We start from the raw sequence: 96448 nt of genomic DNA, 5'->3' as shown, positions 1-96448 counted from the left end.
AATAGCCGAATATCGTCCCAGTCGAACATGAAACCCACTCCCCCAAGCGCGTCTGCATTCCCGCAGGACGGTTCTGCGACGGATGAGCTACTCGAAAACGGTCTGTCGCATGATCCTCGATGGTAGATCCTGGCGCCGCATGACGCGGCGGCAGGCATTACTTTAAGAGGATAACCATGCTTCGCACAACAATCCTGACCGCCCTCGCCATGGCAGCTCTCACCTTTCCGGTCGCGGCCGACTCGATCGAGACTGAAGAGGCGAAGATGATCGAGGCCTTCGCCCAGGCCCTCGGCGGCGAGGACGATGCCCTCGCGCCGCACCTCGCGGACTCCGCAGTCTACATGCCCTCCACCGGCGGCCGTTTCGAGGGCGCCGAGAGCATCGCAAGAAGCTTGTCGGACTTTCCGGATGTCGCGGATTTCACGGCCAAGATCGACGACAGGGTTCCGCTGGGCGAGGGTCACACGCTCTTCATCGGCACCTACAGTGTGACGCTGCCGCCCGAGATGGGTGGGGCCACGCTGCCGGGCGAATACGTGTTGGTCGCCGAGCACACGCCCGATGGAATGAAGCTCCTGCGCCACGTCGCCTTCCCTGCCCGCGGCGTGGAGCGCTGACCGATCTCGCGCGGTGCCGTGCCTGGCCACGGCGACGCGGATGCCAAGAAAGGAAACCATCATGACAACCGCCACACAGCACCGGATGCCAGTCAAGACGCGCGAGATGCACAACCATCATTTCGACAGCACTATCTGGAACGACCTCGTGTTCCGCGACGACGACATCGTCATCTCGACCTATGCCAAGTCCGGCACCACATGGATGCAGCAGATCGTCAGCCAGCTGATTTTCGAGGGTGCGGAGGCGCTGCCGGTGGCCGAGATGTCGCCCTGGCTCGATCTGCGGGTGCCGCCCAAGCAGGCCAAGCTGCCGGAGGTCGAGGCCCAGACGCACCGCCGGTTCCTCAAGACTCACCTGCCGGTCGACGCGCTCCGCATGTCGTCGAAGGCGAAATACATCTACATCGGCCGGGACGGGCGCGACGTGATGTGGTCGATGCACAACCACCATTCGACCGCTAATCAGGCCTGGTATGACGCGCTGAACAAGACCCCCGGCCTGGTCGGCCCCGAGATCGGGCCGCCGCACGAGGACCCCGTCGAGTATTTCCGCCACTGGCTGAAAAATGACGGCGCGCCGTTCTGGCCGTTCTGGGAGAATGTCCGGTCCTGGTGGGAGATCCGCGACCTGCCAAACGTGCTGATGGTGCACTTCGCCGATCTGAAGCGCGACTTCGAGGGCGAGCTGGAGCGCATCGCGGCGTTTCTCGAGATCCCCATCCCGGAAGATGGACGCGCGCGGATCATCGAGCACTGCTCCTTCGACTACATGAAGCGTAACGCGGCAGCCTCGGTCCCGCTCGGCGGTGCGTTCTGGGACGGCGGTGCGCAGAGCTTCATCCACAAGGGCACGAATGGGCGTTGGAAGGACCGGCTGCCGTCCGACCTATCAGACGCGTATGAGCAGCGTGCAGAGGAGGAGCTCGGGAAGGATGCGGCCGCGTGGCTGAAAGTGGGCCGGCAGGTGCGGTAGTGCATAAATCTTGCCATTGCGGTGCAGGCCAATCGGAGCGCCGTGAATGAGGTCAGCACCGCGTGGTATCTCAAGCGTGCTCTCGGTCCGCCTTGGACGACCGGTCGCTTCGCTAACGAGATGTCGCAGATCGGCCAACTCAGTCATTTGCTCATGCCGCAGTGAATGACTGCTTTCCGCCCGCCAAGCGGTGCCCCTCGTAGAGCGGGACGCGGAGAACATGCAGCCCCCTTTAGGGGCTGGTTGCCGTGCTATGGGGCAGTTGTCGGCATAGTGCCGGCGTCGTGGCGGACGGGGCGGATCGGAGGAACTGCCATGTCCACGCAAGATCTTCCCACCATTCGTGCATGTCGTCCGGCTTGGAACAAAGGACGCATCATTGGCCAGAAGCGTCCGCTTCTGCCGAGGCATGTCTGGGCGATCAGGGTTCGGCTTGAGATTGCTGACCAGGTCAGGGATCCCGCGCTCTTCAACACAGCGATCGACAGCAAGTTGCGCGGTTGCGATCTGGTGAAGCTGAAAGTCGCAGACGTCTACGCCGCCAGCCAAGTCAAGGAGCGCGCCTCGATCATCCAGAGCAAAACGCACAAGCCGGTCCGCTTCGAGATCACGGAGGGGACGCGGAAGTCTCTCGCAGCATGGCTCGCCAGTCCGATGATGGTCGGGTCGCAGTATCTGTGGCCGGGCCGCTGCCACGAACGCCTCCACATTTCGACACGCCAGTATGCGCGGCTCGTCCGCGACTGGGTGACCTCAATCGGGCTCGAGCCGAGCGCCTATGGAACCCATTCGATGCGCCGGACCAAGGTTGCGCAAATCTATCGAAAGGCGGGGGAGTCTGCGAGCGGTCCAGCTCTTGCTTGGGCACACCAACATGGACAGCACGGTGCGCTATCTCGGGGTCGATCTTGAAGACGCCCTCGCCATCGCCGAGGCGGTCGAGATCTGAACAGCAGGGCCGCCTATACGAAGGCGGCCCTTAGCAGACCTTTGTTCTGTGGATCCTGCTGCTTAGCTTGTTCGCCGAAGGAGATACTGAACCACTCACGCGGTATCAGTGGTATTGTGACCGGATGCACCGACCGCTCCTGCACAACACCGACGCGCGCCGCCTTTTCCTAGACCTGCACCTCCTGCTGCGCGCCGAACCCGGCCCGGGTCGTGGCAGGGATTTGGACGAAGTGCTGTACAGGCTCGGTTTCGTCCAGATCGACAGCGTCAACACGCTGGCCCGCGCGCATGACCTGATCCTGTGGTCACGGCGTGGGCAATACCGGCCCCGCGCGCTCGAGTCCCTCGTCGCGCGTCGCCGTTCCGCCTTCGAGCACTGGACACATGACGCGGCCGCGATCCCGATGGCGTTCTATCCGATGTGGCAAGCGAAGTTCGCCCGCGACGAGGCGCGCATGCAGGCGCGGTGGCCCGCGGCAGGGCGCCCCCGGTGGACGGACGAGCTCGACCGCGTGCTTCGGCATATCGCCGACAACGGCGCCGCCTGTTCTCTCGATGTCGCCAATGGCGAGGAGCGCAAGTCCACAGGCTGGTGGGACTGGCATCCCTCCAAGACAGCTCTCGAGTTCCTGTGGCGATCGGGCCGGCTCGCGGTTTGCCATCGTAAGGGCTTCCGGAAGTTCTACGACCTGACAGAGCGGGTCATACCCGAAGCGCAGCGCAACCACTGGATCGCCGATGCGGACATTGTCGACTGGGCGATGTCCGCAGCGCTCAACCGCCTCGGCTACGGCACAAGTGGGGAGCTCGCAGCCTTTTTCGAGATCGTGACACGGGACGAGGCGAGGGCCTGGTGCGACGCCGCCCTCGCGAGCGGACGCATCCTCGAGGTCGACATCGAGATGGCAGATGGATCTCGACGCCGCTGTTTCAGCACCGAAGCCCTTTTGGACCACGTGCGCAAGTTGCCCGGTCCGAGCGCGCGCGTCCGCCTCCTGTCGCCATTCGATCCAGTGTTGAGAGACCGCGGGCGTGCCGAGCGCCTGTTCGGCTTCCACTACCGCATCGAGATCTTCGTGCCCGAAGCCAAGCGACGGTATGGGTATTACATCTTCCCTGTGCTGCAGGGTGATCGACTAATCGGTCGGCTGGACGCCAAGCGCTCAGGCACGATGCTTGTGGTTCGCGCGTTCTGGCCCGAGATCGGCGTTCGGATGGGAAATGCGCGAACGACCGGATTGATGTCGGAACTCGAACGGGTCCGGCATTTGGCCGGAGCTGATACAATTGAGTATGCGAAGGACTGGTTGATCGATTCAGCCGATGGCTGAAAGGCGGTTCCGGCCCATAAGCGCCGTTCGGCAGCCTCAGGTGATCGTTCAAAAGGCGCCATTCGTTAAAGGCGCAGCATCGGTGCCAGCTGAGGTCCGCAATGCGGACCTTCCTGCCGTTTGCTGCGAGCGCCCAATTGACGCTGCACCTGAAGGCTGCCCTCAAATGAGGACACAAGTGGTCTTTCGCTTCACAGCGAACCCACGCCGAAGAGCAGGACGATGTCGATTCAGCACACGCATCGTGCAGTCGGCTCTCACAGCTTCGATAGCAGCTTCACGAGCTGCGCCGCGTCCTCGGGCGACAGCTTGTCTTCGATCTTCTCGGACAGCACCCGTGCATAGACAGGCCACATTGCCTGCCTGACGGCTTGCCCCTTATCGGAAATGCAGACGATTTGTCCGCGTCCGTCGTCGTCGCAGTCCCGGCGTTCGATCAGTTCCGCCTTTGCCATCCGGTCCAGCAGACGAGACGTGCCGTATTGTGGCAACAGAAGACGCTCCTTGAGTTCGAAGGGGCGCAGGCCGTCCGGACCGGCCTTCTCGATCTCCAACAGCGCATCATACCATGCCAGCGGTGGCAGCCCGGCATTCTTCAGCGCCGCCTCGACAGCCTCGAGGAGCGTTCGGCTCTTGGAGACGATGGTTACCCAAGCTGCCTGAATGACGGGATCCGGTGTGTTCACATTTGCAGTATGACATGTAGATGCATCTGCATCAAGATTGACATGAAAACTCAGTGAGGGCAATTTAGATGCAGGTGCATCTAAATGAGGACACCGTCATGTCACAGTCATATCTCACCGAACTCGCCGCCTTCGTTCTGCGCGTGGCTCTTGGGACTATGTTCTTGGCCCATAGCCTCATCGTGAAGCTGTTCGTCTTCAAGCTGCCGGGCACCGCCCAGTTCTTTCAGGCGCTCGGGCTGCCAGGCTGGCTTGCCTATGTGGTCTTTGCCATGGAGGTCGTCTCGGGCCTTCTTCTCATTCTCGGCGTCCAGACCAGATGGGTGGCCCTCGCGACCGTGCCGGTTCTTCTCGGCGCGACATGGGCGCATTCCGGCAATGGCTGGATGTTCGCCTACGAGAATGGCGGCTGGGAATATCCTGCCTACTTGGCGCTTCTCGCCGGCGTGCAGGGCTTGCTCGGCGACGGAGCCTTCGCGCTCAGCCGCTCCCTGTCCCCCAGCAAGATCGTCGGATGGAGCAAGAAGGAGGCGATGCAATGAAACATGTGATCTGCAATCTCGCCGAAGTCCCCGCAGAGGGCGAAGCGCGCGTGTTCCCGTTCTTCGGGCGGGAGGTTCAGGTCTGGCGGCGCGGAGATCGCATCCGCGCCGCCGCCAACACCTGCCTCCACCTCGGCGGCCCGCTCGAATGCAAGGACGGGGCGTTCGTCTGCCCCTGGCATGGGGCCCGGTTCGACATGGCCGATGGTCGGCACATGGATGGTCCGGCCCCGGCAAACGCGCGGCTCATGTTCCTACCCACGCGCATCGAAGGGGAGGAGCTTGTCTATGTATGGGAGGAGCCATCATGACCCTTCATCTCATCAGCCACGACCTCTGCCCATACGTGCAGCGGGCCGTGATATCCCTCGCCGAAAAAGGCGTCGACTTCGAGCGCAGCAATATCGACCTTGGCAACAAGCCGGACTGGTTTCGTGCCATCTCGCCCCTCGGAAAGACGCCGGTCCTGCTGGCCGACGGCGTGCCGATCTTCGAATCCGCCGTGATCCTCGAGTATCTTGAAGAGACGCAGCCCCACCCGCTGCATCCGGGCAGCCCGCTCGAGCGCGCGCGGCATCGGGCGTGGATGGAGTTCGGATCGGCCACGCTGAACGACATCGCGGGCTTCTACTCAGCATCGGACGAGCGAACATTCGCTGCCAAGACCGCCGGTCTTCGCCGCAAATTCGAATGGCTCGAAGGCGAACTGGGGACAGGCCCTTACTTCTCCGGGGACCTGTTCAGCCTCGTCGACGTGGTTTTCGGCCCGGTGTTTCGCTACTTCGACACGTTCGACCGGATCGCCGACTTCGGAGTTCTCGCGGAGCTTTCCAAGGTCGGAAGGTGGCGCCGAGCCTTGGCTGACAGGCCATCTGTCGTCCAGGCCGTCTCCAGCGACTATCCGCGCTTGCTAGAGAGGTTCATCGAGCGACGTGGGTCCAGATTGTCATGGATACTCGAAGAGAACACCGTCCAGCTCGGTGCCGGCACTTGGCAGGCCCGATAAGCCATAGGGCAGGATCTCGCAAACTGGTCCTGAGCGGACCCGCGCCGCGCTTGGCAGGAAAATCCGCTTAGGGCTCATCGGGGCAGGGCCCGTCATCAGAGCGTTCAAGAGTGGCGAGGCCGGAGTCCCTGCCTGCTTCAGGCCATCGATCTACTCCGCGACCATCAGGCGCGCACCGACCCACGGTAGAACAACGGTCTCCAGGCGGTCGCCGACTTTCTGGCGGTGATCGCCATCGTAGACGTCCAGAAGATGAGGGATGCGCTCGGCGCCGAGGCGTTGCGAGAGCTCGATCGTCCCGGGCGGGATATGCAGGAACTGATCGCCCAGACCGACATCGAGGCCAAATCCGCGCAGAGCGCGCAAGTCATCGCGCGCCGCGCGCAGCTGACGGGTCGGCAGGGAATCGAGATACCGATCATAGGCCGCATCATCGAGCACCACCTCACCCCGCACGATGTCGAACGGGAAATCTCCATGGACCGGTGGATCGCCAGCTTCTGAGCTGAAGGCCGACAGGATGCCAAGCAAGGCGATGGCGTAGAAATCCTGATCGGCCAGAAGCTTTTCGATATCCTCCGCCGTCTCGACGCGCGCCGCGCGCTTCCACGCGTCATTACCGAAGCCGAAATCATCGGTCGCGGCCAGGCAGCAGGGGCTCATCGACCAGACAACGGAGAAGGTGCCGGGGCGGTTGATCGCCAGATTGATGGCGCCGTAGCCCCCCATCGAATGGCCGACGACCGCGCGGCTGTCCGCGCTGGCCAACGTGCGAAACTCCGCATCGACATGACCAATGAGATCATCGGCAATGTAATCCGCCCAGTTCCCGCTGATCGGTGAATTGCGATAATAACCGCCGCCGTATTTGTTGCCGGCATTGGGCATGACAACCAAGGCCTCCGGCATCGCTTTCGCTGCCATCAGACGGTTCAGCCGCGCCGGCACTTCCTCGATATCAAGCCAGATGCCATAGTCGTCGAAGATGCCGTGCAGCAGGTAGATGACGGGATAGCGGCGGTCGGGATCGCTGTCGTAGCTCGGCGGCAGATAGATTGCGGCATCCTGCATTTCGGAGGTCCCGAGCAGGTTGCCTGCCAGTGCCGGAGCAGGCACCTCGATTTCGACGACCCGGCTGGTCGCGTCGGGTGACAATTGGGCGAGCGACAATCCCGGCACTCCGAAGACAAGCGTAGTTGCCAGAAGAAGAGCGAGATGCAGTTTCGGCACAATCGACGCCTCCGCAGATGCGCCACCCTACCGGAAACCGCTCGAAAGACCAAATTGTCGAGCGGAACGCCTGCATTGATAGCATCGACGTCCCGACATCTCGCTTCCGACAGGTTTTGTGCGCATCCGGCCCATTTGGACGTGGCGCGGCATATGGTTTTGGAGGCTCGAAGCGGACCACCTGCGCAACGGCTGGCGGGAAGGCCGGCCCAAGGTCGGTTGCGAGAGACACACCCATGCTGCGATTGCGATGACCTCTTCTGCCAACGCGGTTAGTTTGGGCTCGAACCAGACCTTCTCTGCGCATTGCATCGGGGTCGGTTGTGCGGACAGAACGGCCATCGGCAACTCTTTCACGAACGACCGCTATTTCGTGCAAGGAAAGGTCTTACTCCTCGCCGCGATCTGGTTCGGTTCGATCCTGATCGTATTTCTTCATGCCGGGAAACGGAGGCAGCCATGATTCCCTGCGGACGACCCAGCTTTCATAGCTGGGCGTCAACTGATCGGGTGCATCGAGGGCCCCGAGATGCACTTCGACTTCATCCCCACTGCGGGCGAAAACCGAAGAGCCGCAGCGAGGACAAAAATGGCGTCCGGCATAGTCTCGGGTCTCGCCCTGAATTTCCACCGCACCCTCTGGGAAAACGGCCGAAGCGTAGAACAGAGCGCCATGGTGCTTTCGACAGTCGAGGCAATGACAGATGCCGACCCTGTATGGACGTCCGAAAGCCGAGATTCGAATGTTGCCGCAGACGCAGCCACCCGTGAAGCGCTTCATGATCGTGCCGCCTTTCGGTCAAGCCGGTCGAATGTAACCGGAGACCTCGTGCCTCGTCCATCCGAGCGTCGGCACACGGAGGTTTGCCGAGAGGAACATTTCCGTCGATTTGGGCTCGATCCAGACCTTCGCAGCGTCGGTCGGAAAGGTCGGCTCAAGGCCGGAAGCGTTCTTAGGATTACTCATAATGGCAACCGAGGATATGTTGCTCGCTTGACCACGCCTTGTGCGCAGGGGCGCGTTCCTCCGCGCCGGTCTTCGGTTTGACCTAATTTCTCCGAGGCTGGACCGACTGTGTATGACGTATCTTCCAGACCAGTCGGAACGCAGGAAGTCGTCATAGTATGACAACTTTTCCAATCAGAAGAAGGGGAGAGCGCCAACAAATACCCCGCCGATGTCGTGAATATTGAAGCGATATCAGGGGGTTTTTGGCGGAGAGACAGGGATTCGAACCCTGGGAACCCTTGCAGGCTCAACGGTTTTCGAGACCGCCCCGTTCGACCACTCCGGCACCTCTCCGCGGTCTGAGGGGCGTTTAGCCAGTGGGGCGGGCAGGTGCAAGGCCCAATCGTCGAGAATGTCGCGAGAAACTGCGCGCCGTCGCGTCAGCGGCGTGGCGGCTGTTGGAAAGGGGAGGCGGAGCGCATATCAACGGTGCATGCATCCGGGAGAGCCAGCCATGCGGAATATCGCCCGCTCCATCGCCATTTTCACTCTTGGGGCATTGCCCGCCTTCGCGCCGCTGCCCGCAATGGCCGTGCCGGGACAGGGGATCGACCGGCTGGTCGATGCGCTTGCCCTCGACGAGATCGTCGCGGTGATGCGTGAGGAGGGGCTGACCTACGGCACCGAGCTAGGACGCGAACTTTTCCCCGATGGCACCGGCGCCTGGGGCCGGGAGGTGGCGCGCATCTACGATGCCGACGCGATGCGCGATGCATTGGCGGAGGGGCTTGAGGCGGGGCTGGTCGGAACGCAGCTGCCCACCGTGCTCGAATTCTTCGAGACCGGACCGGGCGCCCGTTTCGCCCGCCTCGAGGCCTCTGCGCGCCGTGCCATGCTGGCGCCCGATGTCGAGGCGGGGGCCGAGGAGGTCGCCGCGCTAGCGATGCGCGACGAAACCCCGCGCTTCGTCCTGGTCGATGCCTTCGTCGAGGCCAATGACCTGATCGAGGCCAACGTCGCCGGCGCGCTCAATGCCAATCTCGCGTTCTCTCGCGCCCTGCTCGACGGCGGCGCCTTCGGCGGCGCAGTGAGCGAGGCGGAAATTCTCGGCGATGTCTGGGCGCAGGAACCCCAGATCAGGCAAGACACCACCGAGTGGCTCTATGCCTTCCTCATGCTCGCCTACGCCCCCGCCACGGAGACGGAGATGCAGGAGTATGTCGCGTTTTCCAGAAGCCCCGCGGGACGGGACCTGAACCGGGCGCTCTTCGCCGCCTATGACGAGATGCTCACCGAGATTTCGCGCGATCTGGGCGCCAGCGCCGCCCGGCTGATGGCCGGGCAGGAAATCTGATCAGCCGCCCCAGAGCAGCAGCGAGGTGACGAGCGCCCCGGGATTGCTCTCGTAAAGCGCAAGGTCTCCCGAAAGCTGGAGCCGCCGCGCCGGACGGTCGCCGACGGGCACGCCTGCCGCGTCGAAGGCGCGCTCGAGCGACGGGCCGCCACCTGCTTCGATATCCGACAGCAGCGCCGGGAAATCGCCCTTCACCGCGATCTCCACCGCGCCTCGACGGGCGTTGTCCTGCGCCGAAACCGGCATGATCGTGGAACGCAGGCCAGGCAGTGCACCGGGTGCGCAGGCGGGCAGGGCGACGAGCAATATGAGAAAGAGCGGGCGCATGGCGGTCCTTTCGCGGGGGTTGACTTGGGATACCGCCTCGCCGATAAGCCCGCATCCCGGCAAGACCCCTTGTTGCGGGATGCGCGGTCATCCGCAAGGTGGACTGCGAATTTCAACGATCGCCCCGCATGGGGGCGCGCTGTCCGACGGTGGGGCCATGAGCCCTTGAACGCCCCGCATGGGGGACCCAAGTGACGCGGGATATGAAGGAACGACACATGTTTGCGGTTCTCAAGACCGGCGGCAAGCAGTACAAAGTGGCCTCGGGCGATGTGCTCCGGGTCGAAAAGCTGGCCGCTGAGGCGGGTGACACCGTCCAGTTCAACGACATTCTGATGATCGGCGACGCGATCGGCGCGCCCTTCGTCGCGGGTGCCGGCGTGCAGGCCGAGGTGATCGACCAGATCAAGGGCGAGAAGGTCATCCACTTCGTGCGCCGTCGCCGGAAGCACTCCTCCAAGCGCACCAAGGGCCACCGTCAGCAGCTGACGCTGATCCGCGTCACCGACCTGCTGGCCGAAGGCGCCGACAAGTCGGGCGTCAAGGCCGCGATCGGTGCCGGTTCGGCGCCGCGTTCGGCCGAGGCCGCCCCTGCCGCGAAGGCCCCGAAGGCCGCCGCGTCTGGCGACGACCTCAAGAAGCTGTCGGGTGTCGGCCCGGCGCTCGAGAAGAAGCTGAATGCCGCCGGCATCACCAGCTTCGCCCAAATCGCTGGCTGGTCGGAGGCGGACATCGCCCGCTACGACGAAGAGCTGGGCCTGAAGGGCAAGATCGAGAAAGAGGGCTGGGTCGCCCAGTCCCAGGACCTCAAGGCCTAAGGAGAGAGACACATGGCACACAAAAAAGCAGGCGGCTCCTCCCGCAACGGGCGCGACAGCGCCGGACGCCGCCTCGGCGTCAAGAAGTTCGGCGGCGAGACCGTGATCCCGGGCAACATCATCATGCGCCAGCGTGGCACGAAGATGTGGCCGGGTGCTGGCGTCGGCATGGGTCGCGACCACACCATCTTCGCGACCGAAGAGGGCCGCGTGACCTTCCACAAGGGTCTCAAGGGCCGCACCTTCATCTCGGTGCTCCCGGTTGCAGAGGCCGCGGAGTAACCGCCGGCCCTTCAGCTGAAGACCAAAGCGCGGGGGATCGGTGACAAGCCGATCCCCCGTTCGCATTGTGGACACAAGATTCGTCTATGAGGCGGAAAACGACCCGGCGCAGAACCGGGCGCAGAGCAGCAGGGAAGCGGAGGAGGCGGCCCATGAGAAGCAACGACATCAAGGTGAGCGACGGCCAGCCAGTGATCACGGCGGAGCGCTTCGTGCTACGGCCGCTGCGTCGCTCCGACGAGGGTCTGATCGCGCATTACGCCGCCGATCCCCGTGTTGCGCGTGGCACCCGCCGGATTCCGCACCCGCTGCCGCCGGGCACCGTGACGCAGCTGATCGAGCGGGCGCAGCGCCCCGACCGCACCGAGGATGTCTGGGTCATCGATGGCTCCGAGAACGCCTTGGCCGAGGTGCTGGGCCTCGTGACCCTGACCCGCATGGATCGCGACCAGTCCGAGGTGCATTACTGGGTCGCGCCCGCCTTCTGGAACACCGGCTTCGCCTCCGAGGCGCTGCGTGCGCTGATCGCCGCCAACCCGCATGGCTCGGCGCAGATCTTCGCCGAGGTGTTTCAGGACAACGCCGTCTCGGCGCGGGTCCTGACCAACTGCGGCTTCGAATATCTGGGCGACGCGGAAGCCTATTCCGTGGCCCGCGGCGCGACCGCGCCGACTTGGACCTATGCATTGAAGATCGAGTGATGACCCAAGAAATGAAGACCGAACGCCTCCGGCTCCGGCCGGTGCGCATGGAAGATGTCGAGGCGATCCACGCCACGCTGCAGGATATCGAGATCGCGCGCTGGCTCAGCCGGGTGCCCTATCCCTATGGCCGCGCCGATGCCGAATGGTTCGCGGGCGAGGTCGAGGCCGGTCGCATCCCGGCCTATGCCGTGATCGATGCCGAGGGCTTTGCCGGGGTGATCGCGATCGATCCGACGCTGGGCTACTGGTTCGCGCGCGACCGCTGGGGTCGGGGCTATGCGACCGAGGCCGGGCGCGCGCTGCTGGCGATGCATTTCGCGACCACCTCCGCCGAGGCGGTCGAGGCGGGTTACTACGACGACAACGCGGGGTCCGGCCGGGTGCTGGCCAAGCTGGGATTCGAGCGGGTGGGCCCGCAGATGCTGCCCTCGATGGTGCTCGGCCACGACGTGCCGGGACAGCGGACGCGGCTGACCCGTGCCCGCTGGGAGGCGCTGGCGGCGGCAGAGCGCCGCGCCGCGGCGTGATACAAGCGGGCGGCCACCGAATGGTAGCCGCCTGCACGCGCCCTTGAGAAGGGCGGCTTGATCGGCTACCTCAAGCGCCTATCCGCAAGAGGCGCCGACCCATGAAATTTCTCGATCTCGCAAAGGTCACCATCCGTTCAGGCTCGGGCGGTAATGGCTGTGTCTCGTTTCGCCGCGAGAAATTCATCGAATATGGCGGCCCCAATGGGGGCGATGGCGGCAATGGCGGCGACGTGATCGCCGAAGCGGTCGATGGGCTCAACACGCTGATCGATTTTCGCTACCAGCAGCACTTCTTCGCCCAGAACGGTCGTGCCGGTCAGGGCAGCCAGCGCACCGGCGCCGATGGCGATGACATTGTCCTGCGCGTGCCGGTTGGCACCGAGATCATCGACGAGGACGAGGAGACGGTGATCGCCGACCTCACAGAGGTCGGCCAGCGCGTGGTGCTGGCGCGCGGCGGAAATGGTGGCTGGGGCAACCTGCATTTCAAATCGGCGACGAACCAGAGCCCGCGCCGCGCGAATCCCGGCCAGCCGGGCGTCGAGCGGATGATCTGGCTCCGGCTCAAGCTGATCGCCGATGCCGGTCTTCTCGGCCTGCCCAATGCCGGCAAATCGACCTTCCTTGCCGCCACCTCCAATGCACGTCCCAAGATCGCGGATTACCCCTTCACCACGCTGGCGCCCAATCTCGGCGTCGTGGGGGTCGACAATGTCGAATTCGTCGTGGCCGACATCCCCGGCCTGATCGAGGGCGCCTCCGAAGGGCGGGGCTTGGGTGACATGTTTCTGGGCCATGTCGAGCGTTGCGCGGTGCTTCTTCATCTCGTCGACGGGACCTCCGGCGATCCGATGGTCGATTATCGTACCATCATCGGTGAACTCGAAGCCTATGGTGGGGGTTTGGCTGAAAAGCCGAGGATTACCGTCCTGAACAAGATCGACGCGCTGGATGAAGAAGAGCGGGCCTTTCTGGCCGATGAACTCGCCGCCGAAAGCGGCGGTGACGTGATGCTCATGTCCGGCGCTACCGGCGAAGGCGTGACCGAGGTTCTGCGCGCACTACGTGCTCGCATCGACGCGGACCGCCTGCGCCAAAAGGAAATACCGGAAGAGGAAGACAAGACATGGCAACCCTGACGGACGCCAAGCGGCTGGTCGTGAAGATCGGTTCGGCCTTGCTGGTGGACCGGGAGACCGGACAGCTCAAATCCGACTGGCTGCGCAGTTTGGCCGAAGACGTAGCCATGCTGCGCGACAACGGCACCGAGGTTACGCTGGTGTCGTCGGGCTCGATCGCGCTAGGCCGTCGGGTTCTGCACCTGCCCGAAGGCGAACTGCCGGTCGAGCAAAGCCAAGCCGCCGCCGCTGTCGGTTCGATCCGTCTGGCGCGCGCTTACGAGGACGTCTTTACCCCTCATGGCAAGATCACCGCGCAAGTTCTTGTCACTCTTGACGATTCCACGAACCGCCGGCGCTATCTCAACAGCCGGGCGACGCTGGATACGCTGCTGAGCCTCGGTGCGATCCCGATCGTGAACGAGAACGATACAATCGCCACCGACGAGATCCGCTATGGCGACAACGACCGTCTGGCGGCGCAGGTCGCGGTGACCGTGGGTGCCGACCAGTTGATCCTGCTGTCGGATGTCGACGGCTTCTACAACGGCAATCCCCACGTCGATCCGAACGCGAAACGGTTCGAGGAAGTGGAAGAGATCACCCCCGAGATCCAGGCGATGGCAGGTCTCGGTGTCTCCGGCCTTTCCAAGGGCGGCATGATCACCAAGCTGCTCGCCGCCAAGGTCGCCTCCGAGGCGGGCTGCGACATGGCAATCACTCTAGGTTCGCCTCTCAATCCGTTGAAACAGCTGATGAATGGCTGCAATTCAACTTGGTTCAAGGCGCAGACCGACCCGCATTCGGCGCGCAAGAACTGGATTTCCGCGATGAAACCCAAGGGCGAGATCCGTGTCGACGCCGGTGCCGCCAAGGCGCTGGCCGAAGGCAATTCGCTGTTGCCGGCCGGCGTCACCGGTGTCTCGGGCCGTTTCGGTCGCGGCGATCCGGTCGCGATCACCGGGCCGGACGGCATTCGTGTGGGCTTCGGCCTGACGCGATACACCGCCGAGGAGACACGCAAGCTGCGCGGTCATCAAAGCGACGAGATCGAGAAGGTGCTCGGCTACAAGGGCCGCGCCTCGCTCGTGCATCGCGACGACATGGTCGTCTGAAACCGCTCGCTTCGCCGAAACCGAAATCAGCTTCCGAAAGGAGCCCCGCATGACCGATCACACCGACATTCCCGCCCTGATGAAGGATATCGGCGAGCGTGCCCGCGCCGCTGCCGCCGAGCTGGCCTTCGCCAAGCCCGAGGCCAAGAAGGCCGCGCTCGAGGCCGCCGCCGAGGAAGTGCTGCGCCGTCGCGACGAGATCAAGGCCGCCAATGCCAAGGATCAGGAATTTGCGACCGAGAAGGGCATCAGCCCCGCGATGATGGACCGCCTCAAGCTCGACGACGACCGGATCCAGTCGATCGTCGACGGGCTGCGCGCCATCGCCGCCCAGGATGATCCGGTGGGCGCGGTGCTGACCGAGTGGGACATGCCGTCGGGCCTCAACATCCGCCGCGTGCGCACGCCCCTCGGCGTGGTCGGCGTGATCTATGAAAGCCGTCCCAACGTGACCGCCGATGCTGGTGCGCTCTGCCTGAAATCCGGCAATGCGGTGATCCTGCGCGGTGGCTCCGAAGGGCTCAATTCCTCCTCGATCCTGACGGAATGCCTGAAGACCGGGCTGGAGAAGGCCGGCCTACCGACTGACGCAATCCAGCTGGTGCCAACGCGCGATCGCGCCGCCGTGTCCGAGATGCTCAAGGCCACGGATTACATCGATGTCATCGTGCCGCGCGGCGGCAAGGGACTCGTCGGCCTCGTTCAGCGCGAGGCCCGCGTGCCCGTCTTTGCCCATCTCGAAGGCATCGTGCACATCTATGTCGACAAGGCGGCCGACCCCAAGAAGGCGCTTGAGGTCGTGCTCAACGCCAAGACGCGCCGGACCGGCATCTGCGGTGCGGCCGAATGCCTGCTGGTGCACGAGGATCTGAAGGACGGCCTCGGTCGCGAGATCGTCGCCGCGCTGGTCAAGGCAGGCGTCAACGTCCATGCCGCGCCGGAATTCCAATCGGTCGAAGGCACCACTCCCGCCACCGACGAGGACTGGGGGCGCGAGTATCTAGACATGGATATCGCCGCCAAGACGGTACGCGATGTAGACGGGGCAATCGAGCACATCCGTGCCTACAGCTCGAACCACACCGACGGCATCCTGACCGAAGACAAGGCTGCGGCCGAGCGCTTCTTCGAGCGGGTCGACAGTGCGATCCTCGTACATAACGCTTCGACCCAATTCGCCGATGGTGGCGAGTTCGGCATGGGGGCCGAGATCGGCATCGCTACCGGCAAGATGCATGCGCGCGGTCCCGTCGGGGCCGAGCAGCTGACCAGCTTCAAGTACCTCGTGGTCGGCGACGGCGCGGTCCGGAGCTGATCAGAGCCGGATCTCGATGCCGCGCTCGCCCGTCTCGATCGAGACCGGGCGGGCGCGCTCACGCAGTTCCGCTGCGGCGACGGCGAACTGCGCTTCGGCCGCACGGGCATCCGGGGCGATCATCCCGCGGCGCAAACGGTCCCAGGCTTCGGCTGCAATCTTTAGGCGCGGGCCATGCCCTTGGATGCGCAGCGCCTCCGGCTGCCCCGACACCGTGATCCGGCCGCCCTGCGGCAGCGCCGTCTCGATGCAGGCCGTCAATAGCAGGACCAGCTTCAAGGTGGCGCGCGGGATGTCTTCGACCACGTCCCAGTCATATCGAAGCCGCCCACCGCGCGAGACCGCGTCGAGCATCGACAGGATCTCGAGCCGTCCCACGACATGGGTGGGGGAACTGGCCCCGAAGGCGAGACGGAAGAACCGGATCCGCGCCATCGCGTTCTCCACGCTCTCCGAGATCAATGAAAGCTCCGGCCCGGGCGGCGCGGTCATCGCCAGCAGTTCCACCCCATTGCCGATGGCGCCCAGCGGGCTGATAAGGTCGTGGCAAATGCGCGAGGCGATCAGCGCGCCGAGATCCGGCTCGTCGGTCATGACTTCTCCCCCAGGTAGCAGGAGGCCTCGATGGCCGATTTGAACTCCATCATCACGCCCGGCATGATCGTGCGCCATCCCAACCGCCCGGAATGGGGAGAGGGACAGGTGCAGTCGAACATCGGCGGGCGCATCACCGTGAATTTCCGGGAGGAGGGCAAGGTGGTGCTCGATGGGTCAAAGGTTGCCCTCATACTGGTATCGGCGAGCGACTGAATTCAACCCAGAGTAGTGCATGCTGTGAATTGGTCAACCTAAGGATTCTGAACGATCGTTTTGTTGCCAAGCTCTCCCGTCGCGCCTAGAACCCGCCTGCAACCACCGTCCGGAGACCGACTGCATGGCGACCAAGCCGAGCCCGATCCGACGCCGATGATCGCTTCCTCTCCCATTTTGTCGGTACGGCTCGCCCGCGATGCGGCCGAGCGTGCCGAAGCCGAGCGCCTCCGCTACGAGGTGTTCGTGCGCGAGTTGGGCGGTGACGGTGACATGGTCGATCATGCCGCCGGTCGGGAACGCGACCGTTTCGATGCGGTGGCCGAGCAGCTCCTGCTGATCGATGAGGCCCGTCCCGAAGGCGCCCGCATCGTCGGCCTGTACCGGCTTCTCGACGATGCGGGGGCGGCTCGCATGGGGCAGTTCTACACCGAGGACGAGTTCGATCTCGATCCGCTCAAGGCCTCGGGGCGACGGCTTCTGGAGCTGGGGCGCTCCTGCCTGCATCGCGATTATCGCGGTGGTACGGCGATGTTCCGGCTCTGGCAGGGGCTGGCGGCCCATATCGAGGCCCGCGGCATCGAGATCCTGTTCGGTACGGCCTCGTTTCGCGGCGCGGACCCCATGATGCATGCCGCGCCGCTTTCGCTGCTCGGATGCGACCACCTCGCAGCGCCGGAACTGCGGGTTACGAGCCGTCAGCCGGAGCATGCCGAGATGCCTGCTCTGCCGGAGCTCGACCGGGCTGCCGCGATGCGGGCGATGCCGCCACTGATCAAGGCCTACCTCAGGCTCGGCGGCCGGGTCGGGCAGGGGGTCTATGCCGACCGGGCCTTCAACACGACGGATGTCTGCATGATTCTCGACATGGACACGGCGCATGCCGGTCAGCGGGCGCGCTACGGGGTGCGCGGATGAACGACACGCCTCAGCGGCTGACCTGGCACGGCGCCGAACCGACGCCATGGGACGGACCGGATTTGCGCGGTTGGTTGCGGGTGGCGTGGCGCGGGCCCATGCTGGTCCTGGCCATGCTTGGCGCGCTGATCATCCTGCTGGTGCTGCGCCCGCTCGAGCGACGGATCTGGGGGCTGGAGCGCCCGCTTACCTCGCGCATCACCCGCGCCGCCTGCCGCGCGGGCCTTGCGATCCTTGGGCCGCGCCTCCGTGTCACGGGCGAACCGATGGCCGGGCACGGCGCGATGGTCGCCAATCATTCCTCGTGGCTCGACATCTTCGCGCTGAACGCCCGGGCCTCGGTCTATTTCGTGTCCAAGGCCGAAGTCGCGGACTGGCCCGGTATCGGCTGGCTGGCGCGGGCGACGGGCACGGTGTTCATCCGCCGCGACCGGCGCGAGGCCACGGCGCAGGTGCGGCTGCTGCGCGAACGCCTGGCGCATGGCCATAGGCTGGTGTTCTTCCCGGAGGGTACCTCGACCGATGGGCGAAGGGTGCTGCCGTTCAAGCCGACGCTCTTCGCGGCCTTCCTGTCGCCGGACCAGCCGGATCTGGAGATCCAGCCGGTGAGCCTCGTCTACCGCGCGCCGGAGACGGCGGAATCGCGCTTCTATGGCTGGTGGGGGGACATGGATTTCGGGCCGCACATGTTGCGGATGCTGTCGACGCGGCGGCACGGGGTAATCGAGGTGGTCTACCACCCGGCGCTGCGCGTTGCCGATCACCCGGATCGCAAGGCGCTGGCGCGGACCCTGGAGGCACAGGTGCGCGCCGGGCTCGATGCCGCCGGCGCGCTGGGCCGGTCTCAGCCGGCCATCGCCGAGGCGTAGCGGCGCAGCGCTTCGGCCGCATCCTCCTCGCGCCAGATCTCCTCGCCGATACCGAAGAAATCGGCATGCTGCGCTAGCCGGCGCACCAGTTCGGGGTCGAGCGCCCCTTCGGCCACCACCGGCACTTCGATCATCATCGACCACCATTCGAACAGCTCGGCCTCGGCCTGCGGCGTGGTGCCGAGATCGGTCGCACCGGTCGGGCCGAACGAGACGTAGTCGGCGCCAAGCTCGCCCGCCGTCATGCCGTCATGGCGGGAATTGCCGCAAAAGGCGCCGACGATCGCGTCCTCGCCAAGCTCCTTGCGGGTGGCGCGCACCGAGCGGGCACCGTCGGTCAGGTGCACCCCGTCGAGCCCGAGCCGGGTGACGAGCCGGGCATGGCTGTCGATCACCAGGGCGACGTCGCGGGCGATCGTGACCTCGCGCAGCGCGTCGGCGGCGCGGGATATCCGGTCCTCGTCGCGCGTCGCGAGCCCGAGCCGCACGCAGGCGACGGGCGTCGCGTCGAGGCAGGCGGCGAGCCGGTCGGGAAACTCCGACAGTTCAAATTCGGGCGGGGTGACGAGATAGATCTGCGGCGCGTCGTCTTGGTCGCTCATGAGGGCCTCCTGCACTTCGAGGCCGCCCTATATCCGGCTTCGCGACGCTTGGCTACTTCGCAGGCAGATCCTCGGCATGCGCCAGAGCCAAGGCCAGCAGCGTGCCGCGCGCCTCTTCGTCGGCCATGGTCTCGTCGCTGGCCGAAACCATACCGCCCATGGGTTTGCCGGTGAATTCCATCGGCCCGGTGCCGGGTATTTCCATGGCCTCGGCCTGGCGGTCCTTGCCCACCCGGAACATGGCGCCGTGCGAGGTCACCCCGCACAGCATGTTGCCGAATAGCATGAATGCCAGCCCGCCGAACATCTCCTGTTCTGATATTCCGGGCCGCCCGTCGAGATCGTCGCGCAGCAGTTCCGCCAGTCCTTGGTCATACGCCATGGGTCCACTCCTTGTCTCGGCCGTCCCCCGAGGCTACACCGCGCGGTATCCCTCGCACAGACCGGACCGCCATGACCGAGCATTCGCCGCAACCCGCTTTCGTCCTGATCCGCCCGCAGATGGGCGAGAACATCGGCGCGGCCGCCCGCGCGATGTGGAATTTCGGCCTCGACCGAATGCGCGTCGTGGCGCCGCGCGACGGTTGGCCTCAGGAACGCGCGGTGGCGCTGGCCTCGGGCGCCGGCCGGCTGCTCGACGAGGCGATGCTGGCGGGCGACACGGCCGAGGCGGTGTCCGACTGCACCTTCGTCTATGCCACCACCGCGCGGCCACGCGGCCTCACCAAGGAGGTGATGACGCCGGAGGCCGCGATGCGCGACGCCGCCGAACGGATCGCCCAAGGCCAGAAGGTCGCGGTGATGTTCGGACCCGAGCGGGCAGGCATGGAAAACGACGACATCGCTCGCGCCAATGCCATTGTCTCGGTGCCGGTGAACCCCGAATTCGCTTCGCTCAACCTCGGGCAATGCGTGCTGCTGCTGGCTTATGAGTGGCGCCGCGCCAGCAGCGAGACCGCCGATCGACGGATCGAGATGGCAGGGGCCGAATGGGCGCAGGCGCACGAGGTCGAGAAGCTGGCCGAGCATTACGAGGAGCGCCTCGACGAGGCCGGGTTCTTCTTTCCCGCGCACAAGGCCGCACATATGAAGCAGACCATGCGCAACCTGTGGAGCCGAATGCCGCTGACCCGATCGGACGTGCAGACGCTGCACGGGGTGATGCGACAGATGGTCCGCTGGAAGGAGCGCGGCTGAGGGCGTAGCCCTCCTGCGTTCCAAGCCGTTGACGGGGCGGGTGTTGCCGCCCGAAGGGCGCGCGCCTAGGCTGCGCGCCGATCAGACCGGAGGCATCCACATGGCGAAACAGGCGGACAAACGGCCCCGCTCCATCTTCGAGGAGGTCGGCACGACCCGCAAATCAGTCGCCACCCCCGGCGGCATCGACCGGGGCCGCGCCGATGCGCGCCGTGGGCTGCGGATCTGGCTCGGCCTGCTGTTCGCGCTGGTCGTTTGCATCGTCTTCGTCGGCGGCATGACGCGGCTCACCGACAGCGGGCTGTCGATCACCGAATGGGCCCCGGTCTCCGGCGCGATCCCTCCGCTCTCGGCCGAGGATTGGGAGGTCGAGTTCGCCAATTACCAGGCCAGCCCGCAATACGAGCTGATGAACCAGGGCATGACGCTGGCCGAGTTCAAGCCGATCTTCTGGTGGGAATGGGGGCACAGGCAGCTCGGTCGGACCATCGGCCTCGTCTGGGCGCTGGGCTTCGCCGGTTTCCTTCTGACGCGCCGGGTTCCGGCCGGCTGGTCGAGCCGCTTTCTCGGCCTGGGCGTGCTGATCGGCCTGCAGGGCGCGGTCGGCTGGTGGATGGTCCATAGCGGGCTGCAGGACGGCATGATCAGCGTCGCCTCGTACCGCCTTGCCACCCATCTCGGCCTCGCCTTCGCGATCCTCGGGCTGATCACCTGGTACATGCTCAAGCTCGGGCGTCGCGAAGTCGACCTGCTGCAGGCGCGCCGCTCGGCCGAGCGCAAGGTCTGGGGCGGCATGACCGGGCTGATGCATCTGGGCTTCGTGCAGATCATCCTCGGCGCGCTGGTGGCCGGGATCGACGCCGGACGGGCCTTTCCCACATGGCCGCTGATGGGCGACAGCTTCTTTCCGCCTGATCCGTTCCAGCTCGAGCCGCTATGGCGCAACTTCTTCGAGGATGCGGGTCTGGTGCAGTTCATCCACCGCATGGCGGGCTACCTGCTGCTGATCCTCGGGGTCGTCGTGTGGTTCCGCGGCAGCCGCTCGCCGCACCGCGCGACCCGCTTCGCGGTCAACGCCGTGCTGGCGATGCTGGTGGTGCAGATGGTGCTCGGCATCGTGACCGCGCTCTACAGCGCGCCGCTGCACGCCGCGATCACCCACCAGCTCGGTGCGGTGCTGCTGTGGGTGCTGATCCTGCGCGCCCGTTTCCTTGCTCGCTATCCCCGTGTCCAGTCGCTTAGGAAGATCCGCAAATGACCGCTTACGACGATCTGATGGCGCATGCGCGCGAGACCGAGGCGCTGGCGCAGGTCGCGGGACGACTCGGCTGGGACCAGGAGACGGTGATGCCGCGCGGCGCCGCTGCCCAGCGCGGCGAGGAGAGCGCGGCGATGGAGGGCGTATTGCACGCCCGCCGCACCGATCCGCGCATCGGCGAATGGCTGGAGGCGGCGGAGGCCACCGACAAGGTTGCCGCGGCCAATCTCCGCGAGATCCGCCGCGCCTTTGAGCGTTCCAACAAGGTGCCCGCCAAGCTCGCCGCCGAGATCGCCCGCGTCACCTCCGTCGCGCAGGGCATATGGGCGCAGGCCCGCGCCGACGAGGATGTCGCGGCCTTCCTGCCGACCCTGCAGCGCGTCGTGGCGCTCCGGCAGGAAGAGGGGCAGGCGCTGGCGCAGGGCGGCGACGTCTACGACGCGTTGCTCGATGACTACGAGCCGGGCGCAAAGGCGACCGAGCTCGACGCGATGTTCGGCGCGCTGCGCCCGCGCCTCGTCGCGCTGCGCGCGGCGATCCTCGACCGGCCGCAGCCCGCGCCGTTGTCGGGCAACTTCGACGAGGCGGCGCAGCTCGCCCTGTCGCGCGAGCTGGCCGGGGTCTTCGGCTACGACTTCGCGCGCGGGCGCATCGACAAGGCGGTGCATCCCTTCTGCTCGGGCTCTGGCAACGACGTGCGGGTCACCACTCGCACCGATCCGGCCGATCCGTTCAACTGCCTCTATTCAACGATCCACGAGGTGGGTCACGCCAGCTACGAGCAGAATGTCGAGCCCGACTACCTGTTGACGCCGATCGGACGCGGCGTGTCGATGGGCGTGCATGAGAGCCAGAGCCGGATCTACGAGAACCAGCTGGCCCGTTCGCCGGCCTTCGCGGACTGGCTGCTGGGACGCATGCGCGACAGCTTCGGCGATATCGGCATCGACGACCCGATGGAGTTCGCCCGCGCCCTCAACCGCGTCTCGAACGGCTATATCCGCACCGAGGCGGACGAGGTGCAGTACAATCTGCATGTGCTGATGCGCTTCGATCTCGAGCGGGCGCTGATGTCCGGCGACCTCGCGATGGACGATCTCGAGGCGGCTTGGAACGACCGCTTCGCTGCCGATTTCGGTTTTGCCGTCGACAAGCCCTCCAACGGTTGCCTGCAGGACGTGCATTGGTCGGTGGGGCTGATGGGGTACTTTCCGACCTACAGTCTTGGCAATGTTTATGCGGGCTGCCTGCACGCCGCGCTGCGGGCCGACCGTCCGGAGCTCGACGCGGAGCTGGCGCGCGGCGACCTGTCCGGTGCCACGACATGGCTGCGCGATAAGGTGCAGCGCCACGGGGCGCTGATGTCGCCACGCGAGACGATCCAGGTGGCCTGCGGTGCCGCGCCCTCCGAAGCGCCGCTGCTCGACTATCTCGAAACCAAGTTCGGCGCGCTCTACGATCTCTGATCTGCCAGCCGCCGATGAAAAAGCCCCCGCGACCGGATGGTCGCGGGGGCTTTTTCGTACCTAGGCTCAGTTCCGGCGGCGACCGCGCCGTGCCGCGCGTTCGGGCCCCGCGCCATCGGTGCCGTCAGAGGCCGAGGAGAAGCCGCCCAGCTTTTCGACGATGGTCTCGAGCGTCGGACGCTCGCCCGCGGGTCGCGTCTCCAGCGCCTCGCGCATGGCGCGCAGGTGGTCCGGCATGGTGCCGCAGCAACCGCCGATGATCGTCGCGCCGGCGTCCCGGGCGAGGCAGGCGTAATCGGCCATCAGCTCTGGCGTGCCGTCGTAATGGATATGACCATCCTGATATTTGGGGATGCCCGCATTGCCCTTGGCGATGATCGGCTGCTCGGCACCGGCGGCGGTAAAGCCCAGCACGGTGCGCATCAGGTCCGAGGCGCCGGTGCCGCAATTGGCGCCGAAGGCGACGGGGGTATTGGGGATCTTGCCGACCATCTTGACCATGTCGGCGCTGGTCAGCCCCATCATCGTGCGCCCGGCCGTGTCGAAGCTCATGGTGCCGCACCAAGGCATGTCGGCCTTGGCAAAGGCCTCGGCCGCGGCGCGGAACTCCTCGCCGGCCGAGATCGTCTCTACCCAGAGCACGTCGGCGCCCCCGGCCTTGAGGCCCTCGGCCTGCTCGTGGAACATCTCGACCGCGAGTTCGTGGGTGAGGCTGCCCATCGGTGCCATGATGTCGCCGGTCGGTCCGACCGAGCCCGCGACGATCACTGGGCGGCCCGCCTTGTCGGCGACCTCGCGGCCCAGCTCGGCCGCGGCCTTGTTGAGCTCGAACACACGGTCCTGCGCCTGGTGCAGCTTGAGCCGCGAGGCGTTGCCGCCGAAGCTGTTGGTGAGGAACAGGTCGGAGCCGGCCTCGACCGCCATGGAATAGAGCTTGCGGATCTTCTCGGGCTGATCGGTGTTCCACAGCTCCGGCGCATCGCCCGAGCTCAGCCCCATGTTGAACAGGTTGGTCCCGGTCGCCCCGTCGGCCAGCAGCCAGTCACGGGTTTCGAGAAGTCGTGTAAGCGCGTCGGTCATGAACGGGGCCTGTCTGGTCAGTGAAGCGCGGCGTGGCGCCGCGAAGGACCGGAAGCCGGATCGGCCGCCGGGCGGTGTCCGGGTCCTTCTGCACCGGACGGCCCCCGATTTCAATGTCGGCGATCGGCGGCTCGGCACCAAGCGGAGCGGGATCATGCACGGCGCGGGCGATCTCGATCACCGCCCGCAAGAGCCCCGCGCGGTGCGGCGCGGCGATGTATAGCGGGCGCCACTCGGGGCCGAAGCCACGCTTGAACTGCTCCAGACCGGCGCAGCCGGGCCGCGCCGCGATCCGGGCGCGTGCCCAGCCGGGCAGCCAACCCGGCAGCTCGGGCAGGGCGGCGAGCGAAACTCGCGCCATGCCGGCCGCGCGCGCGGCTTCGATCGCGGTCGAGATCGCCGCCATCATCGTGCCGTCCGGCGCCCCGGCCGATTGACGCATCAGGTCGAGCGTCCATTCCTCGCGGCCGCCATGAAAGCTCGCGAAGCCTAGCAGGCATTCGCCCTGCCAAGCCAGCACCACCATTTGCTGGCCCAGCAACTCCGGGCAGAACCGCCCCATTGAAAAGCCGCGCTCGCCTCCACTGCGCAAGGCCCAGTCGCCATGCACGGCTTCCATGTCCGCGAGCGGCAGCGGCCCGGTGGCCAGTTCGGTTCGAACGCCGGACTTCGCCGCCGATTTGAGCTTGCGACGCAGGTTGCGGCAGGCGGGTCGGTCAGGGCTCCAGCGGGTGAGGTCGATCACCGCCTCGGTGGCGATGCGCTCCACCGCCCAGCCTGCGCGGCGGGCCCGCACGGCAAGCCGGGCGCCACCCTTGTAGAGCGCGACGCCAAGCCCGGCGCGCTGCGCATGGGCGCGCAGTTCGGCCAGGCAGGGTCGGCCGAGCGGTTCGCCTATCGCGGTCAGGGTCCCGCCGGCCCGGCGCACCAGCCAGCCATGCTCGAGGCTGCGCGACAGCAAGATCGCCGCACCTTGATGCGCAAGGCCCCATTCCGCCTGCGGCGCGCGCGCCATGGCCTGATGCCGCGCCGTACCGGTGGCAAGCAGCAACGCCGGACGCTCGACCGGGGCCACCGGCCGCACCAGCAGCGCCAGCGCCACGAGGGCCGGGATCGCGTGATAGATCAGCCGGTAGCCAAGCATCGCCGCGACGAGATCCGTTTCGGCGATCTGCGGCAGCAGCGCCAGCAGGCACAGCTCGAAGGCCCCGACGCCACCGGGGCTCTGGCTTGCCAGACCTGCGCCCAGCGCCGCCAGATAGGCGAAGACCACCGCCGAAATCGGCACGTCCACCCCTTGTGGGAGCAGCAGCCAGATCACCGCGCCGGCGGCACAGGTGTCGATCGCGGTCCAGCCGATCAGCCGGGGCAGGGTGCCCGCGCGCATCTGCGGCAGGCCGGGCAGCCGTGGCAGCCTCGGCGCCAGCACGATCACCGCAAGCGCTAGCACCGTTGCCAGCAGCACACGTCCGTCGAGCAGCAGGAGCGACAGCCCGCCGAGCATCGCAAGCGCGCCCATGAAGGAGACCGAAACCCAGAGCGACAGGCGCGTGACCAGCCACAGGTCGCACTCCGGCAGGCTGCGCCAGCGCACCAAAGCCCCCGTGAGGCTGCCGAAGCCGACAGTCTGCGCGATGGCCATGGCGCGGATGCCCGCGGCGCGGGCGCGGCGAGGCTCCACGCCGGTGCCCATGGCGCGGTGCAGGACCACGTCGTACTGGCCCAGCGCCCAGAGACTCAGACCGGTGCAGAGCAAGGCGCCGATCCATTGCGCTGGCGGCAAGGCGCCAAGCGCCGGCACCACCGCACCCAGATCGACCGTCTCCAGCCGCCGGGCAAGCAGCAGCCCGCCCAAGGCCAAGGCGGCGAGCGGCAGGAGCCGAAGCGCGAGGCGGCCAAGTCGGGAGGCAAGTTGCGGGCCGGGCGAGGCGGTCATGGCGTCTCCTGGGCAATGGCAGGCAGGGATACTGCCGCGGCGCTCCGCGGGACGGTATCGGTCAGGGGTGAAGGGGAATTTAAGCGCGCGCCATCAGGGCGCGCGGCGCCGCTAACAGCGCTTGGTTGAGATGGTTCAGTTTTCCTCGACGAGCTCGGCCTTAGCCTCCGCGTTGAAGGCTGCCATCTTCTCATGAATTTCGGCGTCACTGAGCAGATGACCGATGTCGCGGCGCAGCTTGCGGAACACGTCGTCCTGTCCCGCCTCCTCGAACTCGGCCTTGATGACCTCGCGCGCATAGGCGGCGGCTTCGTCGCCCTCCTTGCCTAGCAGACCGGCGGCCCAGAAGCCGAGCTTGCGGTTGCGCCGCGCCTCCGCGCGGAACTTCATCTCGGCGTCATGGGCGAACTTCGCCTCGAAAGCGTGCTCGCGTTCATCGAAAAGTGTCATGTGACTTGCCTTTCCACGCTTCCGTCCTAGGCCACAAGGATACGTCCCGCGACACCTTGCCCGCAAGGGGGGCTTGCACTATGAGGCGGCCAAGGCCGCGTCACGCAGCAATCCTGTCACGGAAACGTTGCGTCGCCCCGACATCCGGGGCCCTGGCGCGCGAACCCCGTGGAGAGCGCATGGCACGTCGCAAGAAGATTTACGAGGGCAAGGCGAAGATCCTCTACGAAGGCCCCGAGCCGGGAACGCTGGTCCAGTATTTCAAGGACGATGCGACCGCCTTCAACGCCGAGAAGAAGGCGGTGATCGAGGGCAAGGGCGTGCTCAACAACCGCCTGTCCGAGTTCTTCATGACCGGTTTGCAGTCGATCGGCGTGCCGACGCACTTCATCAAGCGGCTGAACATGCGCGAGCAGTTGATTCGTCAGGTGGAAATCATTCCGCTCGAGGTCATCGTGCGTAACTTCGCCGCCGGCTCCATGGCCAAGCGGTTGGGTCTGGAGGAGGGCGCGCCGCTGCCGCGTCCGATCATCGAGTTCTCCTACAAGGACGACAAGCTCGGTGATCCGCTGGTCCCCGAGGAATACATCATCGCCTTCGGCTGGGCCTCCCAGCAGGATCTCGACGACATCGTGGCGCTGGCGCTGCGGGTCAACGACTTCATGTCGGGCGTGATGCACGGCGTCGGCATCAAGCTGGTGGATTTCAAGATCGAGATCGGCCGGATCTGGGACAACGACTTCCAGCGCCTCGTGGTGGCCGACGAGATCTCGCCCGACAGCTGCCGGCTGTGGGACATCGAGACCGGCCAGAAGCTCGACAAGGACGTGTTCCGCAAGGATCTCGGCAGCCTCACTGACGCCTATACCGAGGTGGCGCGGCGGTTGGGCGTGCTGCCCTCCAACGTGACCCATCGCCCCCGTCCGACGCTGATCAACTGACGCCCCGGGCGAGACCAGACCGACAAGCCAGATCGACAAGAAGGAGCGGCGCGCATGAAGGCTCGCGTGCAGGTGATGCTGAAGACCGGAGTTCTCGACCCCCAGGGCGAGGCGATCCGCCACGCGCTGGGCGCGCTGGGCTTCGACGGCGTCGAGGGCGTCCGGCAGGGCAAGGTGATCGAGTTGGACCTCGCAGAGACCGACGCGGCGTCGGCCGAGGCCCAAGTGACCGAGATGTGCGAGAAACTTCTCGCCAACACGGTGATCGAGAGCTACAAGATCGACCTGAGCTGAGGTCGCACGCCGCCTCTCGGGGCGGCGTTCGCGTCTTCGGACCAGGTTTCGCTTTCGGGCACCGCTCGGCTCCTTTGAGGGGCCTGAGCACCGGGAGCGATGCGGCGGTGGTTGCAGGGGAGGGCGCCACCGCCGACCTGACTTCCCGAGCAGGGGCGTCGCCGCCCCTCGCCCCGATTTCCCTTTCGCGGCGCCGCCGCCCCAGATCCCGAAGGATGCCCGCCATGAAGGCTGCCGTCATCGTATTCCCCGGCTCCAACTGCGACCGCGACATGGCCGTCGCCCTGCGCGCCGCCGGCGCCGATGTCGAGATGGTCTGGCACAAGGATGCCGGTCTGCCGCGCGGCATCGATCTGGTCGCCGTGCCGGGTGGCTTTTCCTTCGGCGATTACCTGCGCTGCGGCGCCATCGCCGCGCAGTCTCCGGTCTGCCGCGCCGTGATCGATCACGTCCACAAGGGCGGCTATGCGCTCGGCGTCTGCAACGGCTTTCAGGTGTTGACCGAGACCGGGCTGCTGCCGGGTGCGCTGATGCGCAATGCCGGCATTCGCTTCGTGTGCAAGACCGTGCCGCTCGAAGTGGCGACCACGGAAAGCGACTTCACCCGTAGTTACGCCAAGGGCGCATCGCTGCAGATCCCGGTTGCGCATCACGACGGCAATTACTTCGTCGACCAGCCGACGCTGGAGCGGCTGCGGGTCGAGGATCGGATCGCCTTCACCTATGGCGACAACCCCAACGGCTCGACCGGCGACATCGCCGGCGTCCTTTCCGAGAACCGCCGCGTGCTCGGCATGATGCCGCATCCCGAGCGGGCGGTCGATGCCGGCCATGGCGGCACCGACGGGCGCGGCCTGTTCGACGGCCTCGTGGGCGCGCTGGTCTCGGCCTGACCTCGATGCGCCTCACGCCCGCCCGAAGGTGGCGTGATCGGGCCCCGCTTGCCGCGAGGCGCGGGGCCGCGTAAACCCTTCGGCATGTCGACCCAGATACCCAGACCGCCCAGGCCGAGGCGCAGCTGGGGCCCGCGCATCGCGCTGGCCCTGTTCTGCCTCGCCGCGATGGCGGTGATCTGGATCACCAACGTGCTGCTGACCGAGCGCTTTACCGAGGCCACGCGCAATCGCGCCGAGGTCAGGCTTACCCTCTATGTCGGCAACCTGATTTCCGAGCTGCAACGCAACTCCATCGTGCCACAGCTGCTCGCGCGCGACCCCGAGCTGATCGGCGCGCTGTCCTCGTCGGATTTCTCGCGCTCGACCCAGAGGCTGCTCTCATTCGTCGACGAGATCGGCGCGGCGAGCCTCGTGCTCTACGATCGCGACGGTCGCATCGTAGCGGCGACCGATCGCAACCGGCTTGGCGAGACGCATCGCGCGGCGCCTTATTTCGTCGATGCGATGCGCGCCAATTCCACGGTCTTCACCATCTTCCGGCGCGAAACCGGCGGCTATGCCTTCCTCTATTCGCGCAAGGTCGACAGCAACGGCGCGACGCTCGGCGTGATCTCGGTCGAGGTCGACCTTGCCAAGCTCGAACGCAGCTGGGCCGGCACATCCGACGCGGTTCTGGTCACCGACAGTTCGGGCGAGATCATCCTCTCGACCGAGCCGCGCTGGCGCGGCCTGCCCGAGAGCGAGGCGCTGGAGCGTCAGAGCGCGCCCTCGGCGATCGAGCGCGCCTTCCTCGCCACCGACTGGACCGCCCTGCCGATCGACGCCTATCTGCGCGGCGAGGCGGTGATGCGCCGCGAACTGCGGGTGCCGTTCCAGGGCTGGAAGATGGTCACCTTCACCGCCTATAGCAGCGTCCGCGAGAAGGTGAACGGCGTGCTGGCGCTTGAGATCATGGGCTTCGCGATGCTTTTGGCCTTCGCCTTCTGGCTCAGCTCACGCAAATCGGCCTCGCGGCTCCTGCTGGTGCGCCGGGAAAGCGACCAGCTGCGGCGGCTCAACATGCGGCTGCAGCGCGAGATCGCGCAACGCCAGCAGGTCGAGCGCAACCTCGAGAGCGCCGAGCAGACCATCGCGCAATCCTCGAAGCTCGCGGTGCTGGGCGAGATGTCGGCCAGCGTCAGTCACGAGTTGAACCAGCCGCTGGCGGCGATGAAGACCTATCTTGCCGGGGCGCGGCTGCTGCTGCAGCGCCGCCGCCCGGAGGAGGCGCTTTCCTCGTTCCAGCGCATCGACGATCTGATCGACCGGATGGGCGCGATCACCCGCCAGCTCAAATCCTATGCCCGCAAGGGCAATCAGGCCTTCGAGCCGGTGGATGCCCGAGCTGCGCTGTCCTCGGCGCTCGCCATGATGGAGCCGCAGCTCAAGACCCGGTCGGTCGCGATCAACCGCACGCTGCCCTCGGGGCCGGCGATGATCCTCGGGGATCGGCTGCGCTTCGAACAGGTGATCATCAACCTGCTTCGGAACGCGCTTGACGCGACCAAGGAGGTGCGCGACCCGCGCATCGACATCACGCTCACGGTCGAGGATGCCGTCGTTCTGACCGTGCATGACAACGGCCCGGGCATCGAGAATCTCGATGCGCTGTTCGAGCCGTTCTATACAACCAAGCAGCCCGGCGACGGTGTCGGTCTGGGGCTCGCGATCTCATCGGGGATCGTCAACGATCTCGGCGGACGGCTGACCGCGCGGAATGCATCCGGCGGCGGGGCTGTTTTCGAAGTGCAACTGCCTATCTTGGAAGAAGGTATGGCTGCGGCGGAATAGGGGGCTCGAATGAGCAAGACCATGAAGGTCGCCATCGTCGACGACGAAAAGGACATGCGCCAGTCGATCAGTCAGTGGCTGGCACTGTCGGGGTTTGACACGGAAAGCTTTGCCAGCGCCGAGGAGGCGCTCAAGGGGCTGACTGCCGATTACCCCGGGATCGTGGTGAGCGACATTCGCATGCCCGGCATGGACGGCATGCAATTCCTGCGCAAGCTCAAGAGCGTCGACAGCACGCTGCCGGTGATCATGATCACCGGCCATGGCGACGTGCCAATGGCGGTCGAGGCGATGCGGCTCGGGGCGTTCGATTTTCTCGAGAAGCCGTTCAACCCGGACCGTATGACCGAGCTAGCCAAGAAGGCCAGCAACGCGCGCCGGCTGGTGCTCGACAACCGGGCGCTCCGGCGCGAACTGTCGGACGGCTCGGCGCTGATGAACAAGCTGATTGGCTCCTCGCCGGTGATGGAGCGCCTCAAGGAGGACATCCTCGATCTTGGCCAGGCCGATGGCCACGTGCTGATCGAGGGCGAGACCGGCACCGGCAAGACGCTGGTGGCGCATGCGCTGCACGCGGTGGGTTCCCGGGGTTCGAAGAAATTCGTGCTGATCTCGTGCTCGGCCTATGACGAGGAGCGGCTCGCGGCGCGGCTGTTCGGCCCCGCGGCCGAGGACGAGCCGATCCCGGCGCTCGAAGAGGCGCGTGGCGGTACGCTGGTGCTCGAGGACATCGAGGCGCTGTCGAGCGCGATGCAGGCGCGGCTCCTGACCGCGATCAACGACCAGGGTACTCCCGCCGAGACCCGCATCGTCGCGATCTGCAACCTGCAGGACGAGGGCAAGACCTGCGAGAGCGTGCTGCGTCCGGATCTCTATTACCGGCTCGCGGCGCTCAGGATCGTCGTGCCGCCGCTTCGGCAGCGCGGCGAGGACATCCTGTCGCTCTTCACCCGGCTGTCGGAGCAGTTCGCCGACGAGTATGGCTGCGACGCCCCCGAGGTCAGCGCGCAGGAGGCGGCGCAGCTGCTGCAGGCGCCCTGGCCCGGCAATGTGCGCCAGCTGATCAACGTGGCCGAACGCGCGGTGCTGCAGAACCGCCGCGGCTCCGGCTCGATCGCCTCCTTGCTGATGAGCGATGGCGACGAGCAGAGCGATCAGGCGATGACCACCGAGGGCAAGCCGCTCAAGGAATTCGTCGAGGCCTTCGAGCGGATGCTGATCGACAACACGATGCGGCGCCACAAGGGCTCGATCGTCGCGGTGATGGACGAGCTGTGCCTGCCGCGCCGGACCCTGAACGAGAAGATGGCCAAATACGGGCTTCAGCGCTCCGATTACCTCTGAAAACCAACGGCATCTGCCACGGATAGGGCCGCCCTTCGGGGCGGTCTTTCACATTCGTCATTGTGTCATGTGGACAAGTGCCGCTATGAAGGTCGGAACGGGCGGGCGCTTGGCGCCCCGGCCCGGACGGATTTTCCGCCACCTTTGCGACGGGGTACCCCGGCACCGGCGGCGGACGAGACCGGCCCCGAGAGGGACCGCATACCTGACCCCGGTCGACCCGCCTCCGCGGAGGTGGCCGACGGGCATGAACGGCCCCCGAGGGGGCGAGGAAGAACCGCGATGCAACGCGCGCAGCATGCAGGCGACCCGATGACGGCCCCGAGGGGCCGCGCGGAGGCCGATACGCGCTTGATCGCCACAATCGGACATGAACGCCCGACAGGCCTCCCTCCGGGGGCGCCGCCCGGTGCATCATGCGAATGGATAACATGGCAAAGAAAATGCTCATCGACGCCACGCACGCGGAGGAAACCCGCGTCGTGGTCTGTGACGGAAACAAGGTCGAGGAATTCGACTTCGAAAGCCAGAGCCGCCGTCAGCTCGCCGGAAACATCTACCTCGCCAAGGTCACGCGCGTAGAGCCGTCGCTGCAGGCGGCCTTCGTCGATTACGGCGGAAACCGGCACGGATTTCTCGCATTCTCCGAGATCCACCCCGACTACTACCAGATTCCCGTGGCCGACCGCGAAGCGTTGCTCGCGGAAGAGAAGGCCTATGCCGAGAGCCTGAAGGCCGAGGCTGAGGCCGCGTCCGCGGATGCTGACGTGGACGAGAGCGAGACCGATGGCGAGGAGGGCGACCGCCCGCGCCGCCGCCGCTCGCGCTCGCGCCGCCGCGCGTCCGATGCCAACACCGACGCCGTCGCCAGCCAAGACAGCGACGCCGTCTCCGGCATGGAGACCATCGACCCCGAGGGCGACGACGAGGACGAGACCGACGCCGACACCAAGGACGAGGACATCGAAAGCGTCGCCGACGAGGATGACAGCGAGGATGTGCGCCCGGCGCGCAAGCCGCGGCCCAAGCGCTACAAGATCCAAGAAGTGATCAAGGTCCGGCAGATCATGCTGGTCCAGGTGGTCAAGGAAGAGCGCGGCAACAAGGGCGCGGCGCTGACCACCTACCTGTCTCTCGCCGGTCGCTACTGCGTGTTGATGCCCAATACCGCCCGTGGTGGCGGCATCTCCCGCAAGATCACCAATGCCGCTGATCGCAAGAAACTCAAGGAGATCGCGGCCGAAATGGATGTGCCGGAAGGCGCAGGTCTGATCATCCGTACCGCCGGGTCGCAGCGCACCAAGTCCGAGATCAAGCGCGACTACGAATACCTGCAGCGCTTGTGGGAGCAGATCCGCGAGCTGACGCTCAAGTCGATCGCACCCGCCAAGATCTACGAGGAAGGCGACCTCATCAAGCGGTCGATCCGCGATCTCTACTCCAAGGATATCGACGAGGTGATCGTCGAAGGCGTCGAGGGCTTCCGGATCGCACGCGACTTCATGAAGATGATCATGCCGTCGCATGCGAAAAACGTGAAACCCTATACCGATAGCCTGCCGCTCTTCGCGCGCTATCAAGTCGAGAGCTACCTCGCGGGCATGTTCAACCCGACCGTGCAGCTTCCCTCCGGCGGCTACATCGTAATCGGCGTCACCGAGGCGCTGGTCGCCATCGACGTGAACTCGGGCCGCGCCACCAAGGAAGGCTCGATCGAGCAGACCGCGCTCAAGACCAACCTAGAAGCGGCGGACGAGGTGGCGCGCCAGCTGCGTCTTCGCGATCTCGCTGGTCTGATCGTGATCGATTTCATCGACATGGACGAGCGGCGCAACAACACCGCGGTCGAAAAGCGCTTCAAGGACAAGCTGAAGACCGACCGCGCCCGCATCCAGGTTGGGCGCATCTCGGGCTTCGGCCTGCTGGAGATGAGCCGCCAGCGCCTGCGCCCCGGCATGCTCGAGGCCACCACCCAGCCTTGCCCGCATTGCCACGGCACCGGCCTGCTGCGCTCTGACGAGAACGTCGCCCTGGCGATCCTGCGCCAGCTTGAGGAAGAGGGCGTTCGCGGTCGTACCAAGGAAGTGCTGGTGCGCGTGCCCTACGCCATCATGAACTTCCTGATGAACCACAAGCGCGAGCACGTGGCCGCCATCGAGCAGCGCTACGGCATGGCCGTGCGGGTCGAGGGAGATCCGACGCTGGTGTCGCCCGACTTCGTGGTCGAGAAGTTCAAGACCGCCACCCGGACCGTGCCCGAAGCCGCACCCGTCGTCTCGACCGCCGCCCTGATGGAGGAACTCGACGCCGAGATCGATCTCGATCTCGATATCGATATCGAGGAGGAGGACGAAGAAGACGAGGAGGGCACCGAGGCCGCGACCGAGAGCGCATCTCAGGACGAGCCGCGCGCGGCGACGGATGAGGATGACAAACCGCGTAAGAAGCGTCGTCGTCGTCGTCGTCGTCGTAGCGGCAATGGCGAAGGGGCCGAGACGCAGGGCGAGGAACAGTCCGAGGATCGGAACGTGACCGAGGCCGAAGCCGACGAGGCGCCTGCCGAAGTCCCCGAGGTGGTTGCCGAGCCGACGGCCGCGCCGGTGGCCGAGGTTGAAGCGACAGTGGAACCAGAGACCGCCGAAACCGCGCCTGCGGCAGCGGCAGAAGCGGCACCCGAGCCGGAAGCCAAGCCGAAGCGGACCCGTACCCGGACCCGTAAGAAGGAACCGGCTGAGGACGCTACGCCCGCCGCGCCTAGCGAGGCCGACGCGCCCGTTGCCGAAGAGGCACCGAAGCCCAAGCGGACGCGTCGCAAGAAGGCCGAGCCGACCGAGGCCGAGGCCGTGCCTGCCGGTGAGGCCGAGCCCGCGCCGAAGCCCAAGCGCACGCGTCGCAAGAAGGCCGAGCCGAAGCCCGAAGAGGTCGCCGAGACCGCGCCGGTTCCGGCCGAGGCAGAGCCGGCAGCTGCAGGGGCCGCCGAAACCCACGGCGGCGACAAGCCCGAGCAGGCGCCGGCTTCCAATGCACCCGAGGTGATGCCGGAAGTGGCCGAGCAGGTGGCTGAGACGGTCGCCGAAACTCGCAAGGCGCCCGAGCCTGAGGCCGAGACCCCGCGCGAGACGGTGGATGCCGGGGCCGAGGATGACGGCAAGAAGCCGCGTCGCCGCGGCTGGTGGTCGATCGGTCGCTGAGCCGGGCTGGCTGAGCAGAAACAAGAAGGCCGGGCAGGGAAACCTGCCCGGCCTTTCTTATTCGGGACTACACTTGGATCGCCGCTGCAGCGGAACGAAACAACCGCTTTCGTTCGCTCAGCCGTGGCGGATGCGATGCCGCTGCGCGCCATCTTCTTCGACCAGGCCCAGATGCTCATGCCCCGCCTCGGCGCAGAAATGGGGTAGGTCGATCCGCGCCACGGGATCGTCGCAGATGATTTCGAGGACCTCGCCTTGCGCCATCCCGGCGAGGATCTTTCGCGCCTTGAGCACCGGCAGCGGACAGATGAGCCCGCGGGCATCGTAGTGCCTCGGGTCGGGAGAAAGCGGTGTCACGGTCAAGGGATCGGCCTCGTCTTGGAACTGGTGGCGGCGGGCATCGTTGACCCGCCGAATATGAAAACGCAAGAAGAAGGAAACGTCATGACCCGCATGATGAACACCACCGCTCTCGCTCTCGGACTCACCATGGCTGCCGGCGGCGCTCTTGCCGAAGCCCATACCGAGATGGGCATGGGCTCGGGCCGCCTGACTGCCGACAACCTGTCGAACACGATCCGCGCGGAAAGCCTGATTGGCTCGAACGTCTACACGCTCGAGGCGGAATATGACGAGACGGTCTGGGTCGACACGCCCTATTACGAGGAAGTCGATGCCGAATGGGAAGAGATCGGCGAGGTTGAGGACATCGTGATCTCCGCCGACGGCCAGATGATCGGCCTCGTGATCGAGACCGGCGGTTGGCTCGATATCGGCGACGAGGAGGTCGTTCTGGACTTCAGCGAGGTGCGTCTGGCCGGTGACTATGTCGGCGGTGACTTCTCGCTCGTCACGCGAATGAGCCAGGAGCAGCTCGAAGCGCTGCCGGAGGCCAATGAGGGCTACTACAACTGGTGGAACTGATGGCGCTCGGGGCTTGACGCCCCGGACACGTACAAAGGGCCGCGGCATCTGTCGCGGCCCTTTCATTCTTTACTGGGCGCGAACTCAGCCGCGCAGGATCGAGCGTCCGGCGTAGATCGCGGTTTCGCCCAGCATTTCCTCAATGCGGATCAGCTGGTTGTACTTGGCAAGCCGATCCGAGCGCGCGAGCGAGCCGGTCTTGATCTGGCCGCAGTTCGTGGCGACGGCGAGATCGGCGATGGTCGCGTCCTCGGTTTCGCCCGAGCGATGCGACATCACGCAGGTAAAACGCGCGCGCTGCGCCATTTCCACGGCCTGCATCGTTTCGGTCAGCGTGCCGATCTGGTTGACCTTTACCAGCAGCGAGTTGGCCGAACCCTTCTCGATGCCGTCCTTGAGGCGGGCAGGGTTGGTGACGAAGAGGTCGTCGCCCACCAGCTGCACCTTGTCGCCGATGGCGTCGGTGAGCATCTTCCATCCATCCCAGTCATCCTCGGACATGCCGTCCTCGATCGAGATGATCGGGTAGTCGTTCACCAGCGCCTGCAGGTAGGCGACGTTCTCGGCCGAGCTCAGCGACTTGCCCTCGCCCTTCATCTCGTACTTGCCGCCCTTGTAATACTCGGTCGCGGCGCAATCGAGCGCGAGGTAGATGTCTTCGCCGGGCTTGTAGCCGGCCTTCTCGATCGAGCGCAGGATGAAGTCGAGCGCCTCGCGGGTGCCACCGAGCTCGGGGGCGAAGCCGCCCTCGTCGCCGAGGCCCGTGGACATGCCGGCGGCCGAGAGCTCTTTCTTCAGGGTGTGGAACACCTCCGAGCCCATGCGGACGGCTTCACGGATGCTGGTCGCGGAGACCGGCATGATCATGAATTCCTGGATGTCGATCGGGTTGTCGGCGTGCTCGCCGCCATTGATGATGTTCATCATCGGCACGGGCAGCACGCGGGCCGACATGCCGCCCACGTAGCGGAACAGCGGCTGGGTGGTGAACTCGGCCGCGGCCTTGGCGACCGCCATCGACACGCCGAGGATGGCGTTGGCACCGAGGCGGCCCTTGTTGTCGGTACCGTCGAGTTCGATCATGGTCTGGTCGATCTCGACCTGCTCGGTCGCGTCCATGCCGAGGATCGCCTCGGCGATCTCGCCGTTCACCGCCGCGACCGCCTCGAGCACGCCCTTGCCCATGTAGCGCGACTTGTCGCCGTCGCGCTTCTCGACCGCCTCGTAGGCGCCGGTGGAGGCGCCCGAGGGCACGGCGGCGCGGCCCATCGTGCCGTCTTCGAGGATCACGTCCACCTCGACCGTCGGGTTGCCCCGGCTATCGAGAATTTCGCGGGCGTGAATGTCGATGATCGTGCTCATGGAAGTCTCCTGTGGGAAGGTTCGTGGGCTCTATAACGCGGGCGTGACCCGGCGTGAAGCGCGCCTGAGCCGAGCCTCGCGAAGAAGCGTGTAGATCCCCGAGCCGACGATGATCGCGGCCCCGAGATAGGTGAGCGCGTCGGGCCGTTCCCCGAAGACCGAGACGGCGATCACCAGCGCGAAGATGAGGCGGGTATAGCGGTAGGGCGCGATCACCGAGACCTCGCCCATCCGCGTCGCGGCGGTGAGCATGTAATAGGCCGCCACGCCGATCACGACGCCGCCCGCCAGCATCGCCAGCTGGGTCGGGTTGGGTTGGACCAGCCGCTCTCCGGCGACGAGAACCATCGCGTAGCCCACCGGAACGAGGATCAGGAAGGCATAGACCGACAGCTTGGTCGACGAGATCGCGCGCGGCACCCGGCGCGAGGCGAGGTCGCGGCCTGCCAGTCCGATCGCGCCCAGGAGCGCGAAGAGCGACATCGGGGTGAAGCCGTCGGCGCCGGGGCGGATCACCAGCAGCACGCCGACGAGGCCCGCACATATCGCGCTCCAGCGCCGCCAGCCCACCGGCTCCGAGAAGAACAGCGCCGCGCCCAGCGTCACCAGAAGCGGGATGGACTGCGCGATCGCGGTGGCCGTGGCGAGCGGCGAAAGCGCGACGGCGGTGATGAAGCTTCCCGTTCCGATCACCTCGCCCAGATTGCGCGCCATCACGGCGGGATGCAGGAAATCGGGCGACCACAGCGCCTCGTCCCGCGCACGGGCCATCAGCGCGAAGGCCAGCCCGCCGCCTAGGCCCAGCAGCATCAGGATCTGGCCCACCGGCAGTGCGCCGGCGAGGAGCTTGATGAACATGTCCTCGAGCGCGAAGCCGAGCATCGCCGCGACCATGAGAAGACTGCCGCGCAGGTTCTCCATCTCAGCTCTCTTTCTTGGCGGGTACGCCGTAGAGTTCGAGCCTGTGCCCGATCAGCTTGTAGCCGAGCCGCTCGGCGATGCGCTCCTGCAGCGCCTCGATCTCGTCATCGACGAACTCGATCACCTCGCCCGAATGCATGTCGATCAGGTGGTCGTGATGCTCGCGGTCGGTGGTCTCGTAACGGGCACGCCCGTCGCCGAACTCGTGCTTTTCGAGGATGCCCGCCTCCTCGAACAGCTTCACCGTGCGATAAACCGTGGCCAGCGAGATCCGCGCATCCTCGGCGGCGGCGCGGGCGTGCAGCTCCTCGACATCGGGATGGTCGTCCGCCGCCTCCAGTACCTGCGCGATCACCCGGCGCTGTTCGGTCAGGCGCAGGCCGTTCTGCTCGCAGCGCTTCAGGATGGTCTTGGGCATGGGCGTGGTCCGTGGCATGTCTCGCGGCCCGTCTAGCCGGTTCGTCACGGCGGCGCCACCCTGAGGGTACACGCCGTCTCGCGCGCCGTCACCTTGCGGTGAGGCAGGGTGACGGCGGTGCCAAGCGTCGGGCAGGCTGGGCCCGGGGGAGGACGCGACATGCGCATCTGGACGATTATCGCTGCCATCGCTCTGGCCGGGGCGGCCAGCGCCGAGCCGGCACGCTGGCAAGGCCAATGGCCGGACACCGATTTCACCGAGACCAGCATTTCCGACTGGTCCGAGATCATGTCCGGTGGCCCACCCAAGGATGGCATCCCGGCGATCGACGAGCCGAGGATGATCCCCGCGGACTCGGAGACGCGACTGGGGGCGACCGAGCCGGTCATGGTCTGGCCGGCCCCCGGCGGTCCGGCCCGGGCCTATCCGATCCGCTACCTGCTGTGGCACGAGATCGTCAACGACACGGCCGGCGGGGTGCCGGTAGCCGTCACCTATTGCCCACTGTGTAATTCCGGCATGGTGTTCGACCGCCGGGTCGCGGGGCAGACGCTGTCCTTCGGAGTCTCGGGCATGCTGCGCGCCTCGGACATGGTGATGTATGACCGCCAAACCGAAAGCTGGTGGCAGCAGGCCATCGGCACCGGCATCGTCGGCGAAATGACCGGGGCCGAACTGGAATTGCTGCCCGCCTGGATGGATAGCTGGGAGCGGTTCCGGGTGGCCTATCCGGACGGGCTGGTAATGGACGAGCCGGATTGGAGCCGGGCCTATGGGCGCAACCCTTATGTGAGCTATGACAGCTCCTCGCGACCCTTCCTCTACGGGGGCGAGATGCCGCCGCATGGCATCGCGCCTCTGATGCGGGTGGTGCGCGTCGGTGACCGTGCTTGGCCGTTCTCACGGCTGCGGGAGGCGGGAACCGTGACGGAGGCGGGCGTCACGATCACTTGGGAGGCCGGGCAGGCCAGCGCGCTCGATGCGGCGCAGGTCGCGCAAGGCCGCGACGTGGGCAATGTCCGGGTGCGCGACGCGCAGGGCCGGGACCTTCCCCACGACGTGCTCTTCGCCTTTGCCTTTCACGCCTTTTGGCCAGACGGGGAATGGATGCTCGGCGGTTAGTGCCGGCCCTCGCGGGCATCGAGCCCGCGACGCCAGAACACATATGCCATCACCGCGAGGATGGCGCAGGCGATGAGGCCGAGGATCCGCTCGGCCAGCCCGTCGATCGTCGTGGGCGCCATCAGGAACAGCGGCACGCCGACCGCCCATGCGATCGCGAGACCGATCAGGGCCAGCCGGGCCCAAGGATGGTCGCGTCCGAACCCCGCCGCCATGCTGAGCGGTGCCGCGAGGAACAGCGCGCCGAGCCCGTAGACGAGATATATGTGGATGACGACGCCATCGCTATCCCCATCGCCGTATTCGTTTCGGGCGCCGACCACCACGACCAGCGCCGCGAGAATCGCGAGCGACACGACGCCTGCGGACCAGCCGATGCCGCCCAGATGCGCATGCGACGCCGCCAGCGCCATGGCGAAGAGCCCCGCGGCAAAACCGTAGAGCGCGACATCCATGATGATCTCCCATTCGCCCGCGCCGAGATCGCTGATCGTGTCGGCGATCCAGTCATGTCCCGGCACGACGATCTGCGCGGCGATGGTGCCGCCGACGAGCGAGGCGCAGCCGAAAAAGCCGAGCCCGGCGAGCAGCAGCAGAAGATAGGGCCGCTCCGCATCGATCGGTTGTCCGAGGGCATCCTTCATGAAAACTCTCCCTGATGGCAGGCCAACGGGAGGGGGATGGCATGGTTCCTTGCGGCGGGCCGGGTTGGTCCAAAAGGAAAGGGCGGCTTTCGCCGCCCTCGCCATCACCATGTTGGATCTGTCGTCTTAGCCCAGCCGCACCAGCGCGTGACGCTTCTTGCCCGCAGAGAGCTTGATCGGCGCGGTCAGCGCCGCGCGGTCGATCATCAGACCGGCATCGGTCAGCGGCGCGTCGTCGAGCCTTGCCCCGTTGTCAGAGATCAGCCGCTTGGCTTCCTTGCCCGAGGCGGCAAGCCCGGCGCGCACGATCAGCTGCACCACCGAAATGCCCTCGGCCACCTCGGCCTCGGTCAGGGTAAGCGTCGGCAGGTCGTCACCCACGCCGCCCTTCTCGAACACCTCGCGCGCCGTGGCCTTCGCGGTCTCGGCGGCCTCGCGACCATGCAGCAGCGCCGTGACCTCGTCGGCCAGCACGATCTTGGCCTCGTTGATCTCGGAGCCGGACAACGCGCCAAGGCGCTCGCACTCCGCCACCGGCAGCTCGGTATAGAGCTTGAGGAAGCGACCGACATCGGCATCGGTGGTGTTGCGCCAGAACTGCCAGAACTCGTAAGGGCTCAGCATATCCTCGTTGAGCCAGACCGCGCCACCGGCGCTCTTGCCCATCTTGCGGCCGTCCGAAGTGGTCAGCAGCGGCGAGGTCAGCCCGTAGATCTCGTGGTCGAGCACGCGGCGCGTCAGGTCGATGCCGTTGACGATGTTGCCCCACTGGTCCGAGCCGCCCATCTGCAGCACGCAGCCATAGCGGCGGTTCAGTTCGAGAAAGTCGTAGGCTTGGAGGACCATGTAGTTGAATTCGAGGAAGGACAGCGACTGCTCGCGGTCGATCCTCGACTTCACGCTCTCGAAGCTCAGCATCCGGTTGACCGAGAAATGCCGCCCGATGTCGCGCAGGAACTCTAGGTAGTTGAGGTTGTCGAGCCACTCGGCGTTGTCGAGCATGAGGGCGTCGGTCGGCCCCTCGCCATAGGAGAGGTAGCGCGCGAAGACCTTCTGCATACCGGCGATGTTCGACGCGATCTGGTCCGGGCCCAGCAGCGGCCGTTCGTCCGAGCGGAAGCTCGGATCGCCCACCTTGGTGGTGCCGCCGCCCATCAGGGTGATCGGCTTGTGCCCGGTCTTCTGCAGCCAGCGCAGCATCATCACGTTGAGCAGGTGGCCCACATGCAGCGACGCCGCGGTAGCGTCATAGCCGATATAGGCGGGCACGACCCCCCTCGACAGCGCCTCGTCCAAGCCCTGGTAATCGGTGCAGTCGGCAAGATAGCCGCGCTCGATCATCACGGACATGAAGTCGCTCTTGGGGTGGTAGGTCATGTCTTGTGCCCCTCTCTTGGTCGCGCCACTCTATAGGCATCAAGCGGGGCGAGGGAAAGCGCGATGCGGCGGATCGGAACAGGCGACAGGATCAGGGCCTTGGGCGCGATGTCGGGCACCTCGCTCGACGGGGTCGACGCCGCCATCATCGAAACCGATGGCGAGACCGTCTTCGGCTTTGGCGAGAGCGCCTACAGGCCCTATTCGGAGGCCGAGCGCGAGGTGCTGCGCGCCGCTCTCGGCCTGTGGGAGGGCGAGGCGGTCGAGGCGGCGGCGGAGGTGGTCGAGACCGCCCATGCCGAGATCTTGTCCGGCTTCGATGGCGTCGATCTGATCGGGTTTCATGGCCAGACGCTGGCGCATGATCCCAAGGGACGCGGCACGCATCAGGCCGGTTCCGGCGCAATCCTCGCCGAGGCGCTGGGCGTGCCCGTGGTCTGGGATTTCCGCAGCTCGGATGTGCGCTTCGGCGGCGAAGGCGCGCCGCTGGCGCCGTTCTACCATTTCGCGCTGGCGAAATTCGTGGGCGCCGAGGCGCCGCTGGCATTTCTCAATCTCGGCGGTGTCGGCAATCTGACCTTTGCCGATCCGGGCTTCGCCCGCCCCGAGGCCGAGGGCGCGCTGCTGGCCTTCGACACCGGCCCCGCCAATGCGCCGATCAACGATCTCGTGCGATCGCGGCTGGGCTGGGCGCTGGACGAGGGTGGGGCGCTGGCCGCCAAGGGCGAGGTGAAGGACGCCATCGTGGAGCGCTTCCTGCAGCACCCGCATTTCTTCCGCATGGCGCCGAAATCGCTCGACCGCGATGCCTTTGCCGGGTTGTCGCGCGAGGTGACCAACCTGTCGGATGCGGATGCGGCGGCGACGCTTACCGCCTGCGTTGCCGCAGGCGTGATGCGCGGCATGGAGCATTGCCCGACACCGCCCGACCGGCTGCTGGCGACGGGCGGCGGGCGCCACAACCCGGTGATGATGAAGATGATCGCGGCAGGCTGCGACTGCCCGGTCGCGCCGGTCGAGGCAGTGGGGCTCGACGGCGACATGCTGGAAGCGCAGGCCTTCGCCTATCTCGCCGTGCGCGTGGCGCGCGGGTTGCCGACCTCGGCTCCGGGCACCACCGGCGTGCGCGCGGCGGTGGGCGGCGGCACGCTCAGCCGTCCCGGCGAACTCGCGGTGGCGCTGGGCTAAAACGAAAGACGCCGCCCCGAAGGGGGCGGCGCCTGGTCGTCGGAAGGGGCCGATCTCAGAACGGAATCTCGTCGTCGATATCGCGGCTGCCACCGCCGCTGCCGCCCTGGTTGCTGTCGCCATAGCCGCCGCGGTCGTCATAGCCACCCGAGCCGCCGCCATAGCCGCCCCGGTCATCGCCGCCATAACCGCCGCCCGAACCGCCATCGCCGCGGCCGCCGAGCAGGGTGAGGTTGCCGGTGAAGGGCCGCAGCACCACCTCGGTGGAATAGCGGTCGTTGCCCTGCTGGTCCTGCCACTTGCGGGTTTCCAGCTGGCCCTCGAGATAAACGGTCGAGCCCTTCTTGAGATATTGCTCGGCGATCCGGCCCAGCGGCTCGTTGAAGATCGCGACCGAATGCCATTCGGTGCGCTCGCGACGCTCGCCGGTATTGCGGTCCTTCCATGTCTCGGAGGTGGCGACGCGCAGGTTCACCACCTTGCCGCCATTCTGGAAGGTCCGCACCTCCGGGTCGCGGCCCAGATTGCCGATGAGGATCACCTTGTTCACGGAACCGGCCATAACGCCTCCTGCCTTGTCGAATCTCGTATTTCGTTGCGCCGACAATATGCGCCGCGCGCATCGGATGACAGGGGAAACGCCGGTTCCGGCTTCCCTTTCCGCCACGAACCCGGCTAGCGTGAGCGCAGCGAACGCACCAGCGCCGGAACCAGCCGGTGGAACGGAGGGACGCGATGTACCATTACCTGACGGGCGCCGCGCTGGCGGCGCTGAGCCTTTTTTGCGCAACACCGGCCTCGGCCGACCGGGTCTCGACCAGCTCGGCCCCGGGCCTCTTCGCCTCGCAACTCAACGTGCTCGACGGCCGGGCCGCCTCGCAATATGCGAGCTCTTCTCGGCTGCAGCCGCCTCGTGCCGAAATACCGCAGGAGTTGCAGGTCGTGGCGGCTCCGGCCTTTACCGGCCGCTATGCCGGGCCCTATCTCACGTTGGCCCGCGACGCGGCCCGCAAGCATCGCATCCCCGAAGACCTGTTCTTGCGCCTCGTGCAGCAGGAAAGCGGGTGGAACGCCGGTGCGGTAAGCCGGGTGGGCGCGCTGGGCTTGGCGCAGCTGATGCCCGATACGGCACGGCTTTTGAGTGTCGATCCGACGGACCCGCGCCAGAATCTCGAAGGCGGTGCGCGCTATCTCAGGATGCAGCACGACGCCTTCGGCGATTGGCGCCTCGCGCTCGCGGCCTATAATGCCGGGCCCGGCGCCGTGCAGAAGTATGGCGGCGTCCCGCCCTATGCCGAGACGCAGCATTATGTGAAAGCGATTCTGGGCCGTTAGGAGGCGAGGCGGCGTGCCAGCGTCTCCATGTCGTCAGTCTTCAGCTTCGGCACGATCCGGTAGACGGCGTTGACGAAGCAAAATAGCGAAAAGCCCAGAAGCCCCACCGCGAGAGCGGTCACGAGCACCGTTCCGTAAGGTTTCTCGCGCAGCCAGTCGAAGGCCTCGGCCAGGCCGCCGGCCTCGCTGGGGTTCAGCGTCCATGCCGCATAGGCCAAGAGGAAGCCGACGATGGCGATCACTGCACCATTGGCGACGAGACCGGTGGTCAGCGCCGGTTGCAGCTTCAGCGTCATCGGCTTGGCACGCAGGTTCTCCATGTATTTGTGCGAGACGCCCTTCCAAATGTAATAGATGCCCGCGCCGAGGCCGATCAGCCCGGCAATGCCGACGATCCACTGGCCGAAGGGCATCTGCATGATCTTGGCGGTCCACTTGTCGAGGCTGGAGCCGCCGTTCGAGCCGGAGGAGGACGGCATCAGGATCGCCGCCGCCGTGAAGGCGAGGCCGAGATGGATCAGGCCGGTCACCACCTGGCCGATCCGCGCGATGATGCCCTTGGCCTCGCTGCCATGCGCCTCGAGATCCCAGAAGGCGGCGACGAGGCGCCAGATCCCGTAGGCCGCGAGGCCGATGGCGATCAGCGCCAGCAGCGCGATGCCCCACCAGGCCCGCTCCAGCGACGCCATCGCTTCGCCGGTGCCCTCCGGCGTCGATCCGCGCCAGATCGCCAGAAGCGAGAGCACCGCCACGACAAGGTAAATGAGACCGCGACCGGCATAGCCAGCGCGCATGACGGGCACTGCCCATTGGAGATTCTGCTGTGTCATGCCCGGACAAGCGGATGCGGGGCCCGCTTGTTCCATTGGCATCCGCTAGTTTTCGGCGAGCGTGATCACCGGCTCCATCGAGGCGAATTCTTCTTGGCTCAGGTGGCACTTCACCTTGTGACCCGGCGCGAACTCGACCATCGGCGGCACTTCGCGTTCGCACAGGTCGTCCGGGACCCGGGACTTCCAGCGGCAACGCGTCTGGAACGGGCAACCCGAAGGCGGATTCATCGCCGAGGGCACGTCGCCCTCCAGCACGATGTGCTTCTTCTCGATATGGGTGTCGGCGATCGGCACCGCCGAGAGCAGCGCCTCTGTATAGGGGTGGTAGGGCGGCGCGAAGACCTCCCGCGCCGTGCCGATCTCGACCACATGGCCGAGATACATCACCATCACCCGGTCGGCGAGGTAGCGCACGATCGATAGGTCGTGGCTGATGAAAAGCAGCGTCGTCTTCTGCTCGCGCTGGATCTCCATCAACAGGTCGGTGACGGCGGCCTGGACGGAAACGTCGAGCGCCGAGACCGGCTCGTCGGCCACGACGATCCGGGCGCCGCCGGCAAAGGCGCGCGCGATGCCCACCCGCTGTTTCTGGCCACCGGAGAGCTGGCGCGGCATCCGGGTTGCGAATTCGCGCGGCAGCTTCACGAGATCGAGAAGCTCCAGCATCCGCCGCTTGCGGTCGCGTGGACTGTCGCCGACGCCGAAGATCTCCAGCGCCCGGATGATCTGCCGCCCCACCGTCATCGACGGGTTCAGCGTGTCGAACGGGTTCTGGAACACCATCTGCACATCAGCCACGGTGCGCGTGTCGCGCTTTTCGATCGGCACGTCGCCCACGGCGCGGCCATCGAGCTCGACGCCGCCCGCCGTCGCCGTCTCCAGCCCCATCAGCACCTTGGCCAAGGTGGACTTGCCGCAGCCGGATTCGCCGACGATGGCCAGCGTTTCGCTTTCATGCGCCTCGAAGCTCAGCGTCTCGTTGGCCTTGACCACCTGCGCCTCGCCGCCGCCCAGAAGGCCGGGGCGCGAAACCTGATAATACTTCTGCAGCCCATCGACCTTGAGGACCACCTCGCCGATCTCCGTGCTTTCACGGTGATCGGAAACCTCCGGTGGCGCGTCCCAGTCGATCTCGTTGGTGCGGATGCAGCGGGCTTCGTGACCGTCGCCGGGCACCTCGATCATCGGGATCGGCTGCGCGTCGCAGCGGCCCTGTTGGAAGTAGTCGCAGCGCGGGCCGAAATTGCAGCCCGGCGGGCGCTCGTCGGGCAGGGGGAAGTTGCCGGGAATGGCGATCAGCGGCCGCGTCGCCTTGTCAGCGCCGGGCAGGGGGATCGCCCGGAACAGCGCCTGCGTATAGGGGTGGCGCATCTCGTCGAAGACCTCGCCGATACGGCCGCGCTCGACCGCTTCGCCCGAATACATCACGCAGATCCGGTCGCAGGTCTCCAGCACCAGCCCGAGATTGTGGCTGATGAACAGCATCGAAGTGCCGTATTTCACTCCCAACTCGCGCACCAGATCGATCACCGCCGCCTCGACGGTGACGTCGAGCGCCGTAGTGGGCTCGTCGAGGATCAGCAGCGCGGGCTTCGACATCAGCGCCATGGCGATGACGATGCGCTGCTGCTGGCCGCCCGAGAGCTGGTGCGGGTAGGCGTCGAGGATCCGCTCGGGGTCGGGCAGGCGCACGTCGCGCACCACCTCGAGGGCGCGGGCGCGCGCCTCCTCGGCCGAGATCCCCTCGTGGATCATCGGCACCTCCATGAGCTGCCGGTCGATCTTGAGCGCCGGGTTCAGCGAGGCCATCGGCTCTTGGTAGATCATCGCGATGTCGCGGCCGCGGATCTCGCGCAGGCGTGCGGGCGACATCGTCGTCAGCTCCTCGCCGCGGAACTTGATCGAGCCGCCGGTGATGCGGCCGTTGACGCCGAGATCCTGCATCACGCCCAGTGCCACGGTGGACTTGCCGCAGCCGGATTCCCCGACGAGGCCCAGCGCCTCGCCGGCGCGAACGGTGGCGGAGAAGTCCATCACCGCCGGGATCTCGCGCGTGCGGGTGAAGAAGGAAATGGACAGGTTGCGGATCTCGAGGATCGGCTCGCCGGGAGCGACCTCGAGGGCGGGATCTGTCGCGGTATCGGTCATCTTGCACTCCTGATGCGGCGCGCGGGCGGAAACTGCGGGACCGGGGGTTTCACACCCCCGGACCCCCGTGGCGTATTTCGGGAACAAAGTCGGCCATCAGTCCCTCAGGCTCTCCTCGCGCAAACCGTCCGCCAGAAGGTTCAGGCCGAGGACGAGGCTCAAGAGCGCAAGTGCGGGTACCATCGCGGCATGCGGGTAGATCGACAGCAAGCGGCGACCGAGATTGATGGTCGAGCCCCAGTCGGGGCTGTCCGGCGGCAGGCCGAGACCGAAGAAGCCGAGCGTGCCCAAGAGGATCGTCGTGTAGCCGATGCGTAGGCAGAAATCGACGATCAGCGGACCCCGCGCATTAGGCAGGATCTCCCACAGCATGATGTACCACGGGCTCTCGCCGCGGGTCTGGGCCGCGGCGACGTAGTCGCGGGTCTTGATGTCCATGGTCAGGCCGCGGACGATCCGGAACACCGTGGGCGCATTGACGAAGACGACGCTTACGAAGACCACGAGGATGCCGCCGGGCACGTCGAACAGGTCGAGCGCGTCGGGCCAGAAATCGACCGGTGTGCCGTCCTGGCTCACCATCGAGAGATAGAGCCAGCCGCCGAACAGCAGCAGCGTGGCCAGCACGACGAGGCGCAGCATCGGGCGCGGCGCGAGCCGCGCGTTCAGCAGCACCCCGAAAAAGGCGATGGGGAACAGGAACAGCACCATTGCCATGTAGGCCGGTACGCCCGTTTGCACCATTTCGGGCGTGACCAGCAGGTAGAACAGCAGGATCACCGGAAAGGCGAGGATCAGGTTGGCGAGAAACGACAGTAACGTATCGAGGCGGCCCGCGTAGAAGCCCGCCGGAAGACCGAGCGTGATGCCGACCAAGAAAGCGAAAATCGTCGCCAGCGGCGCGATCTGCACCACGATCCACGAGCCGTGCACCATGCGCGAGAACACGTCACGCGCGAGATTGTCGCCGCCCAGAAGGTAATGCGGATAGACCCCGTCATCGGCCATCGCCAGTGGCGTGCCGGGTACCTTGTTCTTCATCCCCGACAGCGCGGTCAGCGGATCATGGGTAGCAATCATGTCGAACAGCCCCGCGAAGAGCGCGGTGAAGACCCAGAACATCACCAATGCGAAGCCCGCCATGCCGATCGTGCTGTCGAACAGCTTGCCATAAAGGCCGAGGCGCCGTTTGAAAGCGATCGACAGGCCGAAGGTCAGGGCCAGGGCGATCCAGACCGGCAGGAAGCGCTGCGACATCTCGCCGAGAATGCCCAGCGCGCCATAGGGCAGAAGCAGCGGCAACATTAGGTAAAGCGCCAGCACCAGCGCGGTGAGCCACAAGAAGGCGCGGCCGGCGAGATCGGCCAATCCGTGCAGGCCGGCGCGCGCCGCGAGCGTGCCATCGGGCAGGCTCTGGCGCCGCACCGGCGCGCTGACCAGCGAAAGCACGAGCGACAGGAGCGACGCGGCCACGAGGCCCGCGACCGACAGTCCCAGCAGCGGGTTCAACCAAGCGCCCCAAGGGCCGGTCCAGCTCAGCGGTTCCAAGGGCTGACCTCCTTACGAGACGCGGATGCGCGGGTTGAGATAGACATAGCCGATGTCGGAGATGAGCTGCGTCAGCAGCACCACCACCACCGAGACGACCGAGACGCCGAGCAGCAACTCGATGTCGTTGTTGCCGGCCGCCTGCACCAGCGTCCAGCCGAAGCCCTTGTAGTTGAACAGGGTCTCGACGATCACCACGCCGTTCAGCAGCCACGGGAACTGCAGCATGATCACCGTGAACGGGGCGATCAGCGCGTTCCTGAGCGCGTGGCGCAGCACGATCATGGGAAACGAGACGCCCTTGAGCCGGGCGGTGCGGATGTATTGCGCGGTCATCACCTCGGTCATCGAGGCCCGCGTCATCCGGGCGATGTAGCCCATGCCGTATAGCGCGATGGTCAGAACCGGCAGGGTGAAGTTCTCGAAAGTGGCGTCTTCCATCGCGGAAGTGGCCGAGCCGTTGAACCATCGCAGGCCGACCGCCGTGGAGGCGAAGACGGCGATGAACACCACGCCCGAGACGTATTCCGGCGTCGCGGTGGTCAGGATCGACACGGTCGAGAGCGAGCGGTCAAGCTTCGAGCCCTCGCGCATCCCCGCCAGCACGCCGAGGATCAGCGCGCCGGGGACCATCACCATCATTACCCAGAACATCAGCTTGCCGGTCAGCGCGAGGCTGCGGCCGATGATCTCGGCCACGTCGCGGCGAAACACGGTCGACCAGCCCCAATCGCCCTGCATGATGCCGCAGAAAGCCCCGGCCTCGACCGCGCCGGCCGGCGCCTCGCAGCGCCCGGCCACCACCTCGCCATCGACCGTATGGGTCCAGCCCGGTACCACGCCGAGCCATTCGCCATAGCGTACCAGCATCGGCTCGCCATAGCCGTTGCGGTCGAGCCAGCTTTCTACCTCGGCATCGGAGACGCGGGTCCCGATCTCGGATTTCGCGATCTTCTCCAGGCTGGGCTCTAGATTGGTCAGGAAGAAGACGATGAAGGTCAGGGCAAAGGTCGTGACCAGCAACGTCAGAAGACGCGACAGGAGAAATCGGATCATTTGAGCATGGGTCCGGTACGCATGAGGTGGAATGTCGGGAGGCCGCCCCGGCCCAATGCCGGGGCGCACCTGTATCGGGTCACGAAGCGATCGCCCACTTGTAGTGGTGATGCTCGAAGGTCGGATGCATCTCGGCGCCCTGCACCTTGTCGGTGTAATGGCGATAGAGCGAACGCCAGTAGGGCTGGATCAGCACGCCGTCATCCTGCAGAAGCTTCTCCATCTTGGCCATGACCTCGCGCCGAGCCTCGACATCGGCGAGCGACATCGCCTCTGCCAAGAGCGTGTCGAACTCCTCGCTGGAATAGGCGGTCTCGTTCCACGGCACGCCGGACCTGTAGGCGAGCCCGAGGATCTGCACGCCGAGCGGACGCATGTTCCACTCGGTGGCCGAGAAGGGGTATTCGAGCCAGTCGTTCCAGAAGGTCGAGCCGGGCAGCACCTGCCGCTCGACCTGGATGCCCGCGTCGCGCAGCTGGGCCGCAACCGCGTCGCAGCTTGCCGCCTGCCAGGCGTCGTCGATCGAGATCAGCTCGAAGGTCTCGTTGCCGAAGCCGGCCTCGTCGAGCAGCGCCTTCGCGGCGGCGGGATCGTGCACGGGCGGATCGATCTGCGCGTATTCGGGGTGGATCGGGCAGACATGGTGGTTCTCGGCCACCGTGCCACGCCCGTTATAGCCGAGCTCCAGCACGATCGCGTTGTCGACCGCCATTTGCAGTGCGTTGCGCACGTCCTTGTTGTCGTAGGGCGGGCTGTCTTGGTTGAACCGCACCGCCAGCGTCGCCGCGGTCACCACCTCGGACTTTTGCCAGCCGATCGCGTCGAAGATGTCGATGAAATCGCCGGTGGTCTGGTAAGTGATGTCGATCTCGCCCGATTCCGCCGCCGCCAGCTTGGCCGCGGGGTCGGTGCCGTAGTCGATGTATTCGATCCGGTCGAGATAGGGCCCGCCGAACACCTCGGTGCCCCACCACTGGTGATCCGGGTTGCGCACCAGAACCTGGCGCACGCCAACCTCGTTGACCTCGGGCAGGTAGGGGCCGGTGCCGATCGGGTTCTCGGACGGGTCGCCGCTCTCGTAGCTCGAATGCACGATGGCGGCCGGGTAATCAGCCATCGAGACGATCACGGTGATGTCCGGGGCTGCGAGGTTGAGCCGCACGGTCATCTCATCGACCTCTTCGATGGCACCCTCGCGCGCCATGTTGGTCTCGGCATCGACCAACTGGCTCATCCGCCCGGCCATGGAGTTGCCCTCGACGGTGCCGTCGCACCAGCGAGTGATGTTGCGCACCACATCGGCGGCAGTGAAGGGATCGCCGTTGTTCCAGGTGACGCCTTGGCGGACCTTGAGCGTGAACTGTGTGGCGTCCTCGTTGGCATCCCAGCTCTCGAGCAGCATCGGCGTGATCGAACCGTCGGCTTCGTACTGCACGAGATAATCGAGCCAGCCGCGGTAGAAGTTGGAGATCTGGCTCCAATCCGCGAGGCGCGGATCCTTGAGCGCCTTGGTCTCCATCTCCATGCGCAGCGTGCCGCCCATCGGCATGTGGTTTTCGGCGCGGGCGGGGGCAGGCAGGCCGATCAGGCCAAAGGCGGCGGAGGAGCCGACGCCCAGCGCGGTGGCGCGGGTCAGGAACTCGCGGCGCGACAACCGGCCGGCACGGTGCTCGGCGGCATACATCTCCGCGGCGGGGTGAAGTCCGGCCCGGCGGGGGTCGTGGATCGTCATGGTCATCTCCCTGTTGGACGGCGCATCATGGCCGCCTTCACGGGCCTCTTGCGGGCCCGGCCTCGTCATCTGCGCAACGGTGCTTGCATGAGCATCTGTGCGGCGAGGTCGCGGCGTCAACGCGACAATTGCGCAAAACCGCTGTTCCGAGGCCTGAATGCGACATTAGGTGTCGCAAAGGGGCATTGGTGTCAACGCGAGGATTCGAAACGGGGATTCACCGTTGCGTCACATCCGCCGGCCAGAGGTCGATCCCGGTCGGGCGTCATGCATGGCCAAGTCAGTTCGGCGGGCCGTGGGCCGAGGCGGTGTCGCCCCGCCCCGGGCCCAAAGGTCGGGATTAGGCCTTGATCCACCACCTGTAATGGTGGTGCTCGAAGGACGGGTGCATCTCGGCACCCTGCACCTTTTCGGTGTAGTGGCGGAAGATCGAGCGCCAGTAGGGCTGGATCACCACGCCGTCCTCCTGCAGCAGGGTCTCGATCCTGGCCATGACCTCGCGCCGCGCCTCGACATCGGCAAGCGACATCGCCTCGGCCAACAGCGCGTCGAACTCCTCGCTGGAATAGGCGGTTTCGTTCCAAGGCACGCCGGATTTGTAGGCCAGCGCCAGCACCTGCACGCCCAGTGGTCGCATAGCCCAGTCGGTCGCCGAAAAAGGATATTCCAGCCAGCCGTTCCAGAAGGTCGAACCGGGCATCACCCGGCGCTGCACGTCGATGCCGGCATCTCGCAGCTGCGCCGCCACCGCGTCGCATGTCGATGCCTGCCAGGCGTCGTCGAGCGAGATCAGCTCGAACGTCTCGTCGCCAAAGCCGGCCTCGTCCAGCATCGCTTTGGCGACCGCAGGGTCGTATGCCGGGCCGTCGACCTGCGCGTATTCGGGGTGGATCGGGCAGACATGGTGGTTCTCGGCCACCTCGCCGCGGCCGTTGTAGCCAAGCTCCAGCACGATCTCGTTGTCGACCGCCATCTGCAGGGCGCGGCGCACGTCGCGATTGTCGAAGGGCGGGCTGTCCTGGTTGAAGCGCACCACGATCGTCGAGGCCGTCACCACCTCGGATTTCTGCCAGCCGATCGCGTCGAAGATGTCGATGAAATCGCCCGTCGTCTCGTAAGTGATGTCGATCTCGCCCGATTCAGCCGCCGCAACCTTGGCTGCGGGGTCGGTGCCGTAGTCGATGTATTCGATCCGGTCGAGATAGGGGCCGCCGAACACCTTGGTGCCCCACCATGTATGGTCGGGGTTGCGCTCCAGCACCTGCCGCACCCCGACCTCGTTGATCACGGGCAGATAGGCACCGGTGCCGATCGGGTTCGCGGACAGATCGCCGCCGTCGAAGCTCGAATGCACGATGGCGGCCGGGTAATCGGCCATCGAGACGATCACGGTGATGTCGGGCGCTGCAAGGTTGAGCCGGACCGTAAGGTCGTCGACCACCTCGATCGCGCCCTCACGGGCCATGTTGGTCTCGGGGTCTACCAGCTGGACCATGCGGCTGGCCATGGAGTTGCCCTCGACCGTGCCGTCGCACCACAAGGTGATGTTGCGGGCGACGTCCTCGGCCGTGAACGGATCGCCATTGTTCCAGGTCACGCCGGGCCGGACCTTGAGCGTGAACTGCGTGGCGTCGTCATTCGCCTCCCAGCTCTCGAGCAGCATCGGCGTGATCGAGCCATCGGCCTCGTATTGGGCAAGATAGTCGAGCCAGCCGCGGTAGAAATTATGGATTTCGCCCCAATCCGCGAGGCGCGGATCCTTCATCGCCTTGGTTTCCATCTCCATGCGCAGCGTGCCGCCCATCTGGGCATGGCTTTCGGCGCGGACGGGGGCAGGCAGGCCGATCAGGCCGAAGGCGGCGGAGGAGCTGAGGCCCAGCGCGGTGGCGCGGGTCATGAATTCGCGGCGCGACAGCTGCCCCGCCTCGTGCTCGGCGGCGTACATCCTGGCGGCGGGATGCGCCGTGCCCCGTGGGTTGTGGTGGATCGTCATCTGCGTCTCCCTGTTGAGCGGCGCGTCGACGGCCGCCGTCGCGGGTCCCTTCCGGACCCGGGTTTCGCGTCGCTCGGGCGACGAGACTTGCCGATGGATCTGGGTGGTCAGGTTGAAGCGTCAATGCGAGCTTCGCGTTAATCACGGCTCCATGAGCCGGTCCGGAGGATCGGGTATGGCGCTGATAGCCTCGCTACGAGAATGGGGCGCAGCGGGCGGTGGCGGCGTCATCCGGTCGGTGCCGCGGGATCGATCTCGCGCCACTCCCGCATGCGGCCGCGAAACCAGCTGCGCTGCCGTTTTGCGTATTGCCGAGACGCGATGATGGCGGCCTCCCGCGCGGTGGCGAGGTCGGTCTCGCCTCGCAGATGCGCGATCAGCTCCGGCGCGCCGATGGCGCGCGCCCAAGGCGCCTCCGGGGTCCAGTGCGGCAGCGCTTCCCTCGCTTCGTCGAGCGCGCCCGCTTCGAGCATCGCGTCGAAGCGCCGCGCGATACGGGCATTCAGCCATGCCGGCTCGGGACGGAGCACCAGCGGCTGGGCCTGATCGAGCGGGAGCAAGGGTGCCGGCGTGTCGGCCTGCCACTCGGCGATGCCACGCCCGGTGGCGCGCAGCACCTCCCATGCGCGCTGGACCCGGGCACGGTTCAGAAGGTCGATCTGCGCGGCGCTGGCCGCATCGAGCCCGGCCACGAGGTCGGGCAGGGGGATGGCGTTCGCCTCGGCCCGGATTTCGGGTGGCGTCGCGGGGATCTCGGCCAGCCCCTCGGTCAGCGCCGAGAAATAGAGTCCAGTGCCGCCGGTGATGATCGGTCGCGCACCGCCCAGCATCGGTGCCACGTCTCGCAGCCAGTGCCCGACCGAATAGGTTTGGTCGCGTCCGACATGGCCGTAGAGTGCATGCGGAGCGCGGGCCTCCTCATCGGGCGAGGGGCGCGCGGTGATCACGCGCCAGTCGGCATAGACCTGCAGCGCGTCGGCATTGATCACGACGCCGCCCCCCGTCTCCGCCACTGCGAGCGCCAGCGCCGACTTGCCGGAGGCGGTAGGCCCGGCGATCAGCACCGGGCGCGCGGGATCGAGGCCGCGCGCGATCTCGTGCCAGCCGCTCACCCCCGGCTGCCGGTCGCCGAAGCCGCCTGCATGGCATTGAACATGGACCTGCTTTCGTCCATCTTGCGCCGCGACCCGATTTCCCCCGAAACACGCACGGAGCCCCCATGACCGATACCCAAAAGCCTGCCTTCCGCAGGGTGATGCTGAAGATCTCGGGGGAGGCGCTGATGGGGAACACGGCGTTCGGTCTGCATCCGCCGACCGTCGAACGCATCGCGCGCGAGGTCAAGTCGGTGCATGATCTCGGCGTCGAGATCTGCATGGTGATCGGCGGCGGCAACATCTTTCGCGGGCTGTCCGGCTCGGCGCAGGGGATGGAGCGGACCACCGCCGACTACATGGGCATGCTCGCCACGGTGATGAACGCGCTGGCGATGCAGTCGGCGCTCGAGGAGCTGGGCGTCTTCACGCGGGTGATCTCGGCGATCCCGATGGACCAGGTCTGCGAACCCTATATCCGGCGCCGTGCCGTGCGGCACCTTGAGAAGAAGCGCGTCTGCATCTTTGCCGCCGGCACCGGCAACCCCTATTTCACCACCGACACCGCGGCGACGCTGCGGGCCAACGAGATGAGCTGCGAAGCGATCTTCAAGGGCACCAAGGTGGACGGCGTCTATGACAAGGACCCCAAGAAATTCGACGATGCCAAGCGCTACGAGACCATCACCTATGACGAGGTGCTGCAGAAGCATCTGGGGGTGATGGATGCGAGCGCCATCGCGCTGGCGCGCGACAACAGCCTGCCGATCATCGTCTTTTCGCTCGATGAGCCCGGCGGCTTCCGTGGCATTCTCGCGGGCGAGGGGACCTCGACCCGGGTGCATGGCTGAGCGAAACTCTTCCCGGTTTCGCCCCGTGACTGACACGGGACGCGGCTAGCACCGGGCAAAGTGTTCTGGAATGCGCAGGCTGTTGACGCTATCACCGGCGCCAACAGCTCGCCCTCAAAAGACAAGAAGAGACCGATGGCAGACGATTTCGAACTCGATACCGACGACCTCCAGCGCCGCATGGACGGCGCGATCGCCTCGCTGCGCACCGAATTCGCCTCGCTCAGGACGGGCCGTGCCTCGGCCTCGATGCTCGAGCCGGTGATGGTCGATGCCTATGGCAGCATGACCCCGATCAACCAGGTCGGCACCGTTAACGTGCCCGAGCCGCGGATGGTGACGATCAACGTCTGGGACAAGGCGCTCGTGGGCAAGGTCGAAAAGGCGATCCGCGAAAGCGGGCTCGGCATCAACCCGCAGCTCAACGGCACCATCATCATGCTGCCGATCCCCGAGCTGAACGAGGAGCGCCGGACCCAGCTGACCAAGGTGGCAGGCCAGTATGCCGAGCACGCCCGCGTCGCGATCCGCAACCTGCGCCGCGACGGCATGGACCAGATCAAGAAGGCCAAGAATGACGGCCTCTCCGAGGATGACCAGAAGTTCTGGGAGCAGGAGGTTCAGGAACTGACCGATCGCTACATCAAGCTGGTCGACCAGCAGCTCGAGACCAAGCAGGCCGAGATCATGCAGGTCTGAGGCTCGCGCCTCACCAGTTGCAGGGAGGCCGTCATGGCTGCCGACGCGCAAGACAAGACACCGAAGGGCGGCCCCGAGCATGTCGCGATCATCATGGACGGCAATGGGCGCTGGGCCCAGAGCCGCGGCCGACCGCGGCTGTTCGGCCATCAGGCCGGGGCTCGCCGGGTCCGCGACATCGTCGAGGCATGCCCCGATCTCGGGGTCAAGTATCTGACGATCTTCGCCTTCTCGACCGAGAACTGGAAACGCACCCAGACCGAGGTCTCGGGGCTGATGGCGCTGTTCCGGCGCTACATCGTGCGCGAGGCGCGGGCGCTTCTGAGCCAGGGCGTCAGGGTGCGCTTCATCGGGGACCGGATCCGTCTCGACGAGAAGCTGGTCGCGATGATGGACGAGCTGGAGCTGATCACCAGCCACAACGACCTCGTGCATCTCACCGTGGCGCTGAACTATGGCGGTCGCGACGAGGTGACCCGCGCCGCCAAGCGGCTCGCCTACGAGATCGAACAGGGGCGGCTCACCCACAAGGATGTCGATGCCGAAACGCTGTCACGCTTTCTCGACACCCATGTGCTGCCCGATCCCGATCTCGTGATCCGTACCTCCGGCGAGGCTCGCATATCGAACTTTCTGCTGTGGCAGTCGGCCTATGCGGAATACGAGTTCGTCGACACGCTCTGGCCCGATTTCACGCCTGAAGAGTTCGCGCGGGTCTGCGCGAGCTACGCCCATCGCGACCGCCGCTTCGGCGCCGTCAAGGCCTGACATGGCGGAGGGGGGAGACAAGGAGGGCGTCGCGGTGACGGCGGCGCTGGCCGATCCGGGCCGCTGGAGCGATCTGGGCGTGCGCATGGCTTCCGGTGCCGGCATGGCGGTGCTGGGCGCGCTCGCGGTAATGATGGGCGGCGTCTGGTTCCAGATGCTGACGGTCTTCGTCACGGCGGTGATGGTCTGGGAACTCTGGATGATGATCGAGCCGGGCAAGCCGACGCCAGGCATGCTGCTCGCGGCGCTCTGCGCCTCGGTGCTGTCGGGTCAGCTCTCGGGCGACGGCAACTGGGTGCTGCTGCTGTTTCTGGTGGCGCCGATCGCCGGGGCGGCGATGCTGCGCCGCGAACGCGGTACCTTCTTCGCCTTCGCGCTGGGCATCGAGGTGGCGGGCTGGGGTCTGGTCACGTTCCGAGCCGAATACGGGTTCCAGTGGCTGCTCTGGCTGATCCTCGTGGTGATCTTCACCGACGTGTTCGGCTATGTTGCCGGCCGGGCGCTGGGCGGGCCGAAATTTTGGCCCAAGGTCAGCCCCAAGAAGACCTGGTCGGGCACGTCCGCGGGCTGGCTCGCGGCCGGTCTCGTCGGCTTCGGCTTCGTGCTGATGACTCACAGCCCGTGGCACCTGATCTGGATCTCGATGCTGCTGAGCTTTGCCTCGCAGATGGGTGACATCGCCGAAAGCGCGCTGAAGCGCCGCATGAAGGTCAAGGACAGCTCGACGCTGATCCCCGGCCATGGCGGTCTCTTCGATCGCTTCGATGCGATGCTCGGGGCCTCGCTCTTCATGCTGCTGGTCGCGGCTCTGGGCTTCATTCCCGGGGTGCATTTTTGAAACGCGTCAGCATTCTGGGCGCCACCGGCTCGATCGGCTGCCAGACCATCGAGTTGATCGAGGCCGCGCCCGAGCGCTTCGAGGTGGTCGCACTTACGGGCGGGCGCAACGTCGCGCTCCTGGCCGAACAGGCGAAGCGCCTGCGCCCCGGCCTCGCCGTCACCTGCCATGATGACTGCCGGGCCGAGCTGACCGAGCGGCTGTTGGGCACCGGCATCGAGGTGGCCTCGGGCGATGCCGCCGTCGCCGAGGCGGCGCGGATGCAGGCGGACTGGGTAATGTCCGCGATCGTCGGCGCTGCGGGTCTCGTGCCGGGCCTCGCGGCGATCCGGCAGGGCGCGACGCTGGCGCTCGCCAACAAGGAAACCATGGTCGCCGCCGGCCCGCTGGTGCTCGAGGCGGCGCGTGCCCATGGCGCGACCCTGCTGCCCGTGGATAGCGAGCATTCCGCCGTGTTCCAAGCGCTCGTGGGCGAGGACCGCGCAGCGGTCGAACGGGTGATCCTCACCGCCTCGGGCGGGGCCTTTCGCGATTGGCCGCTGGAGCGGCTGGCCACGGCTACGCCCGAACAGGCGGCGACGCATCCCAACTGGTCGATGGGGCAGCGCATCACCATCGACAGCGCCTCGATGTTCAACAAGGCGCTAGAGGTCATCGAGGCGCGCGAGCTGTTCGGCCTCGCGCCCGATCAGGTCGAGGTGGTGATCCATCCAGAAAGCCTGATCCACGCGCTGGTGGGCTTCAACGATGGCGCGCTGATGGCCCATATGGGCGCGCCCGACATGCGCCACGCCATCGGCTACGCGCTGAACTGGCCCGAGCGACGCGACCTGCCCGTGGCGCGGCTCGACCTCGCCGCCACCGGCTCCATGACCTTCCGGGCGCCGGACGAGGCGCGCTATCCGGCGCTGCGACAGGCGCGGCGGGTGATGGAGGAGGGCGGCCTCGCCGGGGCGGCCTTCAACGCCGCAAAGGAGGCCGCGCTCGACGCCTTCCTCGACCGGCGCATCGGCTTCTTGCAGATGGCGCAGGTGGTCGAGCAGGTGCTGGACACGATGTCGCGCGCGGGCGCCCTGCGGGTTGACATCCCGGGCCTCGACGCGGTCCTTGGGGCCGATGCGGAGGCGCGGGAGCGCGCCGCGCGTATCTCCCGGACCGATCTCCAGACCACATAGGACGACCCCTTGGACCTGACCCAGATCCTGCCGCAGTTCGGCAACGTGGCCTTCACCCTCGCCGCATTCGTGGTGGCGCTTTCGGTGATCGTGGCGATCCACGAATACGGCCACTACATCGTCGGCCGCTGGTCTGGCATCCACGCCGAGGTCTTCAGCCTCGGCTTCGGCCCGGTGCTGGTGTCGCGGCGCGACAAGCACGGCACGCTCTGGCAGATCGCGGCGCTGCCCTTCGGTGGCTACGTGAAGTTCCTCGGGGACGCCAACGCGGCCTCGGTCGGGCAGGCGGCTGGCACCGATCCGGCCAAGCTGCGCCATACCATGCTGGGCGCGCCGCTCTGGGCCCGCGCGGCCACCGTGGCGGCGGGCCCGATCTTCAACTTCATCCTGTCGATCCTGATTTTCGCAGCGGTGATCCTCACCCAAGGCCGCGCCGCCGATCCGTTGACGATCGAGCGGATGCTGCCGCTGCCCGCCACCTATGTGAATGAGCTTCGTGCCGGGGACGAGATCCTCGCCATCGGCGGCTCTGAGCTGCCCGGCGAGGATGGCTTGGCGCGGCTGGCCGAGGGCTACCCGGCCGAGCCGGTTCTCGATTACAGGGTGCGCCGCGACGGGCGTGAGATGCTGGTGCGCGGCCCCTATCCGCAGCCGCCGCTGGTGGGTGGCGTGTCCCCGCGTTCGGCCGCGGACGCAGCCGGTCTGCGCGCCGGTGACGTGATCCTCGAACTGGAGGGAAGCGAAGTCTTCGCCTTCGCCCAGCTGATCGAAATCGTCACCGCCTCGGAAGGCCGCACGCTCGATCTGACGATCTGGCGCAATGGCGAAACGCGCGAGCTGTCACTGACCCCACGCCGGGTCGACCTGCCGCGCCCCGAGGGCGGCTTCGAGACACGCTGGCTTCTGGGTATCTCGTCGGGGCTTTTCTTCGAGGCCGCGACCGAGACGCCGGGCCTCGGCACCGCACTGGGCGACGCCGTGGCGCAGGTCTGGAATATCATCGTGTCCTCGCTCTCGGGGTTGGGCCACATGATCACCGGCGCGATTTCATCGTGCAATCTGTCGGGCCCCGTCGGCATCGCCCAGGCCTCCGGCGCCATGGCGGAGCAGGGCGCCACCAGCTTCATCTGGTTCGTCGCGGTGCTCTCGACCGCGGTGGGACTTCTGAACCTGTTTCCGATCCCGGTGCTCGACGGCGGACATCTCGTCTTCTTCGGCTACGAGGCGATCACCGGCCGCCAGCCGGGCGACAAGGCGCTGCGCGTGCTGATGGCGCTGGGGCTGTCGCTGATCCTGACCATGACGGTTTTCGCGGTGCTCAACGACCTGTTTCTCTGCCCCTGAAGCCGCGTCGTGGCTGCGGCGGGGCCATCGCTTGGTCGAATTTCCGCCGGATTTGCCGCCTAGTGTTCGAGCCTCGTATTCAGGAGACGAGGCATGAACACGATTCTGAAGGATGATGCCGGTCTGGGCCTGCTGGTCGAGCTCCACATGGGCCGGCTGCTGCTGCCGGCCGCGCTGGTGCTGGCCCTGACTGTGGCGATACGGATCGCCGCGCCATGAACATGCTTCGAAAGCACCGGAGCTTTTGACAACGCTTCCCGGGGTCGGTAACTCCCTAGTCAAGAAACGACGCGTGGCAGGGATGGTGACGATGACGGCTCGAAGCAGGGGCGCCTTGGCGCGTAGGTTGACAGGTGCCGCGAGCGCGGCCGCGCTGATCGCGGCGATCAGCGCCGTGGCGCCGGCATTGGCGCAGGATTTCCGCTTCGAGGAAGTTTCGGTCGAGGGCAACCGCCGGATCGAGACCGGCACCATCCTGACCTATGCCGGTATCTCGCGCGGTGAGACCGTTAGCGCCGCCGCCCTGAACGATGCGGGCCAGCGGATCCGCGAGACCGGGCTGTTCCGCTCGGTCGAGATCCGGCCCGAGGGCGGCCGCCTCGTCATCGAGGTGACCGAATTCCCGACGATCAACCGCATCGGCTTCGAGGGCAACGCGAAGATCGACGACGCGGAGTTGGCGCAGCTGGTCACCGCGACTGAACGCCGCGTCTACAACCCCGCGCAGGCCCAGACCGATGCCGACGCCATCGCCGCCGCCTATGCCGAGCGCGGCCGGATAAATGCCGTCGTGCGCCCGGCGCTGATCGAGCGCTCCGACAACCGTGTCGATCTGGTCTACCAGATCACCGAGGGCGGTGTGACCGAGATCGAGCGCATTTCCTTTACCGGCAACCGCGCCTTCTCCGACCGTCGCCTGCGCGGCGTGCTGGCCACCAGTCAGGCCGGTCCGCTGCGCCAGCTTATCAAGAGCGACACCTTCGTGGCCGACCGCATTGCCTTTGACCGGCAGATGCTCACCGATTTCTATCGTTCGCGCGGCTATGTGGATTTCGAGATCCTCGACGTCGATGCCGAACTGACCCGCGCCCGCGACGCCTATCTGCTGACCTTCAACGTCCGCGAGGGCCAGCGCTACCAGGTCAACAACGTGAATATCGCCAGCGAGATTCCCGGCCTCTCGACCACGCGCTTCGACGAGGCGATCCGCCTCGATCGCGGCGATTACTACTCGCCCACGGCGGTCGAGGACGACATCGCGCGGATGGAGCGCATCGCGATCCGCGACGGCATCGATTTCCTGCGGATCGAGCCGCGCATCACCCGCAACCCGCGCGACCTGTCGCTCGAGGTGACCTATGTGCTGAGCCGGGGCGAGCGGATCTTCGTCGAGCGCATCGACATCGAGGGCAACTCGACCACACTCGACCGGGTGGTGCGTCAGCAGTTCCGCACCGTCGAGGGCGATCCCTTCAACCCGCGCGCCGTGCGCGAGAGCGCCGAGCGGATCCGCGCACTTGGCTATTTCGCCGATGCGCAGGTCAATGCCCGTCCGGGCACCGAGCCGGGCTCGGTCGTGATCGACGTCGATGTCGAGGAACAGCCCACCGGCTCGCTCTCCTTCGGCGCCAACTATTCGACTGATGACGGCTTCGGCCTCGTCGCGGGTTTCGCCGAGCGCAACTTCCTTGGCCGGGGTCAGCTGTTCAGCCTTGACCTCTCGACCAGCGAGAACAACCGCGTCATCTCCTTCGATTTCGCCGAGCCCGCCTTCCTCGGGCGCGATCTGCGCTTCGGCTTTGGCGTGGATTACCGCTCGACCGACAACGACTCGGCGCTCTACGACACCGATACCTTCCGTATCTCGCCCTCCTTCACCTTCCCGGTGAGCGAGAACGGCCGGTTGCAGACCTATTACGCGGCCGAGTACAACGACATCACCGATGTCGATCCGGATGCCAGCGACATCATCATCGCCGAGCAGGCCGAGGACGGCGTCTGGACCAATTCGCTCGGCTATAGCTACAGCTACGACACCCGCCGCTCTGGGCTCGATCCCGATACCGGCATCCTGTTGCGCTTCGGGCAGGAGTTCGGGGTCGGCGACGAGTCCTTCGTCAAGACCACGGCGCTGGCCTCGGCCGAAACACTAGTGCTGGGCGAGGACGTGCTGCTGCGCGCCACCGTCGAAGGCGGGATCATCAACCATTCCGACGGCACCACCCGCGTCACCGACCGCTTCTTCATGGGCAGTCGGATCATGCGCGGCTTCGAAGCCGGCGGCATCGGCCCGCGCGACGCCGATACCGATGACGCACTGGGCGGCAACAAATACGCCGTCACTCGGCTCGAGGCCGAGTTCCCGCTGGGTCTGCCCGAGGATTACGGCATCTCCGGCGGCGCCTTCGTGGATTACGGCTCGGTTTGGGATGTGGGTTCGACCCGCGGCACCGGTGCGACCGTGCTCTACGACGAGTTCACGCCGCGCGCCGTGGTCGGCGCCTCGGTATTCTGGGACACGCCGCTCGGTCCGCTGCGCTTCAACTTCACCGAGGCTCTGGAGGCCGAGGAGTTCGACGAGACCCGTGGCTTCGACCTGACGATCTCCTCGCGGTTCTGATGCGGCGCGCGGCGGCGGTCATCTGCCTGATGGCGGCGCTCGGCGGGCCGGCGCTTGCGCAGCGCGTGGCCGATCCCGCCGCGCCAGCGCCAGCCCAGACCCCGGCAGCCGCAGGCGGCATCGTCGTGCTCGACACCGATCGGCTTTTCTCGGAAAGCCTGTTCGGACAGCGTCTGGCCGCAGATCTACAGGCCCAGACCGAAGCGCTGGTCGAGGAGAACCGCCGGATCGAGGCGGAGCTTACCGCCGAGGAACAGGATCTGACGCGCCGCCGCCCGTCGATGACGCCGGAGGCGTTCCGGGCCGAGGCCGAGGCCTTCGACGCCAGGGTTCAGGAGATCCGCCGCGAGCGCGACGCCAAGGAACGCGCACTGCAGCAGGAGGCGGCCTCCGGACGCGAGATCTTCCTGGCCGCCGCGGGTCCGGCGCTGGGGCAGGTGATGCTGGAGCGCGGCGCCTCGATCATCCTCGACCGGCGCGCGGTCTTCCTGTCCACCAGCGCGGTCGATGTCACCGATGCCGCGCTCGCGGCGGTCGACGCGGCGATCGGCAACGGCGCGACCCTTTCCGCCGATCCGGAACCCGCCGAGCCCGCCGATCCCTGACCGCGCCTGCCTTGCCGCTCGGGGGGCGAGTTGCTACTCAGATCGCGAATAGCCCCGCGACGGAAGGACCGCACCGACATGACCGACACCCCCGAGACGGGCACGCCGACTACCGCAGACATCCAGCTGATCCAGCGTATCCTGCCGCATCGCTACCCGTTCCTGCTGGTGGACCGCGTGATCGACATCGACGGCACCTCGAGCGCCACGGGCATCAAGAACGTCACGATGAACGAGCCGCATTTCCAAGGGCATTTCCCCGGCAATCCGATCATGCCCGGCGTCACGATCATCGAGGCGATGGCCCAGACGGCGGCAGTGATGGTCGGCACCACGATGAACCTCGTGGACGGCAACATGCTGATCTACTTCATGGGCATCGACGCCGCCAAGTTCCGCCGCAAGGTGATCCCGGGCGACCAGCTGCTGATGAAGGTCGAGACCACGCGCGGCAAGCCGGGCGGCAAGGTCTGGCGCTTCAAGGGCGTGGCGACGGTCGATGGCGAGATGGCGGCCGAAGCCGAGTTCACCGCGATGATGGACCTGCAGGGCTGATGGCGCGGATTCACTCTTCGGCGGTGATCGAGGAGGGCGCGCGGATCGGCGAGAACTGCCGGATCGGGCCGTTCTGTCATGTCGGCGCCCAAGTCGTTCTGGGCGATGGCGTCGAGCTCAAGAGCCACGTGGTCGTCACCGGCGACACAGCGATCGGCGCGGAGACGGTGGTTTTCCCTTTCTCGGTGATCGGCGAGATCCCTCAGGATCTGAAGTTCGGCGGCGAGCATACCCGGCTGCGCATCGGCGCACGCAACCGCATCCGCGAGCACGTAACGATCAACACCGGCACGGCGGGTGGCGGTGGCGAGACGCGGGTGGGTGACGACTGCCTGCTGATGGCGGGCTGTCACGTCGCGCATGACGTGCGGGTGGGCGATCGGGTGATCCTCGTGAACCATGCCGCGGTCGCGGGCCATTGCGAGATCGGCGATGACGTGATCGTCGGCGGGCTTTGCGGCATTCATCAATGGGTCCGGATCGGCCGTGGCGCGATTATCGGTGCAGTCACGATGGTGACCAACGACGTGATCCCCTTCGGTCTCGTCCAGGGGCCGCGCGGTCGGCTCGACGGGCTCAACCTCGTCGGCCTCAAGCGGCGCGGCACCTCGCGCGAGGAGATCGGTGCGCTGCGCGCCGCGTTCCGCGCCCTGAAGGAAGGCGAGGGCACGTTCCACGAGCGGGCCGCGGCGCTCGGATCCGGGGAAAGCGACCTCGTTCGCGAATTGTCGGAGTTCGTCTCGGCGCAGAGCGACCGCCAGTTCCTGACGCCGCAGGGCTGATCCGATGCTGGCGCTTCTCGCCGGGACCGGTGCGCTGCCGGGCGCGATCCTCGCGGAGCGCCCCGAGGCGCTGGTCTGCGAGATGGCGGGCGTGCCGGTGACGGCACCGAAGGGCACCGAGCGCCTCGACTACCGGATCGAGACGCTCGGCACGCTGCTGGAGGATCTGCGGGCACGGGGGGTGACCGAGATCTGTCTTGCCGGTGCGATGTCGCGTCCGCAGGTCGATCCGTCCCGGATCGATGCCGCCACAGCCCCTCTTGTGCCACGGTTGATGGCCGCCATGGGGCAAGGCGACGACGCGACGTTGCGCGCCGTGATGGCGCTTCTGGAAGAGCAGGGGTTTGTCCTGCGCGCGGCGCACGAGATCGCGCCCACGCTGCTCCCCAATGCCGGCCTGATGGGCGCCGTGCCTTTCACCGGAGCCCATGCGGCCGATGCGCGACGCGCATGGGCGGTGCACCGCGCCATGGCCAAGGCCGATGTCGGTCAGGCCTGCGTGGTGCGCGACGGGCTCTGCATCTCGGTTGAGGCGCTGCCGGGCACCGACTGGATGCTGGCCAGCCTCGCGGGCGGAGAGGCGAAGGGCGGGCTGCTCTACAAGGCGCCGAAGCCGGGTCAGGATCGGCGGGCCGATCTGCCGGTCATCGGCCCCGGCACGATCGCGGGCGCGGCGCGCGCGGGTCTCGGGGCCATCGCGATCGAAGTGGGCGGCGTGATGGTGCTGGAGCGCGCGGCGACCATCGCCGCCGCCGATCGTCACGGCATCGCGCTGATGGTGCAGGCATGAAGATCTTTGTCATCGCGGGAGAGCCCTCTGGCGATCGGCTGGGCCGCGCCGCGATGGCCGGGCTGAAGAGCCTCGCCCCGGACATCCGCTTTGATGGCATCGGCGGGCCAGGCATGGCGGCCGAAGGGCTCAAGAGCCGCTTTCCGATGGACGAGCTGTCGGTCATGGGCATCGCCGAGATCCTGCCCCGCTACCGCCATCTCATGCGGCGGCTTGACGAGACGGCGCGTGCGGTGATCGAGAGCCGGCCGGACATCCTGCTTACCATCGACAGTCCCGACTTCTGCCTTCGCGTGGCGCGACGGGTCAAGGCGGCCGGTGCGCCGGTACGATGTGTGCATTACGTGGCGCCCAGCGTCTGGGCCTGGCGACCCGGCCGGGCGGCGAAGATGGCGCGTAGCATCGACCAGGTGCTGGCGCTTTTGCCGTTCGAGCCTCCCTACATGGAAGCTGCCGGGATGGAATGCGATTTCGTCGGCCACCCCGTGGTGACCGACCCGCAGGCGAGCCCCAAGGAGGCGGATGCCTTCAGGGCGCGTCACGGGATCGGCGATGCGCCGCTGGTGCTGGCGCTGCCCGGCTCGCGGCGTGGCGAGGTTCAGCGGCTCTCGGAGACTTTCGGTGGAGCGCTGGCACGCGTGCAGGCGGCGTTGCCGGAAACCCGCGTCGTATTGCCCTGTGCAGCCCCAGTCGCCGATCTGGTGCGCGCCGAGACAAGGACTTGGTCGGTCGCGCCGCTGCTGATCGATCCCGCGCAGGACCCGGATGGCGCCGAAAAGCGCGCCGCGTTTCGGGCCGCCGACGTAGCGCTCGCGGCGTCAGGCACGGTGTCGCTTGAACTGGCCGCGGCGGGGACGCCCATGGTCGTGGCCTATGACATGGGTTGGATCTCACGCGCCATCATCGGAAGGATGCTGCTGACCGATACGGTGACATTGGTGAACCTGGTGAGCGAGACCCGCACCGTTCCGGAATACATCGGCAAGGATTGCCGTCCCGAGCCGATCGGTCGGGCATTGCTGCGTCTTCTGGAGCGGCCCGAAGCCCAGCGCCACGCGCTGGCCAAGACCATGCGGCGGCTGGGCGCCGGGGGTGAGCCGCCCGGCCTGCGGGCGGCACGCGCCATCCTCGACCGGATGCGCTGACAAATTTCTTCGAAGAAATTTGCCAAAACTCTTGGAAGAGTTTTGGTCCCGCCTCAGCGGCCCTTCCAGATCCAGCCACCGCCGAGCACGCGGCTGCCTTCGGTGGCATAGAACACGCAGGCCTGGCCGGGAGAGACGCCCTGTTCGGGCGAGAGCAACTCGACCTCGGCCTCCGTCTCATTGGTCGGACGGATCACCGCCGGGGCCGGCGGGCGGGTCGAGCGGACGCGCACGAGCACTTCGCGTTCCTTGGCATCTGTGAAGCTACCGCCGCCAATCCAGTTGATTTCCTTGAGCGGCACGCGCCGCGTCGCCAGCATCTCCTTGGGTCCGACTACGACGCGCCGCGCCTCCACGTCGAGCTTCACGACGTAGAGCGGCTCGTCTAGACCGCCGATACCCAGACCCCGGCGCTGGCCCACCGTATAGTGGATCAGCCCCCGATGCTCGCCCAGCACTCGCCCGTCGACATGCACGATCTCGCCCGGCTCCGCGGCACCGGGGCGCAGCTTCTCGATCACGGCGGCGTAGTTGCCATTGGGCACGAAGCAAATGTCCTGGCTGTCCGGCTTGTCGGCGACCGAAAGCCCGTAGCGTGCGGCCAGCGCCCTGGTTTCAGCCTTCGACTTCAGCCCGCCCAGCGGAAAGCGCAGGTAGTCAAGCTGTTCCTGCGTGGTCGAGAACAGGAAATAGCTCTGGTCGCGGTTCGCATCGGCGGCCGAATGGAGTTCGGCGCCCGCGGCGCCCATCTCGCGGCGGATGTAGTGGCCGGTCGCCATGCAATCGGCGTCGAGATCCTTGGCGGTGGCCAGCAGGTCCTTGAACTTCACCCGCTCGTTGCAGCGGATGCAGGGCACCGGCGTCGCGCCAGCGAGATAGCTGTCGGCGAACTCGTCGATCACCGCCTCGCGGAAGGTGTTCTCGTAGTCGAGCACGTAGTGCGGAAAGCCCATCGCCTCGGCCACGCGTCGTGCATCGTGGATGTCGCGCCCGGCGCAGCAGGCGCCCTTCTTGGCCAGCGCCGCGCCGTGATCGTAGAGCTGCAGCGTCACGCCCACGACGTCGTAGCCTTCCTCCTTGAGCTGGGCGGCGACAACGGAGCTGTCGACGCCGCCCGACATCGCCACGACGACGCGGGTCTGCGAGGCGGGCTTGGCAAAGCCCAGCGAATTGAGCCCGGTGGTGGCGAAGCTGTCGAGCGGCATGGGACGATCCTTGGCGCAGGGTGGAGGCGCGCGCGAAGCGGCGATCGGGCCGCAATATAGGAAAATGCCCCCCATTTCCAACCCCCCGGCTTCACCGCTCCTTAGCCCTGGCGCGCGCAGGGTCGGAGCCGGGGTGAGAGGAGGGTGAAAATGTATCTACGGAAAGTCGAGGGGCCGCGGGCGGTGACGCTGCCTGACGGGCGCATCCTGACGCGCGCAGACCTGCCAAGCCCGGATACGGAGCGCTGGGTCGCCTCGCGCAAGGCGCGATTATTGTTGGCGATCACCGTGGGTCTCGTTTCACGGGACTATGCGATCGAGACCTACGGCCTGTCCGAGGAGGAGCTGCAAAGCTGGGAAAGACTGGCGAGGCGTCATGGCCCCGAGGGACTGCGCGTAACGACTATACAGAAGTATAGACAACCGTGAGGTGCAGTGGCATGGTTGACCCAGGGTAATACGGTGTTAACCGTCCGGTGGCTTACTCGCCGGCGATGGTTGAACCCGGAGCACGGAGGGTAAGGAATGCGCGTCTTGCTGGTTGAGGACGACCCGACCACGTCGAAGAGCATCGAGCTGATGCTCACCCATGCCAACCTGAACGTCTATGCGACGGATATGGGGGAGGAGGGGATCGACTTGGCGAAGCTCTATGACTACGACCTGATCCTCCTCGATCTGCACTTGCCGGACATGACCGGCCACGAGGTGCTGCGTCAGCTCAGGCTGCACCGGGTTTCGACGCCGATCCTGATCTTGTCGGGCGACGACGACACCGAGAGCAAGCTGAAGGGGTTCGGCTTCGGGGCGGATGATTACCTGACAAAACCGTTCCACCGCGACGAGCTGGTGGCGCGCATTCATGCCATCATCCGTCGTTCCAAGGGACACGCGCAATCGGTGATCGTCACAGGGGAGGTTGCGATCAATCTCGACGCCAAGACGGTGGAGGCGGGTGGGCAGTCGGTGCATCTCACCGGCAAGGAGTACCAGATGTTGGAGCTGCTGAGCCTTCGCAAGGGCACGACGCTCACCAAGGAGATGTTCCTCAACCACCTCTATGGCGGCATGGACGAGCCAGAGTTGAAGATCATCGACGTGTTCATTTGCAAACTGCGCAAGAAGCTGGCCCAGGCCACCGGGGGGGCGCACTACATCGAGACGGTCTGGGGGCGCGGTTACGTGCTTCGCGATCCGGAACCGGCGCGGGAGGTGCCGCCGCTGGCCATCGGCGCCTGAACCGCCCCGGCATCTGGACGCTCCCCCGCCGGACTTCTAAGTTCGCCGCGCGGGCAGCTCGGCCCGTAACGGGGACCGGGAGACGGCTTTGACGGCGGAACAGGATCTGCGGGCGATCGAGGTCGCGACGCTCACCGAGGCGCAGGCGAAAGAGGAGCTCGAAAGGCTCGCCGCCGAAATCGGCGCGGCCAACACGGCCTATCACGTCGAGGATGCCCCCGAGATCAGCGACGCCGCCTATGACGCCTTGCGCGCGCGAAATGCCGAGCTCGAGGCGCGCTTCCCGGCGCTCAAGCGCCACGACAGCCCCTCGGAACAGGTGGGCGCGGCACCCGCCGAAGGTTTCGGCAAGGTGCCCCACGCGGTGCGGATGCTGTCGCTCTCCAATGCCTTCACTGACGAGGAGGTGACCGAGTTCGCGATGCGGGTGCGCAAGTTCCTCGGCCTCGCCGAGGACGCGCCGCTCGATTTCACGGCCGAGCCCAAGATCGACGGGCTGTCTCTGTCGCTGCGATACGAACAGGGGCGTCTGGTGCGCGCTGCTACACGCGGTGACGGTGCCGTGGGCGAGGACGTGACCGCCAATGCACGGACCATCGACGACATCCCCGAGACGCTGGAGGATGCACCCGACGTGCTCGAGGTACGCGGCGAAGTCTATATGAGCCATGCCGATTTCGCCGCTCTCAATGCCCGCCATGCCGAGCGCGGTTCGAAGACATTCGCCAATCCGCGCAACGCCGCCGCGGGCTCGCTGCGTCAACTCGACCCTGAGATCACGAGGCTCAGGCCGCTGCGCTTCTTCGCCTATGCTTGGGGCGAGCTTTCCGCACCGCTGGCCACGCATCAATACGACGCCATCGCTCGACTTCAGGAGCTGGGATTCTGCACCAACCCGCTGACCCGGCGCTGCGATACGCCGGACAAAATGGTTAAGGCATATCGCGAAATCGAGGCCAAGCGCGCCGATCTGGGCTATGACATCGACGGCGTGGTCTACAAGGTCGATGACCTCTCGTTCCAGCGTCGCCTTGGTATGCGTTCGACCACGCCGCGCTGGGCGCTGGCGCACAAGTTCCCCGCCGAGCTGGCCTGGACCACGCTGGAGAAGATCGAGATCCAGATAGGCCGTACCGGCGCGCTATCGCCGGTGGCGCGGCTCAAGCCGGTGACGGTCGGGGGCGTCGTCGTCTCGAATGCCACGCTGCACAACGAGGATTACATCAGGGGCCGCGATTCCAAGGGGATGGAGATCCGCGAGGGACGCGACATCCGTGAAGGCGACCGAGTGCAGGTCTACCGCGCCGGCGACGTGATCCCGAAGATCGCCGATGTCGATCTCGGACGCCGTCCCAGAGACAGTGTTCCCTATGTGTTCCCGGATCATTGCCCCGAATGCGGCTCCGCCGCGCCGCGGGAGGAGGGCGATGCCGTCCGTCGCTGTACCGGGGGGCTGATCTGCCCGGCCCAGGCGGTCGAGAAGTTGCGCCATCTCGTGAGCCGCGCCGCCTTCGACATCGACGGGATGGGCGCCAAGCAGGTCGAGCAGTTCTATCGCGATGGCTGGATCAAGGAACCCGCCGACATCTTCATGCTCCGCGAGCGCTACGGCACGGGGATGCAGCAGCTCAAGAATCGCGAGGGGTGGGGCGAGAAATCCGCCGCCGCGCTGTTCGACGCGATCGATATCGCCCGCAAGGTGCCGCTGGGACGGATGCTGTTCGGCCTAGGGATCGCGCATGTGGGGGAAGTGGCCGCCAATGTCCTTGCCCGGCATTTCGGAACATGGGACGCGCTGATCACCGCCGTCGACGCCGCCGCCAATGAGCCCGCCGCGCAGGCCGAGGACGACAAGGCGCGCAAGGCGGTCCTTCCCGACAGTCCGAGCTGGGCCGAGATCACCGGTATCGACGGTATCGGCTTTACCGTAGCAGTGAGCCTTGTGACCGCGCTGAGCCAGGAGGCGGAGCGCGCCTCGGTCGATCGGCTGGTGGCGCAGCTCGAGATCCAGCCGGCCGAGAAGCCGCGCACCGAGAACAGCCCCGTGGCGGGCAAGACCGTGGTGTTCACCGGTACGCTCGAGAAGATGACCCGCGCCGAGGCCAAGGCCCGTGCCGAACAGCTCGGCGCCAAGGTCGCGGGCTCGGTGTCGGGCAAGACCGACCTGCTGATCGCGGGACCCGGCGCCGGCTCCAAGGCGGCCAAGGCCGAAGCTCTGGGCGTCGAGGTGCTCGACGAGGATGGCTGGCTCGCGCTGATCGGCGACGCATGAGCGTCAAGGGCCGCCCCGAGATCCTGTTTCCGCTTTTCGGGGACATCCAGAAGCTCAAGGGCATTGGCCCCAAGAGCGTGCCCGCCTTCGAGGCGGCGGGGCTGGCGCGGCCCCGCGACGTTCTGCTGACGCTGCCGCATTCGGGCATCGACCGGGCCCGCAAGGGCAGCATCCGCGAGGTAGTGCCGCCCGCCGTGGTGACGGTCGAGGTCGAGGTGGTGCGCCACCACGCGCCTGCGGCAAAGGGGCGGCCCTGGCGGGTCACGGTGGAGGATAGCGAGACCGCGTTCCAGCTAGTCTTTTTCCATGCCAAGGGCGATTACGTGCCGCGGCTGCTGCCCATCGGGGCGCGACGCGTCGTCTCCGGCAAGCTAGAACTGTTCGACGGGCTGGCGCAGATGGTGCATCCCGATCACGTGCTGCCGGTCGAGAAGGAGGAGGAGATCCTCGCCTTCGAGCCGGTCTACCCGCTGTCGAACGGGATCACCCAGAAACAGATGGCGCGCGCCGCGCAATCGGCGCTGGGCCTCGCTCCCGACCTGACCGAATGGATCGATCCAGGCCTCCTGCAGCGCGAGGGCTGGCCTTCTTGGCGCGAGGCGCTGGGCCGGGCGCATCAACCCCAAGGGGTAGCCGATCTCTCGCCCACCCATCCCGCGCGGCTGCGCCTTGCCTATGACGAACTGCTGGCGCACCAGATCACCCTTGCGCTGGCCCGTGCCACCGCGCGCCGGTCGCCGGGACGAGCCAGCATCGGCGACAAGCGGCATCGCAGGCGCGTCCTTGCGGCGCTGCCCTATGCGCCCACGGGGGCACAGGCCCGTGCGGTGGACGAGATCGCCCGCGACATGGGAGCGGAGAGCCGGATGAACCGGCTGCTTCAGGGCGATGTCGGGTCGGGCAAGACGCTCGTGGCGCTGATGGCGCTGCTCGTCGCGGTCGAGGCAGGCGGGCAGGGCGTGATGATGGCCCCCACCGAGATCCTCGCCCGTCAGCACCTCAAAGGCCTGCAGCCCTTGGCCGAAAGCGCGGGCGTGGTGATCGAGCTGCTCACGGGACGTGACAAGGGAGCCGAGCGCCGCCGCAAACTCGAAGCCTTGGCCGAGGGGCGTATACAGATCCTCGTCGGCACCCATGCGGTGTTCCAAAAGGACGTGGAGTTCCGCGACCTGCGCCTTGCCGTGATCGATGAACAGCACCGCTTTGGCGTGGCGCAGCGGATGGAGCTTGGCGCCAAGGGTCGTGGCGTCGATGTTCTGGTGATGACCGCCACGCCGATCCCGCGCAGCCTCGCGCTCACACAGTACGGCGACATGGATGTAAGCGTGCTCGACGAGAAGCCCCCGGGGCGTACGCCGGTCATCACGGCGCTGGTCTCGACCGAGCGGCTGGGCGAGGTGGTCGAGAAGCTGCGTGCCGCCGTGGCGGAGGGGAGACAGGCCTATTGGGTCTGTCCCCTAGTCGAGGAGAGCGAGGTTTCCGACATGACGGCGGCCGAGGAACGGTTCAAGCATCTGCGCGCCGCGCTGGGCGAGGGCGTGGTGGGGCTGGTGCACGGGCAGCTGGCCCCCACCGACAAGGATGCCGCCATGGCGCGCTTCGTCGCGGGCGAAACCAAGGTGCTCGTCGCCACCACGGTGATCGAGGTCGGCGTCAACGTGCCCGCCGCCTCGATCATGGTAATCGAGCGGGCTGAGAATTTTGGCCTCGCGCAGCTGCACCAGCTTCGGGGGCGCGTCGGACGCGGCAGCGCCAAGTCCACCTGCCTGCTGTTGTACCAGCCGCCCCTTGGCGAGACCGCGCGCCGCAGGTTGGAGATCATGCGCGAGACCGAGGACGGCTTCCGCATCTCCGAGGAAGACCTCTCGATGCGCGGCGCGGGCGACGTGATCGGCACTGCGCAGTCCGGCCTGCCGCGATTCCGCATCGCCGATCTGGAACGCCATGCCGGGCTGATGGCCTTGGCGCAGAGCGATGCGCGCACGCTGCTGACCATCGATCCCGCCTTGGAAGGAGAACGCGGACGTTCCACACGTGTTCTCCTTTGGCTCATGGAGCAGGATCGGGCGATCCGGCTGATCTCTGTCGGCTGAAAAATTCATGTAGAATACAGAGCACTACCTCGGCCTAGCGGCAATGTTCTCATAAAGTTCTTTACAGCAGTCGCCTCGTATGGGAACAAAGCAGCAACAGGAGCTTGCAGAGAGGAGACGCGGATGGCCCAGGAACTCAAACTTGCAGTGAACCGCTCTCGCGACACCCTCGTTGCCGACGCGCTGGGCGCGGCGTCTCTGATGATCCTGTTGTTCGTCGGATTGTGGCTGCCCGGCCTGATCTGATCTGCCCGGACCCTTTGCCGGTCGCCGCAGCCCTGATCCCGCGGGGTAATCGCGGCGGATCGCCCATCCGTCGCCCCGAAGCCATGCTTCGGCGCGCGGCCGGAGCCCCGAAGGGTCCCGCCTTCGCCGCCGCCATCCCGAAGGATGCGCGGCGGCTTTTTTCGTGCTGTCAGACTGCAGCGCGTCGGCGCGCTTCGGCTTCCTCTACCGCTTGGGTCACCGCCTCGATCGCCAGTAGAATCGAGGCATGCCGATTGCGGTATTCCCGCGCGGGCAGCAGCACCTCGAACCCGTCGAAGGGGGCATCGGGCACCGGAGCATTTTCGGTCAGCATGGCGCGCAGCTGGTCGCGGGCATGGGCCAACTCGCCATGGTCGCGCCCGATCACGGCGCCGCCGACGATCGCCGCCGCCGCCTGACCCAGCGCGCAGGCCTTCACATCCTGCCCGTACCTGCTCACCCGGCCATCCTCGACCGTCACATCGACCGTTACGGTCGAGCCGCACAATGGCGCGCGCCGCTTCACCGTGGCGTCGGGCGCATCCAGCCGCTCGGTCAGCGGCATCTCCGTCGTCAACGCGAGGATGCGCTGCGAATAGAGCTTGATCAGGTCGGTCTCGCCGCTGGCGCGCTCGGTCATGTTTGCCTCTCGTCAGTCGTGCCTCTAGATAGGCACGACGCCCCGGGATGCAAAAGGTTTGTGCCGATGTTCGACCCCAAGACGCTTCGCTACGACGCCAACGGGTTGATCCCCGCCATCGCGCAGGAGACCTCCACGGGCGAGGTGTTGATGATGGCCTGGATGAACGCGGCCTCGATCGAGAAGACGCTCGCCTCGGGTCGCGTCACCTACTGGTCGCGCTCGCGGCAGGAGTTCTGGGAAAAGGGCGCAACCTCGGGCAACCAGCAGGTGCTGGTCGAGATGCGCCTCGATTGCGACCGTGACTGCCTATTGTTGCAGGTCGAACAATCCGGTCCTGCCTGCCATACCGGTCGGCGCAACTGCTTCTACACCGCGATCCGCGAAGGTGAGGAGGTCGAGTTGGCCCGGCCGATGGCGTGAGGCTGGCAGCGTCGCCTTTGCGTATTTGAAGAACAAAGTAGCCTAGAGGCCGATCATCTTTCGGATATCGGCCGGGCTTGCCCCCTCGGCGCGGTAGAGGCCGATGGCCCGCGCGTCGTCGCGCTTGGCGAGACGGCGGCCGGTTTCGTCGCGGATCAGGCGATGATGGTGGTAATCGGGGACCGGTAGATCCATCAGCCGTTGCAGCGCCACATGCAGCGGCGTGGCCTCCAGCAGGTCGCGGCCGCGCACCACTTCCGTCACACCCTGGTCCGCATCGTCGATCACCACCGCGAGATGGTAGGAGGTGCCCATGTCGCGCCGCGCCAGAACCGGATCGCCGACGCTTTCGATCAATGCGGCGGGGTCGATCTCACGTTGGCCGGGATCGGTGCCGGTCTCGGTCCAGCGCAGACGGCCGTCGATCCGCCTCATCGCCTGCCGCAAGTCGAGCCGTAGTGGCATATCCTCGGGCAACGGCCCCGAGCGATCATGGCCACGGCAGGTGCCGGGATAGATCATGCCGTCGGGCCCAAAACGTGGCCCGCCTTCCTGTGGGGCCGAGGCAGCTTCCAATATGTCGCGCCTATTGCACGAGCAGGGATATAGGAGGCCTTCGGCCCAGAGACGTTCAAGCACTGCGCGGTAGTCAGAAATACGCTCCGACTGCCGCATCACCGGCTTGGGCCACTCTAGACCGAGCCAGCGCAGATCGTCGTAGATCCGCCGCTCCCATTCGGGCTTCGACCGCTGGCGGTCGATATCTTCGATCCGAAGCAGGAACGTGCCGCCCTCGGCCCGCGCATGGGCCGTCAGCGCCGAGAAGGCGTGGCCCAGATGCAGAGGCCCGGTGGGCGACGGCGCGAAGCGGGTGACTCGCATTCAGCCGCGCTTCACCGCGCTTTGGTGAATGATCAGCCATGCCAGCAGGATGAAGATCGGGTGGCCCAGACCGCCCGAGATCAGGATCGCCGGGAACCAGATCACCAGCACCACCATGCCGAGGATCACCCGACCGGTGAGCATGATGGCGACGGGCGGTAGCAGCAGCGCGAGGATGTAGAGCATCAATCGTCCATTCGTTGTCTGCCCCCGAGATGTGGTCACGGGGGCCGCGCGGCAAGGGTTCAGGCGCCGACGTCCGCCACGGAGGTTTCCTGCGCCGCGAGCCAGCCCTGCCAATCATCCTTGGCACGGTCAGTATAGCCCTTGTAACGGTCCTTGCGGCCGCGCCGCCCGCCGCGCACGCCGTCGAGCGGCGGGAACAGCCCGAAATTCACGTTCATCGGCTGGAACGTCTTGGCCTCGGCGCCGCCAGTGATGTGGGTGACGAGCGCGCCCATCGCCGTGGTCTGCGGCACCGCGGGCACCGAGCCGCCGAGGATCTCCGCAGCGGCGAGGCGACCCGCCAGCAGCCCCATGGCCGCGCTTTCGACATATCCTTCGACACCGGTCACTTGGCCGGCGAACCTGATGTTCGGCCGAGCCTTGAGCCGCATTTCCGCATCCAGCAGCGTCGGACTGTTAAGGAAAGTGTTGCGATGGATCCCGCCCAGCCGCGCGAAACGCGCGTTCTCGAGGCCTGGAATCATACGGAAAACATCGGTTTGCGCGCCGTACTTCATCTTCGTCTGGAAGCCGACGATGTTGTAAAGCGTGCCGAGCTTGTTGTCGCGGCGCAACTGCACCACGGCGTAGGGCTTGTTTTCCGGATCGTGCGGGTTGGTCAGCCCCACCGGCTTCATCGGTCCGTGGCGCAACGTCTCGCGCCCGCGCTCGGCCATCACCTCGATCGGCAGGCAGCCGTCGAAATAGCCCGCCGTCTCGCCCTCGTGGAACTCGGCCTTGTCGGCGGTAAGCAGCGCGTCGATGAAGGCTTCGTGCTGGTCCTTCGTCATCGGGCAGTTGATGTAGGCGGTACGCTCTTCCTCGGTCTCGCCCTTGTCATAGCGCGACTGCAGCCATGCTTTCGACATGTCGATGCTCTCGGCATAGACGATGGGGGCGATGGCGTCGAAGAAAGCCAGCGCGCCGGTGCCGGTCACCTTCGAGATCGCATCGGCCAGGGCCGGCGAGGTCAACGGCCCGGTGGCGAAGATCCAGTGCCCGGTCTCGGGCAGATCGGTGATCTCCTCGTAGCTGACCGTGACGTTGGGATGCGCCTTGAGCTGCGCCGTGACATCGGCGGCAAAGGGATCACGGTCGACGGCCAGCGCGCCACCCGCCGGCAGGCGGTGCCGGTCGGCGGTCGACATGATGAGACCGTTCGCGGCGCGCATCTCCCAATGCAGCAGGCCCACCGCGTTTTGCTCGTCATCGTCCGAGCGGAACGAGTTAGAGCAGACCATCTCGGCAAGGTCGCCGGTGCGGTGCGCGAAGGTGCCGGTCTTGGGGCGCATCTCGTGCAGGATGACGGGGATGCCGGCATTGGCGGCCTGCCAAGCGGCTTCGGAGCCGGCCATGCCACCGCCGACGATGTGAAGAGGTTCTGTCATGGCGCCCAGATAGGCGCAGCGGCGGCCAATGAAAAGCCCCGTCCGGCGGACCGGACGGGGCGTTGCCTCACTCGGCGTCGTCCTCCGGCGCCGCGGCCTCGACCGCGTCCACCGCGTCGCCCTGATCGGCGATCCGCGCCACCGAGACGACCTCTTCGCCGCGCCCGGTGTCGAACACCTTCACGCCGCCGGCCGAACGGGAGCGGAACGAGATCCCGTCCACCGGCACCCGGATCGATTGGCCGGCGGAGGTCACCAGCATGATCTGATCCCCTGTCTCGACCGGGAAGGCCGAAACAATCGGTCCGCCGCGCATCGCCTTGTCTGTGGCGTTGACGCCCATGCCGCCGCGACCGCGGACCGGATAGTCATGGCTCGACGACAGCTTGCCGGTGCCGCGGGCCGAGATGGTCAGGATCAACGTCTCGGAGGCCGACATCTCGGCATAGCGCTCGGGCGACAGCGCCCCGGCGACGATGCCCTCGTCATCATCCTCGGCCTCGGCATCGTCGGCGATCCCCGCCATGGCGCGGCGCATCTTGAGATAGGCCACTCGCTCGGATGCCTCGGCTTCGAAATGCGGGATCACGGCCATCGACACCACGTGGTCATCATCCGACAGGCGGATGCCGCGTACGCCGGTCGAGGAGCGTCCTTGGAACACCCGCACATCGGTGGTGCGGAAGCGGATCGCTCGGCCGGAATCCGTGACCAGCATCACGTCGTCATCCTCGGACGCGATGCGCGCGTTCACGAGGCTGACATTCTCGGGCAGCTTCATCGCGATCTTGCCGTTGCGCATGACGTTGGTGAAGTCCGACAGCGCGTTGCGGCGCACGTCCCCCGCCGAGGTCGCAAAGACGATCTGCAGGTCCGACCAGTCCTCCTCGGGGCGGTCGACCGGCATGATCGCCGCGATCGAGACGCCCGTGGGGATCGGCAGGATGTTGACGATCGCCTTGCCGCGCGCGGTGCGGCTGCCGAGCGGCAGGCGCCAGCACTTGAGCTTGTAGACCATGCCCTCGGTCGTGAAGAACAGCATTTGGTCATGCGTGTTCGCGACGAAGAGCGAGGTGACGACGTCGTCCTCCTTGGTCTGCATCGAGCCCAGGCCCTTGCCGCCGCGCCGCTGGGAGCGGAACTCGGCCAGCGGCGTGCGCTTGATGTAGCCGCCCTGGGTCACGGTGACGACCATGTCCTCGCGCTCGATGAGGTCCTCGTCCTCCATGTCGCCGGCCCAGTCGACGATCTCGGTCCGGCGTGGCACCGCGAAGAGATCGCGCACCTCGCGCAGCTCGTCGCGGATGATGGTCAGGATCCGCTCGCGCGACGACAGGATGTCGAGATAGTCGCGGATCTTCGCGGCCAGTTCCTGCAGTTCGTCGGTGACCTCCTGCACGCCGATCTGGGTCAGGCGTTGCAGCCGCAGTTCGAGGATCGCCCGGGCCTGCGCTTCCGACAGATTGTAGGTGCCATCCTCGTTCACCGGATGGAGGGGGTCGTCGATCAGTTTGATGTACTCGATGATCTCATGCGCGGGCCAGGCGCGGGTCATCAGCTTTTCGCGCGCGTCGCCCGCATCGGCCGAGGACCGGATCGTGGCCACGACCTCGTCGACATTCGACACCGCGACGGCGAGGCCGCACAGGATGTGGCTACGTTCGCGCGCCTTGCGCAGCAGGAACGCCGTGCGCCGCGCGATCGCGTCTTCGCGGAAGTCGAGGAAGGCGGTCAGAAAACCGCGCAGCGTCAGCGTCTCGGGCCGACCGCCGTTGAGTGCCAGCATGTTGCAGCCGAACGAGGTCTGCATCGGCGTGAAGCGGAACAGCTGGTTCAGCACCACGTCGGGTGTCGCGTCGCGCTTGAGCTCGACCACGACGCGCACACCGTTGCGGTCGCTCTCGTCCTGCACATGGGCGATGCCCTCGATCCGCTTGTCGCGCGCGGCCTCGGCGATGCGGTCGATCATCGACGCCTTGTTCACCTGGTAGGGGATCTCGTCGACGACGATGGCGTAGCGGTCCTTGCGCAGTTCCTCGACATGGGTCTTGGCGCGGATGATCACCGAGCCGCGCCCTTCGAGATAAGCCTTGCGCGCGCCGGAACGGCCAAGCATCAGCCCGCCCGTCGGGAAATCGGGACCGGGGACGAACTCCATCAGCCCCTCGGAAGAGAGGTCCGGGTCGTCGATCAGCGCGAGACAGGCGTCGATGACCTCGCCGAGGTTGTGCGGCGGGATGTTGGTCGCCATGCCGACGGCGATGCCGCCCGCGCCGTTGACCAGCATGTTCGGAAAGCGGGCCGGAAGCACGGTCGGCTCGCGGTCCTTACCGTCGTAGTTGTCTTGGAAATCGACCGTGTCCTTGTCGATGTCCGACAACAGGAACGCCGCCGGGCGGTCCATGCGGACCTCGGTGTAGCGCATGGCCGCGGCGTTGTCGCCGTCCATGGAGCCGAAGTTACCTTGTCCGTCGAGCAGCGGCAGCGACATCGAGAAGTCCTGCGCCATCCGCACCAGTGCGTCGTAGATGGCTGAATCGCCATGCGGGTGATACTTGCCCATCACGTCGCCCACGGGGCGGGCCGACTTGCGATAGGGCTTGTCATGCGCGTTGCCGGTTTCGTGCATGGCGTAGAGGATGCGCCGATGCACGGGCTTGAGCCCGTCGCGCAGATCTGGGATCGCGCGGCTGACGATCACGCTCATCGCATAATCGAGATAGGAGGTCTTCATCTCCTCGACGATGGAGACCGTGGGGCCGCTGGGCGCGGGGCGCTCGGGCATGGAATCGTCGGTCTCGGGTGTGTCGGGAATGTCGCTCACGGGGGGAAAGCCTGCTGTCTTGTGACTGCTATATATTGTGAGCCAAACCTATAGCACCCGCGCCATATGGGGCGCAACAGAGGATGCCGCTGCCCGCTGGCAGCCGCTGGGCAGAGTGGCTAACAAACTGGGATAATTGACTTTTCGCAGTTCTATGCTGGAATCGAGATGCGGGGTCAAGCCCGCATGCCACGCAGGAGCCATTCGATGGCGCAGGACCTCTCGGAAACCGAACTGATGCTCAAGGGCTATGGGCTCACCACGGCCGAGCTATTCTACCGCATGCCCGACTACAGGCACGTGCTCAACAGCTTCGTCTGGCAGGAATACGACCTGGCGCCGGACCATCCGAGATTGTTCGAATTCATCGAATTCTGGCAGGACGAGATCGAGGGGCCGCTGCACTCGGTCCGTTTCACCCACCGAAAGCTGATCTCGCCGGGTGAGTGGCGCAACGTGACCGGCGAGTTCCATTATCATTGAGCGTGGCGCCGCGGGGAAGCCCCGGGGGCGCTGCCCCCGGTCCCCCGGCGTATTTCGGGAACAAAGTCGCTCAGGCGCCGCGCGGGGTTGGCCGGTCGAACACCCTGCGACCCATCAGCGAAGCCGCCAGTTCGACCATCAGCGCCGCGGTACGGCCGCGCTCGTCGAGCGAGGGGTTCAACTCGACGAGGTCGAGCGAGGCCACGAGACCGCTGTCGGACAGCATCTCCATCGCCAGATGCGCCTCGCGCACCGTCGCGCCGCCGGGCACCGTGGTGCCCACGGCGGGAGCGGCGGCCGGGTCGAGGAAGTCGACGTCGAGCGAAACGTGCAGGATGCCGTCGGCCTCCTGAACGCGGTCGAGGAATTCCGAGAGCGGGCGCGCGATGCCGATCTCGTCGATCATCCGCATGTCGACCAGCATCGCGTCGCCATCCTCGAGCGCGGCGCGCTCCTCGGGATCGACGCTCCTGAGCCCGATCATTCCGACCCGGCTCACCGGCACCGTGGCCGGCAACGGCGGAAAGGCGTCGAAGCCCTCGCGGCCCGTGACGTAACCTAGTGGCGTGCCGTGCAGGTTGCCGGTGGTGGTGGTGTCGGGCGTGTGGAAATCGCTATGCGCGTCGAGCCAGAGCACGAAGAGCGGGCGGCCGATCTCTTCGGCGTGAGCGGCCATCCCGGCCACTGTGCCGAGCGACAGCGCATGGTCGCCGCCCATGAAGATCGGAAAACCGTTTGGCGCCTGCTCACGCGCGGCGCGCATCAGGGCCGCGGTCCAGCCGACATTGAGCGCGAGCTCGTGCACCGCGCCATTGCGCGGCGGCGCGACCTCCACCCGGTCGGGGGCGACGTTGCCGATGTCGGTGACACCGTGGCCCAGCGAGGCGAGCGCCTCTGCGAGACCTGCGGTACGGTAGGCGTCGGGGCCCATGAGGCAGCCGCGGCGTCGCTTGCCGCAATCCACCGGGGCGCCGATGAGGATGCAATCTGTCATGCCGGGATCATGGCGTGCCCGCGGGGGCACGGGCAAGGGGTATCCTTGGGTCGCCCTGCCGCCGGTGAAGGGGCCCGTACGGCGGAGATCACGCTCAGCTGCGGCGCAGCGCGGCGACCCACAGGCCAACCAGCACCAGCGAGAACAGGGCATTCCAGCTCGCCATCGACAGACCGAACAACTCCCAGCTCACCACGTCGCACATCACCAGGCGCGGGCCGTCCATCGACAGCAGGTCGCCCCCCGACAGCGAGCCGAGGCTCTGGCCGGTGCCGGTGCAGCTCGCCGGGCCTTCCCACCAGTCGCGCTCGACCCCGGTGTGGAACACACCGATGGCGGCCGTGGTCACGGCGGCCAGCGCACCCAGAAGCGGCAGGACCCGGCCCGGCAGCATCAGCGCGATCAGGCCGATGACGATGGCGATGCCGTGCGGCCAGCGCTGCCAGATGCACATGGCGCAGGGCGGGTAGCCGAAGGCCTGGAAGATGAAGGCCCCGCCCAGCAACGCGGCCGAGCCGAGCGTCGCGAGAAGAATGGTCAGGGTGCGGCTCACAAGTACCTCGTCGCGTAGAAACCGGCGAAGAGCATGGCGCAGAAGACGGTGAAGACCAGACCCAGCCGCCGCTCGATGAAGTCCCGCGCGACGTCGCCGAACACGCGCAGGATCGCCGCCACGAGAAAGAACCGCGCCGCGCGCGCGATGATCGAGGACAGGATGAACACCGGCAGCGAAAGCCCGGTCACTCCCGACGCGATCGTGATCACCTTGAAGGGAAACGGCGTGACGCCGGCGACCAGCACGGCCCAGGCGCCCCAGTCATTGTAGCGCAGCCGGAACTCCTCGAATTTCTCGGCCTTGCCGTAGAGGTCGAGCACCCATTGTCCGAGGCTGTCGAATAGCGCCGCGCCGATCCAGTAACCCAGAAGTGCACCGGCCACGGAGGCCAGCGTGCAGACCAGCGCGATGACCCAGGCGCGGCGCGGCCGGGCGAGGATCATCGGGATCATCAGCGCGTCCGGTGGAATCGGGAAGACCGAGGATTCGGCGAAGCTGACCGCGCCAAGGGCGGGCAGGGCATGACGGTGACCCGCCAGAGAAATGGTCATGTCATAGAAACGGCGCAGCATGGAACTCGGGTCACCTCTGAAACGTCACTTGTTCAGGAACACGGCCCCGGCGCGGGGTCAACCGGGCAATCGCCCGCAGGGGAGAACGACGACATGAAATGGCGCGGACGCCGGGGCAGCGGCAACATCATCGACAGGCGCCGCTCGGGCGGCGGACGCGGCGTGGCCATCGGCGGAGCGGGCGGCTTCGGGCTACTGGCCATCGTGGTTGTCGGTTATTTCCTCGGGGTGGACCTGACGCCGCTTTTGGATGACGGGCAGATGCAGGGTGGCGGCGGCGAGATCACCGCCGCCGACGAGGAAGCGGCGCAGTTCGTTTCCGTCACCCTCGCCGACACCGAGGAGATCTGGGCCGACATATTCGCCAGCGAGGTAGGGAGGGCCTATGAGCCGGCCGAACTGGTGTTGTTCAAGGGGGCGACGCAATCGGCCTGCGGCGGCGCCTCGGCTGCCACCGGTCCGTTCTACTGCCCGCCCGAGGAGCGGATCTTCCTCGATACCGATTTCTTCACCACCCTCGACCGGCGGCTCGGCGCGGGCGGCGATTTCGCCGCCGCCTATGTCGTGGCTCACGAAGTCGCGCACCACGTGCAGAACGAGCTGGGCGTGCTGGGCGAGGTCAACGCCGTGCGCCAACGCAGCGACGAGGCCACTTCGAACGCGCTGTCGGTGCGGATCGAGCTTCAGGCAGACTGCTTCTCGGGCATCTGGGCGCGCCGGGCCGAGGCGATGTTCGGCTCGCTCGAGCCGGGCGACATCGAGGAGGCGATGAATGCCGCGGCCCAGATCGGCGACGACACCTTGCAGCGCGAGGCGGGGCGCACGGTGCGACCGGACAGTTTCACCCACGGCACCTCAGAGCAACGCCAGCGCTGGTTCGCGACCGGCTACGAGCAGGGCAGTCTCGAGGCCTGCGACACCTTCGCCACGGATCGCATCTGAGGCGCGTTGACGGGATCGCCGGGCCGGTCTATGCGGGTCGGGCTAGCCGGTGTGGCGGAATGGTAGACGCAGCGGATTCAAAATCCGCCGCCCACAAGGCGTGGGGGTTCGAGTCCCCCCACCGGCACCAGTGAAATCTCCAAGGCACTGTAACGCCTCGGCTTTTGATCGGATCAAGCCAAGGCGTAGTACATGCCGGAGTATATTTCTGCCCCCCACTGCTTTCTCAAGGGCGGCATCTTCTACTTCCAACGTCGGGTGCCGACGGAACTGAGACGCCACTACACCTCATCGAAGATCTCGTATTCGCTACAGTGGCAGCTGCACGAGCCGTACGAGCGGCCAACTAGCTCGATGAATATTGGGACCACCTCCGCAGTCAGGATGCGGACCTTCCAGGGAAGCACATGCTGCGACTGGAGTGGCTGATCCCCGTCAGCGGACCTCCGAGGGCGGCAGTGTCAACATCGACTGCATGAGGCTTTCCGAGGCTGTGGTGACATACCTGCGGCTCAAGGGTGACGGGAAAGGGATCACCTTTCACCGGGCAGCAGAGCGGGCTTGCGGCTATGTGATCGACACCTGCGGAGACAAGCCTCTCACGAGCTACACGAAGGCGGACGCCAATGCTTTCCGCGATGCTCTGATTGCTCGTGGCATGGCTGGCAGCAGCATTACCTGGGTCTTCGGCACGGTGCGGTCGGTCATCAACTTCGCTGGCAATGAAGAGGGGATCGAGCTGATGAACCTCTTCGGCAAGGTCTACTACGACCGTTCAGCAGGTGTTTCGGACCGTCAGCCTGTTCCGGTTGAGGCTATCCATGCTGTACAGGCCGAGTGCTACCGCCTGGACGATGAGATGCGCTGGCTGGTTGCTTTGGTCGCGGATACGGGGATGCGGATAGCAGAGGCAGCGGGGCTGCTCTGCGAGGACATCGTGCAGGACGCTGACGGCAACTACACGGCCCGGATTACTCTGCACCCGTGGCGTAGGCTCAAGACGGCTGGCAGCGCGAGGGAAGTCCCTCTCGTTGGCTCGGTACGATGGGCGGCAGGGCGGCTGTTGGAGGCGCAGGACGGCACGGCTTTCGCCTTCCCTCGCTATAACAAGACCGACACCACAAACGCGAATGCTGCCAGTGCAGGTCTCAACAAGTGGCTCAAGGCCTATGTGCCGAAGGGGACCACCATGCATAGCTTCCGGCACTCGATGCGTGACCGGCTACGGGCAGTGGAATGCCCAGCAGACATCGTGGCCAAATCGGCGGTTGGCAAACCGAGGGCGTCGGTCACGGTTACGGGAAAGGCTACCCTCTGATCGTCTTGCGAAGGTGGATGCAATCCGCAGCTGCCGGCGAAACGTAAAGGTTCGATCCCTGTAAGGGACGGACAAGACGACTGCCCCCGTACCGGATTGAAGGACCATTGGCGCCAGTCCGCCCGGCCCCAGGGGAATGCTTTGACCAAAGGGACAAAGGCCTGAAAAAGTCTCACTTGCACAAGAATTAGGCCGTGATCGAGCTGCAGTTCACCAGGGCATGTCAGGAAGGAGGACCCCCGAATGACAATCTCGAACATTGGCCAGCCGCTCGATCAGCTCTGGCAAGCCGCGCAGAATGCCGCATCCACGAACACGAACACGAACACGAATACGAACACGAACACGAACACGAACACGAACACGACGACTGAGCCGACGACATTCAGTGGTACGCAGACCTCACCAGCAATCATCGTGGATATTTCAGAAGGCGCGAGCAGCAGCACGACCAGCACGCCGACGATGACCAAAGCAGAGCAAGACGCTGCGAAGGCCGCGTTAGAGGCTCAGGAGGAAGCTGCTGAAGCTGCTGCAAAGGCCGCGGAGGACGCCGCGAAGGCGCAGGCCGAAGCCGAGGAGGAGGCTCTCGAAGCTGCCGAGAAGGCGGCGAAGGACGCTGCGGAAGCTGCCGAGGACGCTGCAAAGGCGCAGGCGAAAGCGGAGGAAGAGGCACTCGAAGCTGCTGAGAAGGCGGCTAAGGAGGCCGCTGAGGCTGCTGAGGACGCGGCCAAGGCTCAAGCCAAGGCAGAAGAGGAGGCTCTCGAAGCCGCCGAGAAGGCTGCTGAGAAGGCTGCTGAGGAAGCAGAAGATCTGGCCAAGGCTGAAGCCAAAGCCGCTGGGAACGCTTCTGCGCACCAAGGCGATACAGTTGCTGGTCCCGCTGCCGTACAGGGAGCGGGTGCCAAGGCTGCGAACGGCGCCAGCGATGAGGCTGTCGCAGGCGTGAACAAGGCATCTGAAAACTCGAAAGCCTCGGAGCGGGCTGGCCCGAAGGAGAAGGGCTGGAACAAGGTCGATAACTCGCTGACCGCAACCGTTCGTCCCGAGGAAGCCCATGAGGCCGACGAGGATGTCGATGTCGCCGCTTCGCGTGCAGCCGCCGAGCGGGTTCAAGCCAAGATGATGCAGGAGTCGCTGATTTCCCTGATCGGCAGCGCTGACACGGTTGGCATCACACTTAAGCCGATCGAAGCTGCCTCAACCGAGCGAGCGAATGGCGTATATACTGCGACTTCGGCTAAGTCGGAGGCGGTAGAGGGCAAGCAGCGCGTCTCGGTCGCTGCGTAATATCGCCGCCGAATGGAGAAAGACCGGGGCCTTCCCGCCCCGGTTTATCTGCAAGTTTCGGTTTTGCATCGGCAGGCAAGATGAGAGTTGCTTGAACTGCGCAGTTGTTCGATCAGTGGCCAAAAGCGAGGAAGTGGGTCACGGCCTCAGACAAGGCGGTCATTCATCTGTGCTGCTCAGGCGAAGTGGTCAATTGCCGGATCTGAGCCGTGACACCGCCAGTTAAACAAGCATAACTCGTCAAACACAGACCAGACCTACCAGAAAAACTTGCTTTCCGTTAGGGAATCTTCATCCCTGAGGTGATCTGTACGAGGTCAGACGCAACTGCTTTCGGCAGGCATACCTCCGGAATGTACTGCGCCTTGGCTTGATCCAGTCAAAAGCCGAGGCGCATCAATACGTTGGAGGTTTCCCTGGTACCTGTAGCGGGAACAAAACTCACCCCACCGGCACCAGCTTTGCTCACGTTTCGATGCGAAGCCACTCTTGGGGCTGGCCCGCGCCGCGTGCTCGCGATAGGTCCGACTGGCGCGCAGGTTGCGCGCGGGGGGACCGATCATGCAGCGCATCGCCACGGGCGCCCGCCCGGATTTCGAGGATAAGGCCCGCGAGGCCGGCTTCACCTTTCATCACATGCATGGCGAGCCCTATTGGGACGAGGACACCGTCTACGCCTTCGATCTCGACGAGGTCGAGACCATGATCGAGGACCCGGCCACCGAGCTGCACGGCATGTGCCGCGAGGCCGTGGACCACGTGCTGCGCTCCGACGATTTGATGGACCGCCTCGCGATCCCCGAAGCGGCCCGGCCGATGATCGCGGCGTCTTGGGAAGCGGGCGAGCCCGAGCTCTACGGGCGTTTCGACCTGGCCCATGACGGCGAAGGTCCCGCGAAGCTGCTGGAATACAACGCCGACACGCCGACCGCCCTCTACGAGAGTGCGGCGTTCCAGTGGCAGTGGCTCGAGGACATGGTCGAGGCCGGAGCGCTGCCCGAGGGCTCGGACCAGTTCAACGGCCTCCACGAAGCGCTGGTGGCGCGGCTGGCGGAGATATTCGCGCCCGATACCGATCTGCATTTCGCCTGTTTTCCCGATGACCCCGAAGATTACGCCACCACCGAATACATGGCTTGGGCCGCACGCGAGGCGGGCCTCGGCGCGCATTTCGTGCCGATCCCCGAAATCGGCCTGACCGAGGCGGGCCAGTTCGCCGATGGCGAGGGCCGGGTGATCGGCGCGATGTTCAAGCTCTACCCCTGGGAGGACATGCTGCGCGATGACTTCGCCGAGGCGCTGCCGCAGGCCCGCTGCCAGTTCCTCGAGCCGCCCTGGAAGGCGATCCTGTCGAACAAGGGCATCCTGCCGGTGCTGTGGCGGCTGTTCGAGGGGCATCCGAACCTGCTTCCCGCCTATTTCGAGGATGAGGCGACCCAGCCCGCCGCCCGCGCGGCACTGTCGGACGGCCATGTGCGCAAACCCCTCTTCTCCCGCGAGGGATCGAGCATAGATATCGTGACGCCGCAGGGCAGGGAGCGTGCGCCGGATCGCAGCTATGACGGCCATCCGGCGATCCTGCAGGCCTACCATCCGCTGCCGGTCTTCGACGGCATGCACCCGGTGGTCGGCGCTTGGATCGTCGGCGAGACTTGCGTGGCGATGGGGCTGCGCGAGGATCGCGGCCGCATCACGCGCGACCTGAGCCGCTTCAAGCCGCATTTCATTCGCGCCTGACCGCGCGCGAGGAGGAGACCGCCATGACCATCGCCAGCCATCCCCCCGCTACACCGCGCAAGCGCTCGCGCCACGTGCGCATCGCGCTTTTGGGCGCCGCCGCCTTCAGCCTGGCCGCCTGCCGCGAGGAGGAGGTGCCCTCCGCAGCCTTCCCGACGCTCGATGCCTGCCTCGAAGCCGCGGCCGGGCCGGGCACCTGGGTCACCGAGGAAAGCTGCGAACAGGGCTTCGGCGAAGCGCTCGAGGCGCATGTCGAAACCGCGCCGCGCTATGACGAAGAGGCGCTCTGCGAGGCCGAACATGGCGGCGAATGCATGGTCGAGGAACGACCGGGCGGCGGTGGCTCGGTGTTCCTGCCACTGATGGCTGGCTACCTTCTGGGCAACATGCTCGGCGGGCGCGGCGCGATGGCGCAGCCCTTCTACGGCCGCTCATCCGGCGGCTTTGCCACCCCCGGCGGTACGGTGCTGAACCAGGCGCGTGGCAGCACCTCGCTGTCACCCAATGCCTTCAAGGCCGGGCCGGTGACCCGCACCGCGGCGCCGATGACCCGCGCCACCGTGGCCCGCACCGGCGGGTTCGGTGCGGCCCGCACCGGCGGCGGTCTGCGCAGCTTCGGCGGCTGAGCCGCCGCCTTTGCCGCGTTTCACTGCTCTGGGCGGACAATTGTCCAGAAGCCGACCCACTAGCCGCGATGCGGCAACGACGAATAGTGGCGGTAATGAGGCAAAGGTATAGGTCGGTGGCGCATGGATTGTGGCGCCCTCCGTTCGGTCTATGGCGACAATAAAATGACCGGCAATCGCCAGTGGCTTGTTTTCGATGGCATTATGGCGGATTGGCGAAGTCTTCTGTTTCCTAAAGTCGGTCAATCTGCGCTCGGTGCGTCCATGAAGGCCCTCGCTTCTCCCGATAGATGACCCTTTGGCACCATGTTTTGGACAATTTTTCCTTTGTCGGTCGGGTCCTGCGTAATATTTGTGTTTCGAGCTTGGAAAGGACGCTCCGTCCCGAAGCTGGCGGAGTACGGGAATTCTGCATGTGACCCTGGGGGGAGACAGCAGACCTCTTCCTGGGCAGCCGCCCGAGCCGTTGCCGGAGTCCACCGGTGCGCCCATTGGCGGGCAGGCGGCGAAGATCTGAGCGAGTGCGGGCGGGGACGGTGTCCCGATGAAGGAGACGAGGAATGGCGAACGATCGGATCGACGGAACCCCGGGTGACGACACGCTGTACGGCGGGGCCGGCGACGACGCGATCTATGGCGGCGCGGGCAACGATCGGATCGACGGCGGCGCCGGGGTAGATGAAGTTTATGGCGGGACGGGCGATGATCACCTGTCCGGCGACGCGCATGACACGCTGTATGGCGACGAAGGCGCCGACACTTTCACCCCCGGGCGTGGCGGTGCCGTGTATGGCGGCGGCGCGGGCGAGGCGGATGATTTCGATACGCTCGACTTGCGCGGCATGGGCAACGTCTATGCCAAGGACATCGTCCCCGATGGCGACGGCAACGGCTCGAGCGGCTGGATCCAGTTCCTCGACGAGCACATGCAGCCGACCGGCGAGCGGCTCGACTTCTACAACATCGAGCACTTCAAGAAGGACCCGCAGGGCAACCACGCGCCCGACGCCCAGAACGACAGCGCCAGCACCAGCCAGGGCATGGCCGTCACCATCGACGTGCTCGCCAACGACAGCGACCCGGACGGTGATCCTCTGCGCGTCACCGGCGCGCGCGCCAGCCGCGGCGAGGTGGTCATTCAGGATGACGGTTCGCTGCATTACACCCCCGAGCCGGGTTTCACCGGCGACGTGGTGATCGAGTATACCATCACCGATGACCGTGGCGGCACCGACACGGCCGAGGTCGCGCTTAATGTGAGTTGCCCCAAAGGTCCCGACGGCATCGTCGAGGGCACCGCTGGCAACGACATGATCGACCTCGCCTATACCGGTGATCCGGATGGTGATCGGGTCGACAACGAGGATGCGATCCTCGGCGACGACGCCCCCAACGACGACCGGATCGAGGCTTATGGCGGCGACGACACGGTGCGCGCCGGCCTTGGCGACGACATCGTCCATGCAGGCGCCGGCCATGACACCGTCTATGGCGAGGCAGGCGACGACACCATCTTCGGCGGCGCCGGCAACGACACGCTTTTCGGCGGCGCGGGCAATGACAAGATTCATGGCGGCGACGGCGACGACGTGATCGACACGAGCGATGGCGACCGTCACGCCGATCTCGATCGCTTCGACAACCCCTATCCCGACCTCAAGGCCGATCCCGACCCCTATGACGACCGCGACCTGGTCTTCGGCGGCAAGGGCAACGACACGATCACGACCGGCGACGATCAGGACACGATCCGTGGCGGCGAGGGCAATGACATCGTCGATGCCGGCATCGATGACGATCTCGTCTATGGCAACAAGGGCAACGACCAGCTGACCGGCGGCGAAGGCAACGACACCATCTTCGGCGGCGCCGGCGACGACGTGATCCGCGGCGGCCTCGATCCCAAGTTCCCGGACAGCCTGAACATCCGCGACGATCAGGGCGATCTCGTCACCGACAACGGCCGGGACGAACTCCATGGCGGCAAAGGCAACGACACCATCCTCGGCCAGGATGACGACGACACGCTCTTTGGCGGGCAGGGCGATGACACGCTCGATGGCGGCATCGACGACGACACCGTCTTTGGCGGCAAGGGCAATGATACGATCATTGGCGGTCAGGGTAACGATTTCCTCTCGGGCGAAGATGATCGCGACAGCTTCATCGGCGGCAATGGTGGCGACCACGTGGTCGGTGGCGAAGGCGGCGACGACTACGACACGCTCGACCTGAGCGGCGAGGACATCGACCGGATCGAATACACCTCGGACGACCGCGAGGATGGCATCGTCTACTTCAAGGACGGCACCACGCTGCGCTTCGAGGAGATCGAGAACGTCGTGCCCTGCTTTACCCCGGGCACCGTGATCGCCACGCCGCGCGGCGAGCGGCTGGTCGAGGAGCTGCGCGAGGGCGACCGCGTCATCACCCGCGACAACGGCATCCAGGAGATCCGCTGGGTCGGCCACAAACAGGTCGGGCCGGCGCAGTTCCTGACCAGCCCGCATCTGAAGCCGGTGATGATCCGCGCCGGCGCGCTCGGCAACGGCCTGCCCGAGCGCGACATGATGGTCTCGCCCAACCACCGGCTGTTGCTCACCGGTGACCGGGCCCAGCTCTACTTCGAGGACAGCGAGGTTCTGGCCGCGGCCAAGCATCTGGTCGGCTCGCAGGGCATTCACGCCATCGACGTGATGCGCACCAGCTACATCCACTTCATGTTCGACCGCCACGAGGTGGTGCTGTCGAACGGCGCCTGGACCGAGAGCTTCCAGCCCGGCGACCACTCGCTCAAGGGGATCGGCGCCGAGCAGCGGGACGAGATCTTCGAACTGTTCCCCGAGCTTCGCGGTCGCGAGGGTCTTCAGGGCTACCGCTCCGCCCGCAAGTCGCTCAAGCGTCACGAGGCGCGCTTGATGGTAGTCTGAGAACACAAGGGCGCGCAGAACACGCGCCCGCCAAGTTTAACCAGTGCCGGGCGGGGGAGCGTATTCCTCCGCCCTTTTTCGTGCCAGCCATCCGGCCCAGTCCTCGGGCGTGTCGAGGTCGCTCAGCGCCGCCTCTCCGGGCAGGGGCACGAGCCGGGTCCGCGCGGCGTATGGGGCGAGCACGGCACGGCCACCCTGCGCCCCCGACAGGGCCGCGAAGCGCGGCCTGAGCGCAGCGTCGCAGAATGCCGGGTGGCCGGGACGGCCCGCCGCCGTCGCGCCACGCCAGACCAGCGTGCCATCATCGCGCGCCGCGGCAGCGATCACCTGCGCGATCATCGCCGCGTCAAGATCGGGAAGATCGGCGGGCAACAACCCGAAGCGCCGCGCCGGGGGCAGCCTCGCCACGCCCGCGCGCAGCGTGCCGCCCATGCCCTCAGCGCTTTCCTCGAGCGGCAGGATCACGGCGTCGAGCCCGGCGATCAGCGTAGCGCGCGGATCGTCTGGGCGCAGCGCCACATGGGCATGCGCCCCCGCCGCGATCGCCGCCGCCACCTGACGGCGCAGCAGCGGCACGCCGTCGATCTCCTGCGCGAGCTTGTCGGCGCCTCGCATCCGGCTCGAACGGCCTGCTGCGAGGATCAACAGGGGAAACACGTGCAACTCCCTTTCGATGGCTGGCGTTGGGGCCGTGACGCCGCGCGCATCAAGGCAGAAGCGGTCTGACACGGAAGAATGCATGTTTCCCACCCTGTTGCGCAAGATCCACCGCCTGTCGCGCCGGCTTTGGGTGCGCGTCGCGCTGATCTCCGGCCTCGCCTTCGTGGCGCTCGGCGCAGCCAAGCTGTTCGGCCCGATGATCCCCGACGGGCTGTCGGAAGTGATCGGTGCCGATGCGCTGAACCGACTGCTCGACATCATCTCCACATCGATGCTCGCGGTCACCACCTTCTCGCTGTCGGTGATGGTGTCGGTGCACCAGTCCGCCTCGTCGAAATGGACGCCGCGGGCGCATCGGATGCTGCTCGCCGACACCACGACCCAGACCGTCCTCGCCACCTTCGTCGGCGCCTATATCTATTCCCTCGCCGCGATCATCCTGCTGTCGACGCCCTATTACGGCGAGAAGGAGATCGTGACGCTCTACCTCGCCACGCTGGCGGTGCTGGTGTTGATCGTCTTCGTGATCCTGCGCTGGATCCTGCATCTGCAGGCGCTCGGCAGCCTCGTCGACACCACCGCGCGGATCGAGCGCGAGGCGTTGCGCAGCTTCAAGGTGCGGATGGAGCGACCCTGCCTCGGGGGGCATGTGCTCGAGCCCGGCGGGATTCCGGCCCATGCCCGACCGCTGCTCGCCGAGCGCACCGCCTATGTGCAGGCGATCTACGAGGAAAGCCTGCAGGCCGCGGCCGAGGAACATGACGGGCGGATATATCTCGACGCGCCGATCGGTCGCTTCGTGCACCGGGGCGAACCCCTGGCGCATCTGGTGGGCGGCGGCGAGGCGCTGGAACAGGCGGCCCGCGCGAACATCCATCTGGGCGAGCTGCGCACCTCCGAGCAGGACCCGCGCTTTTCGCTGATCATGCTGTCCGAGATCGGCTCCAAGGCCCTGAGCCCCGGCATCAACGACCCCGGAACCGCTATCGACGTGATCGGCCGGATCGGCCGGGTGATCGGCTCCTATCGCGACGAGATCGGCCACGGGATACACGAGGCCCTGCACGACCGGCTCTGGGTCGTGCCGCTCGACGCGGCGGATCTGATGCAGGACGGCTTCGGCTCGATCGCCCGCGACGGGGCGGGGCAGGTCGAGGTGCTGATCTCGATGCTCAAGACACTGGCCGCGCTGGAGCGCCACCCCGACCCGACCATCGCCGATGCGGCGCGCTGCATGAGCGCCGAGGCGCTGGCACGCGGCCGCGCGGCGATCGGTTTCGCGCCCGATCTCGAACGGCTCGAGGCCGCGACGCCCGAGGCGCTGCGGCGGCGCTGAGATCAGGGGATGATGCGGCTGTACTTGGTCCCCTCGAGCGTCGCACCGACCCGCAACCCGGTCTGCGCGAAGACCACCGCGATCACCGGCGAAAGCGACGTGATGGTCTCGGCGCGCAGCATCTCACCGCGGTCGTTGATCGCGTATTCGACATCGGCGCCCGCAGCCCAGCCCGGCGCGCGCCGGAAATCGCCCAGCGCCTGCTCGGTCATGAAGAAAAGCACGTGGCTGAATTGCTGCGCACCGATCTGCAGGCCTGCGCTGGCGGAAGTCGCGGAGTAGTAATCGACCACGCTTTGTCCGACGAGAAGCGCACCGCGCCCATAAGCGCCGCCGAGACCGAGACCGACCTCGGTCACCAGCGGCATCACCAGCATCCCCTTGGACTGGGCCGCGAGCTCGCGGGTGCCCGGGTAGCGGTCATACATGTGATCGAGCGTGCTCTGCACCCTTGCGTCGATGCGCGATCCGCCGTCGCTGCCCACACCGTTGCCGCAGGCGGCCAAAAGGCCGGTGGCGCCGAGGCCGAGCATCAGCCCGCGCCGTGTCGTCTTGTCCATGTCGCTGCCCCTCATGCGATATCGCGCCGCCCTTGTGTCCGGGCGGTCGGGCGAACCATAGGCCAGCCTGCCCGCGCTGTCATCCGCCGATGGCCCGGCAAGGTTCAGCCGGCCATGATCCGCGCGGCACGCGGCGCGAAATAGGTAAGCACCCCGTCGCAGCCAGCGCGGCGGAACGCCAACAAGCTTTCCATCATCACCCGGTCGCCGTCGAGCCAGCCGTTGCGCGCGGCGCCCTCGATCATCGCGTATTCGCCCGAGACCTGATAGGCGAAGGTCGGCACCTCGTAGGCGTCCTTCACGCGGCGACAGATGTCGAGATAGCTCATGCCCGGCTTGACCATCACCATGTCCGCCCCCTCGGTGAGGTCCCGCCCCACCATGCGCAGCGCCTCCTCGGCGTTGGCGGGATCGATCTGGTAGGTCTTCTTGTCGCCCTTGAGCGCGCCGGAAGCGCCGACGGCGTCGCGGAACGGGCCGTAGAAGGCCGAGGCGAACTTGGCGGCATAGCTCAGGATCGCCACCTGGCCGTGGCGCTCGGCCTCCAGCGCCGCGCGGATCGCACCGATGCGCCCGTCCATCATGTCAGAGGGGCCGAGGATGTCGGCCCCGGCCCGCGCCTGCGCCAGTGCCATCTTGACCAGCGCCTCGACCGTGGGATCGTTGACGATCTCGCCATCGACCACGAAGCCGTCATGGCCATTGGCGTTGTAGGGATCGAGCGCGATGTCGGTCATCAACGCCATCTCGGGCACCGCGTCCTTGATCGCGCGGATCGCGGTGTTGGTGAGGTTGTCGTCCGACCACGCCTCGGCGCAGTCCTCGGTACGGCTCTCGGGGCCGGTATAGGGAAACAGGCACATCGCCGGGATGCCCAAGCCATGCGCCTCGCGCGCAGCTCTCACGGCGCGGTCGACGGTCAGCCGCGACACGCCGGGCATCGATGCGATAGCGCTTTCTTCGTCGCGACCCGCCTGCAGGAAAATCGGCCAGATCAGGTTGTCGGGCGTCATCGTCGTTTCGCGCACCATCGCGCGCAGCGCCGGAGTCCGACGCAACCGGCGCGGACGCGAGAGCGGGTAGGGGGCGGAGAAGGGCTGCATGGGGCGTCTCCCGGGCGGGGTTTTCATATCACAATCAGGGGGTGGCACGGTTTGCCGTGGCCCACAAGGCTGGGCAAGCTCCGGACCCGCGTCTAGGCTCGGCCCGACTGCAAGACCGGATGTTGCCGAACGTGGACCTGACCCAGACGCTCTTCGAAGTGATCGACATGCGATCCTTCTCAAATCTCTGGTTCTGGATCATGCTGGCGCTCATCTGGTCCGCGGCGAGCCACCGCGTGCTCGGCGTGCCTTTCGACATGGTGGTACGGGCCCGCCGCTTCGGCGGTCAGTCCGAGCGCGATCTGATCGACATGGTGCGGATCAACATCAACCGGATGCTGCATCTGGGCCATGTCGCGGGCAGCTGGCTGATCGGCGTCACGACCTTCGGCCTGTCCTCGCTGTCGCTGCTGGCCTTCTGGTACGATATCGAGTTCGCCCAGGCGGTGGTGCTGATCCTGCTGCCGCTCAGCATCGTGGCGGCGATGAGCTTCGCCACCGCGCGGCGCATCGCCGTCGAGCGCCCGGAGGTGGAGGCGCTCTGCCGCCATCTCGCGAGGCACCGGTTCTGGGTGCAGCTCCTGGGCATGGTGTCGATCTTCGTCACCGCCATGTACGGCATGTATCAGAACCTTTCGGTCGCCCCGGGGTTCTGATCCTTCGGGACGCTTGACAGTGCCCGCCCGAAAGGTAGGTGAGCGCAATGGCAAAGACGAACGGCAGCAGGATCACGGTCTCGGGCGCGCCCGAAGGCTACGACGCGACACTGGTCCTCAAGGAGGCCGAGAAGGCCGGTGGCCCGGTGATCCATGTTGCGCGCGACGACAAGCGCATGGCGGCGATGCGCGCCGCGCTCGAATTCTACGCCCCCGACATGCCGGTGATCACCTTCCCGGCCTGGGATTGCCTGCCCTATGACCGGGTCTCGCCCGCCGCCGAGATCTCGGCCGCGCGCATGGCGGTGCTGGCGGGGCTTCTGCATGGCGGGCCGAAGCGCTTCGTGCTGCTCACCACGCTCAACGCCGCGACCCAGCGGGTGCCGGCGCGCGCCACGCTAAAGGATGCGGCCTTCACCGCCCATGTTGGCGACCGGATCGACGA

At 66.4% G+C, this 96448-nt stretch carries 96 protein-coding genes, 2 tRNA genes and 1 pseudogene (1 of these 99 running past the window's edge); 62 read left to right on the top strand and 37 right to left on the bottom strand.

Going from position 1 to position 96448, the window contains the following annotated elements:
- Positions 1 to 176: 176 nt before the first annotated feature.
- From LOS8367_RS11770 to LOS8367_RS11755, 4 genes and pseudogenes are all read left to right on the top strand, one after another.
- Positions 177 to 620: a Cif family virulence factor gene (locus tag LOS8367_RS11770; protein WP_085896710.1), complete on the top strand. Its 444-nt coding sequence runs from the start codon at positions 177 to 179 to the stop codon at positions 618 to 620.
- 61 nt (positions 621 to 681) lie between these two features.
- A complete protein-coding gene (locus tag LOS8367_RS11765; RefSeq protein ID WP_085896709.1) occupies positions 682 to 1596 on the top strand; it encodes a sulfotransferase domain-containing protein in 915 nt (304 codons plus the stop codon).
- Between the two features lie 315 nt (positions 1597 to 1911).
- Positions 1912 to 2545 (top strand): annotated as a pseudogene (locus LOS8367_RS11760) (tyrosine-type recombinase/integrase).
- A 124-nt stretch (positions 2546 to 2669) separates the two neighbouring features.
- Positions 2670 to 3878, top strand: coding sequence for a winged helix-turn-helix domain-containing protein (locus tag LOS8367_RS11755; RefSeq protein ID WP_085896708.1), 1209 nt, complete (start codon positions 2670 to 2672; stop codon positions 3876 to 3878).
- Between the two features lie 257 nt (positions 3879 to 4135).
- Here LOS8367_RS11755 and LOS8367_RS11750 read toward each other — a convergent pair whose 3' ends face one another.
- A complete protein-coding gene (locus LOS8367_RS11750) occupies positions 4136 to 4564 on the bottom strand; it encodes a MarR family winged helix-turn-helix transcriptional regulator (protein ID WP_242665574.1) in 429 nt (142 codons plus the stop codon).
- A gap of 98 nt (positions 4565 to 4662) precedes the next feature.
- Between LOS8367_RS11750 and LOS8367_RS11745 the strand changes: the two genes are divergently transcribed.
- The 3 genes from LOS8367_RS11745 to LOS8367_RS11735 are packed head-to-tail and all read left to right on the top strand — an operon-like array spanning position 4663 to position 6112.
- Positions 4663 to 5106: a DoxX family protein gene (locus LOS8367_RS11745; RefSeq protein WP_085896721.1), complete on the top strand. Its 444-nt coding sequence runs from the start codon at positions 4663 to 4665 to the stop codon at positions 5104 to 5106.
- Entirely contained in the window at positions 5103 to 5417 is a 315-nt protein-coding gene (locus tag LOS8367_RS11740) for a Rieske (2Fe-2S) protein (protein WP_085896707.1), read from the top strand. Before LOS8367_RS11745 ends, LOS8367_RS11740 begins: the two co-directional genes overlap by 4 nt.
- A complete protein-coding gene (locus tag LOS8367_RS11735) occupies positions 5414 to 6112 on the top strand; it encodes a glutathione S-transferase family protein (protein WP_085896706.1) in 699 nt (232 codons plus the stop codon). Before LOS8367_RS11740 ends, LOS8367_RS11735 begins: the two co-directional genes overlap by 4 nt.
- 150 nt (positions 6113 to 6262) lie before the next feature.
- Here LOS8367_RS11735 and LOS8367_RS11730 read toward each other — a convergent pair whose 3' ends face one another.
- From LOS8367_RS11730 to LOS8367_RS11720, 3 genes are all read right to left on the bottom strand, one after another.
- On the bottom strand, positions 6263 to 7342 hold the full coding sequence (locus tag LOS8367_RS11730; RefSeq protein ID WP_133056321.1) for an alpha/beta hydrolase: 1080 nt from the start codon (positions 7340 to 7342) through the stop codon (positions 6263 to 6265).
- 388 nt (positions 7343 to 7730) lie between these two features.
- Positions 7731 to 8123 carry a GFA family protein gene (locus LOS8367_RS11725; protein ID WP_085896704.1) on the bottom strand — a complete coding sequence of 131 codons (393 nt, stop codon included), beginning with the start codon at positions 8121 to 8123 and terminating at the stop codon, positions 7731 to 7733.
- A gap of 432 nt (positions 8124 to 8555) precedes the next feature.
- A tRNA-Ser gene (locus LOS8367_RS11720) sits at positions 8556 to 8645 on the bottom strand.
- A gap of 160 nt (positions 8646 to 8805) precedes the next feature.
- Between LOS8367_RS11720 and LOS8367_RS11715 the strand changes: the two genes are divergently transcribed.
- Positions 8806 to 9645, top strand: a complete 840-nt coding sequence (locus LOS8367_RS11715) for a hypothetical protein (protein ID WP_085896703.1) — start codon at positions 8806 to 8808, stop codon at positions 9643 to 9645.
- Here LOS8367_RS11715 and LOS8367_RS11710 read toward each other — a convergent pair whose 3' ends face one another.
- A complete protein-coding gene (locus tag LOS8367_RS11710; RefSeq protein WP_085896702.1) occupies positions 9646 to 9972 on the bottom strand; it encodes a hypothetical protein in 327 nt (108 codons plus the stop codon).
- A 218-nt stretch (positions 9973 to 10190) separates the two neighbouring features.
- Between LOS8367_RS11710 and LOS8367_RS11705 the strand changes: the two genes are divergently transcribed.
- From LOS8367_RS11705 to LOS8367_RS11675, 7 genes are all read left to right on the top strand, one after another.
- Positions 10191 to 10790 carry a 50S ribosomal protein L21 gene (locus LOS8367_RS11705; RefSeq protein WP_085896701.1) on the top strand — a complete coding sequence of 200 codons (600 nt, stop codon included), beginning with the start codon at positions 10191 to 10193 and terminating at the stop codon, positions 10788 to 10790.
- Positions 10791 to 10802: 12 nt separating this feature from the next.
- Positions 10803 to 11072: a 50S ribosomal protein L27 gene (gene rpmA / locus LOS8367_RS11700; RefSeq protein WP_085896700.1), complete on the top strand. Its 270-nt coding sequence runs from the start codon at positions 10803 to 10805 to the stop codon at positions 11070 to 11072.
- A 152-nt stretch (positions 11073 to 11224) separates the two neighbouring features.
- A complete protein-coding gene (locus tag LOS8367_RS11695) occupies positions 11225 to 11773 on the top strand; it encodes a GNAT family N-acetyltransferase (RefSeq protein WP_085896699.1) in 549 nt (182 codons plus the stop codon).
- Positions 11774 to 11784: 11 nt separating this feature from the next.
- Positions 11785 to 12303 (top strand): GNAT family N-acetyltransferase, encoded by a 519-nt coding sequence (locus tag LOS8367_RS11690; protein ID WP_165761457.1) that lies wholly within the window; start codon positions 11785 to 11787, stop codon positions 12301 to 12303.
- A 101-nt stretch (positions 12304 to 12404) separates the two neighbouring features.
- Positions 12405 to 13445 (top strand): GTPase ObgE, encoded by a 1041-nt coding sequence (gene obgE / locus LOS8367_RS11685; RefSeq protein ID WP_085896697.1) that lies wholly within the window; start codon positions 12405 to 12407, stop codon positions 13443 to 13445.
- Positions 13433 to 14539, top strand: a complete 1107-nt coding sequence (proB, locus tag LOS8367_RS11680) for a glutamate 5-kinase (RefSeq protein ID WP_085896696.1) — start codon at positions 13433 to 13435, stop codon at positions 14537 to 14539. Before obgE ends, proB begins: the two co-directional genes overlap by 13 nt.
- 49 nt (positions 14540 to 14588) lie before the next feature.
- On the top strand, positions 14589 to 15854 hold the full coding sequence (locus LOS8367_RS11675; protein WP_085896695.1) for a glutamate-5-semialdehyde dehydrogenase: 1266 nt from the start codon (positions 14589 to 14591) through the stop codon (positions 15852 to 15854).
- Here the strand turns inward: LOS8367_RS11675 and LOS8367_RS11670 are convergent, their stop codons facing one another.
- Positions 15855 to 16448 (bottom strand): histidine phosphotransferase family protein, encoded by a 594-nt coding sequence (locus LOS8367_RS11670; RefSeq protein WP_085896694.1) that lies wholly within the window; start codon positions 16446 to 16448, stop codon positions 15855 to 15857.
- A 30-nt stretch (positions 16449 to 16478) separates the two neighbouring features.
- On the opposite strand from LOS8367_RS11670, the gene LOS8367_RS11665 reads away from it, so the two are divergent.
- The 3 genes from LOS8367_RS11665 to olsA all read left to right on the top strand — a co-directional run bounded on the left by LOS8367_RS11665 (position 16479) and on the right by olsA (position 18451).
- Positions 16479 to 16664, top strand: coding sequence for a DUF3553 domain-containing protein (locus LOS8367_RS11665; protein WP_085896693.1), 186 nt, complete (start codon positions 16479 to 16481; stop codon positions 16662 to 16664).
- A gap of 156 nt (positions 16665 to 16820) precedes the next feature.
- Positions 16821 to 17582, top strand: coding sequence for a GNAT family N-acetyltransferase (locus tag LOS8367_RS11660; RefSeq protein WP_085896692.1), 762 nt, complete (start codon positions 16821 to 16823; stop codon positions 17580 to 17582).
- Positions 17579 to 18451, top strand: coding sequence for a lyso-ornithine lipid O-acyltransferase (gene olsA, locus LOS8367_RS11655; RefSeq protein WP_085896691.1), 873 nt, complete (start codon positions 17579 to 17581; stop codon positions 18449 to 18451). The genes LOS8367_RS11660 and olsA overlap by 4 nt, the downstream gene beginning before the upstream one ends.
- Here olsA and LOS8367_RS11650 read toward each other — a convergent pair.
- On the bottom strand, positions 18427 to 19053 hold the full coding sequence (locus LOS8367_RS11650; protein ID WP_085896690.1) for a thiamine phosphate synthase: 627 nt from the start codon (positions 19051 to 19053) through the stop codon (positions 18427 to 18429). The two genes, olsA and LOS8367_RS11650, sit on opposite strands and share 25 nt — an antisense overlap.
- A 52-nt stretch (positions 19054 to 19105) precedes the next feature.
- Positions 19106 to 19435, bottom strand: a complete 330-nt coding sequence (locus LOS8367_RS11645; RefSeq protein ID WP_085896689.1) for a TfoX/Sxy family protein — start codon at positions 19433 to 19435, stop codon at positions 19106 to 19108.
- 71 nt (positions 19436 to 19506) lie between these two features.
- Here LOS8367_RS11645 and LOS8367_RS11640 point away from each other — a divergent pair, with 71 nt between their 5' ends.
- The 3 genes from LOS8367_RS11640 to LOS8367_RS11630 all read left to right on the top strand — a co-directional run bounded on the left by LOS8367_RS11640 (position 19507) and on the right by LOS8367_RS11630 (position 22974).
- A complete protein-coding gene (locus LOS8367_RS11640; RefSeq protein ID WP_085896688.1) occupies positions 19507 to 20250 on the top strand; it encodes an RNA methyltransferase in 744 nt (247 codons plus the stop codon).
- Positions 20251 to 20350: 100 nt separating this feature from the next.
- The gene (gene ctaA / locus LOS8367_RS11635) at positions 20351 to 21508 is read left to right on the top strand and encodes a heme A synthase (RefSeq protein ID WP_085896687.1); all 1158 of its coding nucleotides are present in this window, start codon (positions 20351 to 20353) and stop codon (positions 21506 to 21508) included.
- The gene (locus tag LOS8367_RS11630) at positions 21505 to 22974 is read left to right on the top strand and encodes a carboxypeptidase M32 (RefSeq protein ID WP_085896686.1); all 1470 of its coding nucleotides are present in this window, start codon (positions 21505 to 21507) and stop codon (positions 22972 to 22974) included. Before ctaA ends, LOS8367_RS11630 begins: the two co-directional genes overlap by 4 nt.
- 66 nt (positions 22975 to 23040) lie before the next feature.
- On the opposite strand, the gene bmt is transcribed toward LOS8367_RS11630, so the two are convergent.
- The 3 genes from bmt to LOS8367_RS11615 all read right to left on the bottom strand — a co-directional run bounded on the left by bmt (position 23041) and on the right by LOS8367_RS11615 (position 26440).
- Positions 23041 to 24054 (bottom strand): betaine--homocysteine S-methyltransferase, encoded by a 1014-nt coding sequence (bmt, locus tag LOS8367_RS11625; protein ID WP_085896685.1) that lies wholly within the window; start codon positions 24052 to 24054, stop codon positions 23041 to 23043.
- A complete protein-coding gene (locus tag LOS8367_RS11620) occupies positions 24017 to 25990 on the bottom strand; it encodes a phosphatidylglycerol lysyltransferase domain-containing protein (RefSeq protein ID WP_085896684.1) in 1974 nt (657 codons plus the stop codon). Before LOS8367_RS11620 ends, bmt begins: the two co-directional genes overlap by 38 nt.
- 135 nt (positions 25991 to 26125) lie before the next feature.
- Positions 26126 to 26440: a DUF1476 domain-containing protein gene (locus tag LOS8367_RS11615; protein WP_085896683.1), complete on the bottom strand. Its 315-nt coding sequence runs from the start codon at positions 26438 to 26440 to the stop codon at positions 26126 to 26128.
- 179 nt (positions 26441 to 26619) lie between these two features.
- Between LOS8367_RS11615 and purC the strand changes: the two genes are divergently transcribed.
- The 6 genes from purC to LOS8367_RS11585 all read left to right on the top strand — a co-directional run bounded on the left by purC (position 26620) and on the right by LOS8367_RS11585 (position 34936).
- The gene (purC, locus tag LOS8367_RS11610) at positions 26620 to 27381 is read left to right on the top strand and encodes a phosphoribosylaminoimidazolesuccinocarboxamide synthase (protein ID WP_085896682.1); all 762 of its coding nucleotides are present in this window, start codon (positions 26620 to 26622) and stop codon (positions 27379 to 27381) included.
- Positions 27382 to 27435: 54 nt separating this feature from the next.
- Positions 27436 to 27675 (top strand): phosphoribosylformylglycinamidine synthase subunit PurS, encoded by a 240-nt coding sequence (purS, locus tag LOS8367_RS11605; RefSeq protein ID WP_085896681.1) that lies wholly within the window; start codon positions 27436 to 27438, stop codon positions 27673 to 27675.
- 224 nt (positions 27676 to 27899) lie between these two features.
- Positions 27900 to 28568, top strand: coding sequence for a phosphoribosylformylglycinamidine synthase subunit PurQ (purQ, locus tag LOS8367_RS11600; RefSeq protein WP_085896680.1), 669 nt, complete (start codon positions 27900 to 27902; stop codon positions 28566 to 28568).
- An 84-nt stretch (positions 28569 to 28652) separates the two neighbouring features.
- Entirely contained in the window at positions 28653 to 30401 is a 1749-nt protein-coding gene (locus LOS8367_RS11595; protein ID WP_085896679.1) for a sensor histidine kinase, read from the top strand.
- A gap of 9 nt (positions 30402 to 30410) precedes the next feature.
- Entirely contained in the window at positions 30411 to 31745 is a 1335-nt protein-coding gene (locus LOS8367_RS11590) for a sigma-54-dependent transcriptional regulator (protein WP_085896678.1), read from the top strand.
- 431 nt (positions 31746 to 32176) lie between these two features.
- Positions 32177 to 34936: a ribonuclease E/G gene (locus LOS8367_RS11585; RefSeq protein WP_085896677.1), complete on the top strand. Its 2760-nt coding sequence runs from the start codon at positions 32177 to 32179 to the stop codon at positions 34934 to 34936.
- A gap of 117 nt (positions 34937 to 35053) precedes the next feature.
- Here the strand turns inward: LOS8367_RS11585 and LOS8367_RS11580 are convergent, their stop codons facing one another.
- Positions 35054 to 35365 carry a sulfurtransferase TusA family protein gene (locus tag LOS8367_RS11580; protein WP_370737701.1) on the bottom strand — a complete coding sequence of 104 codons (312 nt, stop codon included), beginning with the start codon at positions 35363 to 35365 and terminating at the stop codon, positions 35054 to 35056.
- A 15-nt stretch (positions 35366 to 35380) separates the two neighbouring features.
- Here LOS8367_RS11580 and LOS8367_RS11575 point away from each other — a divergent pair, with 15 nt between their 5' ends.
- Complete coding sequence (locus LOS8367_RS11575) at positions 35381 to 35860, top strand: PRC-barrel domain-containing protein (RefSeq protein ID WP_165761456.1); 480 nt, start codon at positions 35381 to 35383, stop codon at positions 35858 to 35860.
- Positions 35861 to 35944: 84 nt separating this feature from the next.
- On the opposite strand, the gene eno is transcribed toward LOS8367_RS11575, so the two are convergent.
- From eno to LOS8367_RS11560, 3 genes are read right to left on the bottom strand one after another with little or no spacing between them, the layout of a single operon-like run.
- Positions 35945 to 37222, bottom strand: coding sequence for a phosphopyruvate hydratase (gene eno, locus LOS8367_RS11570; protein ID WP_085896675.1), 1278 nt, complete (start codon positions 37220 to 37222; stop codon positions 35945 to 35947).
- A 30-nt stretch (positions 37223 to 37252) separates the two neighbouring features.
- Entirely contained in the window at positions 37253 to 38143 is an 891-nt protein-coding gene (locus LOS8367_RS11565) for a DMT family transporter (protein ID WP_085896674.1), read from the bottom strand.
- A gap of 1 nt (position 38144) precedes the next feature.
- Positions 38145 to 38561, bottom strand: a complete 417-nt coding sequence (locus tag LOS8367_RS11560) for a Fur family transcriptional regulator (protein ID WP_085896673.1) — start codon at positions 38559 to 38561, stop codon at positions 38145 to 38147.
- 159 nt (positions 38562 to 38720) lie between these two features.
- Between LOS8367_RS11560 and LOS8367_RS11555 the strand changes: the two genes are divergently transcribed.
- Positions 38721 to 39683 carry a DUF3179 domain-containing protein gene (locus LOS8367_RS11555; RefSeq protein WP_085896672.1) on the top strand — a complete coding sequence of 321 codons (963 nt, stop codon included), beginning with the start codon at positions 38721 to 38723 and terminating at the stop codon, positions 39681 to 39683.
- On the opposite strand, the gene LOS8367_RS11550 is transcribed toward LOS8367_RS11555, so the two are convergent.
- Both LOS8367_RS11550 and tyrS read right to left on the bottom strand, forming a co-directional pair.
- The gene (locus tag LOS8367_RS11550; protein WP_085896671.1) at positions 39680 to 40327 is read right to left on the bottom strand and encodes a DUF998 domain-containing protein; all 648 of its coding nucleotides are present in this window, start codon (positions 40325 to 40327) and stop codon (positions 39680 to 39682) included. The two genes, LOS8367_RS11555 and LOS8367_RS11550, sit on opposite strands and share 4 nt — an antisense overlap.
- Positions 40328 to 40453: 126 nt before the next feature.
- The gene (gene tyrS / locus LOS8367_RS11545; protein ID WP_085896670.1) at positions 40454 to 41704 is read right to left on the bottom strand and encodes a tyrosine--tRNA ligase; all 1251 of its coding nucleotides are present in this window, start codon (positions 41702 to 41704) and stop codon (positions 40454 to 40456) included.
- Between the two features lie 63 nt (positions 41705 to 41767).
- Here tyrS and LOS8367_RS11540 point away from each other — a divergent pair, with 63 nt between their 5' ends.
- Positions 41768 to 42892 carry an anhydro-N-acetylmuramic acid kinase gene (locus LOS8367_RS11540; protein WP_085896669.1) on the top strand — a complete coding sequence of 375 codons (1125 nt, stop codon included), beginning with the start codon at positions 41768 to 41770 and terminating at the stop codon, positions 42890 to 42892.
- Between the two features lie 55 nt (positions 42893 to 42947).
- Here LOS8367_RS11540 and ssb read toward each other — a convergent pair whose 3' ends face one another.
- Positions 42948 to 43454 (bottom strand): single-stranded DNA-binding protein, encoded by a 507-nt coding sequence (ssb, locus tag LOS8367_RS11535; RefSeq protein ID WP_085896668.1) that lies wholly within the window; start codon positions 43452 to 43454, stop codon positions 42948 to 42950.
- A gap of 173 nt (positions 43455 to 43627) precedes the next feature.
- Here ssb and LOS8367_RS11530 point away from each other — a divergent pair, with 173 nt between their 5' ends.
- Entirely contained in the window at positions 43628 to 44227 is a 600-nt protein-coding gene (locus LOS8367_RS11530; protein ID WP_085896667.1) for a lytic transglycosylase domain-containing protein, read from the top strand.
- On the opposite strand, the gene LOS8367_RS11525 is transcribed toward LOS8367_RS11530, so the two are convergent.
- From LOS8367_RS11525 to miaA, 7 genes are all read right to left on the bottom strand, one after another.
- On the bottom strand, positions 44224 to 45057 hold the full coding sequence (locus tag LOS8367_RS11525) for a DUF1206 domain-containing protein (protein WP_242665573.1): 834 nt from the start codon (positions 45055 to 45057) through the stop codon (positions 44224 to 44226). The genes LOS8367_RS11530 and LOS8367_RS11525 overlap by 4 nt on opposite strands.
- 45 nt (positions 45058 to 45102) lie before the next feature.
- The gene (locus LOS8367_RS11520) at positions 45103 to 47208 is read right to left on the bottom strand and encodes a dipeptide ABC transporter ATP-binding protein (RefSeq protein WP_085896665.1); all 2106 of its coding nucleotides are present in this window, start codon (positions 47206 to 47208) and stop codon (positions 45103 to 45105) included.
- A gap of 96 nt (positions 47209 to 47304) precedes the next feature.
- Positions 47305 to 48756 carry an ABC transporter permease gene (locus tag LOS8367_RS11515; protein WP_085896664.1) on the bottom strand — a complete coding sequence of 484 codons (1452 nt, stop codon included), beginning with the start codon at positions 48754 to 48756 and terminating at the stop codon, positions 47305 to 47307.
- Positions 48757 to 48768: 12 nt separating this feature from the next.
- A complete protein-coding gene (locus tag LOS8367_RS11510; protein WP_085896663.1) occupies positions 48769 to 49812 on the bottom strand; it encodes an ABC transporter permease in 1044 nt (347 codons plus the stop codon).
- 79 nt (positions 49813 to 49891) lie between these two features.
- On the bottom strand, positions 49892 to 51544 hold the full coding sequence (locus LOS8367_RS11505) for an ABC transporter substrate-binding protein (protein WP_085896719.1): 1653 nt from the start codon (positions 51542 to 51544) through the stop codon (positions 49892 to 49894).
- A gap of 340 nt (positions 51545 to 51884) precedes the next feature.
- Positions 51885 to 53537 (bottom strand): ABC transporter substrate-binding protein, encoded by a 1653-nt coding sequence (locus LOS8367_RS11500; protein ID WP_085896662.1) that lies wholly within the window; start codon positions 53535 to 53537, stop codon positions 51885 to 51887.
- Between the two features lie 227 nt (positions 53538 to 53764).
- Positions 53765 to 54649, bottom strand: a complete 885-nt coding sequence (miaA, locus tag LOS8367_RS11495) for a tRNA (adenosine(37)-N6)-dimethylallyltransferase MiaA (protein WP_085896661.1) — start codon at positions 54647 to 54649, stop codon at positions 53765 to 53767.
- Positions 54650 to 54756: 107 nt separating this feature from the next.
- Here miaA and pyrH point away from each other — a divergent pair, with 107 nt between their 5' ends.
- The 13 genes from pyrH (at position 54757) to lpxB (ending at position 66803) form a co-directional block, all read left to right on the top strand.
- Positions 54757 to 55482, top strand: coding sequence for a UMP kinase (pyrH, locus tag LOS8367_RS11490; protein WP_085896660.1), 726 nt, complete (start codon positions 54757 to 54759; stop codon positions 55480 to 55482).
- Positions 55483 to 55617: 135 nt separating this feature from the next.
- Entirely contained in the window at positions 55618 to 56181 is a 564-nt protein-coding gene (gene frr, locus LOS8367_RS11485; protein WP_085896659.1) for a ribosome recycling factor, read from the top strand.
- Between the two features lie 33 nt (positions 56182 to 56214).
- Positions 56215 to 56949 carry a polyprenyl diphosphate synthase gene (gene uppS, locus LOS8367_RS11480; protein WP_085896658.1) on the top strand — a complete coding sequence of 245 codons (735 nt, stop codon included), beginning with the start codon at positions 56215 to 56217 and terminating at the stop codon, positions 56947 to 56949.
- A gap of 1 nt (position 56950) precedes the next feature.
- Positions 56951 to 57787, top strand: a complete 837-nt coding sequence (locus LOS8367_RS11475) for a phosphatidate cytidylyltransferase (RefSeq protein ID WP_207569260.1) — start codon at positions 56951 to 56953, stop codon at positions 57785 to 57787.
- Positions 57784 to 58962 (top strand): 1-deoxy-D-xylulose-5-phosphate reductoisomerase, encoded by a 1179-nt coding sequence (dxr, locus tag LOS8367_RS11470; RefSeq protein ID WP_085896657.1) that lies wholly within the window; start codon positions 57784 to 57786, stop codon positions 58960 to 58962. Before LOS8367_RS11475 ends, dxr begins: the two co-directional genes overlap by 4 nt.
- Before the next feature lie 9 nt (positions 58963 to 58971).
- Positions 58972 to 60306 carry an RIP metalloprotease RseP gene (gene rseP, locus LOS8367_RS11465; RefSeq protein ID WP_085896656.1) on the top strand — a complete coding sequence of 445 codons (1335 nt, stop codon included), beginning with the start codon at positions 58972 to 58974 and terminating at the stop codon, positions 60304 to 60306.
- A gap of 93 nt (positions 60307 to 60399) precedes the next feature.
- Positions 60400 to 60525: a hypothetical protein gene (locus LOS8367_RS19390; RefSeq protein ID WP_278247966.1), complete on the top strand. Its 126-nt coding sequence runs from the start codon at positions 60400 to 60402 to the stop codon at positions 60523 to 60525.
- Between the two features lie 91 nt (positions 60526 to 60616).
- Entirely contained in the window at positions 60617 to 62926 is a 2310-nt protein-coding gene (gene bamA / locus LOS8367_RS11460; RefSeq protein WP_242665572.1) for an outer membrane protein assembly factor BamA, read from the top strand.
- Positions 62926 to 63531 carry an OmpH/Skp family outer membrane protein gene (locus LOS8367_RS11455; RefSeq protein WP_085896654.1) on the top strand — a complete coding sequence of 202 codons (606 nt, stop codon included), beginning with the start codon at positions 62926 to 62928 and terminating at the stop codon, positions 63529 to 63531. Before bamA ends, LOS8367_RS11455 begins: the two co-directional genes overlap by 1 nt.
- Before the next feature lie 78 nt (positions 63532 to 63609).
- Positions 63610 to 64086, top strand: coding sequence for a 3-hydroxyacyl-ACP dehydratase FabZ (gene fabZ, locus LOS8367_RS11450; protein ID WP_085896653.1), 477 nt, complete (start codon positions 63610 to 63612; stop codon positions 64084 to 64086).
- Positions 64086 to 64868, top strand: coding sequence for an acyl-ACP--UDP-N-acetylglucosamine O-acyltransferase (lpxA, locus tag LOS8367_RS11445; RefSeq protein ID WP_085896652.1), 783 nt, complete (start codon positions 64086 to 64088; stop codon positions 64866 to 64868). The genes fabZ and lpxA overlap by 1 nt, the downstream gene beginning before the upstream one ends.
- A 4-nt stretch (positions 64869 to 64872) precedes the next feature.
- A complete protein-coding gene (locus LOS8367_RS11440) occupies positions 64873 to 65658 on the top strand; it encodes an LpxI family protein (RefSeq protein ID WP_085896651.1) in 786 nt (261 codons plus the stop codon).
- Complete coding sequence (gene lpxB, locus LOS8367_RS11435) at positions 65655 to 66803, top strand: lipid-A-disaccharide synthase (RefSeq protein WP_085896650.1); 1149 nt, start codon at positions 65655 to 65657, stop codon at positions 66801 to 66803. Before LOS8367_RS11440 ends, lpxB begins: the two co-directional genes overlap by 4 nt.
- Positions 66804 to 66856: 53 nt before the next feature.
- On the opposite strand, the gene mnmA is transcribed toward lpxB, so the two are convergent.
- Positions 66857 to 68008 (bottom strand): tRNA 2-thiouridine(34) synthase MnmA, encoded by a 1152-nt coding sequence (gene mnmA, locus LOS8367_RS11430; protein ID WP_085896649.1) that lies wholly within the window; start codon positions 68006 to 68008, stop codon positions 66857 to 66859.
- Between the two features lie 150 nt (positions 68009 to 68158).
- On the opposite strand from mnmA, the gene sciP reads away from it, so the two are divergent.
- From sciP to LOS8367_RS19385, 5 genes are all read left to right on the top strand, one after another.
- A complete protein-coding gene (gene sciP, locus LOS8367_RS11425) occupies positions 68159 to 68437 on the top strand; it encodes a CtrA inhibitor SciP (protein ID WP_085896648.1) in 279 nt (92 codons plus the stop codon).
- 96 nt (positions 68438 to 68533) lie between these two features.
- Complete coding sequence (gene ctrA, locus LOS8367_RS11420) at positions 68534 to 69247, top strand: response regulator transcription factor CtrA (RefSeq protein WP_085896647.1); 714 nt, start codon at positions 68534 to 68536, stop codon at positions 69245 to 69247.
- Between the two features lie 88 nt (positions 69248 to 69335).
- On the top strand, positions 69336 to 71519 hold the full coding sequence (gene ligA, locus LOS8367_RS11415; protein WP_085896646.1) for an NAD-dependent DNA ligase LigA: 2184 nt from the start codon (positions 69336 to 69338) through the stop codon (positions 71517 to 71519).
- Positions 71516 to 73612 (top strand): ATP-dependent DNA helicase RecG, encoded by a 2097-nt coding sequence (gene recG / locus LOS8367_RS11410; RefSeq protein WP_085896645.1) that lies wholly within the window; start codon positions 71516 to 71518, stop codon positions 73610 to 73612. The genes ligA and recG overlap by 4 nt, the downstream gene beginning before the upstream one ends.
- 123 nt (positions 73613 to 73735) lie before the next feature.
- On the top strand, positions 73736 to 73858 hold the full coding sequence (locus LOS8367_RS19385; protein ID WP_269396285.1) for a hypothetical protein: 123 nt from the start codon (positions 73736 to 73738) through the stop codon (positions 73856 to 73858).
- A 169-nt stretch (positions 73859 to 74027) separates the two neighbouring features.
- Here LOS8367_RS19385 and LOS8367_RS11405 read toward each other — a convergent pair whose 3' ends face one another.
- Positions 74028 to 74498: an iron-sulfur cluster assembly scaffold protein gene (locus LOS8367_RS11405; protein WP_085896644.1), complete on the bottom strand. Its 471-nt coding sequence runs from the start codon at positions 74496 to 74498 to the stop codon at positions 74028 to 74030.
- 66 nt (positions 74499 to 74564) lie between these two features.
- Between LOS8367_RS11405 and hisI the strand changes: the two genes are divergently transcribed.
- Entirely contained in the window at positions 74565 to 74921 is a 357-nt protein-coding gene (gene hisI, locus LOS8367_RS11400) for a phosphoribosyl-AMP cyclohydrolase (protein ID WP_085896643.1), read from the top strand.
- A gap of 42 nt (positions 74922 to 74963) precedes the next feature.
- On the opposite strand, the gene gluQRS is transcribed toward hisI, so the two are convergent.
- The 4 genes from gluQRS to gyrA form a co-directional block, all read right to left on the bottom strand.
- Positions 74964 to 75803: a tRNA glutamyl-Q(34) synthetase GluQRS gene (gluQRS, locus tag LOS8367_RS11395; RefSeq protein ID WP_085896642.1), complete on the bottom strand. Its 840-nt coding sequence runs from the start codon at positions 75801 to 75803 to the stop codon at positions 74964 to 74966.
- Entirely contained in the window at positions 75804 to 75989 is a 186-nt protein-coding gene (locus LOS8367_RS11390) for a hypothetical protein (RefSeq protein WP_085896641.1), read from the bottom strand. It lies immediately after the preceding gene.
- Positions 75990 to 76048: 59 nt separating this feature from the next.
- Positions 76049 to 77416 (bottom strand): methylenetetrahydrofolate--tRNA-(uracil(54)-C(5))-methyltransferase (FADH(2)-oxidizing) TrmFO, encoded by a 1368-nt coding sequence (gene trmFO / locus LOS8367_RS11385; protein WP_085896640.1) that lies wholly within the window; start codon positions 77414 to 77416, stop codon positions 76049 to 76051.
- 67 nt (positions 77417 to 77483) lie between these two features.
- A complete protein-coding gene (gene gyrA / locus LOS8367_RS11380) occupies positions 77484 to 80240 on the bottom strand; it encodes a DNA gyrase subunit A (protein ID WP_207569259.1) in 2757 nt (918 codons plus the stop codon).
- Between the two features lie 207 nt (positions 80241 to 80447).
- On the opposite strand from gyrA, the gene LOS8367_RS11375 reads away from it, so the two are divergent.
- Entirely contained in the window at positions 80448 to 80723 is a 276-nt protein-coding gene (locus LOS8367_RS11375) for an usg protein (protein ID WP_085896639.1), read from the top strand.
- A 70-nt stretch (positions 80724 to 80793) separates the two neighbouring features.
- Here LOS8367_RS11375 and rocF read toward each other — a convergent pair whose 3' ends face one another.
- The 3 genes from rocF to LOS8367_RS11360 all read right to left on the bottom strand — a co-directional run bounded on the left by rocF (position 80794) and on the right by LOS8367_RS11360 (position 82845).
- The gene (gene rocF / locus LOS8367_RS11370) at positions 80794 to 81717 is read right to left on the bottom strand and encodes an arginase (RefSeq protein WP_085896638.1); all 924 of its coding nucleotides are present in this window, start codon (positions 81715 to 81717) and stop codon (positions 80794 to 80796) included.
- 94 nt (positions 81718 to 81811) lie between these two features.
- Positions 81812 to 82270: a disulfide bond formation protein B gene (locus tag LOS8367_RS11365; protein ID WP_085896637.1), complete on the bottom strand. Its 459-nt coding sequence runs from the start codon at positions 82268 to 82270 to the stop codon at positions 81812 to 81814.
- Entirely contained in the window at positions 82267 to 82845 is a 579-nt protein-coding gene (locus tag LOS8367_RS11360; RefSeq protein WP_085896636.1) for a YqaA family protein, read from the bottom strand. Before LOS8367_RS11360 ends, LOS8367_RS11365 begins: the two co-directional genes overlap by 4 nt.
- A 93-nt stretch (positions 82846 to 82938) precedes the next feature.
- Here LOS8367_RS11360 and ypfJ point away from each other — a divergent pair, with 93 nt between their 5' ends.
- From ypfJ to LOS8367_RS11320, 8 genes are all read left to right on the top strand, one after another.
- Complete coding sequence (ypfJ, locus tag LOS8367_RS11355) at positions 82939 to 83787, top strand: KPN_02809 family neutral zinc metallopeptidase (RefSeq protein ID WP_085896635.1); 849 nt, start codon at positions 82939 to 82941, stop codon at positions 83785 to 83787.
- 45 nt (positions 83788 to 83832) lie between these two features.
- Positions 83833 to 83917 (top strand) — tRNA-Leu (locus LOS8367_RS11350).
- 62 nt (positions 83918 to 83979) lie between these two features.
- On the top strand, positions 83980 to 84216 hold the full coding sequence (locus LOS8367_RS19440; RefSeq protein ID WP_306456261.1) for a DUF6538 domain-containing protein: 237 nt from the start codon (positions 83980 to 83982) through the stop codon (positions 84214 to 84216).
- A gap of 46 nt (positions 84217 to 84262) precedes the next feature.
- Positions 84263 to 85105 carry a site-specific integrase gene (locus LOS8367_RS11345; RefSeq protein ID WP_242665571.1) on the top strand — a complete coding sequence of 281 codons (843 nt, stop codon included), beginning with the start codon at positions 84263 to 84265 and terminating at the stop codon, positions 85103 to 85105.
- 243 nt (positions 85106 to 85348) lie between these two features.
- Positions 85349 to 86395, top strand: a complete 1047-nt coding sequence (locus LOS8367_RS11335; protein WP_165761455.1) for a hypothetical protein — start codon at positions 85349 to 85351, stop codon at positions 86393 to 86395.
- Between the two features lie 561 nt (positions 86396 to 86956).
- Positions 86957 to 88132, top strand: a complete 1176-nt coding sequence (locus LOS8367_RS11330) for a glutathionylspermidine synthase family protein (RefSeq protein ID WP_085896632.1) — start codon at positions 86957 to 86959, stop codon at positions 88130 to 88132.
- 23 nt (positions 88133 to 88155) lie between these two features.
- Positions 88156 to 88758, top strand: a complete 603-nt coding sequence (locus LOS8367_RS11325) for a DUF1190 domain-containing protein (protein ID WP_085896631.1) — start codon at positions 88156 to 88158, stop codon at positions 88756 to 88758.
- A gap of 560 nt (positions 88759 to 89318) precedes the next feature.
- Positions 89319 to 91688, top strand: coding sequence for a Hint domain-containing protein (locus LOS8367_RS11320; protein WP_085896630.1), 2370 nt, complete (start codon positions 89319 to 89321; stop codon positions 91686 to 91688).
- 36 nt (positions 91689 to 91724) lie between these two features.
- Here the strand turns inward: LOS8367_RS11320 and LOS8367_RS11315 are convergent, their stop codons facing one another.
- Positions 91725 to 92345, bottom strand: coding sequence for a nucleotidyltransferase family protein (locus LOS8367_RS11315; protein WP_085896629.1), 621 nt, complete (start codon positions 92343 to 92345; stop codon positions 91725 to 91727).
- An 82-nt stretch (positions 92346 to 92427) separates the two neighbouring features.
- On the opposite strand from LOS8367_RS11315, the gene LOS8367_RS11310 reads away from it, so the two are divergent.
- Entirely contained in the window at positions 92428 to 93684 is a 1257-nt protein-coding gene (locus tag LOS8367_RS11310) for a DUF2254 domain-containing protein (RefSeq protein WP_165761454.1), read from the top strand.
- Between the two features lie 2 nt (positions 93685 to 93686).
- Here LOS8367_RS11310 and LOS8367_RS11305 read toward each other — a convergent pair whose 3' ends face one another.
- Positions 93687 to 94244 carry a lipid-binding SYLF domain-containing protein gene (locus LOS8367_RS11305; protein ID WP_085896627.1) on the bottom strand — a complete coding sequence of 186 codons (558 nt, stop codon included), beginning with the start codon at positions 94242 to 94244 and terminating at the stop codon, positions 93687 to 93689.
- Positions 94245 to 94348: 104 nt separating this feature from the next.
- Positions 94349 to 95347: a porphobilinogen synthase gene (gene hemB, locus LOS8367_RS11300; protein ID WP_085896626.1), complete on the bottom strand. Its 999-nt coding sequence runs from the start codon at positions 95345 to 95347 to the stop codon at positions 94349 to 94351.
- 119 nt (positions 95348 to 95466) lie between these two features.
- On the opposite strand from hemB, the gene LOS8367_RS11295 reads away from it, so the two are divergent.
- Together LOS8367_RS11295 and mfd are read left to right on the top strand one after the other, a co-directional pair.
- Positions 95467 to 96003: a component of SufBCD complex gene (locus LOS8367_RS11295; protein ID WP_085896625.1), complete on the top strand. Its 537-nt coding sequence runs from the start codon at positions 95467 to 95469 to the stop codon at positions 96001 to 96003.
- A 47-nt stretch (positions 96004 to 96050) separates the two neighbouring features.
- Positions 96051 to 96448: the start of a transcription-repair coupling factor gene (gene mfd, locus LOS8367_RS11290; protein WP_085896624.1), read on the top strand. Its footprint extends 3067 nt past the window's final position; only the first 398 of its 3465 coding nucleotides appear in the window; it begins with the start codon at positions 96051 to 96053; its stop codon lies beyond the right edge, outside the window.

It is taken from the genome of Limimaricola soesokkakensis (genome assembly GCF_900172345.1).
Lineage (GTDB): Bacteria > Pseudomonadota > Alphaproteobacteria > Rhodobacterales > Rhodobacteraceae > Limimaricola > Limimaricola soesokkakensis.
The sequence above is the reverse complement of the archived record's forward strand: the minus strand, read 5'-3'. Positions and strand labels throughout refer to the sequence as shown.

What these genes read in the sequence shown, in the direction of transcription:
- LOS8367_RS11770 (WP_085896710.1), top strand. Translation starts at nt 177, where the DNA reads ATGCTTCGCACAACAATCCTGACCGCCCTCGCCATGGCAGCTCTCACC.
- LOS8367_RS11765 (WP_085896709.1), top strand. Translation starts at nt 682, where the DNA reads ATGACAACCGCCACACAGCACCGGATGCCAGTCAAGACGCGCGAGATG.
- LOS8367_RS11755 (WP_085896708.1), top strand. Translation starts at nt 2,670, where the DNA reads ATGCACCGACCGCTCCTGCACAACACCGACGCGCGCCGCCTTTTCCTA.
- LOS8367_RS11745 (WP_085896721.1), top strand. Translation starts at nt 4,663, where the DNA reads ATGTCACAGTCATATCTCACCGAACTCGCCGCCTTCGTTCTGCGCGTG.
- LOS8367_RS11740 (WP_085896707.1), top strand. Translation starts at nt 5,103, where the DNA reads ATGAAACATGTGATCTGCAATCTCGCCGAAGTCCCCGCAGAGGGCGAA.
- LOS8367_RS11735 (WP_085896706.1), top strand. Translation starts at nt 5,414, where the DNA reads ATGACCCTTCATCTCATCAGCCACGACCTCTGCCCATACGTGCAGCGG.
- LOS8367_RS11725 (WP_085896704.1), bottom strand. Translation starts at nt 8,123, where the DNA reads ATGAAGCGCTTCACGGGTGGCTGCGTCTGCGGCAACATTCGAATCTCG.
- LOS8367_RS11715 (WP_085896703.1), top strand. Translation starts at nt 8,806, where the DNA reads ATGCGGAATATCGCCCGCTCCATCGCCATTTTCACTCTTGGGGCATTG.
- LOS8367_RS11710 (WP_085896702.1), bottom strand. Translation starts at nt 9,972, where the DNA reads ATGCGCCCGCTCTTTCTCATATTGCTCGTCGCCCTGCCCGCCTGCGCA.
- LOS8367_RS11705 (WP_085896701.1), top strand. Translation starts at nt 10,191, where the DNA reads ATGTTTGCGGTTCTCAAGACCGGCGGCAAGCAGTACAAAGTGGCCTCG.
- rpmA (WP_085896700.1), top strand. Translation starts at nt 10,803, where the DNA reads ATGGCACACAAAAAAGCAGGCGGCTCCTCCCGCAACGGGCGCGACAGC.
- LOS8367_RS11695 (WP_085896699.1), top strand. Translation starts at nt 11,225, where the DNA reads ATGAGAAGCAACGACATCAAGGTGAGCGACGGCCAGCCAGTGATCACG.
- LOS8367_RS11690 (WP_165761457.1), top strand. Translation starts at nt 11,785, where the DNA reads ATGAAGACCGAACGCCTCCGGCTCCGGCCGGTGCGCATGGAAGATGTC.
- obgE (WP_085896697.1), top strand. Translation starts at nt 12,405, where the DNA reads ATGAAATTTCTCGATCTCGCAAAGGTCACCATCCGTTCAGGCTCGGGC.
- proB (WP_085896696.1), top strand. Translation starts at nt 13,433, where the DNA reads ATGGCAACCCTGACGGACGCCAAGCGGCTGGTCGTGAAGATCGGTTCG.
- LOS8367_RS11675 (WP_085896695.1), top strand. Translation starts at nt 14,589, where the DNA reads ATGACCGATCACACCGACATTCCCGCCCTGATGAAGGATATCGGCGAG.
- LOS8367_RS11670 (WP_085896694.1), bottom strand. Translation starts at nt 16,448, where the DNA reads ATGACCGACGAGCCGGATCTCGGCGCGCTGATCGCCTCGCGCATTTGC.
- LOS8367_RS11665 (WP_085896693.1), top strand. Translation starts at nt 16,479, where the DNA reads ATGGCCGATTTGAACTCCATCATCACGCCCGGCATGATCGTGCGCCAT.
- LOS8367_RS11660 (WP_085896692.1), top strand. Translation starts at nt 16,821, where the DNA reads ATGATCGCTTCCTCTCCCATTTTGTCGGTACGGCTCGCCCGCGATGCG.
- olsA (WP_085896691.1), top strand. Translation starts at nt 17,579, where the DNA reads ATGAACGACACGCCTCAGCGGCTGACCTGGCACGGCGCCGAACCGACG.
- LOS8367_RS11650 (WP_085896690.1), bottom strand. Translation starts at nt 19,053, where the DNA reads ATGAGCGACCAAGACGACGCGCCGCAGATCTATCTCGTCACCCCGCCC.
- LOS8367_RS11645 (WP_085896689.1), bottom strand. Translation starts at nt 19,435, where the DNA reads ATGGCGTATGACCAAGGACTGGCGGAACTGCTGCGCGACGATCTCGAC.
- LOS8367_RS11640 (WP_085896688.1), top strand. Translation starts at nt 19,507, where the DNA reads ATGACCGAGCATTCGCCGCAACCCGCTTTCGTCCTGATCCGCCCGCAG.
- ctaA (WP_085896687.1), top strand. Translation starts at nt 20,351, where the DNA reads ATGGCGAAACAGGCGGACAAACGGCCCCGCTCCATCTTCGAGGAGGTC.
- LOS8367_RS11630 (WP_085896686.1), top strand. Translation starts at nt 21,505, where the DNA reads ATGACCGCTTACGACGATCTGATGGCGCATGCGCGCGAGACCGAGGCG.
- bmt (WP_085896685.1), bottom strand. Translation starts at nt 24,054, where the DNA reads ATGACCGACGCGCTTACACGACTTCTCGAAACCCGTGACTGGCTGCTG.
- LOS8367_RS11620 (WP_085896684.1), bottom strand. Translation starts at nt 25,990, where the DNA reads ATGACCGCCTCGCCCGGCCCGCAACTTGCCTCCCGACTTGGCCGCCTC.
- LOS8367_RS11615 (WP_085896683.1), bottom strand. Translation starts at nt 26,440, where the DNA reads ATGACACTTTTCGATGAACGCGAGCACGCTTTCGAGGCGAAGTTCGCC.
- purC (WP_085896682.1), top strand. Translation starts at nt 26,620, where the DNA reads ATGGCACGTCGCAAGAAGATTTACGAGGGCAAGGCGAAGATCCTCTAC.
- purS (WP_085896681.1), top strand. Translation starts at nt 27,436, where the DNA reads ATGAAGGCTCGCGTGCAGGTGATGCTGAAGACCGGAGTTCTCGACCCC.
- purQ (WP_085896680.1), top strand. Translation starts at nt 27,900, where the DNA reads ATGAAGGCTGCCGTCATCGTATTCCCCGGCTCCAACTGCGACCGCGAC.
- LOS8367_RS11595 (WP_085896679.1), top strand. Translation starts at nt 28,653, where the DNA reads ATGTCGACCCAGATACCCAGACCGCCCAGGCCGAGGCGCAGCTGGGGC.
- LOS8367_RS11590 (WP_085896678.1), top strand. Translation starts at nt 30,411, where the DNA reads ATGAGCAAGACCATGAAGGTCGCCATCGTCGACGACGAAAAGGACATG.
- LOS8367_RS11585 (WP_085896677.1), top strand. Translation starts at nt 32,177, where the DNA reads ATGGCAAAGAAAATGCTCATCGACGCCACGCACGCGGAGGAAACCCGC.
- LOS8367_RS11575 (WP_165761456.1), top strand. Translation starts at nt 35,381, where the DNA reads ATGACCCGCATGATGAACACCACCGCTCTCGCTCTCGGACTCACCATG.
- eno (WP_085896675.1), bottom strand. Translation starts at nt 37,222, where the DNA reads ATGAGCACGATCATCGACATTCACGCCCGCGAAATTCTCGATAGCCGG.
- LOS8367_RS11565 (WP_085896674.1), bottom strand. Translation starts at nt 38,143, where the DNA reads ATGGAGAACCTGCGCGGCAGTCTTCTCATGGTCGCGGCGATGCTCGGC.
- LOS8367_RS11560 (WP_085896673.1), bottom strand. Translation starts at nt 38,561, where the DNA reads ATGCCCAAGACCATCCTGAAGCGCTGCGAGCAGAACGGCCTGCGCCTG.
- LOS8367_RS11555 (WP_085896672.1), top strand. Translation starts at nt 38,721, where the DNA reads ATGCGCATCTGGACGATTATCGCTGCCATCGCTCTGGCCGGGGCGGCC.
- LOS8367_RS11550 (WP_085896671.1), bottom strand. Translation starts at nt 40,327, where the DNA reads ATGAAGGATGCCCTCGGACAACCGATCGATGCGGAGCGGCCCTATCTT.
- tyrS (WP_085896670.1), bottom strand. Translation starts at nt 41,704, where the DNA reads ATGACCTACCACCCCAAGAGCGACTTCATGTCCGTGATGATCGAGCGC.
- LOS8367_RS11540 (WP_085896669.1), top strand. Translation starts at nt 41,768, where the DNA reads ATGCGGCGGATCGGAACAGGCGACAGGATCAGGGCCTTGGGCGCGATG.
- ssb (WP_085896668.1), bottom strand. Translation starts at nt 43,454, where the DNA reads ATGGCCGGTTCCGTGAACAAGGTGATCCTCATCGGCAATCTGGGCCGC.
- LOS8367_RS11530 (WP_085896667.1), top strand. Translation starts at nt 43,628, where the DNA reads ATGTACCATTACCTGACGGGCGCCGCGCTGGCGGCGCTGAGCCTTTTT.
- LOS8367_RS11525 (WP_242665573.1), bottom strand. Translation starts at nt 45,057, where the DNA reads ATGACACAGCAGAATCTCCAATGGGCAGTGCCCGTCATGCGCGCTGGC.
- LOS8367_RS11520 (WP_085896665.1), bottom strand. Translation starts at nt 47,208, where the DNA reads ATGACCGATACCGCGACAGATCCCGCCCTCGAGGTCGCTCCCGGCGAG.
- LOS8367_RS11510 (WP_085896663.1), bottom strand. Translation starts at nt 49,812, where the DNA reads ATGATCCGATTTCTCCTGTCGCGTCTTCTGACGTTGCTGGTCACGACC.
- LOS8367_RS11505 (WP_085896719.1), bottom strand. Translation starts at nt 51,544, where the DNA reads ATGACGATCCACGACCCCCGCCGGGCCGGACTTCACCCCGCCGCGGAG.
- LOS8367_RS11500 (WP_085896662.1), bottom strand. Translation starts at nt 53,537, where the DNA reads ATGACGATCCACCACAACCCACGGGGCACGGCGCATCCCGCCGCCAGG.
- pyrH (WP_085896660.1), top strand. Translation starts at nt 54,757, where the DNA reads ATGACCGATACCCAAAAGCCTGCCTTCCGCAGGGTGATGCTGAAGATC.
- frr (WP_085896659.1), top strand. Translation starts at nt 55,618, where the DNA reads ATGGCAGACGATTTCGAACTCGATACCGACGACCTCCAGCGCCGCATG.
- uppS (WP_085896658.1), top strand. Translation starts at nt 56,215, where the DNA reads ATGGCTGCCGACGCGCAAGACAAGACACCGAAGGGCGGCCCCGAGCAT.
- LOS8367_RS11475 (WP_207569260.1), top strand. Translation starts at nt 56,951, where the DNA reads ATGGCGGAGGGGGGAGACAAGGAGGGCGTCGCGGTGACGGCGGCGCTG.
- LOS8367_RS19390 (WP_278247966.1), top strand. Translation starts at nt 60,400, where the DNA reads ATGAACACGATTCTGAAGGATGATGCCGGTCTGGGCCTGCTGGTCGAG.
- bamA (WP_242665572.1), top strand. Translation starts at nt 60,617, where the DNA reads ATGACGGCTCGAAGCAGGGGCGCCTTGGCGCGTAGGTTGACAGGTGCC.
- LOS8367_RS11455 (WP_085896654.1), top strand. Translation starts at nt 62,926, where the DNA reads ATGCGGCGCGCGGCGGCGGTCATCTGCCTGATGGCGGCGCTCGGCGGG.
- fabZ (WP_085896653.1), top strand. Translation starts at nt 63,610, where the DNA reads ATGACCGACACCCCCGAGACGGGCACGCCGACTACCGCAGACATCCAG.
- lpxA (WP_085896652.1), top strand. Translation starts at nt 64,086, where the DNA reads ATGGCGCGGATTCACTCTTCGGCGGTGATCGAGGAGGGCGCGCGGATC.
- LOS8367_RS11440 (WP_085896651.1), top strand. Translation starts at nt 64,873, where the DNA reads ATGCTGGCGCTTCTCGCCGGGACCGGTGCGCTGCCGGGCGCGATCCTC.
- lpxB (WP_085896650.1), top strand. Translation starts at nt 65,655, where the DNA reads ATGAAGATCTTTGTCATCGCGGGAGAGCCCTCTGGCGATCGGCTGGGC.
- mnmA (WP_085896649.1), bottom strand. Translation starts at nt 68,008, where the DNA reads ATGCCGCTCGACAGCTTCGCCACCACCGGGCTCAATTCGCTGGGCTTT.
- sciP (WP_085896648.1), top strand. Translation starts at nt 68,159, where the DNA reads ATGTATCTACGGAAAGTCGAGGGGCCGCGGGCGGTGACGCTGCCTGAC.
- ctrA (WP_085896647.1), top strand. Translation starts at nt 68,534, where the DNA reads ATGCGCGTCTTGCTGGTTGAGGACGACCCGACCACGTCGAAGAGCATC.
- recG (WP_085896645.1), top strand. Translation starts at nt 71,516, where the DNA reads ATGAGCGTCAAGGGCCGCCCCGAGATCCTGTTTCCGCTTTTCGGGGAC.
- LOS8367_RS19385 (WP_269396285.1), top strand. Translation starts at nt 73,736, where the DNA reads ATGGCCCAGGAACTCAAACTTGCAGTGAACCGCTCTCGCGACACCCTC.
- LOS8367_RS11405 (WP_085896644.1), bottom strand. Translation starts at nt 74,498, where the DNA reads ATGACCGAGCGCGCCAGCGGCGAGACCGACCTGATCAAGCTCTATTCG.
- hisI (WP_085896643.1), top strand. Translation starts at nt 74,565, where the DNA reads ATGTTCGACCCCAAGACGCTTCGCTACGACGCCAACGGGTTGATCCCC.
- gluQRS (WP_085896642.1), bottom strand. Translation starts at nt 75,803, where the DNA reads ATGCGAGTCACCCGCTTCGCGCCGTCGCCCACCGGGCCTCTGCATCTG.
- LOS8367_RS11390 (WP_085896641.1), bottom strand. Translation starts at nt 75,989, where the DNA reads ATGCTCTACATCCTCGCGCTGCTGCTACCGCCCGTCGCCATCATGCTC.
- trmFO (WP_085896640.1), bottom strand. Translation starts at nt 77,416, where the DNA reads ATGACAGAACCTCTTCACATCGTCGGCGGTGGCATGGCCGGCTCCGAA.
- LOS8367_RS11375 (WP_085896639.1), top strand. Translation starts at nt 80,448, where the DNA reads ATGGCGCAGGACCTCTCGGAAACCGAACTGATGCTCAAGGGCTATGGG.
- rocF (WP_085896638.1), bottom strand. Translation starts at nt 81,717, where the DNA reads ATGACAGATTGCATCCTCATCGGCGCCCCGGTGGATTGCGGCAAGCGA.
- LOS8367_RS11360 (WP_085896636.1), bottom strand. Translation starts at nt 82,845, where the DNA reads ATGCTGCGCCGTTTCTATGACATGACCATTTCTCTGGCGGGTCACCGT.
- ypfJ (WP_085896635.1), top strand. Translation starts at nt 82,939, where the DNA reads ATGAAATGGCGCGGACGCCGGGGCAGCGGCAACATCATCGACAGGCGC.
- LOS8367_RS19440 (WP_306456261.1), top strand. Translation starts at nt 83,980, where the DNA reads ATGCCGGAGTATATTTCTGCCCCCCACTGCTTTCTCAAGGGCGGCATC.
- LOS8367_RS11345 (WP_242665571.1), top strand. Translation starts at nt 84,263, where the DNA reads ATGAGGCTTTCCGAGGCTGTGGTGACATACCTGCGGCTCAAGGGTGAC.
- LOS8367_RS11335 (WP_165761455.1), top strand. Translation starts at nt 85,349, where the DNA reads ATGACAATCTCGAACATTGGCCAGCCGCTCGATCAGCTCTGGCAAGCC.
- LOS8367_RS11330 (WP_085896632.1), top strand. Translation starts at nt 86,957, where the DNA reads ATGCAGCGCATCGCCACGGGCGCCCGCCCGGATTTCGAGGATAAGGCC.
- LOS8367_RS11325 (WP_085896631.1), top strand. Translation starts at nt 88,156, where the DNA reads ATGACCATCGCCAGCCATCCCCCCGCTACACCGCGCAAGCGCTCGCGC.
- LOS8367_RS11320 (WP_085896630.1), top strand. Translation starts at nt 89,319, where the DNA reads ATGGCGAACGATCGGATCGACGGAACCCCGGGTGACGACACGCTGTAC.
- LOS8367_RS11310 (WP_165761454.1), top strand. Translation starts at nt 92,428, where the DNA reads ATGTTTCCCACCCTGTTGCGCAAGATCCACCGCCTGTCGCGCCGGCTT.
- LOS8367_RS11305 (WP_085896627.1), bottom strand. Translation starts at nt 94,244, where the DNA reads ATGGACAAGACGACACGGCGCGGGCTGATGCTCGGCCTCGGCGCCACC.
- hemB (WP_085896626.1), bottom strand. Translation starts at nt 95,347, where the DNA reads ATGCAGCCCTTCTCCGCCCCCTACCCGCTCTCGCGTCCGCGCCGGTTG.
- LOS8367_RS11295 (WP_085896625.1), top strand. Translation starts at nt 95,467, where the DNA reads ATGTTGCCGAACGTGGACCTGACCCAGACGCTCTTCGAAGTGATCGAC.